The sequence below is a fragment of the Bordetella sp. BOR01 genome (assembly GCF_019218885.1).
Taxonomy (GTDB): Bacteria; Pseudomonadota; Gammaproteobacteria; order Burkholderiales; family Burkholderiaceae_B; genus Bordetella_A.
On sequence record NZ_JAHUWT010000001.1, the window covers coordinates 1244659 to 1355063 of the forward strand.

128 protein-coding genes (2 of these 128 only partly in view) are annotated in these 110405 nt (G+C 63.4%); 96 read left to right on the forward strand and 32 right to left on the reverse strand.

Annotated features, from left to right (window positions below; genetic code table 11):
* The 8 genes from KW845_RS05890 to KW845_RS05925 form a co-directional block, all read left to right on the forward strand.
* A protein-coding gene (locus KW845_RS05890) for a TerC family protein (protein ID WP_218368207.1) crosses the window boundary here: on the forward strand, window positions 1-696 show its 3' portion. 24 nt of this gene lie to the left of the window's left edge; the window shows 696 of its 720 coding nt (coding positions 25-720); its start codon lies off the left edge, out of view; its stop codon occupies window positions 694-696.
* Window positions 697-804: 108 nt separating this feature from the next.
* Window positions 805-1746 carry a hydroxymethylbilane synthase gene (gene hemC, locus KW845_RS05895; RefSeq protein WP_218368208.1) on the forward strand — a complete coding sequence of 314 codons (942 nt, stop codon included), beginning with the start codon at window positions 805-807 and terminating at the stop codon, window positions 1744-1746.
* A gap of 46 nt (window positions 1747-1792) precedes the next feature.
* On the forward strand, window positions 1793-2584 hold the full coding sequence (locus KW845_RS05900; RefSeq protein ID WP_218368637.1) for a uroporphyrinogen-III synthase: 792 nt from the start codon (window positions 1793-1795) through the stop codon (window positions 2582-2584).
* Window positions 2585-2622: 38 nt separating this feature from the next.
* Complete coding sequence (locus tag KW845_RS05905; protein ID WP_218368209.1) at window positions 2623-3831, forward strand: uroporphyrinogen-III C-methyltransferase; 1209 nt, start codon at window positions 2623-2625, stop codon at window positions 3829-3831.
* A gap of 3 nt (window positions 3832-3834) precedes the next feature.
* A complete protein-coding gene (locus KW845_RS05910; protein ID WP_218368210.1) occupies window positions 3835-5451 on the forward strand; it encodes a heme biosynthesis HemY N-terminal domain-containing protein in 1617 nt (538 codons plus the stop codon).
* Between the two features lie 3 nt (window positions 5452-5454).
* Window positions 5455-5985, forward strand: a complete 531-nt coding sequence (gene ppa, locus KW845_RS05915) for an inorganic diphosphatase (RefSeq protein WP_218368211.1) — start codon at window positions 5455-5457, stop codon at window positions 5983-5985.
* A 159-nt stretch (window positions 5986-6144) separates the two neighbouring features.
* Window positions 6145-6840: a fumarylacetoacetate hydrolase family protein gene (locus KW845_RS05920; RefSeq protein WP_218368212.1), complete on the forward strand. Its 696-nt coding sequence runs from the start codon at window positions 6145-6147 to the stop codon at window positions 6838-6840.
* A 32-nt stretch (window positions 6841-6872) separates the two neighbouring features.
* Window positions 6873-7004 carry an entericidin A/B family lipoprotein gene (locus KW845_RS05925; protein WP_218368213.1) on the forward strand — a complete coding sequence of 44 codons (132 nt, stop codon included), beginning with the start codon at window positions 6873-6875 and terminating at the stop codon, window positions 7002-7004.
* Between the two features lie 311 nt (window positions 7005-7315).
* Here the strand turns inward: KW845_RS05925 and KW845_RS05930 are convergent, their stop codons facing one another.
* From KW845_RS05930 to KW845_RS05950, 5 genes are read right to left on the reverse strand one after another with little or no spacing between them, the layout of a single operon-like run.
* A complete protein-coding gene (locus KW845_RS05930; RefSeq protein WP_370628183.1) occupies window positions 7316-8245 on the reverse strand; it encodes a tyrosine-type recombinase/integrase in 930 nt (309 codons plus the stop codon).
* Complete coding sequence (locus KW845_RS29705; protein ID WP_218368215.1) at window positions 8181-8453, reverse strand: DUF4224 domain-containing protein; 273 nt, start codon at window positions 8451-8453, stop codon at window positions 8181-8183. Before KW845_RS29705 ends, KW845_RS05930 begins: the two co-directional genes overlap by 65 nt.
* A gap of 58 nt (window positions 8454-8511) precedes the next feature.
* Entirely contained in the window at window positions 8512-8766 is a 255-nt protein-coding gene (locus KW845_RS05940; RefSeq protein ID WP_218368216.1) for a hypothetical protein, read from the reverse strand.
* A 2-nt stretch (window positions 8767-8768) separates the two neighbouring features.
* Window positions 8769-9224, reverse strand: coding sequence for a hypothetical protein (locus tag KW845_RS05945; RefSeq protein ID WP_218368217.1), 456 nt, complete (start codon window positions 9222-9224; stop codon window positions 8769-8771).
* Window positions 9224-9676: a hypothetical protein gene (locus tag KW845_RS05950; protein ID WP_218368218.1), complete on the reverse strand. Its 453-nt coding sequence runs from the start codon at window positions 9674-9676 to the stop codon at window positions 9224-9226. The genes KW845_RS05945 and KW845_RS05950 overlap by 1 nt, the downstream gene beginning before the upstream one ends.
* Before the next feature lie 56 nt (window positions 9677-9732).
* Here KW845_RS05950 and KW845_RS05955 point away from each other — a divergent pair, with 56 nt between their 5' ends.
* Both KW845_RS05955 and KW845_RS05960 read left to right on the forward strand, forming a co-directional pair.
* A complete protein-coding gene (locus KW845_RS05955) occupies window positions 9733-10113 on the forward strand; it encodes a hypothetical protein (RefSeq protein ID WP_218368219.1) in 381 nt (126 codons plus the stop codon).
* Between the two features lie 129 nt (window positions 10114-10242).
* Window positions 10243-10908: a hypothetical protein gene (locus tag KW845_RS05960; RefSeq protein ID WP_218368220.1), complete on the forward strand. Its 666-nt coding sequence runs from the start codon at window positions 10243-10245 to the stop codon at window positions 10906-10908.
* A gap of 11 nt (window positions 10909-10919) precedes the next feature.
* Here the strand turns inward: KW845_RS05960 and KW845_RS05965 are convergent, their stop codons facing one another.
* From KW845_RS05965 to KW845_RS06005, 9 genes are all read right to left on the reverse strand, one after another.
* On the reverse strand, window positions 10920-11393 hold the full coding sequence (locus tag KW845_RS05965) for a hypothetical protein (protein WP_218368221.1): 474 nt from the start codon (window positions 11391-11393) through the stop codon (window positions 10920-10922).
* A complete protein-coding gene (locus KW845_RS05970) occupies window positions 11390-13171 on the reverse strand; it encodes an AAA family ATPase (protein ID WP_218368222.1) in 1782 nt (593 codons plus the stop codon). Before KW845_RS05970 ends, KW845_RS05965 begins: the two co-directional genes overlap by 4 nt.
* A gap of 8 nt (window positions 13172-13179) precedes the next feature.
* Window positions 13180-14328 (reverse strand): recombination-associated protein RdgC, encoded by a 1149-nt coding sequence (gene rdgC, locus KW845_RS05975; RefSeq protein ID WP_218368223.1) that lies wholly within the window; start codon window positions 14326-14328, stop codon window positions 13180-13182.
* A 23-nt stretch (window positions 14329-14351) separates the two neighbouring features.
* Window positions 14352-15446, reverse strand: coding sequence for a hypothetical protein (locus KW845_RS05980; RefSeq protein WP_218368224.1), 1095 nt, complete (start codon window positions 15444-15446; stop codon window positions 14352-14354).
* Between the two features lie 4 nt (window positions 15447-15450).
* Window positions 15451-16254 carry a PD-(D/E)XK nuclease family protein gene (locus tag KW845_RS05985; protein WP_218368225.1) on the reverse strand — a complete coding sequence of 268 codons (804 nt, stop codon included), beginning with the start codon at window positions 16252-16254 and terminating at the stop codon, window positions 15451-15453.
* A 2-nt stretch (window positions 16255-16256) separates the two neighbouring features.
* Window positions 16257-16463 carry a hypothetical protein gene (locus KW845_RS05990; RefSeq protein WP_218368226.1) on the reverse strand — a complete coding sequence of 69 codons (207 nt, stop codon included), beginning with the start codon at window positions 16461-16463 and terminating at the stop codon, window positions 16257-16259.
* On the reverse strand, window positions 16460-16675 hold the full coding sequence (locus KW845_RS05995) for a hypothetical protein (protein ID WP_218368227.1): 216 nt from the start codon (window positions 16673-16675) through the stop codon (window positions 16460-16462). Before KW845_RS05995 ends, KW845_RS05990 begins: the two co-directional genes overlap by 4 nt.
* Window positions 16672-16956 carry a hypothetical protein gene (locus tag KW845_RS06000; RefSeq protein ID WP_218368228.1) on the reverse strand — a complete coding sequence of 95 codons (285 nt, stop codon included), beginning with the start codon at window positions 16954-16956 and terminating at the stop codon, window positions 16672-16674. Before KW845_RS06000 ends, KW845_RS05995 begins: the two co-directional genes overlap by 4 nt.
* Before the next feature lie 106 nt (window positions 16957-17062).
* Complete coding sequence (locus tag KW845_RS06005) at window positions 17063-17428, reverse strand: hypothetical protein (RefSeq protein ID WP_218368229.1); 366 nt, start codon at window positions 17426-17428, stop codon at window positions 17063-17065.
* A gap of 165 nt (window positions 17429-17593) precedes the next feature.
* On the opposite strand from KW845_RS06005, the gene KW845_RS06010 reads away from it, so the two are divergent.
* Both KW845_RS06010 and KW845_RS06015 read left to right on the forward strand, forming a co-directional pair.
* A complete protein-coding gene (locus KW845_RS06010; protein WP_218368230.1) occupies window positions 17594-18097 on the forward strand; it encodes a hypothetical protein in 504 nt (167 codons plus the stop codon).
* Between the two features lie 419 nt (window positions 18098-18516).
* Window positions 18517-19257, forward strand: coding sequence for a hydrogenase maturation nickel metallochaperone HypA (locus tag KW845_RS06015; RefSeq protein ID WP_218368231.1), 741 nt, complete (start codon window positions 18517-18519; stop codon window positions 19255-19257).
* A 366-nt stretch (window positions 19258-19623) separates the two neighbouring features.
* Here KW845_RS06015 and KW845_RS06020 read toward each other — a convergent pair whose 3' ends face one another.
* The 3 genes from KW845_RS06020 to KW845_RS29645 form a co-directional block, all read right to left on the reverse strand.
* Window positions 19624-20100 (reverse strand): hypothetical protein, encoded by a 477-nt coding sequence (locus tag KW845_RS06020; RefSeq protein ID WP_218368232.1) that lies wholly within the window; start codon window positions 20098-20100, stop codon window positions 19624-19626.
* Window positions 20087-20557, reverse strand: a complete 471-nt coding sequence (locus KW845_RS06025; protein WP_218368233.1) for a helix-turn-helix transcriptional regulator — start codon at window positions 20555-20557, stop codon at window positions 20087-20089. The genes KW845_RS06020 and KW845_RS06025 overlap by 14 nt, the downstream gene beginning before the upstream one ends.
* A gap of 501 nt (window positions 20558-21058) precedes the next feature.
* A complete protein-coding gene (locus tag KW845_RS29645) occupies window positions 21059-21775 on the reverse strand; it encodes a LexA family transcriptional regulator (protein ID WP_218368235.1) in 717 nt (238 codons plus the stop codon).
* A 76-nt stretch (window positions 21776-21851) separates the two neighbouring features.
* Between KW845_RS29645 and KW845_RS06040 the strand changes: the two genes are divergently transcribed.
* Window positions 21852-22118: a helix-turn-helix domain-containing protein gene (locus KW845_RS06040; RefSeq protein WP_218368236.1), complete on the forward strand. Its 267-nt coding sequence runs from the start codon at window positions 21852-21854 to the stop codon at window positions 22116-22118.
* A 28-nt stretch (window positions 22119-22146) separates the two neighbouring features.
* Here the strand turns inward: KW845_RS06040 and KW845_RS06045 are convergent, their stop codons facing one another.
* Window positions 22147-22596 carry a hypothetical protein gene (locus KW845_RS06045; protein WP_218368237.1) on the reverse strand — a complete coding sequence of 150 codons (450 nt, stop codon included), beginning with the start codon at window positions 22594-22596 and terminating at the stop codon, window positions 22147-22149.
* A 226-nt stretch (window positions 22597-22822) separates the two neighbouring features.
* Between KW845_RS06045 and KW845_RS06050 the strand changes: the two genes are divergently transcribed.
* The 3 genes from KW845_RS06050 to KW845_RS06060 are packed head-to-tail and all read left to right on the forward strand — an operon-like array spanning window position 22823 to window position 24406.
* Complete coding sequence (locus KW845_RS06050; protein WP_255592393.1) at window positions 22823-23458, forward strand: hypothetical protein; 636 nt, start codon at window positions 22823-22825, stop codon at window positions 23456-23458.
* Window positions 23451-23972, forward strand: a complete 522-nt coding sequence (locus tag KW845_RS06055; protein ID WP_218368238.1) for a DUF1367 family protein — start codon at window positions 23451-23453, stop codon at window positions 23970-23972. The genes KW845_RS06050 and KW845_RS06055 overlap by 8 nt, the downstream gene beginning before the upstream one ends.
* Window positions 23969-24406: a hypothetical protein gene (locus KW845_RS06060; RefSeq protein ID WP_218368239.1), complete on the forward strand. Its 438-nt coding sequence runs from the start codon at window positions 23969-23971 to the stop codon at window positions 24404-24406. The genes KW845_RS06055 and KW845_RS06060 overlap by 4 nt, the downstream gene beginning before the upstream one ends.
* A gap of 32 nt (window positions 24407-24438) precedes the next feature.
* On the opposite strand, the gene KW845_RS06065 is transcribed toward KW845_RS06060, so the two are convergent.
* On the reverse strand, window positions 24439-25083 hold the full coding sequence (locus KW845_RS06065) for a DUF4145 domain-containing protein (protein ID WP_218368240.1): 645 nt from the start codon (window positions 25081-25083) through the stop codon (window positions 24439-24441).
* A 228-nt stretch (window positions 25084-25311) separates the two neighbouring features.
* Between KW845_RS06065 and KW845_RS06070 the strand changes: the two genes are divergently transcribed.
* The 5 genes from KW845_RS06070 to KW845_RS06090 all read left to right on the forward strand — a co-directional run bounded on the left by KW845_RS06070 (window position 25312) and on the right by KW845_RS06090 (window position 28123).
* Complete coding sequence (locus tag KW845_RS06070) at window positions 25312-26403, forward strand: hypothetical protein (protein WP_218368241.1); 1092 nt, start codon at window positions 25312-25314, stop codon at window positions 26401-26403.
* 151 nt (window positions 26404-26554) lie between these two features.
* A complete protein-coding gene (locus KW845_RS06075) occupies window positions 26555-26806 on the forward strand; it encodes a hypothetical protein (RefSeq protein ID WP_218368242.1) in 252 nt (83 codons plus the stop codon).
* Window positions 26803-27051, forward strand: a complete 249-nt coding sequence (locus tag KW845_RS06080; RefSeq protein WP_218368668.1) for a hypothetical protein — start codon at window positions 26803-26805, stop codon at window positions 27049-27051. The genes KW845_RS06075 and KW845_RS06080 overlap by 4 nt, the downstream gene beginning before the upstream one ends.
* The gene (locus KW845_RS06085) at window positions 27036-27482 is read left to right on the forward strand and encodes a RusA family crossover junction endodeoxyribonuclease (protein WP_370628184.1); all 447 of its coding nucleotides are present in this window, start codon (window positions 27036-27038) and stop codon (window positions 27480-27482) included. Before KW845_RS06080 ends, KW845_RS06085 begins: the two co-directional genes overlap by 16 nt.
* On the forward strand, window positions 27479-28123 hold the full coding sequence (locus tag KW845_RS06090) for a DNA-binding protein (protein ID WP_218368244.1): 645 nt from the start codon (window positions 27479-27481) through the stop codon (window positions 28121-28123). The genes KW845_RS06085 and KW845_RS06090 overlap by 4 nt, the downstream gene beginning before the upstream one ends.
* A gap of 163 nt (window positions 28124-28286) precedes the next feature.
* Here KW845_RS06090 and KW845_RS06095 read toward each other — a convergent pair whose 3' ends face one another.
* Window positions 28287-28625, reverse strand: coding sequence for a hypothetical protein (locus tag KW845_RS06095; RefSeq protein WP_218368245.1), 339 nt, complete (start codon window positions 28623-28625; stop codon window positions 28287-28289).
* A 130-nt stretch (window positions 28626-28755) separates the two neighbouring features.
* On the opposite strand from KW845_RS06095, the gene KW845_RS06100 reads away from it, so the two are divergent.
* Complete coding sequence (locus KW845_RS06100) at window positions 28756-29391, forward strand: putative metallopeptidase (RefSeq protein ID WP_370628185.1); 636 nt, start codon at window positions 28756-28758, stop codon at window positions 29389-29391.
* On the opposite strand, the gene KW845_RS06105 is transcribed toward KW845_RS06100, so the two are convergent.
* Complete coding sequence (locus KW845_RS06105; protein ID WP_218368246.1) at window positions 29388-29795, reverse strand: hypothetical protein; 408 nt, start codon at window positions 29793-29795, stop codon at window positions 29388-29390. The genes KW845_RS06100 and KW845_RS06105 overlap by 4 nt on opposite strands.
* A gap of 110 nt (window positions 29796-29905) precedes the next feature.
* Here KW845_RS06105 and KW845_RS06110 point away from each other — a divergent pair, with 110 nt between their 5' ends.
* From KW845_RS06110 to KW845_RS06230, 25 genes are all read left to right on the forward strand, one after another.
* Window positions 29906-30367, forward strand: coding sequence for a DUF2280 domain-containing protein (locus tag KW845_RS06110; RefSeq protein WP_218368247.1), 462 nt, complete (start codon window positions 29906-29908; stop codon window positions 30365-30367).
* A complete protein-coding gene (locus tag KW845_RS06115; protein ID WP_218368248.1) occupies window positions 30345-31625 on the forward strand; it encodes a phage terminase large subunit in 1281 nt (426 codons plus the stop codon). Before KW845_RS06110 ends, KW845_RS06115 begins: the two co-directional genes overlap by 23 nt.
* Window positions 31625-31828 (forward strand): hypothetical protein, encoded by a 204-nt coding sequence (locus tag KW845_RS06120; RefSeq protein WP_218368249.1) that lies wholly within the window; start codon window positions 31625-31627, stop codon window positions 31826-31828. The genes KW845_RS06115 and KW845_RS06120 overlap by 1 nt, the downstream gene beginning before the upstream one ends.
* Complete coding sequence (locus KW845_RS06125) at window positions 31825-33219, forward strand: anti-CBASS protein Acb1 family protein (RefSeq protein WP_218368250.1); 1395 nt, start codon at window positions 31825-31827, stop codon at window positions 33217-33219. The genes KW845_RS06120 and KW845_RS06125 overlap by 4 nt, the downstream gene beginning before the upstream one ends.
* Window positions 33191-34087: a phage minor head protein gene (locus tag KW845_RS29710; protein ID WP_218368251.1), complete on the forward strand. Its 897-nt coding sequence runs from the start codon at window positions 33191-33193 to the stop codon at window positions 34085-34087. The genes KW845_RS06125 and KW845_RS29710 overlap by 29 nt, the downstream gene beginning before the upstream one ends.
* A 2-nt stretch (window positions 34088-34089) precedes the next feature.
* Window positions 34090-35355: a hypothetical protein gene (locus tag KW845_RS06135; RefSeq protein WP_218368252.1), complete on the forward strand. Its 1266-nt coding sequence runs from the start codon at window positions 34090-34092 to the stop codon at window positions 35353-35355.
* Between the two features lie 3 nt (window positions 35356-35358).
* Window positions 35359-35817 (forward strand): hypothetical protein, encoded by a 459-nt coding sequence (locus tag KW845_RS06140; protein ID WP_218368253.1) that lies wholly within the window; start codon window positions 35359-35361, stop codon window positions 35815-35817.
* A 17-nt stretch (window positions 35818-35834) separates the two neighbouring features.
* On the forward strand, window positions 35835-36926 hold the full coding sequence (locus KW845_RS06145; protein ID WP_218368254.1) for a major capsid protein: 1092 nt from the start codon (window positions 35835-35837) through the stop codon (window positions 36924-36926).
* A gap of 10 nt (window positions 36927-36936) precedes the next feature.
* Window positions 36937-37419, forward strand: a complete 483-nt coding sequence (locus KW845_RS06150; RefSeq protein ID WP_218368255.1) for a hypothetical protein — start codon at window positions 36937-36939, stop codon at window positions 37417-37419.
* A gap of 63 nt (window positions 37420-37482) precedes the next feature.
* The gene (locus KW845_RS06155) at window positions 37483-37881 is read left to right on the forward strand and encodes a hypothetical protein (RefSeq protein ID WP_218368256.1); all 399 of its coding nucleotides are present in this window, start codon (window positions 37483-37485) and stop codon (window positions 37879-37881) included.
* A 5-nt stretch (window positions 37882-37886) separates the two neighbouring features.
* Window positions 37887-38225 carry a hypothetical protein gene (locus tag KW845_RS06160; RefSeq protein WP_218368257.1) on the forward strand — a complete coding sequence of 113 codons (339 nt, stop codon included), beginning with the start codon at window positions 37887-37889 and terminating at the stop codon, window positions 38223-38225.
* On the forward strand, window positions 38225-38629 hold the full coding sequence (locus tag KW845_RS06165) for a hypothetical protein (protein ID WP_218368258.1): 405 nt from the start codon (window positions 38225-38227) through the stop codon (window positions 38627-38629). Before KW845_RS06160 ends, KW845_RS06165 begins: the two co-directional genes overlap by 1 nt.
* Before the next feature lie 2 nt (window positions 38630-38631).
* On the forward strand, window positions 38632-39003 hold the full coding sequence (locus KW845_RS06170) for a hypothetical protein (RefSeq protein WP_218368259.1): 372 nt from the start codon (window positions 38632-38634) through the stop codon (window positions 39001-39003).
* Window positions 39004-39019: 16 nt separating this feature from the next.
* Window positions 39020-39769, forward strand: coding sequence for a phage tail tube protein (locus tag KW845_RS06175; RefSeq protein WP_218368260.1), 750 nt, complete (start codon window positions 39020-39022; stop codon window positions 39767-39769).
* 4 nt (window positions 39770-39773) lie between these two features.
* Window positions 39774-40382 carry a DUF6246 family protein gene (locus KW845_RS06180; RefSeq protein ID WP_218368261.1) on the forward strand — a complete coding sequence of 203 codons (609 nt, stop codon included), beginning with the start codon at window positions 39774-39776 and terminating at the stop codon, window positions 40380-40382.
* Window positions 40382-43423 carry a tape measure protein gene (locus tag KW845_RS06185; protein WP_218368262.1) on the forward strand — a complete coding sequence of 1014 codons (3042 nt, stop codon included), beginning with the start codon at window positions 40382-40384 and terminating at the stop codon, window positions 43421-43423. The genes KW845_RS06180 and KW845_RS06185 overlap by 1 nt, the downstream gene beginning before the upstream one ends.
* A gap of 1 nt (window position 43424) precedes the next feature.
* Window positions 43425-44234 (forward strand): discoidin domain-containing protein, encoded by an 810-nt coding sequence (locus KW845_RS06190; RefSeq protein WP_218368263.1) that lies wholly within the window; start codon window positions 43425-43427, stop codon window positions 44232-44234.
* Window positions 44231-45994, forward strand: coding sequence for a hypothetical protein (locus KW845_RS06195; RefSeq protein WP_218368264.1), 1764 nt, complete (start codon window positions 44231-44233; stop codon window positions 45992-45994). Before KW845_RS06190 ends, KW845_RS06195 begins: the two co-directional genes overlap by 4 nt.
* A gap of 2 nt (window positions 45995-45996) precedes the next feature.
* Window positions 45997-46509, forward strand: a complete 513-nt coding sequence (locus KW845_RS06200; RefSeq protein WP_218368265.1) for a hypothetical protein — start codon at window positions 45997-45999, stop codon at window positions 46507-46509.
* A gap of 66 nt (window positions 46510-46575) precedes the next feature.
* The gene (locus KW845_RS06205; protein ID WP_218368266.1) at window positions 46576-48423 is read left to right on the forward strand and encodes a hypothetical protein; all 1848 of its coding nucleotides are present in this window, start codon (window positions 46576-46578) and stop codon (window positions 48421-48423) included.
* Between the two features lie 3 nt (window positions 48424-48426).
* Window positions 48427-49215 (forward strand): hypothetical protein, encoded by a 789-nt coding sequence (locus KW845_RS06210; protein WP_218368267.1) that lies wholly within the window; start codon window positions 48427-48429, stop codon window positions 49213-49215.
* An 89-nt stretch (window positions 49216-49304) separates the two neighbouring features.
* On the forward strand, window positions 49305-49769 hold the full coding sequence (locus KW845_RS06215) for a glycoside hydrolase family 19 protein (RefSeq protein ID WP_218368268.1): 465 nt from the start codon (window positions 49305-49307) through the stop codon (window positions 49767-49769).
* A 21-nt stretch (window positions 49770-49790) separates the two neighbouring features.
* A complete protein-coding gene (locus KW845_RS06220) occupies window positions 49791-50141 on the forward strand; it encodes a hypothetical protein (protein ID WP_218368269.1) in 351 nt (116 codons plus the stop codon).
* Window positions 50125-50625, forward strand: coding sequence for a hypothetical protein (locus KW845_RS06225; protein WP_218368270.1), 501 nt, complete (start codon window positions 50125-50127; stop codon window positions 50623-50625). The genes KW845_RS06220 and KW845_RS06225 overlap by 17 nt, the downstream gene beginning before the upstream one ends.
* Window positions 50622-51062, forward strand: a complete 441-nt coding sequence (locus KW845_RS06230) for a hypothetical protein (protein WP_218368271.1) — start codon at window positions 50622-50624, stop codon at window positions 51060-51062. Before KW845_RS06225 ends, KW845_RS06230 begins: the two co-directional genes overlap by 4 nt.
* Before the next feature lie 163 nt (window positions 51063-51225).
* On the opposite strand, the gene KW845_RS06235 is transcribed toward KW845_RS06230, so the two are convergent.
* From KW845_RS06235 to KW845_RS29450, 4 genes are all read right to left on the reverse strand, one after another.
* On the reverse strand, window positions 51226-52065 hold the full coding sequence (locus KW845_RS06235) for a hypothetical protein (protein ID WP_218368272.1): 840 nt from the start codon (window positions 52063-52065) through the stop codon (window positions 51226-51228).
* A 125-nt stretch (window positions 52066-52190) separates the two neighbouring features.
* Window positions 52191-52406 carry a hypothetical protein gene (locus KW845_RS06240; RefSeq protein ID WP_218368273.1) on the reverse strand — a complete coding sequence of 72 codons (216 nt, stop codon included), beginning with the start codon at window positions 52404-52406 and terminating at the stop codon, window positions 52191-52193.
* Between the two features lie 383 nt (window positions 52407-52789).
* Window positions 52790-54820, reverse strand: coding sequence for a hypothetical protein (locus KW845_RS06245; RefSeq protein ID WP_218368274.1), 2031 nt, complete (start codon window positions 54818-54820; stop codon window positions 52790-52792).
* Between the two features lie 507 nt (window positions 54821-55327).
* The gene (locus KW845_RS29450) at window positions 55328-55867 is read right to left on the reverse strand and encodes an alpha/beta hydrolase (RefSeq protein ID WP_255592396.1); all 540 of its coding nucleotides are present in this window, start codon (window positions 55865-55867) and stop codon (window positions 55328-55330) included.
* A 422-nt stretch (window positions 55868-56289) separates the two neighbouring features.
* Here KW845_RS29450 and KW845_RS06255 point away from each other — a divergent pair, with 422 nt between their 5' ends.
* The 10 genes from KW845_RS06255 (at window position 56290) to KW845_RS06300 (ending at window position 67172) form a co-directional block, all read left to right on the forward strand.
* Window positions 56290-58347: a hypothetical protein gene (locus KW845_RS06255; protein ID WP_218368275.1), complete on the forward strand. Its 2058-nt coding sequence runs from the start codon at window positions 56290-56292 to the stop codon at window positions 58345-58347.
* 178 nt (window positions 58348-58525) lie between these two features.
* A complete protein-coding gene (locus tag KW845_RS06260) occupies window positions 58526-58747 on the forward strand; it encodes a hypothetical protein (protein WP_218368276.1) in 222 nt (73 codons plus the stop codon).
* A gap of 29 nt (window positions 58748-58776) precedes the next feature.
* On the forward strand, window positions 58777-60159 hold the full coding sequence (locus KW845_RS06265; RefSeq protein ID WP_218368277.1) for a hypothetical protein: 1383 nt from the start codon (window positions 58777-58779) through the stop codon (window positions 60157-60159).
* Window positions 60156-60794, forward strand: a complete 639-nt coding sequence (locus KW845_RS06270) for a hypothetical protein (protein ID WP_218368278.1) — start codon at window positions 60156-60158, stop codon at window positions 60792-60794. The genes KW845_RS06265 and KW845_RS06270 overlap by 4 nt, the downstream gene beginning before the upstream one ends.
* 68 nt (window positions 60795-60862) lie before the next feature.
* A complete protein-coding gene (locus tag KW845_RS06275) occupies window positions 60863-61534 on the forward strand; it encodes a hypothetical protein (protein WP_218368279.1) in 672 nt (223 codons plus the stop codon).
* On the forward strand, window positions 61531-62376 hold the full coding sequence (cpaB, locus tag KW845_RS06280; RefSeq protein ID WP_218368280.1) for a Flp pilus assembly protein CpaB: 846 nt from the start codon (window positions 61531-61533) through the stop codon (window positions 62374-62376). The genes KW845_RS06275 and cpaB overlap by 4 nt, the downstream gene beginning before the upstream one ends.
* Window positions 62373-63746 carry a pilus assembly protein N-terminal domain-containing protein gene (locus KW845_RS06285; RefSeq protein WP_218368281.1) on the forward strand — a complete coding sequence of 458 codons (1374 nt, stop codon included), beginning with the start codon at window positions 62373-62375 and terminating at the stop codon, window positions 63744-63746. Before cpaB ends, KW845_RS06285 begins: the two co-directional genes overlap by 4 nt.
* Window positions 63747-63748: 2 nt before the next feature.
* Complete coding sequence (locus KW845_RS06290; protein WP_218368282.1) at window positions 63749-65446, forward strand: ATPase, T2SS/T4P/T4SS family; 1698 nt, start codon at window positions 63749-63751, stop codon at window positions 65444-65446.
* Complete coding sequence (locus tag KW845_RS06295; protein ID WP_218368283.1) at window positions 65443-66288, forward strand: type II secretion system F family protein; 846 nt, start codon at window positions 65443-65445, stop codon at window positions 66286-66288. The genes KW845_RS06290 and KW845_RS06295 overlap by 4 nt, the downstream gene beginning before the upstream one ends.
* A 20-nt stretch (window positions 66289-66308) precedes the next feature.
* Window positions 66309-67172, forward strand: a complete 864-nt coding sequence (locus tag KW845_RS06300; RefSeq protein ID WP_255592397.1) for a type II secretion system F family protein — start codon at window positions 66309-66311, stop codon at window positions 67170-67172.
* A gap of 433 nt (window positions 67173-67605) precedes the next feature.
* Here the strand turns inward: KW845_RS06300 and KW845_RS06310 are convergent, their stop codons facing one another.
* Window positions 67606-68436 carry an SAM-dependent methyltransferase gene (locus tag KW845_RS06310; RefSeq protein ID WP_218368285.1) on the reverse strand — a complete coding sequence of 277 codons (831 nt, stop codon included), beginning with the start codon at window positions 68434-68436 and terminating at the stop codon, window positions 67606-67608.
* Between the two features lie 127 nt (window positions 68437-68563).
* Window positions 68564-69184, reverse strand: coding sequence for a DUF2239 family protein (locus KW845_RS06315; RefSeq protein ID WP_218368286.1), 621 nt, complete (start codon window positions 69182-69184; stop codon window positions 68564-68566).
* Between the two features lie 167 nt (window positions 69185-69351).
* On the opposite strand from KW845_RS06315, the gene guaB reads away from it, so the two are divergent.
* From guaB to KW845_RS06340, 5 genes are all read left to right on the forward strand, one after another.
* Window positions 69352-70812 (forward strand): IMP dehydrogenase, encoded by a 1461-nt coding sequence (gene guaB, locus KW845_RS06320; RefSeq protein ID WP_218368287.1) that lies wholly within the window; start codon window positions 69352-69354, stop codon window positions 70810-70812.
* A 95-nt stretch (window positions 70813-70907) separates the two neighbouring features.
* Window positions 70908-72503: a glutamine-hydrolyzing GMP synthase gene (gene guaA / locus KW845_RS06325; RefSeq protein WP_218368288.1), complete on the forward strand. Its 1596-nt coding sequence runs from the start codon at window positions 70908-70910 to the stop codon at window positions 72501-72503.
* 302 nt (window positions 72504-72805) lie between these two features.
* Entirely contained in the window at window positions 72806-74065 is a 1260-nt protein-coding gene (locus KW845_RS06330; RefSeq protein WP_218368289.1) for a site-specific integrase, read from the forward strand.
* A gap of 155 nt (window positions 74066-74220) precedes the next feature.
* On the forward strand, window positions 74221-75042 hold the full coding sequence (locus KW845_RS06335) for a type IV toxin-antitoxin system AbiEi family antitoxin domain-containing protein (protein ID WP_218368290.1): 822 nt from the start codon (window positions 74221-74223) through the stop codon (window positions 75040-75042).
* A complete protein-coding gene (locus KW845_RS06340) occupies window positions 75026-75970 on the forward strand; it encodes a nucleotidyl transferase AbiEii/AbiGii toxin family protein (protein WP_218368291.1) in 945 nt (314 codons plus the stop codon). The genes KW845_RS06335 and KW845_RS06340 overlap by 17 nt, the downstream gene beginning before the upstream one ends.
* A gap of 303 nt (window positions 75971-76273) precedes the next feature.
* Here the strand turns inward: KW845_RS06340 and KW845_RS06345 are convergent, their stop codons facing one another.
* A complete protein-coding gene (locus KW845_RS06345; protein ID WP_218368292.1) occupies window positions 76274-76636 on the reverse strand; it encodes an AlpA family transcriptional regulator in 363 nt (120 codons plus the stop codon).
* 413 nt (window positions 76637-77049) lie between these two features.
* Between KW845_RS06345 and radC the strand changes: the two genes are divergently transcribed.
* A complete protein-coding gene (gene radC, locus KW845_RS06350) occupies window positions 77050-77559 on the forward strand; it encodes a DNA repair protein RadC (RefSeq protein ID WP_218368293.1) in 510 nt (169 codons plus the stop codon).
* 186 nt (window positions 77560-77745) lie between these two features.
* Here radC and KW845_RS06355 read toward each other — a convergent pair whose 3' ends face one another.
* From KW845_RS06355 to KW845_RS06365, 3 genes are all read right to left on the reverse strand, one after another.
* A complete protein-coding gene (locus tag KW845_RS06355; protein WP_218368294.1) occupies window positions 77746-78513 on the reverse strand; it encodes a hypothetical protein in 768 nt (255 codons plus the stop codon).
* A gap of 36 nt (window positions 78514-78549) precedes the next feature.
* The gene (locus KW845_RS06360) at window positions 78550-79536 is read right to left on the reverse strand and encodes a restriction endonuclease (protein WP_218368295.1); all 987 of its coding nucleotides are present in this window, start codon (window positions 79534-79536) and stop codon (window positions 78550-78552) included.
* 65 nt (window positions 79537-79601) lie between these two features.
* Window positions 79602-79892 carry a helix-turn-helix transcriptional regulator gene (locus KW845_RS06365; RefSeq protein WP_218368296.1) on the reverse strand — a complete coding sequence of 97 codons (291 nt, stop codon included), beginning with the start codon at window positions 79890-79892 and terminating at the stop codon, window positions 79602-79604.
* 285 nt (window positions 79893-80177) lie between these two features.
* On the opposite strand from KW845_RS06365, the gene KW845_RS06370 reads away from it, so the two are divergent.
* The 9 genes from KW845_RS06370 to KW845_RS06410 all read left to right on the forward strand — a co-directional run bounded on the left by KW845_RS06370 (window position 80178) and on the right by KW845_RS06410 (window position 87634).
* Complete coding sequence (locus KW845_RS06370; RefSeq protein ID WP_218368297.1) at window positions 80178-80525, forward strand: DUF2958 domain-containing protein; 348 nt, start codon at window positions 80178-80180, stop codon at window positions 80523-80525.
* Window positions 80526-80862: 337 nt separating this feature from the next.
* Window positions 80863-81660 (forward strand): DUF2285 domain-containing protein, encoded by a 798-nt coding sequence (locus tag KW845_RS06375; RefSeq protein WP_218368298.1) that lies wholly within the window; start codon window positions 80863-80865, stop codon window positions 81658-81660.
* 75 nt (window positions 81661-81735) lie between these two features.
* Window positions 81736-82020, forward strand: coding sequence for an AlpA family transcriptional regulator (locus tag KW845_RS06380; RefSeq protein WP_218368299.1), 285 nt, complete (start codon window positions 81736-81738; stop codon window positions 82018-82020).
* Between the two features lie 26 nt (window positions 82021-82046).
* Complete coding sequence (locus tag KW845_RS06385) at window positions 82047-82904, forward strand: replication initiator protein A (protein ID WP_218368300.1); 858 nt, start codon at window positions 82047-82049, stop codon at window positions 82902-82904.
* Window positions 82905-83145: 241 nt separating this feature from the next.
* Window positions 83146-83784 carry a ParA family partition ATPase gene (parA, locus tag KW845_RS06390; RefSeq protein ID WP_218368301.1) on the forward strand — a complete coding sequence of 213 codons (639 nt, stop codon included), beginning with the start codon at window positions 83146-83148 and terminating at the stop codon, window positions 83782-83784.
* The gene (locus KW845_RS06395; protein WP_218368302.1) at window positions 83781-84044 is read left to right on the forward strand and encodes a chromosome partitioning protein ParB; all 264 of its coding nucleotides are present in this window, start codon (window positions 83781-83783) and stop codon (window positions 84042-84044) included. The genes parA and KW845_RS06395 overlap by 4 nt, the downstream gene beginning before the upstream one ends.
* Window positions 84041-84598, forward strand: a complete 558-nt coding sequence (locus KW845_RS06400; RefSeq protein WP_218368303.1) for a DUF2840 domain-containing protein — start codon at window positions 84041-84043, stop codon at window positions 84596-84598. Before KW845_RS06395 ends, KW845_RS06400 begins: the two co-directional genes overlap by 4 nt.
* A complete protein-coding gene (locus KW845_RS06405) occupies window positions 84595-85194 on the forward strand; it encodes a S26 family signal peptidase (RefSeq protein WP_218368304.1) in 600 nt (199 codons plus the stop codon). Before KW845_RS06400 ends, KW845_RS06405 begins: the two co-directional genes overlap by 4 nt.
* A 448-nt stretch (window positions 85195-85642) precedes the next feature.
* Window positions 85643-87634, forward strand: a complete 1992-nt coding sequence (locus KW845_RS06410) for a relaxase/mobilization nuclease and DUF3363 domain-containing protein (RefSeq protein WP_218368305.1) — start codon at window positions 85643-85645, stop codon at window positions 87632-87634.
* Window positions 87635-87642: 8 nt separating this feature from the next.
* On the opposite strand, the gene KW845_RS06415 is transcribed toward KW845_RS06410, so the two are convergent.
* The gene (locus tag KW845_RS06415; RefSeq protein WP_255592399.1) at window positions 87643-88548 is read right to left on the reverse strand and encodes a LysR family transcriptional regulator; all 906 of its coding nucleotides are present in this window, start codon (window positions 88546-88548) and stop codon (window positions 87643-87645) included.
* A gap of 195 nt (window positions 88549-88743) precedes the next feature.
* Here KW845_RS06415 and KW845_RS06420 point away from each other — a divergent pair, with 195 nt between their 5' ends.
* The 24 genes from KW845_RS06420 to KW845_RS06535 all read left to right on the forward strand — a co-directional run.
* Window positions 88744-89592 carry an NADPH-dependent F420 reductase gene (locus KW845_RS06420; protein WP_218368306.1) on the forward strand — a complete coding sequence of 283 codons (849 nt, stop codon included), beginning with the start codon at window positions 88744-88746 and terminating at the stop codon, window positions 89590-89592.
* 265 nt (window positions 89593-89857) lie between these two features.
* Complete coding sequence (locus KW845_RS06425) at window positions 89858-90559, forward strand: NADPH-dependent F420 reductase (RefSeq protein WP_218368307.1); 702 nt, start codon at window positions 89858-89860, stop codon at window positions 90557-90559.
* 64 nt (window positions 90560-90623) lie between these two features.
* Window positions 90624-91391, forward strand: a complete 768-nt coding sequence (locus tag KW845_RS06430; protein WP_218368308.1) for an SDR family NAD(P)-dependent oxidoreductase — start codon at window positions 90624-90626, stop codon at window positions 91389-91391.
* 95 nt (window positions 91392-91486) lie between these two features.
* A complete protein-coding gene (locus KW845_RS06435) occupies window positions 91487-92176 on the forward strand; it encodes an NADPH-dependent F420 reductase (protein ID WP_218368309.1) in 690 nt (229 codons plus the stop codon).
* A 34-nt stretch (window positions 92177-92210) separates the two neighbouring features.
* Window positions 92211-93020, forward strand: coding sequence for an SDR family NAD(P)-dependent oxidoreductase (locus KW845_RS06440; protein WP_218368310.1), 810 nt, complete (start codon window positions 92211-92213; stop codon window positions 93018-93020).
* A gap of 69 nt (window positions 93021-93089) precedes the next feature.
* On the forward strand, window positions 93090-93578 hold the full coding sequence (locus KW845_RS06445) for a DUF2867 domain-containing protein (protein WP_370628186.1): 489 nt from the start codon (window positions 93090-93092) through the stop codon (window positions 93576-93578).
* 106 nt (window positions 93579-93684) lie between these two features.
* Window positions 93685-93978 carry a putative quinol monooxygenase gene (locus KW845_RS06450; RefSeq protein ID WP_186097838.1) on the forward strand — a complete coding sequence of 98 codons (294 nt, stop codon included), beginning with the start codon at window positions 93685-93687 and terminating at the stop codon, window positions 93976-93978.
* A 9-nt stretch (window positions 93979-93987) separates the two neighbouring features.
* Window positions 93988-94932, forward strand: coding sequence for a LysR family transcriptional regulator (locus KW845_RS06455; RefSeq protein WP_104537206.1), 945 nt, complete (start codon window positions 93988-93990; stop codon window positions 94930-94932).
* The gene (locus KW845_RS06460) at window positions 94929-95192 is read left to right on the forward strand and encodes an EexN family lipoprotein (protein WP_218368312.1); all 264 of its coding nucleotides are present in this window, start codon (window positions 94929-94931) and stop codon (window positions 95190-95192) included. The genes KW845_RS06455 and KW845_RS06460 overlap by 4 nt, the downstream gene beginning before the upstream one ends.
* A gap of 235 nt (window positions 95193-95427) precedes the next feature.
* Window positions 95428-97425, forward strand: a complete 1998-nt coding sequence (locus KW845_RS06465; RefSeq protein WP_218368313.1) for a conjugal transfer protein TraG — start codon at window positions 95428-95430, stop codon at window positions 97423-97425.
* Window positions 97422-97886 carry a ribbon-helix-helix protein, CopG family gene (locus KW845_RS06470; RefSeq protein ID WP_054504625.1) on the forward strand — a complete coding sequence of 155 codons (465 nt, stop codon included), beginning with the start codon at window positions 97422-97424 and terminating at the stop codon, window positions 97884-97886. Before KW845_RS06465 ends, KW845_RS06470 begins: the two co-directional genes overlap by 4 nt.
* Window positions 97883-98929, forward strand: coding sequence for a P-type conjugative transfer ATPase TrbB (gene trbB / locus KW845_RS06475; RefSeq protein ID WP_218368314.1), 1047 nt, complete (start codon window positions 97883-97885; stop codon window positions 98927-98929). Before KW845_RS06470 ends, trbB begins: the two co-directional genes overlap by 4 nt.
* Window positions 98926-99309 (forward strand): TrbC/VirB2 family protein, encoded by a 384-nt coding sequence (locus KW845_RS06480; RefSeq protein ID WP_033482754.1) that lies wholly within the window; start codon window positions 98926-98928, stop codon window positions 99307-99309. The genes trbB and KW845_RS06480 overlap by 4 nt, the downstream gene beginning before the upstream one ends.
* Window positions 99306-99575 (forward strand): VirB3 family type IV secretion system protein, encoded by a 270-nt coding sequence (locus KW845_RS06485; protein ID WP_003487982.1) that lies wholly within the window; start codon window positions 99306-99308, stop codon window positions 99573-99575. Before KW845_RS06480 ends, KW845_RS06485 begins: the two co-directional genes overlap by 4 nt.
* Window positions 99576-99587: 12 nt before the next feature.
* Window positions 99588-102038 carry a conjugal transfer protein TrbE gene (gene trbE / locus KW845_RS06490; RefSeq protein WP_218368315.1) on the forward strand — a complete coding sequence of 817 codons (2451 nt, stop codon included), beginning with the start codon at window positions 99588-99590 and terminating at the stop codon, window positions 102036-102038.
* The gene (gene trbJ / locus KW845_RS06495; protein WP_218368316.1) at window positions 102035-102778 is read left to right on the forward strand and encodes a P-type conjugative transfer protein TrbJ; all 744 of its coding nucleotides are present in this window, start codon (window positions 102035-102037) and stop codon (window positions 102776-102778) included. The genes trbE and trbJ overlap by 4 nt, the downstream gene beginning before the upstream one ends.
* Window positions 102779-102790: 12 nt before the next feature.
* Window positions 102791-103093, forward strand: a complete 303-nt coding sequence (locus KW845_RS06500) for a hypothetical protein (RefSeq protein WP_218368317.1) — start codon at window positions 102791-102793, stop codon at window positions 103091-103093.
* Window positions 103090-104475, forward strand: a complete 1386-nt coding sequence (gene trbL / locus KW845_RS06505) for a P-type conjugative transfer protein TrbL (protein WP_218368318.1) — start codon at window positions 103090-103092, stop codon at window positions 104473-104475. Before KW845_RS06500 ends, trbL begins: the two co-directional genes overlap by 4 nt.
* Before the next feature lie 12 nt (window positions 104476-104487).
* Window positions 104488-105192, forward strand: a complete 705-nt coding sequence (gene trbF, locus KW845_RS06510) for a conjugal transfer protein TrbF (RefSeq protein WP_218368319.1) — start codon at window positions 104488-104490, stop codon at window positions 105190-105192.
* Window positions 105189-106178: a P-type conjugative transfer protein TrbG gene (trbG, locus tag KW845_RS06515; RefSeq protein WP_218368320.1), complete on the forward strand. Its 990-nt coding sequence runs from the start codon at window positions 105189-105191 to the stop codon at window positions 106176-106178. Before trbF ends, trbG begins: the two co-directional genes overlap by 4 nt.
* 2 nt (window positions 106179-106180) lie before the next feature.
* Window positions 106181-107473, forward strand: coding sequence for a TrbI/VirB10 family protein (locus tag KW845_RS06520; RefSeq protein WP_218368321.1), 1293 nt, complete (start codon window positions 106181-106183; stop codon window positions 107471-107473).
* A complete protein-coding gene (locus tag KW845_RS06525) occupies window positions 107470-107682 on the forward strand; it encodes a DUF2274 domain-containing protein (RefSeq protein ID WP_218368322.1) in 213 nt (70 codons plus the stop codon). The genes KW845_RS06520 and KW845_RS06525 overlap by 4 nt, the downstream gene beginning before the upstream one ends.
* Before the next feature lie 83 nt (window positions 107683-107765).
* Window positions 107766-108170 carry a helix-turn-helix domain-containing protein gene (locus KW845_RS06530; RefSeq protein WP_218368323.1) on the forward strand — a complete coding sequence of 135 codons (405 nt, stop codon included), beginning with the start codon at window positions 107766-107768 and terminating at the stop codon, window positions 108168-108170.
* Between the two features lie 69 nt (window positions 108171-108239).
* Window positions 108240-110405, forward strand: the 5' portion of a protein-coding gene (locus tag KW845_RS06535; protein WP_218368324.1) for a type I restriction-modification system subunit M. The gene runs 348 nt beyond the window's last position; only the first 2166 of its 2514 coding nucleotides appear in the window; it begins with the start codon at window positions 108240-108242; its stop codon lies off the right edge, out of view.

Here is a 110405-nt window from a genome sequence, read left to right on the forward strand (position 1 = left end):
AGTTGGGCGGCGGTGTTCCAGATAATTCTTATCGACATCCTGCTGGGTGGCGATAATGCCGTGGTCATCGCGCTAGCCTGCCGCAATCTGGCGCCCAAGCAACGCATGCAGGGCATCCTGTGGGGTACCGCCGGCGCCATCATCCTGCGCGTGGTGCTCATCTCCTTTGCCCTTACGCTGCTGGCCATCCCGTTCCTGAAGATCGTCGGCGGCCTGCTGCTGGTCTGGATCGGCGTCAAGCTGCTTATCCCCGAAGACGACGCGCATGGCAACATCAAGGGGGGCACCTCCATTGCCGCGGCGGTCAAGACCATCATCGTGGCCGACTTCGTCATGAGCCTGGACAACGTCATCGCCATTGCGGGCGCGGCCCAGAATGCCCATGAAGGCCACCAGATCGGCCTGGTCGTCTTCGGCCTGATCGTCAGCGTGCCCATCATCATCTGGGGCAGCACGCTGGTGCTCAAGCTCATCGACCGCTATCCGCTGGTGGTTACCTTCGGCGCGGGCCTGTTGGGCTGGATCGCCGGCGGCATGCTCATCACCGACGTGTTCGTCGTGAATCAATTCGGCGAGCAGCCGACTATGGTTAAAATCGCTGCCGAAGTCATCGGCGCACTGTTAGTCATACTTGTGGGGCGGTGGCTTGCCAGCCGTAAAACCGCCTCCAAGGAATCCGCCCATGAGTCTGCGTAAAAGCGACAACCCCGAGTCAGGCCTGAGCCTGCTGCAAGGCCTGCTGGTCTTGGCCATCCTGGGCGTCATCGCCTCGGTGATCTTCTCCAGCCTGGCCTGACGCAGTTCGTGTCTGCTCCGCAACGCCTCGTCATCGCCACCCGCGCCAGCCGGCTTGCCCTTTGGCAAGCCGAGCACGTGCGCGACCGCCTGCGCGCGCTGTACCCGGACTGCGCCGTCGAACTGCTGACGCTGACCACCCGCGGTGACCAGATCCTGGACCGCACCCTGTCCAAGGTCGGCGGCAAGGGCTTGTTCGTCAAAGAGCTCGAAACCGCGCTGCTCGACGGCCGGGCCGACCTGGCCGTGCATTCCCTGAAAGACGTTCCGGTCGACCTGCAGGCGCCGTTCGAACTGTGCGCCACCCTCGAACGGGCCGATCCCCGCGACGCGCTCGTCTCCAACCAGTACGCCGTGCTGGCCGATCTGCCCGCCGGCGCAGTGGTAGGCACCTCGAGCCTGAGGCGCGAGTCACAGATCCGCCAGCGCTATCCGCACCTGTCGGTCAAGCCCCTGCGCGGCAACCTGGATACCCGCCTGGGCAAGCTCGATCGCGGCGACTACGCCGCCATCGTGCTGGCTGCCGCCGGCTTGCAGCGCCTGGGCCTGGCCGAACGTATCCGCAGCCTGCTCGAACCCGAAGACTGCCTGCCGGCTGCCGGACAGGGCGCGCTGGGCATTGAAATCCGCAACGACCGCAACGACCTGCGCAACTGGCTGGCGCCGCTGGCCTGTGCGCGTACCACGGCATGCGTCGTGGCCGAACGTGCCGTATCGCGTGCCCTGGGCGGGTCGTGCCAGGTGCCCTTGGCCGCCTATGCCCAACTGGACGGCGACACCCTGACGCTGCGTGCCCTGGTGGCCTCGCCCGACGGCACCCGCATGATCCGTTGCCAGCACGCCGGGCCGGCCGAACAGGCCCTGGCCATCGGGCAGGCGGCCGCGCAAGACTTGCTGTCCAACGGCGCCGACGCCATCCTGGCCGAACTGCAAGACCCGCCCACATCGTAAGATCGGGCTTGCATGCCACCAATCGGGGCTGCCCATGGAAGTGCCCATGCCGCGCATTGCCATCCTGACCCGGCCCGACGGCCGCAACGACGCACTGGCGCGCCCGTTGCGCACGGCGGGCTGGCAGGTGCTGAACCTGCCAGCCCTGGACATCCAGCCCCTGTTTGTCCCGGCAGAACAATTGCCGTTGCCGCAAGACTACGACCTGGTCATTTTCGTCAGCGGCAATGCGGCACGCTTGTACATGGCGCAGTTGCACGACGTGGCTGGCCAGGCCACCTGGCCAGCCACCACGGCGGCGGCCACCGTCGGTCCGGCCAGTGCGCGCGCCTTGCGCGAGCTACCTGGTTTTGGCGCGGATACAACAGTGTTGTGTCCTCCGCCCGAGGCTGCCACCCACGATTCCGAAGCGCTGTGGGCAGTGCTGCGTACACGCGGCGCGCTGCCGGCCAGGGTGTTGCTGGTGCGTGGCACGCAGGGCCGCGATTGGCTGGCCGACCAGCTTACGGCCGCTGGTACGCAGGTCGTGCGGCACGCCGCCTATCGACGCCAGCCGGCACCCTGGCCGGCAGCGGCCGTGCGGCAGCTACACGAATGGGCCCGCCAAGATGCGCGGCCCGCATGGCTGCTGACCAGCGGCGAAGGCCTGGCGGCCGTGCAGGCCCAGGTCCGGCAGCAGGGACTGCAGGCCTGGTGGCGCGGGTGCCGCTACATCGTGACGCATCCTGCGCTGGCCCGCCGCCTGCAGCACGACGCGGGTGGCAACGCCCCAGCCCCGATGGTACAAATCTGCTTGCCTGCCGACGAAGCGATCCTCGCCGCTTTTGTTGCCGCTTGATTCGAAGTTTTGGCTTTTCACCGAATACAATCGCGTCTATGACAGAGACCCCCGCTACCGAATCGGCCGCCTCGGCGGCAGCCCCGGGCACAGGCTCGCCCGCCTCGCCGCCACCCGGTGCGTCCAAGGCCCGGCCCACGAAGCCGTCCAGCGCGGTAGGCACCCTGACTGCGGCGCTTATCATCGTGCTGCTGCTGGCCGTGGGGTTGAGCTGGGCGCTGTGGATGCAGCGCAAGCAATTTCTGGCGGCCGGACGCGAAGTGGCCACGCGCCTCGATACGGTGGAACAGTCGGCCGCGCAAAGCCGCAAAGAAGCGCGCGAGGCCCTGGCCCTTGCCCAGGCGCAAGCCGGTCGGGTAGGCGAACTGCAAAACCAGGCCCAGGAAGCCAAGAGCCGCTACGACGACTTGCAGCAGGCCTGGCAGACTTTCAGCGGCGGTGCCAGCGACGAACTATTGGCCAACGATCTCGAGCGCCTGCTCGTGCTGGCCAATCAGCAATTGCGCCTGGCCGGCAATGTAAACAACGCCATCGTGGCTCTCGAAACGGCGCAAGCGCGCCTGGCCCACGCCGATCGCCCGCGCTTCGCCAGTCTGCAGCAAAGCATCAACGGCGACCTCGACCGCCTGCGCGCCGTGGCCACTATCGATATTCCGGCCCAATCCGGCCGCATCGATCGCTTGGCGGGCCTGGTGTCCAAGGCCCCCATGCTGGTGCCCGATGCCGCCGCACCGGGCGAGTCGCTTGACAATGACGGCGCCGCGGCCGCCCGTCCGGCGCCCTTGCAGCAAGAAACCGATCCGCGTGCGGCGCTGCCGGCCGATGCCGCCTGGTGGCAGGTCTGGCGCGCTGAAATCGCCTCGTGGCCCGGCCGTGCCGGCAGCGTGCTGGCGCACGAACTGGGCGATCTGATCAGCATCCAGCGCGTCGATCAGCCGGCCGCGCTGATGCTGTCGACCGAGCAGGCCGGCCAGGCCCGGGCCGCCTTGCGCCAGCGCCTGATGACCGCGCAACTGGCCATGTTGATGCGCCAGCCGGAAGTCTGGAAGAACGAGCTCGACAATGTCGTGAATGCGCTGCGCACCTACTACGACGCGCGCTCGGCCGATACGCAAGCCGCGCTGCGGCTGGCACAAGACTTGGCGCAGACCGATATCGCTGTGCGCCTGCCCGATGTCAGCGACAGCCTGGCCAGTGTGGCCGCCTTGCGCGCCGCCGGGTTCGACGCGACCGACAAACAGGACTGACGCATGCGTACCTGGTTCTGGACTTTGCTGCTTGCCGTGGTCGCTGTTGCGCTGGCCGTGGTGCTGCGCACCCATGCGGGCAACGTGATGGTGCTGGTATGGCCATGGCGCATCGAGCTTTCGCTGACGCTGACGGTGTTGCTGGTGTTGGCCCTGTTCGTGTCCCTGTACGTCGGCTTGCGCGTGCTGGCCTGGCTGCTGGCCATCCCCGATCGCATGCGCGCGTGGCGCGGCCAGCGTGCCCAGGCGCGCGACCATGAACTACTCGAACGCGGCTGGACCGGACTGCTCGAAGGCCGCTATGCCCACGCCGAGAAAGACCTGACCAAGCTGCTCGAACAAACTCGCGTGCCCAGCCGCCGCGTGCTGGCCGCCTTGTCCGCGGCCCGCGCCGCGCACGGGCTGGGCGAGTTCGAGCGCCGCGACCGCTTGCTGGATTCCGCGCGTGAACACGCCAATGGCAATGCCGGCCTGCAGGAAGCCATCGCCACGGTGTCGGCCGACCAACTGCTCGACCAGGGCAGGGCACAAGATGCGCTGACGGTGCTGGCGCCGTTGCAGGATGGCGGCGTGCGCCATCTGCACACCATGCGGCTGCTGCTGCGCGCCGAAGCCGCGCTGGGTCACCACGACCGTGTCTTCACCCTGGCGCGCGGCCTGCTGCGCCGCAATGCGCTGTCCAAGACCGAAGCCGAACACCTGATCGACACTGCCGGTGCGGCGCGGCTGCGCGCGGCCAGCACGTCGGGTACCGATGCCTGGCGCCCCATCTGGAAAGACCTGAAAAGCGATGAGCGGGTCCTGCCCGAGATCGCGCTGGCCGGCGCCACCGCCTTCGAGGCAGCCGGAGAGCCAGCCGAGGCGGCGCGCGTGCTGGAAGCTGCCGTGCCGGTGCATTTCACTTCTACGCTGGTGGCTGCCTATGCGCGCTGCGACGCCGACCAGGTGCCGCGCCGCCTGGCCAAGGCCGAAGGCTGGCTGCAGAAGCGGCCGGCAGATGCCGATCTGCTGGCTGCCCTGGGCATGCTTTGCCTGAACGGACAATTGTGGGGCCAGGCCGAACGCTACCTGCAGCGCAGCCTGGGGTTCCGCAACGATTCCCATACCCATGCCTTGCTGGGCAGCCTGTACGACCGCCTGGACCGCCCGGCCGATGCCGTGCGCCATTGGCGCCTGGCTACCGCCGCCAGCATGGCCCTGCCCGTGCTGGCCGCCGACCGGGCTTTGCCGGCAGCCGAAATGGCTGCCGATCCACTGCACCTGGATGCCGAGGGCGAGTATTCCACCTATCCGCCGGAAGCCAGCCCGCCATCCGATCTGCGTTCTTATGGCGCCGACCTGCCGCCGCAAGCGGTACCGGCCGATTACGTGCTCGATCCCGATGCCCGTCGGGCCGGGCGCGAGGCTTCCAGCGCTGTTCAGCCCGAACCGCCGGCTGTCGCCCCGGCCCGGTCTGCCGTCGATATCGAAGACTATTTCGACAGCGCGCCGATTCCCGTGGCGGCCTTCGACGTGCCGGTGCCCACTTATGGCACCCCCACGCCCCGATCGCCCGACGCTGCCGCCGAGTCCAAGCCGGACGACGACAACCCCAATTCTCTTCCAAACAAGCAAGGTTGAATCATGAGCCTCGATCGCGTGTCTTCCGGCAAGAAGCTGCCGGAAGACTTCAATGTCATCATCGAAATCCCCATGAACGCCGACCCGGTCAAATACGAGGTCGACAAGGACACCGGTGCTGTGTTCGTCGATCGTTTCATGCTGACCGCCATGCACTATCCGTGCAACTACGGCTATATCCCGCAAACCCTGTCCGATGACGGCGACCCCGCCGACGTGTTGGTCGTCACGCCGTTCCCCATCCAGGTCGGCGCCGTGGTGCGCTGCCGTGTCCTGGGCGTGCTGGAAATGGACGATGAAGCCGGTGGCGACGCCAAGCTGTTGGCCGTGCCGGTCGACAAGCTCTATCCGCCGTACCGCCACATCAAGTCGTACGAAGACCTGCCGGCCGAAGACATCGGCCGCATCCAGCACTTCTTCGAGCACTACAAAGACCTGGAAAAAGGCAAGTGGGTGAAGGTCAAGGGCTGGAAGGGCGTGGACGCCGCCCAGGAAGAAATCGTGCGCAGCGCCGAACGCTACAACAAGGCCTGATACTTTCCTGACCAATGCTGATCCGGGCCGCGATGCACTCCTGCATTGCGGCCCGGCGCTTTTTCCCCGGGGTCCGTTTCATGGCAAAAAGGGATAAACTCGCGCATTGAATTCTTACTGTGCCGGCCTTCGGCATGCGTTCAACAAGGTCAAGTGAACATGGACTACGTTTTTCCTCCGTCGCCGCCCGTTGGGCTGCCTGTTGCTGGAAATGGCACGCTGTTCCCGGCGCGCCGTGTGTATTGCGTGGGGCGCAACTACGCAGAACACGCCAAAGAAATGGGCTTTACCGGCCGTGAAGACCCGTTCTTTTTCTGCAAGCCCGCCGATGCCATCGTGCCCGTGGCCGATGGCCAGACCGGCAGCATTCCGTACCCGCCCAAGACCAGCAACCTGCATTACGAAATGGAACTGGTGGTGGTGTTGGGCAAGGGTGGCAAGGACATCCCCGTCGAGCAGGCCAACGATTGCATCTGGGGCTATGCGCTGGGCCTGGACATGACCCGCCGCGACCTGCAGGGCGAAGCCAAGAAGCAGGGGCGGCCCTGGGAAGTGGGCAAGGCGTTCGACCATTCCGCCCCGCTTGGGCCCATCCATCCGCGCAGCGCCGTGGGCACGCTGGAACGCGCCGCCATCTGGCTCGATGTCAACGGCCAGCGCAAGCAATCGAGCGACATCTCGCAGATGATCTGGAACATTCCCGAAAGCATCTCGTACCTGTCGGGCCTGTTCGAGTTGAAGGCCGGCGACCTGATCTTCACCGGCACACCCGAAGGCGTGGGCGCGGTGGTGCAGGGCGATGTCATGGCCGGCGGCGTCGAAGGCTTGGGCGAACTGCGCGTGCGCATCGCCTGAGCACCGATTCCCTTCTCGACAGGAGCTTAATCATGCGCGGAAAAGTCATGCTGACGGCGCTTATCGTTTTCGGTGTCGTACTGCAAGGCTGCAATACCGTGGCGGGCATGGGCGAAGACATGTCCCGGGCAGGTAATGCCATTACCACTGCCGCCGAAAAATAAGGCCTGACGGCCACCAACGACGACGGCCCCCGCGGGGGCCGTCGTCGTTGGCGCAGTCTCACGATGCTTCTGGTTTGCGCGCTCGCGCACATTCTGTCCACCTCGGTATCCGCGAATAGCCGGCGATTCAGCGCCGATCCACACTACAGCCTCTGTTCACTGAGTAGGGGCTGGATATGGTCCGATGTGTTTCCCGCCAACGCGGGCAAGGAATGACCGAGTACATGACGTACCCTTAACGGATTGAAATCATTGGTTTATTTTTGGACCTTCAATTAGATGTCTAAAACTCGGTGTCCAAAACTGGGGTTTTATCCAGCCTTTTTCTTGGGGCCGGCAACCACCTTGGGGCGCTTGTCGCGGAGGTAAATCTGCGTCGTTCTCGGATCGGAATGACCTAGTAGCGCGGTTGGATTGCCGCCCTGGGCGTCTACCTCGGTGCCTGCCATGGCGCGCAGATCATGCAGCGTCACATCCACCACCCCGGCCTGATCGGCCGCATCTTTAAACACCCGCCACACGTTTGTGTGCCGGCGTATCTTCCCGCCCCGACCACCTAGCAGGTACTGCATGTGGGCGACTTTTCCCTGCAGCCCTTTGGCGCGCTCCACCACTGCCCGCAGCTCGGGTGTCCATGCCACCACCAGCCGCTTCCCCGTTTTCTGTTGCTCGATAAAGATGCCCTCATCCAGCAAGTGCTGACGCTCGATCTTCAGGACGTCGCCAATTCGCTGACCCGTCAGGTAGCACACGTCCATGATGCACTGCAGCCATGGCGGGCAATGCTTGTGGATTGCAGCATATTCCCGGGGCGTGATCAGCCTGGACCGGGATTGCATGACATATCGCTTGACGCTGATGGTTGGGTTGGACGGCACCTTGCCGCGGTCTAGCGCCCACTGGAAGGTGAGCTTCAGGACCGTTAGCAATCGGTTGGCCACCGCCTTGCGGTCTTTGAAGAGATCCATCATTTCCACGATGGAGCCGTGAGTGACCTGCTCCGGATAGAAATTCTTGAACACAGTCTTCAGGTGATCACGGCTCGCCGCGTAGTGCTTCTCCGTTGCCGGCGACAGGCCTTCAATCAGATACGGGAAGGCTGCATCTAGCAGGGCGGGCATGCCATCGGCCGGGACTGCCACAATGCGCGCGTATTCCTGCAGGGCGCTGTGTAGATCAGTGCCGAGCTTTTGCCACTTCCCGCCCTTGACGTACCAGTACGCGCCGTGCTTCAGGTACACACAGCTTGGGAGGTGTCGGTCCTTGGTTCTTGGTCGCATGGCCTAGCGCGGCCTCCATGGCCGCCCGCAGCACCAACGGGGTGCCATCCGGGCGAATCTTAAACGGGATGGCGAGTTGGCGGAGAACTTCGATCTGGGAAGACTTACGGGTCTTCCCTGTGATTTCCGCCAATTCGTCGGGGGCAAGGGTCAGGGCGCGTTCTTTCATATCTCGATCCGCTCCATGAAAATTTCCTGCGCCGTGCGCTTCCAAGGTTCTCGATCCATCATTTCCCCTCTTCGCCCTGGCTATGCTCCACCGCCAATTTCGCGGCGCGGCGCAACTGCTGGATTACGGCCTTCAAGTGGGCGACCGGAATGTTTTGCCGCCCGCAGGGGCCCTCGATCCAAACTTCTGCCACGCCAGGATAAAAGCCGATGGTCAATGGTGGACCGTAGTGCTCATCACCCGGGGGCATCGGTAGATTCATGGTTGCCGTGACTGATTCGGCGCCGCATGCGAATTCTTGGATTTCGCTCATGGTCATTCCCCTTCGCCCTGGCCAGGTGCTGGCAGCAGGTTGGAACTACTGGTATGTTCCAGCACGGTCCGCCCATTGGGCAGCATGATCTGGACCAGGAAAGCGCCTTCGAACGACAGGATGCCCGTCTCGATTGCCATGATCTGGCCTTTGATCCAGTCGCGGAGGATGGAGTAGACGGCCACGCTGGCGATGTCCATGGCCTTCTTCTGGTACTGCGCCTGCGTGCCGGTGCGCCGGTTGCTCCAGGGGTTTTCCTTCAACCATGCTGCCGCATAGCCCTTAGTAGAGGCCTTCGCGCTGACCTGGCGGCCACGGTATTCGAACTGCACCAGCAGCTCGCCGGCGCCGTCGTCGCCCATGCTGCCGAACTTGCTGCAGCCGAACCCGCGTAGCAGTTTCTGGATCTCGCCCAGCGCTTTCTCGCCGCTGGTGGCGGTGCTGTAGGGGAGGGCCATCAGTTGCCCTCCTGGCATTGCTGGGCGGATAGGGCGGCAACCTGGGCATTCACGCCGCCCATGTCCTGAGTATCAACCGTGGGGCGGCGCAGTCCGTCTATCCGGTCGCATGGCCAGGGCACGTCGGACGGGCGGCTACGATGCTGGCGCATCGCGTCATCAAACGTGTATCTTTGGGCTTGGTCTAGCCGTGTGGTGTAGCCATTCCCACCTTTCGCCGACCACATCGGGCAGTTGCCGACGTAGCCGCGGGAATCTTGCAAGTAGTAGAGGGGGGCGGCATTCGCATTCTCATCGCCGGGCTTGTGCGCGGCCGAGGTGGCCCGCTCCAGCGCTTGCTGCACCTTTTCCTTGGCCTTGCCCAACAGACGCATCGCTCGCGCCGGGTTGCGATGCATGCACTCGGCAATCTCGGCGAACAAAGTATTGATGTTTTCGAGGTCGTAACTCATGCTGACACTCCGGTAGCGGTGCGGTACGATTCCGCCCACCTGGATAGGGGGAAGCAATGGGCGACCATCACGACGTTCATAAGTCTGACACTTACAAGTCGATGATCGACATATCGAGAGATGGCTTTAGATTCTTGGCCACTCTCAACGGCGGAACTTGGCTTGCCGTGCTGACCTTCGTCGCCAAAGATGCCAGTTGGGCCGATGTACAACTCGTCAAATGCGGTGTGAAATGGTTCATCGTGTCGATGGCGCTTACCGCGTTGTGCTTCCTCGGCTCGTGGACGAGCCAGTACTGCTTGCACAATGAAAATCATGGCCGCTTCCGTGAAGGGCGTCACATGATCCCTGTGGTTATCACGTTTTTGATGTACGTGGCCGCAGCGTGTTGCTACGCGTACGGCGCTTGGCTGGCCATGGAAGGATTGATTCTGTAGGGGCGCTGGCTCGCCTCCAGCAGTTCGGCCTTTATCCGGGTCTGCCGCAATAGGTCGACGGCATGCTGACATTCCAGAGGGGCTGGGGTACGATCCCTGCGCCACATCAAGACTCGCGGGGAGAGGGGCATGAAACTGACTACATTCGAAGACTGGCGCGATACTGGTCTCTGGGCGGCGATCGCCCTGGCGGCGCTGATCTCTGGTTTCGCCTTGGGTTGGAGCTGGCGCGAGCGGCCGGGAGCGCTTGCGGATGTCAGTCTTCTGAGCGTGCTTACGGCACTTGGAACCGTGGGGGCTGCGGCCGGAGCCGTAGGCATTGCGTACTGGCAGCATCGGAGTGCAACCAATGAGCGATATGTCCGCGCTACGCACGCAGCTGCCGGTTCCTACCTTGCAATGGCAACGATGGCAGGTGAATTGAATAGGCAAATGCCGCTTATTCAGGCTGCCGGACAAGCTGGAACGTCGATGGAAGCCTTCGACCGGATTCGTACAACGATTGAGTCGATCCGAGGCACTTACACTCTTCCCGATCCGGTCTTGCTTAGTCCACTTGGCAAAAACTGCGGCCCTAGACTGGCGTCCGCGATTGGGCAGCTTGGGGTTTTGATTAAACTGCTTGATGTTTCTAGACCATACTTCGAGCCTGGAAACACAGAGTTCCAAGACCGTCAGCAGGATTTCGGGATCATTCTTGGCATGTTGCATGCCGTGGTTCAGCATTTGAGATACGTGTCCCTGCAATGTCAACAGGTGGCATTGCCGCTGGACAGTCCCTATGCAGATGCTTGATGTGGCGAGACTCATACCGTGCGGGCCTCCGCCATTGCGGCCTTAATCCGCGTCTGCTGCAGCAGGTCGACCTGGTCGTCTGGCTTCGCCATGGACATGGCGCGGCGCAGCACCGGCATGTCCTGGTCCAACTTCGCCAGCGTGCTTTCCATGACGGGCTTGATGTACTTCAAGGCGATGTGCAGGTCGCGCAGGCCGCCCAGGGGCAACTCGCGGCCATGCCGTGTGCAGTACATCTCCAGGTGCCAGATGACGCCCTCGATTGCGTCGGCCGACGGATACCACTGCCCGTCACCCGCCTGAAAGACCGGGTAACCCTTGCCATCCGTGATGGCGGTGCCGTCGCGCTTCAACTGGTCGATGATCCGCTCCAGCGGACGCAGCACCAGGTCGGTGGCCACCAGCATTGGCGCGTACTTGGCGCGCTGTCGGTAGGGCTTGTTGCGCCGCTTCTCACGGCGTGCCTTGCGGTAGGGGTTGCTCATGCCGCTTCCTTCAGCTTGTCGGCGCCAACATGCCCCTGCTCGACCCAATAGACGGTGAAGGTCTCGCTGGGGGCGGCCGGCGCCGCCTTGAGCGTGCCCAGCAGCAGAACGGTGTCGATGTCGCCGTCGGCCGCCAGGGCATCGAGCAGGCCCAGTGCCTCGGAACGGCCGGCCAGGTCGAGGTGGTCGAAGCGATCGAGGATCACGCAGCGCAGTTCCGACAGGTGTGCGATCGCCAGCGCGAGCAACGCGTCGGTGCGCCAGCGCTCGGACTCGGACAGCAGGCGATAGGGGCGGCCACCGGCCGTGATCGCCATGTCGCCGTCGATCTGCACGGCGCGCCAGCTGGCGCAGTCCGACATGGACAGCAGCTCATCGTTGAAGGGTTGCAGCGCCTGGGCCAGGATTTCGCCGGGGATGCCGTCGGGGGAAAGGGCGCCGCCAATGGCATCCCATGCCACGACTTCGGCGTGGTAGGTGGCGGCGTTCTTGGTGCGCAGGTCGGCGCTGACGGCGGCCTGCTTGCCGGCCAGCAGCTTCTCCACCTTGCCCTGCAAGTCTTTGCGGGCGCCGTGCAGCCCTGCCACCGTATTGCGGGCGGTGGCCACGTCGCTCTCGGCGACGACTTCAGGCGCAGCCTTCGACGCCAGCTGCTCGGCTGCCGCTTCGGCCGCGGCGATGTCGCGCCGGACATTCTCGACGGCGCGGGCCGACAGGTCGCGGGCCTCGATCGCTTTGGGCAGGGCGGCTGAGGCTTCGGCGTCGCCGGCAGCGTCAAGGCGGCCGTACTGGTGCTCGTATTCGGTGAGCGCTACCAGGGATTTTCCATGGAGCGCCACGGAGAAGTGCTCATCTGCGAGCAGCTTGAAAGCCTCGTCCAGGCACTCCGCAAGCGCGTGGACCAGCCCCTTGCGCGGCCCGGTGCCGGCCTTGGCCTGCAGGGCCTGGACCTTGGCCGTCCACTCGGCCAGATCCTTCTGATCGCAATCCAGCTTCGCCCGGAGCGAGTCCAGCCGGCCGGCGCGCTCCTTCAGCGTGACGATTTGATCCTTTTGAGCCTGGTAGGCGCGCTGCTTCTGCTCGAGCCCGCCTAGAGCCTTCTGAGCCCCTTCCAGGCGGCGCTCGACGTCCGACAGCTCGGCCTTGGCGCCTTCAAGGGCAGCCTGGTCGTAGGCGGGCACGTCTGCCTGCCACGTCTCGCCCTTTTGGCTACCCCAGGTTTCGTTGGTCACGCCGCGCCAGGCACCCTTGGCCTCGGTCGCCTGCTTCTTGGCGAACTCGGCGCCGGCGGCGAAGCCACTGCGCAGCACGGGCTTCATCTGCTCGACCAGCGTCTTGTCGCAACCGCGCTCCAGCAGGCGGCGCTCGATTTCAGCTGGCGTGGCGCGGGTGCCGGTAAGCGTGAACAGTAGCTGGCGGCGGTCATCCGGCTTGGCGGCGGCAAACAACTCGGGCGCCAGCACGTAGGGCAGGGCCGGGCTGGCCGGTACCGCTTCTTCACCCGTGCGCTTGCCGCTGGGCAGGGCGATCGCCACCGGCACGCCGTCCACGTCCACCGAGGCTGAGCCGAGTTTGGCGCCGTCGTGCACGACCAGGCCGAGTTCTTTCTTCAGGCCGACGCGCTCGGCATTGCCCTGCAGCGCGGCGCGCACGGCTTCGGCAATGCTGGACTTGCCGGCGAAGTTGTGGCCGGCAATGAAAGCCACCGGAGTGGGCACGGCTAGGTCGGCAGACTGGACGCCCTGGAAGTTGGATACGGAAATGTTGGTCAGGCGCATGATGGTTCCTAAGCGATGAGGACTTCACGGGCGCCGGCCGGCGACATCGCAGATACGATGCCGGCCTGTTCCATCTGCTCGAGCAGGCGGGCGGCGCGGTTGTATCCGATGCGCAAGTGGCGCTGGATGAGAGAAATGGAAGCGCGGCGCTCGGTGCTGACCACCGAGCAGGCGTCGTGGAAAAGCACGTCGTGCAGCTCAACTTCGGGCGAGGCCGCGTTCTCGGCGGCTTCGGCAGCCTGGGCCAGGTCGAGTTTCTCGCCGCCGTGAGCGTGGATCAGGTCGGCCAGCAGGCCGCGCAGCTCACCGGCCATCAGCACGAAATCGGCGGCGAAGCGATCGGCGTCGGTCTGCGATACGCGATCGGCCTGTTGCGTCAGCACGTCCAGGGCGCAGATGCGCTTGAGCACCAGGTTCTCGGTCAGTACGAACGACACCCGGTCCATCCAGGTCAGCGCCAGCAGCGTGCACTGTTTGCCGGCCCGGATGTGCTTCAGGACATCATTGGCATCCAGAGGTTGCCGCTGGTAGCGCACGGTGGCGGATGCGTCGCCGGTGGCGCGCAGCTCGGCGTCGGTATCGACGGTGAAGCCGTTGGGTGCCATGTCCTGCGCAAGCCACTGGGTCATCGCTTGAGCCGGGCTGGCGTGCACGTGCAGACTGGAGACGGGGAACGGATCCAGCGCCTTGGCGAGCATGCCCACCACGATGTCGCACTGGCTCGGCGTGCCAGCATCGATGGCCATGATGCCGGCCTGCGGATCCATCCACACGCGGATCTCGCGCTGCTGGCGGAAGGCACGCGGCAGCATGTCGTCGATGACGCGCTCTTTGATCTCCTTCAGCTGCCGGCGTCCGGGCTTGTAGCCCTGCTCGTCTTCCAGCTCGGCGGCACGTTCGCGCACAGCCAGTTCCACCGCCTTGCCGGGCATGACCTTCGATTCGATCCGCAGGCTCAGCAGAAAATGGCCCTGGGCGGCAAACACTAGGTCATCACCGCAACTGACGTGCGGCGGCACCCAGCCGCACGACTCGCGTACTAGGTCTCCGGTGGGTTCGAAGGCGAACTTGCCCAGGGCCTGGCCAAGTTCCTCGGCCGTGATGGCCCAGGGCCGGGCCAGCCGGTAGATCGTCGCGTTGCGGAAAAAGGCGCTCATGATCGGGGTTCCCTGGTTCTGGCTTACTCAGGTGCCGCCATGCGGCGACGCTGGGTGGTCGCCGGGCGCTGGCCCGCCGGCTGGGCCGCCTGACCTTCGGGCTGTGTCTGCGCGGCGCGCGCCATGGCGATGCGCTTTTCCTGGTAGAGGTCGTGCAGGCGCGCGCGCTCGGCCATATCTGTCACGCCATCGATGGAATCGCCGGCCAGGTCTAGTACCTCCAGGTCCTTGGCGGCGTTGATCTGGTTCTCGACTTTGGCCGGATCCAGGCCGCCTTCGTCGGTGCCCTGTGCGCCGGCCTCCTGAGAGGCAGGGGCGGCCGTTGCCGCGCCCTGCGCCGGTTTACCGGCCTCGGCTTGCGCCTTCGCGGGGGAGGTATCCAGTACTTCGCCGGTTTCGCGGACCTCGACGTCCGTGGCGTCCGCATGTTTCGGGCCTGTCACTGACCGCTCGACGGTAGCTTTGTCGGCCGCCTGAGCGCGCAGAGCATCCACATCGACGCTGATTGCGCCATCCGGGCCGGTGCGCGCGTCCAGCGTGTCGACGAGTTCTTCCTGGGTGGTGAGGCCCATGCCGAGCTCAGGCGCGTAGGCGCGCTGCCAGAAGGCGGCCGATCGATAGATGAACATCTGGTCCGGCATGGTCTTCCACTTGCTGCCGTTCTTGCTGGCCCAGCCTTCGGCGTTGACCATGGCCCAGGTAACCCAAATGCCGTCCAGACGTTCGCCGGTTTCCTTCTCAATGGCCCAGGCACGGCAACCATAGTCCGCCTCGCCGGGCTTGCCCTTCCATTCGTAGCGCAGGGTGCTGAAGCGGCCGCAAACGTTGATCGTGGCGATCAGGAACTTGCTGGACCATCCGGGCGTGCCGTGCACGATGTACAGGTTCTGCATCACCATCAGCGGGTTGGCGCCGATGCGCTGCGCCATGTCCATGGCGATCATGCAGTTCGGGAGGTTGTTCTGGTACGCCTGCGGGACGAGGCTCGACTGCGAAAACGCTTTGGCAACGCGCTGGATCAGCTCGAAGCCCTGCAGGTTGAAGAAACCTGCGGTCACGAGGGGCATGCTCGATTCGGCAGGCGCGCGCAGTGCTTGCACAGTAGTGCTTTGGGACATGGTCTTATCCTTTGAACTTGCAGGTGGAGTGGCGGGGGCAGTACTTGGCCGAACAGAGGTACGACGTGGGGTTCCCGTAGAAGCTGCCGGAATGGATGAGGCGAGATGCATGCTCGAGCAAACCGGGGCTGTCGTCGGTGCCCACCAGCGAGCCGCGCGCATCCAGAATCTCGCCGGTGCCGACGCGCTGGGCCGCAGCGGTCTTGCCGGTCTGCAGGCCGATGATCTGCGCCGGCGCGGTCAGCGGTTCGCCGACGGAATATTCGGCCAGCAGCTCGTACACGCCCATCTGTGGCCCGTGCCCGGCGGTGGCCACGCGGCCGTCGGCGCCCACCGCAGTCTTGCCACTCTTAAGGTCGGCGATGCCCAGGGCACCGTCGACAGTGCGGCGCACGCGGTCGGTGGTGCCGGTCAGGGCCAGGCCCAGGTCGGCAATTTCCAGGCGTTCGCAGGTCAGCTCGACGGCGACGTAGTCCTGCTGGGGGGCGATCTCGGCGCAGTACCGCGTGTGCAGCGCCAGGGCCACTTTCTCGGCGTCGGCCGGTTTGGTTTCGTCCCAGTCGATGTCTTCCATCGTGTCGTGCAGGACGTCGACCAGTGCACCCGCGGCGTCGTCGGCGGTGATAGGGCTGCCGTCCAGCTTTGCCTGGTCGAATGCCGCGGTGCCGGCGTGGATCGCCGTGCCCAGGCGCGCAGCCGCTGAGGACGGCATGCGCATCTTCAGGATGTTCTTCGCTTCCCATCGGGCGGGGCAGTCGAAGAGCTCGGCCAGGCTGGATGCCCGGATGGGGATGATGGGTTTTTGCATGGTCAGAACCCCACAGCCGCGCCAACGCGCAGCACGGCGATCAGGAGGAGCACGACAGCCAGCGCTGCGCCGAGGGTCAGAGCCCAGCCCCAGGGCGGGGTATGGCTGTTGTCGGCCCAGTTGCCACCCCAGTCGCTGGTGCGCTGGGCGCGGCCGGTCCAGTTGCTGCTCGAGCGGTCAATGCCGCCGGGCCAGTTTGCAGAGTTCATTGAACGTCTCCTTCGGCCGGCGACGGGAACATCGGTTCATCGCGGTCGCCGTGGTTCAGGTAATCACGGTGTTGCCCGGTGCGGGCCTCTTGGCTTCTGGCTTTGCAGGACTTCGAGCAAAACCGCGCCCAGCCGCGCTTGCGGTCGGCTGTGCGGGCCAAAAATGGATCGCCGCAGCACGCGCATTTGTAGGTGGCCGTGGCGCCGCTCATGCCTGCTCTCCCTTGGCCTTGTCGATGGCCACGACATATCCGCGCATGACAGGATCGTTCAGTGCGTCGTACCTCTTTGCGACCAGGGTTCCGCGGCGCTTGATGCCTACCAGCCGCATTGCGGCGCGTCCGGCCTTGCATGCTCCGGTCGATGTGGCAGAGCAGACGAACACTGGGCTGGATAAAGGGCGTCCATGGCCATCCACACAACGCACTTCCCATCGTGTATTCATGGCTGGGTTAAGGGTCCACGGATGGAACAGTCTTAGTTGAGCGGTCATGCTTCGCTCCTGAAAACGGCCATGACGTGGTCGCCGAGCATTGCCAAGGGATAGGCAACGGCCAGGCCGATCAGGCAGAAGGCCGCAATGAAGGGAAGGGCGCTGATCACTGGAAGTGCTCCAGTTCGTCGGCCGTCATGCCGGCCAGCAGCTTGCGGGCGCGCTTGACCAGTTCCGCCTGCAGGGCAGCGATGCCGGGGCCACAGCGGTTGCGGTCGAAGTGCCAGGTGCTCATGGCGGCCAGCGCGACATGGCCGGCGTCCTCGGCCTTGATGTCGGCAAACGTCTCGGCCCACCATTCGACGTCTTCGCCGTAGGCGCGGTCGATCCGGCCAGCGAACAGGTCGAAGATCGGGCCTAGGACACAGTCGTCGCTGATCTCAAAGGATTTGGTGCCGCGGTCGCGTTTAAGCTGGCCGAGGTCGGCAACGCGGGTTGCGTCGTCAGGTAAAGCGGTTAGGTTGGTCTGCACGGTGTTCTCCCATTCGCTGACCCTGTGGGCGTTTGGTGGTGCGATGGGAGAATATTAGGCGAAGCCTTATTTTATGTAAATAGGCAAAGCCTTATTATTTTGTAACAGACATGCAAACCGCTGTGTGCAGTACCATTCTGAATTGGATTGTTACGAGAGGCGGGAATGGAAGAAATGAAGGGGCCGAGACTGGCGCCCAGGAAGGGGAAAGGCGGGCGCTGGTTTGTTGACCGCCAAGGCAGCGTCAGTTTTGAGACGCGAGAAGAGGCTGAGGCGTACATTGCGAGCCAATCCGCGCCCGGCGGGGTGCGTTCGTCCGCGAATCGATTTGTTGTGATCGCTATTGTGGCGGCGATCGTTGTGGGCGTTGGCTTTTATTTCATACCTGGCGGGACGACCGACCCCAAGGCATGCGGGGATGAAACGATGGCCTATGTTATGTCGCAAAAAGCCGTGTCACGGCAGCTCAAGGCGCCTGGCTCGGCTGAGTTTCCGCTAATGCCGGACGCCAAGGTCGTGCGCACGGATACCTGCAAATTCGCTGTTTCGGCGTATGTGGATGCGCAGAACAGCTTCGGTGCAAAAGTTCGATCCTACTATTCTGCCGATATGGAATATTCCCCCGACTCAAGGACATGGCGCGCCACCGATGTCAGGATTGATCGGTAACTGTGTGCCTCCAAACGACGGCTATGGCCGAGTCGGTGCCTGGGAGCAGGCCAGGCCGGAGTTGGTGATGGAAAGCCTGGGAGATTTGGCTAGTCTCCTCTATACCTGCCTTCAAAAATAGGAAGACTATGAAGTTACTTGTCGTTGTAGCACTTCAAGCGGCAGTTCTTTCGGGGTGCGGCCTCATCGCGTACCGAAAAGTAAACCCAGGTACGGTGGGAGGTTATTCGACAGGCGCGCTTTGCGAATTTCTTGACTCAAGTAGGTGGAATACCTCTTTCGATGAGAGAGAGGCAATCTACCGAGAATTGGAGCGTCGAGGCCAGAAATGCCGATAGCAAGAGGCAACGCTTCATGGATTCCGAGAGGATGGGTTTGCGGCTCAGAAAGCTAAGGTGTTGTCCCGCTGAGGAAACAAAATGGCGTTGATTAAGTGCCCCGAGTGCAGAAAGAGATTCAGCGATAGGGCCGCCGCGTGCCCCAACTGTGGCGCGCCCCAGGTACTTGCCATCCAGGCTGCCGAGGATGAGCGGGTCAAGCGGCGTAAGGCTCTCTTGTTGATTGCGGGCTTGGTAGTTGTCTACCTAGTGGTTTCCGGTGGCAAAGATGAAACCAAGACAACTAGCTCGACGCCTGCGATTGATCCTGCGGCTCAGCCCACACCCCTGGTAGAAATACCCCCGGCACCGACCTCATCGGCATCATCTACGCCTTCGAAAGAGCCAACGGTACCTGCTTCACTTTGGCGGTATAGCTCCAACAAAGACGAGATGCGCGGCGTGACTAACCGGTGGGCGACGCTGACGTCACAGAATGCGCTTTCCTTGGACTTCCCCTACAACGGGGGCTCGGTCCTCAGAATCATTGTCCGGGACATGCCAAAAAAGCACGGACGGGATGTGATACTGGAGATAAGCAAGGGTCAGCTGGATTGCGGGTTTGACGGCTGCCGTGTACCGGTCAAGTTCGACGACAAACCCATCGTTACGTATACCGCATCCCGAGCAGATGGTGGCAATTCGGAGATCATTTTCATTCGGGAAGAGTCGGGGTTCCTTAAGCGCATCAAGGCTTCCAAATCCGTATCAATTGAAGTCCCGATCTGGCGATATGGTGCGGGCCAGTATCGATTCTCGTCCGTCGGCTTGGAATGGAAGTAGTCGACCTTGATGTACGACTATGAATGATTTTTTCACATCAAGGGGGGATCCCGTGAACAGTGATTTCCAACTCGCCGGCATAGCGGCGGTCGGCCTGTACTACCTCGCATGGCCCATCGTTTGTTGGATTGCGTGCGCGTTCTTCTCCGCCTACCTAGCCGGGGAGAAGGGGAGATGGGGCTTCGTGTGGTTCGTCTGGGGTGTGTTGTTCGGGCCCGTGGCTTTGGTAGCCATCGCTGGGCTTCCGCCCCGGGTCCAGGCCGTGGAAGAAATATCGCTGAGAGGGCGGCCAAGCCGGGGGGAAGAGCCGCGGCTGGCGTGAGATGGGCGCCCAAAAGAAAACCGCCCGGAGGCGGTTGACTGACGTCACTCTGGTTGAGCCTTGGAATCTTTTGGTGCGGCAGGCTTTCGAGAGGGCTTCTGGCGTACGTTCAGCACGTTTTTCGAGCAGGCTTCCCAGTCTTTGAATGAGAGCGTCGCAGTGATGCTCGACGGCTCGTCAACACGGAACGTATCGCCAATCACGTGTAGGTTCATGTGAATTAGATCGTCATCAGAAGGCGCTGAAGATCGGATTGGTGGGACATCGATCTTCGCCTTGAGCTTGGTGCCTGCGCGAACCGTAATCGTGGCCACTTGATCGCGTAATACCGATGCGGGCCCGACGACTGCGAGCGCCACAGCAAACTGCGAGAAAGTATGTGGGAACTGTTCAACATCCACGTTGGATTGAAAGACACCAACATATGTGAACTGCCCGCCAACTTCGCTTCTAATGGACTCGCAGAAGATTGGAAAAAACTCGATTTGCCGTTGAGCGGCATCTGCCTTAGTCTTCGTCATCTGCGCAAGCCACCGCAATGATCTGATCGCACGATACGTCGAGCGCCTGTGCCAATTTTTTTACCGTGCTGCTTCGAAGTTCCGCCTTAGAACGCTCAATTCTTGCAATGTAAGACTGCTGCATGCCGGTTATATCGGCTAATGCAGTCTGAGACAGCCCTTTTGATAGGCGCAACTCTGCTAGCGTCCCGGGAGCATCGCCATCATGCTCTTTAAGCATGGAGCTCAATTTTTGGCGTGCGCGGGACAGCGCCTTTGCTCGTCGGGGATCTGCCTCTCGATCAGCAATGAGGCTACTGATTGGCCTTCCTCGCCCATGATGTGGGCGAACGGCTTCTCCGCCGAAAGTGACATGGACCGCCACAACCATCCAACCTTCGGTCTGGTCAGTAGGTTGGAATCCCAAGGGCATCATAGTCCCGAAGGATTCGTTGTATGTGCGGGTGGTGAGTTTCATAATTGGTGTCCCGTTGAATGACTCCAAGCACGTGATACGCTTCACTGCGTGCGTCGTACGCATAGACGACACGCCACGGGAGCAGGGCCCCGCCGTGCTCTGGGAAATCCCATAATTTCAACCTAAGAAGATTTCGTCCTGTACGCCATAACGACACAATCCGGTCCGCCTCAATTGAGGGTTCGGCCATTCTTCGTTCCTGCCGGCGCCACATACGGGCTAAAAATTCACTGTCATTCGCGAGCTCGTCAAACACTGCCTCGATAAGGGCGACGGCATCCTCGGCCTGGGGAGCGCCGGATTCCCACAGCTGATCCAGGTCAGCTTCGGCGCCAGGCTCGATGATCAGTGAGTGCATTATATCTTTTTAGATATGGGCCGTTGATGAAATTATTCAATCGACCCTTTAGTCTTAGTGCGTCTTACAATTATTTGTAACATTCATCCCTTGTGCGAGGCTGATTCCTGCGATCTAGGCGCGAGCGATCGCGGACGGAGCCATCAGAAGTCCTCGCTCCTCCATACCTTCAGCACGCGACCGAAAACCTCAAACTCCATGGTCGCGTCAATGGCCCAGTCGCGGTACGCGGGATTCTCAGAAATAGCCAGTAGCCCCTTGCCGGGCACGCGCTGCAGGCGCTTGATGAAACCCTCGTTGCCGACCCGAAAGAAGTACACGGCATCGAAGTCAACGGAGTTCACGCTGGAATCCAGGATCAGCGGATCGCCGGGATTGAACATCGGCCGCATGGAATCGCCGAAGCCGGTGACGATGCATAGGCTGTTCACCTGCGAGTAGCCGCGCACGTTCTTCTCCAGCCACTCGCGGCTGACGCGCCAGCTTTCTATCACGCCTGGCTGATCCTTCAATTCCACTCCAGCCGCTCCCATCCGTCCGCCCGTGTCATATTTACTGATGGTAACGGAAGATGTCGAGTCGTGGGGAAGTGCGGTTAACCCGGCTGATGCTTCGGCCTGCGGATCATCGACGAGCGGGGCCGCTGGCCATTCTCGCAGGCCCCAGTGGTCTGGCCCAACTACGTCAGAGAAATAGCGCCATAGCTTCGGGAGCTTGTCTTTTCCGATCACACCGCGGTTGAGCCAATCCTGCACGGACGGGGGCGTCACACCAAATTCAGCCGCAACGGCCTTTTGGGTGACCCCTTTCTTCTTGATGGCAGCGCGGATGGCTTGCCCGAGTTGTTCGCCAGTAAGCATTGCCTAATTTCGCCTGCATACCCTAGATACGGCAATGCCTATTGATAATAATTAGGCTTAGCCTTATCATGAATGCATGAACGAGACCATGCAACGCGCCGCCGACGCTTGCGGGGGCCAGGCCAAATTGGCCCGCCTCATCGGCGTCACGAATCCCACGGTGAACCAGTGGGTTCGGGGAATTCGGCCGGTGCCAATCGAACGCTGTCCCGACATCGAGCGCGCAACTGCCGGCGCCGTGACGCGCCGCGACCTGCGCCCGGACGACTGGAAGCGCATCTGGCCAGAACTGGACGAGTCGCGACTGGCTCAGGCCACAGCGCCGGCGGGGGAGGTCGCGTGATGGTTTGCGCTCCATATATTGCCCCCCTTCAGGTGCTTGCATTGCTTGTGCTCACCGTCGCCTTGATCCTGCTCGCCCAAAAACTTTTGCGACTCCATAGGGAAATTGTCGCTCTATCTCGAGTCCTCAGGATTAGCCATTCTTTGGTAGGCCCTGATGCCAACCGATCTGAAGGCACCGCCACATCAATAGCCAGTTCCTCGGAGAAACCATGACTAGGGGTGAACACGCAATAACCGTCTGGCCAACTTGCCTCGGCGCGGGAAATTTCTCCGCTCTGTACGCGAGCCCACTGGTACTGCATTGGCTTCTCGCCCGGATGAATGAGCAGTTGCAGCAGATAGTCACCATCCTCTCTGCGTGTCAGATGAGCATCCAGAACACATGGTCGAGCGGTCCGAGAGCGGTGATAGGCCATTCCCGCATAGAACGCTGCGATCAAGCTAGCCACCGAACCGATGGCAGTCCAGGCATCCATAAGAGTTTCCCCGGCGTAGAAAAGGGTGGCGTAGGAACCCGCGATTCTACGTCTGGCGGGAACGCTCGGGAGGTCGCCAATGCTTGACCCAGACCCCAAAGACGAACGAATTCCCATCGGCCCGGCTGACATCTGACGCCGCACCGGCGTGGTGGCACGCGGGCAATACCCGCCAGCAATCACCGAGCCGCTCGGCTTTCCCGAAAGCCCTCCAAATTCCTTTCCCATGGCCATCACTGTAATCAAGACGTCCCCCAAGGGCATGCGAAACGAGTCGCACAAGTCCCTGATAGCCATCGTGCGTGAGCACGTGTCTGCCTGGCGCAAAGCGCAAGGTTGGTCGCGCGAGACAGTCGTGGCCGAGATAGTGCAGGCCCACGAAGATGTGGGCGGGCCTGCCGCCAGCGGCATCCTGTTTGACCCAGCCACCCGCGACACCTTCGAGCGCATGAAGGTCAACGCCGACCGCGTGTTCCGCTGGCTTGACGACGACAGCAAGGACACGAACCTGCTGCCGGCCAATTTCCTGCCGTCCATCCTGGCGGCGATGCCGCCCGATTGGCGCAGGCAGTGCCTGGACGACATCCTGCGCCCGCTCGGCATGGCCGCACGCACGATGGCGCTGGAAGCCGGGGAGGGCGTCGATATCACCCAGGTGGCCGCCATGATCCGCGAAAGCGCAGAAGCACATGCGGCCACTGCCGCGCTGCTCGGTGGCCAGGCGACGCCGGCCACGATGGCGGCCGCCCACCGCGAGATGTGCGAGGCTATTGTCGCGCTTCGCACGGTGCGGGCGTCCCTTGAAAGTCAGATGCTGATGGCCGGCATGGAAGCGCCCGGGGGAGAGCGCGGCCATGGCTGAAATCACGCTGATCAAGCAAGAGCCGGTCGAGATTTCTGAAGAAGACCGGGCGATCGCGCGCCGCGTGATCTTCAGCGTCATTGACGGCCTGGGCGAGCGAGGGCGCCGCCAATGGCGCCGGTTCTGGAACCGCATCTTCAAGCTGCAGCCCGGCGAAATGCTGGACATCAAGACGCACCAGGAACGGCTGGGCTGGTATCACCGGCGCCACATGTCACTGGAACAACAGATGTTCGAGGCGCAAGAAGCCCTCGAGACATTCCGCACGTTCCGGGCCTGGCTGAAGATCGGCGCCGGCCACGTCGAGTACGTGCCGGGGGAGGGCGGCCAGCTGCAGGCCGTGCCGTTGTCGATCAGTTATGCGGAGCTCGAGCAGGCCGAGATGGAAGCTTTTCATGAAGCCGCTGTGACCTTCTTACGGTCGCCGCGCGCGGCGGCTCAGTTGTGGCCGCACATGTCCGCTGTTGCTGCGGGCAACATCATCGATCGCGTGCTAGGAGGGTTCGGAGAATGATCGTCCAAAAGCAGGCCTATCGGCACCGACCGGAGCAGGGCGTTTTCGGTGACTGCCACCGAACGGCGATCGCATGCATCCTCGACCTGCCGCGCGACGAAGTGCCGAACTTCGGGGAGCACTACGGCAATCCCGAGGCCTTCCGCGCCGCGGAGCGCCACTTTCTTGCCAGTCGTGGGCTGGCCACGGTCAACGTGGTCTTCATGAGATCGCTAGAACAGGTTTTGACGACCATGGGTGCCACGAACCCTGACGCCTATTACCTGCTAGCAGGAACAAGTCGTAGCGGTTGCGGCCATAGCGTTGTTGGCCTTGGCGACCAGATTGTATGGGACCCTTCGCTGGACGATTCCGGCATTGTGGGCCCGATGGATGATGGCTTCTACTGGATTTCGTATCTGGTGCCGCTTTCGACTACACGGAGGGCGGCATGACAGGGTCATATAGTCAATTTGGTGCTCGCTTCTCAGGCGACCGGAGCTTCGGGTTCTTTTGCGGCGGCCACCATTGTAGGCAGCGTGAACAAATAGAGGAGCATGTAGCGCGTCAGTTCGTGCGCCTGAGTTGCTTCTTTCTCGTCAACTCCATCGATCTCGTGGAGCGCATCGTTGCCCACTACGCGAAGATCGTGCGCCCACGCTTGAAGGTCGGGCGTAATTTTGTGAAGTTTCGCCAATTCTTCTATGCGTTTGTAGAGCGTCAGATTCGAGTGCTCTGGCGCCATTGTCTTTGTGGCCAGTTCCAGTGCTCGTCGATCCATTGCGACAGCGGAATCCCAGTGCTTACGCTTCAGTGCCTCGTCCGCTTGGATAAATGCCTTTTGGACCGGCTCAGGGCAATTTTCCGGACTATTTGTGGGGCGTGGCTCAGGGTACAAGCTAATCAAGAAGCAGCCGTGCAATGGAGTGCCCGGGCGCAACGACCCGTCCATTTCCGCCGGATCGTAGCCATTGGTATAGATAGTAGCGACTACAGCTTCCAAGCAAGTATTGCACGTGAAGAGGGTATTCCAGGTTTCACGGGAATTTGGCCTTTGGCTTTGTGCCTTGAGCGTGAAGGCGGCGTTGTTGGCGTGGCAGTGCGGGCAGTTCAGCATCAGGGTGAGAGACATGCTTACTCCTGAGAAAAACGCGACTCATGAAAAGTCTGATGGCGAAGATCATAGCTCGACGTGGGCGCTGCCGCAGATGTCTACGGTCATGCCGATTGCTCTGCGTCCAGCGGCCGCCTTTGCGGCGGGCAGGCGTCTCAAACATGATTGGAAGGCACCAGAACAGCCGCGGGCAGATACGGAAGCGGCGTGGCGTGGGCGGGGGCATTTCAGGGATCTAGCCACGCCATGATCAAGCCCACCCCGTACCCGCCCGATACCCGCGCGAAGGGCTGGCGCTTCGAGTTGGACCACGAGCGCATCCGCCAGTCCGATACCTGGGCCCTGGCCGCGTCGGAGATCCGGCCTTGGCTGCTCATGCTGTGGATGACCGCCTGGGAGCAGACGCCGTGCGGCAGCCTGCCTGACCACGACGAACTGATAGCGGCGCGCATCGGCATGCCGTTGGACCAGTTCCAGGCCGCCAAGGCCCGCCTGCTGCGTGGCTGGTGGCGCGCCGATGACGGCCGCCTGTACCACGACACCATGACCGAGCGTGTCCTGGAGATGGTCGAACGTCGCGATGGCGAGCGTAATCGCAAGGCCGAATACCGAGCCAAGAAGCAGGCGGAGCTAGCCGCGGCCAAGCTGGAACAGGCCGGGACGCGTCCCGATGAGTCCCCCGGTAGTCCGGATTTGTCCCATGGGACAGACATGGGACTCCCAAGGGATTCCGGTGGGAGTGACGCTACCGGAACCGGAACCGGAACCGGTTTAAATAAAAAAGATATAGCGGCGGCAGCGTCTATCGCGGGCGCGGGTGCACACGAGGCCGGCGCCTCGCCGCCGTCGCTTGACGCCGATCTGACTGCCGAACAAAAAGCCACTGCCGTGGCCGCCTGGCTGCGCCGACGCGAAAAGGGCCGCGGGAAGCAGCCGACGGGCACGCAGAGCAACGATCCGCGCATCGCCGCCTGGATCGCCGCCGGCGTCACGGGCCTGCAGCTGGTCGAGGCCTACGACCTGGCCGTGCTTGACCGGGAAAAGACGCAGGACCGCGGTCCCATCACGCCCGGTTTCCTGGACATCTTCGTGGCCAAGGTGCTGAACCCGCCCCAGGCGGCCAGTGCCGTCAACGGCAAGAAGGCCGCGGCGCCGGCATCCGACCCGCTGGCCTGGGCCACTACCTGGCCGGGCATCGTCGCCCAGGGCGCCAAGCTGGGTATCACGCAGGAGCCTGACGAACTGCCGCCGTACTTCAAGGCCAGGGTGGTCGCAGCTGCTGGCCTGTCCAGCAACGACCGGGCACGGCTGCAATCCGACTACGGGGTGAGGGTATGACCACGACACAGCAACCTCTGCATGACCCCCGCCGTTGGGCGCGCAAGATCCTGGCCGAGCAGCAACGCAAAGGCGGGCGCCGATACCCGCCTGCCGTCCTGGCAATGGCGCAGCGCGCCGTAGGCGATCCCATCCACCCTCAGGTGACGGCATGAGCAGCTATCTGGCCATCGGCGTCTGGCCAGTCGTCCGGGAGCAGGGCTGGGGCCTCCTACCGTTCCGGGGCGACAAGGTGCATTACTTCCACCGCGGCGCATTGACGGCCGAGGGCGGCCGCTTCGCGTACTCGACCTGCGGCATGCGCGGCGCCGAAACGGTCCAGGTGCCGCTGCTGGTGCCCGGAAACTTCCCGCGCTGCCGGCGGTGCGCTGACGCGTTGCCGGCTTTCAAGAGGTATGCATGACGCAGGCAAGCACCGTCCAGTGCGTGGGCTGCCGCCTGTTCAGCCTCCAGAAGCACGCCGCCATGGCCACCCAGGGCTTTGGCCGCTGTGATCTTGATGCCGACCACCCAGGTCGGTTCCAGAGCTCAACGTTCCAGCGGTTTTGCTCAAGTTTCGCCGCGGCGCTTGCCCCGGTGGTCGAAAAACGAGTTGTTTGGCTGCGTCAGCAGCAGGAAGAAAGGAGAATGCTGTGCTCGAGTTCGTGATCCCAGGTGTGCCGGTCGGCAAAGGCAGGCCGCGCGCCGCCAAGCGCGGCAAGCACATTCAGCTGTACACCCCGGCCAAGACGGTCACCTACGAAAGCACGGTGGCGCTGGCGGGCTACCAGGCGATGGCAGGGCGCCCGCCGCTGGCCGGGCCTGTCGCCGCCACCTTGACCATTCGGCTGCCGATTCCGGCGTCCTGGTCAAAGCGCAAGCAAGCGGCGGCGCTCACGGGCGCCGAGCTGCCCACCAAAAAGCCGGATGCCGACAACGTCGTCAAGGCCATCTTCGACGCCTTCAACGGCGTGGTGTGGATCGACGACACCCAGGTGGTGGACATGGTGGTGCGCAAGCGCTACGCCGAAGTGCCGGGGGTGGCCGTCCAGATCGCCGCCGTCGAATTCATACCCCAAGACCTGCTGGGAGCCCAATGATGCAATCCACCGCCGCCGTACGACGCGACGATTCGGCCCCCGAGGCCGACGAGCCGCTTTTCTCCAGTGCGCACGCCGCGCTGACCTTCGCCTACAACCACACCATGCAGGCGTATGACGCGCCGACCATGGTGCGGATCCTCAACGACGCGCGCGCCACCGGGAAAGGCCTGGGCGGCATCGACGGCGCTGGCCAGGCCGGTTTCATCAAGGGCGCAGTCAAGGAGCTACCGCGCCTCTACCAGGCCATGCTGGTGGCACGCTTTGCGCCACGCGATGCCGATTGCCCGTGCTGCCGCGGCAAGGTGGATAACCTGGACTGGCTGGCGGCCATCCGCGAAATATCCGATGCGGCGGCCGCGCAGGCGCTGTCTGGCCACATCACGGCCCGAGTGCTGCGCGACGCCATCGTGGCGCGGTACTACGGCAAGAAGGTGCTGCTGGCAGCGGCAGCCGACCGGGCAGGGGTAAGTGCCGATACTGCCACCCGGCAGAACGCGGCCATTGTGCGCTGGTTGCGCGGCACGCGCACGACCCGGTTGAAGGGGGGCGAGCAGGGCGACGGGATCCGGGGCGAAGACGACAAGGCGATGGACGCTATCAGCGCGATTCTGGGTGCGATGCAGCTTTTTCGCACATAGTTGTTGACCTTGCGGATTTTGACTCCTAAAATCCGCCTCATTCACTTATTGTGATTTCGTACGTCCAGAGAAAAGCCCCGAGCGATTGCCGGGGCTTTTTTGTTGGGCGGGCTACCCGAAGCGCTGTAGTTGGGCGAGTTTCATTGAATGCTCCCAGAGGCCTTTACCGGTGAGCGCTCGAGTTCCATTCTGGCCATTCAGGTTGAGAGCGTTCGCAGTTGGATACCCAGTCGGCGACCTGCTGCAGCATTTCTTGCGCTTGGGTGCCGTCTATTTCCTCGGCATTGAGCTTATCCCAGATGAAACCGATAAATCCTTCGACTCGATTTGGATAGGATATGTAATCCTGGTCGAAATTGCCGATTAAATGTGGCGACCCCTCTCGATCGCAGGGGCCGCTGTGCGCCATATGTTGGATATTCCATCCGGTGGATGTCTTCGTGAACCTATAGGTATCTGTATGGTTCCAGCGGCGCGAGTACACAGTGAATGTGTATTCCATGTTTGCTCCATTGTTTGAGAAATGCCGCTGGCCGATCGTCCAGCGCCTTCGGGCGAACGATTGCATTGTGGCCGGCGGCACTTAAAGTAACACGTTGTCACGTTTGTCGCCGCCGCCATGCCAAACGTTTATGCGCGCCATCCACAGGAGCACAATCATGAAAGCTCAACTCGCCTGGCGGCCGCGTCCGCGGGAAGGCTTGGACTTTGGTTGTGTTCCGGCGCCAGAGATTCGCGCCTGGGTGGGCACTCAGGTCCTGGATGAGAGCAGCGAACTTCACAACCCCGACCATGCGCATTTGGCCGGCGCTGACCTCTGCTTCCTGTGGGCCGCTTCAGGCTTCGCCAAGGCCGGCCGCTACGTGCTGGGCCAGGCCGAACAAGTCATGTTCCGCGCAGGCGGCTGGCAAAAGGCGCGCCAGGAACAGCAGATGATCGAATGGTTCGGCCGAGTGCCGACCTTCCTGATCACCTTGGCGGCCGACTACTGCGCCAGCTGCTCTGATGCCGAGTTTTGTGCCCTGGTCGAGCATGAGCTGTACCACATCGCCCAACTGCGGGATCCGTTCGGCGCGCCGGCTTTCTGCAAGGACGGGCGTCCGAAACTGGGCATCCAAGGCCATGATGTCGAGGAATTCGTGGGCGTCGTCCGGCGCTATGGGCCTTCGGCAGAAGTGTCCCGCATGCTGGCGGCTGCCAAGGGCAAACCCGAGGTTCCGCGCCTCAATATTGCCCGGGCCTGCGGCTGCTGCCTGAAAGTCGCTTAACTTGTCTGGTCAGGGCGCTCTTGGGCTTGTTTCTTCGCGGTGAGCCTCAGCTGCTCTTGCATCCGCTCTCCGTCAGCCAGTAACCGATCTCGCAGATCGTCAGCCCCCGCCCGCAGGGTTTCTGCATCAACTCCAAGCGCTTGAGCCATTTCTTCGTACGCCTCCTGCCGGCCGCGCTGGCGTGCCGCTTCGATTGGGTCGTCGCTTTCAGCCTCCCGGGCCATCGCAGCAGCCTGGTCGGCCTTTTCTTGCGAGACTTGGGCACGGGTCTTGATCCGTTCGGACATGGTCCGAACGAGGTTGCCTGCCTTGCCGGCCATATTCTGAACGTGCTTTTTGACCTCGGGTTCGACCGCGACCCATAACCATTTCAGCATGACGCGCACTATAAGGGAGGAGGCCATAACCGCTTCCTTGCGATGTTAGACACCCTTTATATCTGGTCATTGCGCTCCCGCCAATAGGCATTCTGGTAAGGCTACGCCCATTACTGGGGCTATACGGATTTCACAATATGGCGAGGCTGAACGACGCGCAGAAGCGCTACATCGTGCAGGCCTTGGCCTGCTATGACACACCGGCCCAGGTTGCCGAGGCGGTAAAGGAAGAGTTCGGTCTGGACGTCCACCGGGCGCAGGTCGCCCAGTACGACCCCACCAAGGTGTCTGGCCAGGACCTGGCCAAGAAGTGGCGGGACCTGTTCGATGACACTCGCAAGCGGTTCCGCGCCGAGGTGGCCGAGATCCCGATTGCCGACCAGGCCTATCGGATGCGTCAACTGCACCGGATGGTCCAAGAGGCCATGAGGCGCAAGAACATCGTCTTGGCGGCCGCGTTGCTGGAGCAGGCGGCCAAAGAATCGGGCGGCATGTTCACCAACAAGCGGGAACTGAGCGGCCCAGGTGGCGGCCCGATCCCGACAATGCCGACCACCATCGAACTGGTGGCCCCGAGTGTCCAGCAAAGCGAGAATTGAGCTCCCGCCAAAGCTGATCCCGGTTTTCAGCGGCAAGGCCCGGTACCGCGGCGCACATGGAGGGCGCGGCTCGGCGAAGACGCGGTCCTTTGCCAAGATGACAGCCATTCGCGGCTACATGTTCGCGGAGGCCGGCATCAGCGGCATGTTGCTGGGCGCACGCGAGTACATGAACTCGCTCGACGAATCCTCTATGGAGGAGATCAAGGCGGCCATCCGTGCCGAGCCGTGGCTGGAGGCCTACTACGACATCGGCGACAAGTACATCCGGACCAAGAACAAGCGAGTTTGGTACGGATTTGCAGGCCTGCGCCACAACTTGGACAGCATCAAGTCCAAGGCGCGGATCCTGATCGCCTGGATCGATGAGGGCGAGAACGTCAGCGAGACGGCGTTCATCAAGCTGCTGCCCACGGTGCGGGAAGAGGGGCCGGGCTGGAATTCCGAAATCTGGGTGACATGGAACCCGGAAAAGGACGGCAGCCCAATCGACGAGCGGTTCCGCAAGAATCTGCCGCCCGGCGCCAAGATCGTCGAGTTGAATTACACGGACAACCCCTGGTTTCCGCAGGTCCTGGACGAAGAGCGCCGCATCGACCGGGAGCGCATGGACGACCAGACCTATGCCTGGGTCTGGGATGGCGCCTACCGCGAGAACAGCGAAGCCCAGATTCTGGCCGGCAAGTACCGGGTGGCCGAGTTCCAGCCGGAGCTGGGCTGGGATGGCCCGTACTACGGCCTTGACTGGGGCTTTTCTCAAGATCCGACGGCGGGCGTGAAATGCTGGATCCACGACAGCCGGCTGTGGATTGAGTACGAGGCGGGCAAGGTCGGCCTCGAGAACGACGATATTGCCCAGTACATGATCGACCGGCTGCCCGGCATCGAGTTGCACGCTGTGCGCGCCGATTCGGCCCGGCCGGAGACGATCAGCCATGTGAAGAGCAAGGGCAGGGAAGGCAAGCGCGCCAACCTGCCCCGGATCGAGGGCGTGGAGAAATGGCAAGGTAGTGTCGAGGACGGCATTGCCCACCTGCGGTCGTACAAGGAAATCATTCTGCACCCGCGGTGCACCAGAACGCTGCGCGAGGCGCGGTTGTACAGCTACAAGGTCGACCGCCTGTCTGGCGACGTCCTGACGGACATTGTCGACAAACACAACCACTACTGGGACGCCACCCGCTACGCGCTGGCCCCGGTAATCAAGCGCAGCGGGGTCGCAGGTCTGATGCTGCCGAAGCGACTTCGAGGTAGGTAATGGCGATCTTCAAGCTGGCGGCCCTGGATGGCTCCATCGAACTGGTCGTGCGCGCGCGCTGCCTGACCTGCGCGCGGGCGGTGGCCGTGGAGCATGCCGGCACCGAAGGTACGCGCGTGTGGCGCGACCCGAACCTGTCCAGCGTCGAGCTGGTGCGGGAAACGGACAAGACAGCCCTGATTCTCAGGGCGGAGCGGAAATGACGGACAAACTTCAACTGGCAGTCAACCATGCATTGGAAGACTATCGGATGGCGCGCGCCCGCATGGGGCTGCTCAATCCCGGCGGGACCGGCCTGGACCAGAAGCGTGACAGGGCGTGGTGTGAGTACGGGTTTCCGGAAAACGTCAGCTACAGCATGCTGTTCAACCTGTACCGGCGAGGCGGCATAGCCAATGGCGCGGTGAACAAGCTGACCGGCTTGTGCTGGAAGTCAGCGCCCGAGGTCATCCAGGGCGCCGAGGACGATCGCGCCGAGCAAGAGACGCCCTGGGAGCGCGCGATCTCGGCGGTGCTGACGCCGTCCGTGTGGCGCCTGTTCGCCGATGCGGATCGCCGGCGCCTGGTCGGCCGGTACTCGGGTCTGATCCTTAGAATCCGCGACGGCAAGGAATGGGACCAGCCCGTCGAGGGTGGTGAAAAGGGGCTCGCCGGTGTGATTGTGGCGTGGGCCGGCGCGCTCACGGTGGGCGAGTGGGACACCGACACGGCGTCGGAAACCTACGGCCAGCCCAAGTTGTGGAAGTACAGGGAAACCACGATCAACGGGCAGCCGGGGCGGGACGTCAATGTCCACCGTGATCGCGTGTTCATCCTGGGCGACTATTCGGCCGACGCCATCGGCTTCCTCGAACCGGCGTACAACGCCTTCGTCAACCTGGAAAAAGTCGAAGGCGGCTCGGGCGAATCGTTCCTGAAGAATGCCGCGCGTCAGGTGGCCGTCAATTTCGACAAGGAAACCGATTTAAGGAATCTGGCCTCGGTGTACGACGTGCCGCTCGAAGACCTGCACGAACGGTTCAACGAGGCGGCCCGGGAGATCAACCGCGGCAACGACGCCATGCTGCTGACGCAGGGGGCGAGTGTGTCGGCGCTGGTGTCGCAGGTGCCGGATCCCCGGCCGACCTATGACGTCAACCTGCAGACGGCATGTGCGGCAATGGATATTCCGTCTCGCATTCTGATCGGGAACCAGTCCGGCGAGCGCGCCAGCACCGAGGACCAGCGATACTTCAATGCCCGGTGCCAGGCGCGCCGCAGCACCGAGCTGTCGTTCGAAATCGAGGCCTTCGTGTCGCACTTGGTGCGCATCCGCGTGATCAAGCCCCAGCCGCGGTACGCGGTGATCTGGGACGATCTGAACGAGTCCACCGCGACCGACAAGCTGAACAGCGCCAAGGTGATGAGCGACATCAACACGGCGTCGCTGGCCACCGGCGAGCAGGTGTTCGACACGGACGAGATCCGCACGGCCGCGGGCTTCGAGCCCCGCGACGAGGGCGAGCCGCTGGGCGACACCGACGGCGAGGAAGAGGACGAGGATGGCCAGGGCGCCGATCCTACCGGTGAACCAGGTCGACCCGACCGGCGTTGACCGCCTGGAGCGGGGCGCTATGCGCGAGTTCGCGCGGCGCATGCGCAAGATCGGCGACGCCTATCGCACCGCCCTGGACAGGATCCCGGCCGAGCCAGTGGTCAACGAGCGCTACACCTTCCGCCTGGATCAGGCCGTGCTGTCGGCGCTGTATGCCGAGCTCGACATCGTGGTCGACACGGTCCTGCTGGAGGGCGGCGCCAACAGCAACTGGTTCCTGCGGGCGTACGTCACGGTAGCGTACCAGCGCGGCACGGCGCAGGCCTATGTGAACCTGGCCCAGCAGTCGGAGGCCTACCGAGCCGGCCGGATGTCGCTGGACAACCTGCTGCGCTCGCCGCCGTACCAGACCCGCGTGGCCCTGCTGCGGTCGCGCGTGTTCGAAGAAATGAAGGGCCTGTCGGCGCAAGTGAAGGCCGACATGGGGCGAGCCCTGGCTGACGGCCTGGGGCGCGGCCAGAACCCGCGCGTGATTGCCAAGACCCTGACGGAGCAAACGGGCATCGAGACGCGGCGCGCCAGGCGGATCGCCCGCACGGAAGTGCCGATGGCCCTGCGGCGCGCCAGGTGGGACGAGAAGGACCAGGCCGCCGAGGATTACGGCGTGCAGTCGAAGCTGATGCACATGTCGGCGCTGAGCCCGACGACGCGCCCGACGCACGCGGCGCGGCACGCCCGCCTGTTCACGTCCGAGCAGGTGCGCGACTGGTACAGCCAGGACGGAAACGCCATCAACTGCAAGTGCAGCCAGGTCGAGGTCCTGGTGGACGACGCCGGCAAGCCGCTGGTGCCGGCTATCCAGGAGCGGGCGCGCCGGAACTACGAGGTCATGAAAACCAAGGGCAAGGGCGCTTGGACGGAGAAATAGTCATGCCGATGCAAGTCAATATCACCACGCAGGTCAACAAGAAAGCGATCCGCCGCGAGCAGTACAACGGCCGCGAGCATGTCGTCATCCCGAGCTACACGATGCCGTTCGACGTCGTCATGAACGGTGGCCTGTACCCCAAGGACCAGATCGTCGCCAACTACAAGAAGCTGGACGGCACGCTGGCGCCGCTGGGCCACCCCACGGTGAACGGCGCCTTCGTGTCGGCCTTCTCGCCGGAAGGTATCAACCAGGGCCACATCGGCGCCTGGAACCGCAACACCAAGCTGGTGGGCAACCGCGTCTACACCGAAAAGTGGCTGGACGTGGAGTTCGCCCAGAACACAGAGGGCGGCAAGCGCCTGCTGGACCGCCTGAACGCCATCGAGAAGGGCGAGGGCGACCCGATCCACACCAGCGTGGCGGTGTTCCTGGATCGGATCGCCGCCAACAGCGACGCCGACGGCTACGACTGGATCGCCAACATCCGCAGCATCGACCACGACGCCATCCTGCTGGACGAACCTGGCGCCGCGACGCCGGCACAGGGCGTCGGCCTCATGGTCAACGCTGACCAGGCCAAGCCAGTGCAGGTGAATTCCGGCGCGCTGGTGGGCGAGTCCTACCGCGAGCGCGAGCAGCGCCTGGATCGGGCCGCCAAGGAAAAGTTCGCGGCGGCCGCCGACCAGTACGTCTGGGTGGCTGATTTCACGGACTCGCAGGCTGTGCTGATTCGCAATGGCGGTGCCGCCGAGATGTTCGGCTACACGGACGACGGCGGCAAGATCACCTTCGAGGACGCCGGCCAGCCCGTCGTGCGCCAGGAATCCTGGATGGTGGCCGCCGTCAACAGCCTCAAACGATTTTTCAACCAGCAGGCTCGGCCTGCGCAAACCCAGGAGGGCGATATGCCTCTCACCGCTGAAGAAAAGGCCGAGCTGACCACCGAAATCAGCAAAGCCGTCACCGCCAACGTCAGCCAGGCCCTGGCCGACGCCGTCAAACCCGTGTCGGAAGCTGTCGCGGCCCTGCAGAACAACCACAAGGCCCTGGCCGACCAGTTGACCGCCAACGCCCGCGCCGAAGAAGCCGACAAGCGCAAGGCCGTTGCCGAGAAGCATGGCGAGGTCGTCGCCAACGCGCTGTCGGGCGACGCGCTGGACGCCATGTTCAAGTCGCTGGGCGAAGCTGCCACGCTGGCCGGAAACTCCGGCCGGAGCCCGGCCGCCGGCCTGACGGCCGATGTCGCAAACCTGCCGAAGGAGTAACACATGAGCCGCTATCGCCGCATCAACATCGACGGCCAGTCGCTGTACAAGACCGAAACTCGGGTCACCGCCGCGGCCCTTCTGCCGGGCACGTTCGCCGTCATCAACGGTGACGACAAGTTCGCCCAGGCCGCGGAAACCGTCGGGCGTCTGTACGTCATCGACTGCGCCTACCACCAGGGCCTGGGCATCCGCGACGCCGTTCCCGTCGGCGACTCCGCCGTCGGCAACTACGTCGAGGAAGGCCGCGAGCTGGCCATCCTGTGCCCGGCCGGCACCTACGCCAAGGACACGCCCATCAAGCTGGGGGCAAGCGGCCAGGGCGCCATCGCCACCGACGACACCGACACCGTGCTGGGCTACAGCCAGGACGACGCCGTGATCGCCGCCAGCACCACCGACTTCATCCGCGTGCGTTTCCGCGTGGGCACCGTTGCCCCTGCGGACGCCGGCGGCGCATAATCCGAGGAGCAAACAACATGTTTCTGACTCAATCCGCAATCGCCGCGCATCCGCGCCTGATGGGCCACTATCAGGAGCTGCAGGCCAACCGCAACATCTGGAACCGCCAGGACGAGGCCATGCTGACGGCCAATCGCGCGGTCATGACGCCGGAGATGCTGGTGGCCAATGCGCTGGCCGGCCTCGGCCGCGACTTCTGGCAGGAGGTGGACCGCCAGGTCATTACCTTCCGCGACCAGGAAACCGGCATGGAGATCGTCAACGATCTGCTGGGCGTCCAAACCGTCCTGTCCATCGGCAAGACGGTCAAGCTGTACAACATTTCCGGCGATATCGCCGACGACGTGTCGATCAGCATGGACGGCCAGCCGCCGTATTCGTTCGATCACACCGAGTACGATTCGGATGGCGACCCGATCCCCGTCTTCACGGCTGGCTACGGCGTGAACTGGCGTCACGCGGCGGGCATGTCCACCGTCGGTATCGATCTGGTGCTGGACTCGCAAGCTGTCAAGCTGCGCAAGTACAACAAGTTCCTGGTCAGCTACGTGCTCGGCGGCAGCGACAAGATCGTGGTGGACGGCAAGCCCGGACAGGGCATCAAGAACCACCGCAACACGATCAAGCTGAACCTGGGCTCGGGTGCCGGCGGCGCGAACATCAACCTGACCACGGCGACTCAGACCGAAATCGCGGCGTTCTTCACCAGCGGCGCCTTCGGCCAGGCGGCCCGGGACAACTTCGTCGAAGCCTACGACGTGATGTGGGTGTCGCCGCAGATCTGGGCGAACCTCATGAAGCCGGCCACGGTCACCATCGGCGGCAACACGCTGCTGTCGGGCGGCAACGTCCTGAGCGTGATCCAGGGCTTTGTGCCGGCGCGCTCGATTCGCCAGACCTTCGCGCTGTCCGGCAACGAGTTCATCGCCTACCAGCGCCGCCAGGACGTCATCTCTCCCCTGGTCGGCATGGCAACGGGCGTCGTTCCGCTGCTGCGTCCGATGCCGCAGTCCAACTACAACTTCCAGATCATGGGAGCCATGGGCCTGCAGATCAAGCGCGACGGCGACAGTAAGAGCGGCGTCATCTACGGCGCCAACCTGGCGTAAGGAGGCGGACATGGCCAAGTATCAAGTGATCCGTCCCTGGAACGGCGTCAAGAAGGGCGCCGTGCTCACCCTCGACCGCGTGCATCCGGCTCTGGCCGCCAACGTGATGGAGATCACGGACGGCGGCAGGGCCGGTCACGTGACCGTGGATGTTGCGGCCATCGCCACCGAGCAGGCCAATCGCATCATCGCGGAAGCCAAGGAGACCATCGACAAGATGGTAAGCGCCGCGCGCACCGAGGCCGACAGGATCGTGGCCGATGGTCACGCCGAGGCCGAGCGCATCCGAGCCGAGGCGGCCGGCGGCGGGGCGGGCGGCACGTTGACGCCGGCCACGCCCGGCGCGGGCGACCTCAGCGACAAGGACCGCAAGGCCCTGATCGTGGCGCGCCTGAAGGAACTGAAGGTCGATTTCGACGCCCGCAAGAGCGCCGACGACCTGGCCGCGCTGCTGTCGCCCGCGGACCTGGCGGCGCTGTTCCCCGCCAATTAAGCCGCCTTCGGGCGGTTTTTTCTGGCCCCGCTTCGGCGGGGCCTCTTCATTCTGGAATCAGGCATGGACCCTCTGACCGTCGAGCAAGCCCGCGAGTATCTGGCTTCTCAGGGCATCGACCTGCCCGACTTCCTGCTCGAGGCCCTGGTTGCCCAGGCCAACAGCATCATCGACTGCCTGAACAAGCATTACCCGGCATCGACCGGCCTGCTGATCATGCTGTACCTGGTCAGCCTGATGGCTTTGGGGCAGGGCGACCGCTATATCAGCAGCCAGTCGGCGCCGTCGGGCGCCAGCCGGTCGTTCCGGTACCTGTCCTTTGCAGACCGCTGGCGCGGCCAACTGAGCCTGCTGCGTGGCCTGGACAAGTTCGGGTGCGCCGGCGGCCTGATCCCGCCCGACCCGACCCAGACGGCGCATGCCGGCCTGTGGATCGCGCGCGGCGGCTGCATGTGTGGATGACGTAGATGTCGAACACCGCCAACTGGAGCTACACGAACACCGCCACGGTGCGGCCGTTCGTGCGGCAGGACCTGATGACGGGCGAATCCGAGTACGGGGAACCCTACACCATCGCCTGCACCTGGGCGGCCTCGAACGAGATGGAGCGCGACCTGGGCGGCCAGAGTGGCGCGCGCGGCGCTGAATTCATCGGCCGGCACGTCATCTACACGGAAGACCCGCGCCCTAAATACCTCGACATGATCATGTTCGACGGTTCCAACGGCTGGGAGGAAATCCGGTCGGTGACCAATTGGGACATGAGTTTCTTCGGCGAGACGCCGGACTTTCGACTGGTGACGTGATGCCTGTAAAGGGAATCGAGCGCGTCAGGCGCAATTACCGCGTCGCGGTTGCGCGCATTGCCGAAGGCACGACCGAGCGCACGGTCTACGAAATTCTGTCGCAGGGCGGCGCCATGGCCGCGCAGATGACGCCCATCGACACCAGCAACCTGGTCAACAGCCAGTACGCGCCCCAGATCGAGGTGTCGCAGGGAAAGGTCACCGGCAACATTGGGTACACGGCTGAATACGCCGCTACGGTGCACGACGCCGCGGGCACGTTGCGCGGACGACCGCGCGACCCCAACGATCCGAGCCGCGGCGACTTCTGGGACCCGAACGCCGAGCCCCGCTTCCTGGAAAAGGCCTTCGATGAAATCAAGCCGGCGATTCCCGCCATCCTGAAACGCAATTACGGGGTCTGAGAGTGTTCGATGCTTTCGTTGACTGGCTGAAGCTGACCGCCAGCCCGACCCGATACACATACAGCCGCGGCATGTGGATCGACAGCCTGGCCCTGGCCGACACGTGGATTGCTGTTGTCCTGGCCACAGGTGGGCCGGGCCCCGATGTAGACGACCGCCGGCAGCGCTTTCGCGTGCTGCTGCTCGGGCCGCGCAACGGCCGGCAGTATGCCGACGACATCCAAGTGGACATGGAATCACTGGCGGCGGCCGCATTGGGCGATTCGGCCCCGTGCGCGGCCGCGTCCGTGCGCGCGATAGGTGAGCCATCCGGCCCCGGATACACCACCGAAAACCGGGCTTGGGTAAGCCTGGACTTTGAAGTTCTCTTTTGATCTACAGGAGGCCGAAATGGCTGTATGCAAGAACAAGAAGTATGTAGGCCGGGACGTTGTCCTGGAATACGTGATCGGCTGCGGCGACGTGCTGCCGGCAGCCAACGAATGGAAGCGCTTTGGCGCGATGCGCACCAAGGAATTCACGGCCGAGTGGGATTCGACGGACGCCACCGCCGACGACTCCATCGGGTCGCTGCGCGAGAACCTGGCCACGTTCCTGTCGCTGACGATGTCGGGCGACGGCACGCTGACCCTCACGGGCGAAGGTGCGGCGAACCTGAAGGAAATGACCAAGCATTTCCTCAATCCTGTGGCCACCAGCGGCCAACCGGTCGCCTGGTTCCGCATGACCTTCCCGGACCTGACGTTCACGGCATTCATGTTGCTGACCAGTTTCAGCCGCAGCGCGCCGTTCGACGACGTCGCAACCTACAGCATGGAGGCGACCGCCACGGCGTCCGATTTCGGCCTGATCGTGGAAGACACGCCCGATCCGGACGCGCCTGCCGTGACCTCGGTCCAGGTCGTGCCCGATACCCTGCCGCTGGAAGTGGGGCAGACCTACGACGTCGAGGCCGTCGCGCTTCCGACCAGCGCCAGCCAGGCGATCACCTGGTCGTCCAGCGATACGGAAGTTGCCACGGTCAACGCCGTCACCGGCGTGGTGATTGCGGTCGATGCCGGTACGGCCACCATCACTGCGACCAGCTCGGCCGATCCGACCAAGACCGACACCTGCGCGCTGACGGTGACGGCGGCGTAAGCCCATGATCCTGAAGGATATCGGGGAGGTCGGCGTACACGCAGGGGAGAAGACCTATGTTCTTCGCCCCTCGCTGTACGCCATGTCGATGCTGGGAGAGCCTGCCGACATCGTGGCTGTCTTTGCGCGCCTGGCCGCCGGCCAGGGCGTGGAAGGTGAAATCCAGGGCTACGTCGCCGATGCACTGGCAGTCATCTATTCGTGCTGCGACGAAGACCTGTCCGATGTCTTCGGGTATTGGGGCGAACGCGGGTATGTGCCTGGGCGGGTTCCGGTAAGCCATGTCATCGCGTTGGCGCAGTGCCTGCTCAAGCACGGCATTGTCGGCGCGTTGCCAGAATTGCCGCGGCGCGCAGGCGACGAGCCCGAATACGTGAAAGAGTTCGACGCGCGCGCGCACGTGGCCATGGCCATGGCGCATCTGGGCATGTCAGAACGGGAGGCCTGGAACTGCACCATGACTGCGCTGGTGGGCGCATTGCGTACGAAATTCCCGCGACCGGAAAGCAACGCGCCAGGGGCGAAGGCGCCTACCAAGGAAGAGCATAACGCCACGATGGAATGGTTCGAGCGCGTCGAGGCGGCTCGCAGGAAACGACAGGGTGCGCACTGATGTCTGAAAACGTAGGTTCGATCTATTACACGGTCGAAGCGGACACCGCCAAACTCGTGAATAGCACCTCGGGTCTCGACTCGTCCCTTGATCGCGTCAATCAGCGATTCGGCCAGACCGACAAAGCCGCCGGGAAGGCGGAAATGCAGATGACCAAGACGGCGCAGGCCGTCAAGGGGCTGGGAAAGGAGTCGCAATCGACCGCGACTGCCATGGACGGCCTGCTCAAGGTCATTGGTGGCTACTTGACGCTGCAGGGCGTCAACTCGTTGATCCAGATGGCCGAGGGCTACAACGAGATGGCCGAGCGCGTGCGCTTTGCCACCAGCAGCCAGGAAGAGTACGACCTGGTGCAGCAGCGCCTGCTAAAGAACGCCAACCGCACGTACCGATCGCTGGCCGAGGCCCAGGAAGTCTATATCCGTACGGCCGATTCCCTGCGGTCGATGGGGTACAACACCGAGCAGGTTCTGGACATCACCGATTCGATGTCCTACCTGTTCGTCAAGAACGCCGCCAGTGTTGATCGAGCGAATGGGGCGATCTCGGCCTTCACGAAATCGATCAACAAGGGCAAGGTTGAAGCTGACTCCTGGGAATCGATCCTCGCCGCTATCCCGTCTGTCATTGGCGATATCTCCGAGGCGACGGGCAAGACCGAAGCCGAGATTCGCAACCTGGGCGCGTCGGGTTTGCTGACTGCCAAGGACCTGAACGAAGGCTTGCGACAGTCCCTGGAGCAAAACCAGGCCGCCGCCGACGGCATGGCCACAACGTTGAAGGACGCGTTCACTGCCTTTCGGAACAACCTTTCGGCTTATGTGGGTGAAGCCAACCAGGCGACCGGCACCACCGGTGTGCTGTCGCAGGCCGTCATCGCCCTGGGCGAGAACATCGACACCATTGTGAAGCTGTTGATGGCGGCCGGTGCTGGAGCGTTGGCGCGCTACATTGCTTCGATGGGGCAGGCGGCTGTCGCCAATGCACGGTCCGCGCTGGCTGCGCGGGTGCAGGCCGTCGAGGAACTGAAACTGGCCCAGGCGAACCTACAGGCTGCGGCATCGGCTGTGACGAACGCTCAGGCCAACTCCAGGATGGGCGGGTCGCATGCAGCTGCAGCGAATGCGGCAAATGCACATGCCGCCGCCGTTCAGCGCCTGGGGATTGCCCAGCGGGCGGCCTCGGGCGCTGGCGGCGCGCTGCTGGGGCTTTTTGGTGGTCCGCTTGGCATCATCTCGGCGGTGGCCACGGCCGCCGCCGGCCTGCTCCTGTTCAGCGATAACACCGATACCGCAAAGCAGAGTCTGCTGGACATGCAGCGCCCACTGGACGAGGTTATCGGCAAGTTCAAGGAACTGACCGAATCCCAGCGGCAAATGGCCATGGAATCGGCTCGCCAGGATATCTCGGCCGGCGTGCGTCGTTTAGACGATGCCTTGGCCGAACTGACCCGCGGGTCCCTGGCCGACGGCACCAAGGCGGTTGCGCGCTGGCGCGCCGAGTCGTCGCAGCAGATTGCCGAACTGGTGGCTGGCGCCAAGGCCGGCACGATTTCCTACCAGGACTTGGACGCGCAGCTCGTGGCGCTGATTCAGTCTTACGCCGATGCCAATGGCCGTTCACAGGAATGGGTGAACCAGCAGATCCAGTTGGCGTCAGAAGTCAGCGCGGGCGCCCAGCAAATGGTGACGGCGCAAGAGCGTTCCAATGCGCTTTCCCAGGCACACGATCAACTTTCGGCTTCGGCTCGAAACGCCGCCGGCGCACAGGGCGCCCTGAATGCCGCTTTGGCTGGATTCGACGGCGAAACCGGGAAGTACCTGAAATCGCTGCAGGATCGCGTCGCGGCCCTGCAGGACGGCAATAGCGCCGCGAAGGCCGCTGAGCGCTACCTGGGTGGTTTGACGGACGTGTCGGACGAGTACCGTACGGCAGTCATGTCTGCGGCGCACGCCGTCGATAACCTGAATGCCAGCCATAAGAAGGGCACTGGCAGCGCGTCGGAATCGGCAAATGCGGCCAAGCGCAACGCCGCAGTCCTGAAGGATCTATCGCAGGAACTGAGCCTTGCCGCGTTGCGCGGCGAAGACTTGGCCGTGGCCCGGGCCAAACAAAAGCTCAACCGATTCGCTACTCAGGAAGAGATCGACAAGGTCACGGATTTGGCCAAGGCGGTCTATCAGGTGACCGAGGCTGAGCGCCAGCGCCGTGAGTTCGGCGACAAGCCGGAAGACACGATCAAGGGCGACGTCGATCCGCTGTCTGGTGGCGAGTTTGATGATCAGTACGCCCGGTATGAAGAGGAGGCCAAGGCCGAAGAGGAGCGTTACGCCGCCCAGCTGGAGCGCCTGCAGACCGCCAAGGATCTCGAAATCGAGGTCAAACAGGGCTATATGGCCTTGGAGGAAGAGCTTTACCAGGCCCATTCCGACCGCATGGCTCAGATCGAGCAGGCCAAGATGTCGATAATGTTGAAGGCCGGCCAGCAGGGGTTTGATGCCATGGCCGGCGTGCTGGCGACGTTCGCCGGCAAGCAGTCGGGCCTCTACAAGGCAATGTTCGCCGCGTCGAAAGCTTTCGCTATCGCAGATGCTGCGATCCAAATACAGGGAGCAGTCGCCAAAGCATGGAATCTGCCGTTTCCGGCAAACCTGGCGGCAGTCGGAACGGTGATTGCGGGAACAGCCACCATCCTGAGCAGCATCGCGTCCATATCGATGGGTGGCGGGAAGCAATACGGCGGCTCGGTCGTGCCCGGCAACATGTACCGTATCCACGAAACCGGCGCGCCAGAAGTCCTCAATATGGCCAATGGCCAGCAGTTCCTGCTGCCGAACCAGCGCGGGGAGGTGGTCAGCAATCGAGATGCCACGCGGCAGGCAGTCGGGTCGGCCGCCCAAGCGCGCGGCTCTGGCCAGCAGCCGACGGTGATCGCGCTGACGTTGAACGGGTCTTGGTTCAGCGACAAGGACATGCGCCGCTTCGTCGACAGTCTTAACGAGGTGCTGGGCGACGGCGCCATCCTCCAGGTAAGAGGCTGACATGAGCATCATCGTAGTAAGTCCCTCCCTGGTCGAGATGGGTACCGGATGCTGGCACAGCTCGCTGCGGCACAGCCGCATCGGCTGGCGCACGCTGACCCGGGATGCCGAGATCACGGCGAGCAGCGAGGCAGATTCGTGGCCGGCAGCCGCGCTGGCAAACCCCATGACCTACGAACGCTGGAAGCCCGAAGCCGTGCCCGCCTGGGTGCAATTCGACGCCGGCCAGGCCGTGGAGGTCGACTACCTGGGCATCGCCAGCCACGATCTTGGCTCGGCCGGCGCCACGTTCTCGATCCAGTGCAGCGACGATGGCGCCGCGTGGGAAACCGCCGCCACCGTCGAGCCGGCCGACGACAACGCCATTATGTTGCTGATCGAGCCCGTCACGGCTCGGTACTGGCGGCTGAATGTCACGGAAGCGATTGGCTCGATCGGCGTGCTGTACCTGGGCAAGGTGCTGGAAACGTACCGACCGGTCTCGCCTGGCCACTCGCCCGGCAATCTGTCCCGCCGGACGGAGATCATGCCGAATCTATCGATGGGTGGCCAGTTCTTGGGGCGGTCCATTATTCGGCAGGGGTATGCCACGGCCTATGAATGGGCCCATCTGCCTGCCCAGTGGTATCGCGACAATTTCGCCCCGTTCGTGGAAGCCGCCAGGAAGTACCCGTTCTTCATCGCCTGGAACCCCCTACGGTATCCGGCCGAAGTGCTATATGCCTGGACGCCGGCAGAGGACATTCAGCCGGAGAATATGGGCGTGCGGGATTGGATGCAGGTGGGCCTCAAGGTCGAGGCCATTGCATGAACGAGACTACTGTGGGGCGCGAGCTGCAGACGGTGGTTGAGCTCGAGCAAGACTTCTGCCGGAACGTCTACGGCCAGGCGCCGTGCACGGCTGCCGTCGGCGTGACTGGCGAGCGCAAGTGCTTCAACACGCTGGCGACCTGTCAGGATCCGGAGAACTTCAACCGCGGCACGTTGACGCTGCGTTTTTGCAGGCCGGGCGAGCGGTTGCCGGACGTGTACTGCCTGCCGAGCGTGCAGTCCGTGTCGACGGCTCCGACGGAAATCAACCCGGGCGGTGGCAGTAGCAGCAGCGGTCCCCTGGGGAAGCGGGCCAGCGTCAAGGTCACGTTCACCGATCACCCGCATTCCGACAATGTGGTGGATCCGTATGTCGCCGAGCGGGGTTACAGACCGTTGGAGCGCGGCACCTTCTGGTCGAAATGGCTGGCGAGGAACCCGTACTACAACAATCGCGTGCTGCGCGTGCGCGAGGGCTACGCTGGCCAGGCCATGGGTGACATGGTCACCAGGACCTACTTGATTGACAAGATCGACGGCCCTGATTCGCGCGGGCGCGTGCAGATTACTGCAAAGGACGTGCTGAAGCTGGCCGACAACGACCGGGCACAGGCGCCGCGGGCAAGCGCTGGGGAATTGCTGGTTGACTACAGCGAAGAAGAAGCGATTGTGGCCTTGCGGGTGACCAGGGCGCTGGCATCAGAGTATCCGGCGCCCGGCACTGTTCGCGTGAACGATGAGTTGATGACCTATACCTGGGTCAACACGATCAGCGACAGCGAGATCCAACTTACGGGCATCACGCGGTCAACGGATGGGAGCCAGCCCGACAGCCACGAAGCGGGCGACCGGGTTCAATTGTGCCTGCGGTACCAGAACATCCGCGTTGATCATCTGGCCTATGAGTGGCTGACGCAGTACGGAGAGGTCCCCACCGAGTGGATAGACCTCGCCGCATGGGAGGCCGAGGCTTCAGTCTGGTTGCAGCAATTTGACCTGACAGGCCTGGTTACGGAGCCCACGGGCGTAACCGACCTGCTGTCCGAGATCACCGAGCAGTGCTTGTTTTTCATCTGGTGGGACGAACGCGAACAGAAGATTCGGCTGGAGGCCATCAAGCCGCCGGTATTCCAAACCGTACCGAAGCTGAACGACGACGCAAACATCATCGCCGACAGTGCTCAGGTAACCCAAGACCCGAAAGGTCGGGTATCGCAGGTCTGGGTGTACTGGGGGCAGCGGGACCCTACTGAAGATCTGGAAAAGGAATCGAACTATCGGCGCGTGCGCATTCGGGCCGACCTGGAGGCCGAGGGCGCGCAGCAGTACGGCGAGCAACGCATCCGCAAGATTTATTCGCGATGGCTGTACAGCGATGCCCAGGCGATCAACGTCACAGCGCGGCTTCTCAGCCGGTACCGGAACAATCCCCGCTACATCATGATCAGCGTGGATGCCAAGGACCGGGCGCTGTGGACGGGCGATGTAGTGGACATCCTGCACCGTGGCGTTGTCGATGACACTGGCGCGCCATTGGATACGCGCTATCAGATATTGAGTGCCGAAGAAACCACGCCGGGCCATCAAGCGGAATACCGGCTTGAGGTATTCGAATACTCGATCAGCTACCGAATCGGCCTCTGGATGGAGGCAGACGCTCCCACCTACGACGAGGCGACCGACGAAGAAAAGTTCACCGGAGCATGGTGGGCTGACGCAAACGGCAAAGTCGGGGGCGACCCCGGTTTCAACTGGACCTAAATATGGCATGGACCAACATACCGGACTCATCCCTGGAGCCTGGGAAACCAATTCGTTCTGTCGATGGCTTGGCGCTGCGGGATAACCCTATTGCCATCGCGAACGGCGATGCAGGCGCGCCTCGGATTTACAACGCCGCCTACGCCGAGACCTCGATTACTTGGAACAAGCTGGTGGCCGGTGCGGCGACGGCGTTTAACTCCGGGGCGTTCAATCTTTCCTTCGGGGCAGGCTCCGGAACCAATACATTCTCCTTCGATGTGGCCGTACCGCATGTCCTCATGGGCGTCGTGATGGTCCAGTGGATGGTGGGCCTTGGCGTCGAAGGGAACTACGCGCGGCTGTATCACGGCGGCGCCATCGTCAGGCAAGGTGACCAAGTCGCTGATTCCCAGTTGTGGGCGCTCGCATCGCTTTCGCTTGGGACGAACACGTTCACCATTGATTTCGAAAGACCGAGCGGAGGGGTCATGTCCATGAGTGGGCTAATGATCGCCTTCGCACCAATCCGATAGCCCGCCTAGAGCGGGTTTTCTTTTGAGTACAGCCCGCTTCGGCGGGCTTTTTTATTGGGTGAACCAATGCTGATTCGTTGGCAATCCACCATTGTGGACAGGCGCGGGAATGTGCAGCCTGGGGCCGTTCTGACGATTCGCCGTATGTCGGATCAAGCGATCGTCACGGTCTACCGAGATCGCGACGGGACGCAGCCTTATCCGACCGGAACAGTTACGGCTGACGAAAATGGGTACGCCTATTTCTACGCTCTTCCCGGGCTGTATCGGATTACGTCAATCAAGCCATCTATCGATTGGCCAGATGTCAATCTTTCGGCGGTCTTTGTCACGGTAGGCGGCGGCCCATTCGAGACCGTTCAAGAGGGGCTTGACGCTACAGAGGATGGCGACTTTTTCTCCGTCGCGCCATCAGGCCAGCGCGGCGGCTTGTTTGATCTTTACGAGAATTCGTCTGGGTCCGCATTACTGATCGGCACGTTTCCGAGCCTGGAGGCGGTTAATGGGGCGGTGGCCATCGCCAATCAGGCACTCGAGTTCTCATTTACGCGAGAGCCGGCACGCTGGTCCCCTTACGACAGCGATTCGGATGGCTCGGATGGTGCCATTGTGGATGCCGAAGGGTGGGTTATTGGTGGCGTTCCTGCGGCGCGTGTCTTGTCGTCCATAAAGGATAACGAAGCCCTGATCATCCTGGCCCCTTACGACAGCGACGCAGACGACAGTGACGGCGGGATTCTTGACATAGACGGGTGGGTCATTGGTGGTCTGCCGACCGTTGGAGGCGGGGAAGTGACTGCAACATTGAACGGTCCGATGTATGTCACGGCCGATTTCGATAGCAGGACTCTGGCGTTCACTTCATGGTTTGGGGCTAACAGATGGTGGCGAGTGCATTTGGCACCACACGGCCCGAACAACATCATTAATGTTGACCATTTCGAAGACGTAGCTGGCCCTGATATCACCGCTGCCGGAACTGTTGTGGCAGTCACATCGACCGATTGGTTCCCGCCGCGCCAGGATGCTGCGGTAACTGGCGGCGATGCGACAAGCAAAGTCAGTACGGGCGGATCGCATGAAGTGGGCGGTGAAACAACAGCTCAGACGGTATCGCACTATATGGTGATCGATGGGCGAAGGCTTCTGGCCGGTGAGACGTTCTCGGGATACGCGAAGCGCGTTAGATTCGGCTGGCAAGACGAGGTTACGTCCTACAACACCACTTTGGCTGATGGAGACCGCCGCTTCACCAAGGACGTTTACACCGACACCATCATCACGCCGCTATCTATCGAGGCCTTCATAGAAACTTGGGCACGCGAAGCTATCACGGTCTATCGAGATGGCGGGTTCCAAATGACGGGCAACGGCTTCGACACGAGCGGCCACCACTACAACGACACGGCTCAGGCGCGGATCCCGAAGGCTTCGTTCACCAATTCTGCCTCCAAGACTGCCGCGCCGAATGTCTGGGCCACGTCGCTATACCAGCCCGGTCGGGGGTTTCAGACTTCCTGGATCAACCGGGGTTTCGGCTTCGGGGATGCATCCCAAGTAGCGGGCTCCTGGCCGCTGGCTTACCGCAATTCGGGCGGCACGTGGAAGTTTTATCACTCCGTGGTGGAGCGTCAAGACGGAAGTTTCACCATGGCGGCCGGTGATTCCTATGCATTCCACGGCGGGTACACCTGGTCTCCTGATGGGGTGCAGGGCGCAGCCGACAGCGCGTTCCTGTTCACCAAGCACGCCAGGCCGTCCATGGGCTACGCCTTCCTGTCTGCGGGGTCCAGCAATTTCTACGCTGATGAATCGCTGATCGGCCTTGAAACCGATGCCGGCGTCTTCGGCCGCTTTGGCCTCTCAGCTTCCGCCGTTGCTTACGAAACCGCTCAAACCGAAATCAAGGCCTAAATCATGAAACGCATCACGATCTATCGCGAATCATACGGTGATATGGGCTTCGGCCAAGTCCCGCCTCCGCTGTCCATCGAGGAAACGCTGGGGCAACTATGCGACGCCAACGGCGTACCGATCATCAGGTTCTGGTTCGACCCGCGCGAGAAGTTCTCGCGGGCTCACCAAAGCATGCGGGACCGTGCGTCCGGCATTCGTCACCCTGCCGTGCCCAGCAATAGCGCTACTCCCCCGCCGGCTTGGTCCCATTCCACAGAGATCAATGGTACGCCCACTATTACGACCACAAGGTTCTGGTTCGGGCCGTTTGATTTCGATGAGTCTGAATACACCTTCCTGTGTACGATGCGGCCCAGGGTTCCTCCCAGTGGCTCCAATATGTTGGCGCTCTCGCCTGTCGGTGCCGGCACCTACGGGCCGAACCTTGGGGTGTTCTCCGATGGCCGACTTGTTGTCTTCAACGGTCCCAACGTTACTGTCCGAATTGAGGAGGCTGCCGGCGGTAGCCTTGACACCAACATTATTGCGGCAAGCTCGTTTTCGACCGAAAACGGGGTAACTCTACTGAAGAATAGTTCGGCCGTCGCGAGTAACCCTAATGACCAGAATGCGCCGACAGTGACATCCCTTCGCTTTCTAGGCGGCACGCTTAGCGGTAGCGGGATGTTTGAGGGAGCGGTAGGGATCTCGATGCTAGTAGCGGCCGACCTCACTCTGCCGAAATGGTCGCGGGCACGGGACCTGATCTGGCAATATCTATCAGATCGATCTGGGATCTCGCTCGCTTAGGGTTCGCTGTGATGGAGCGAGACTTCGCCCGTGCGGCGGCCTTGGCCCAGCCAATGGCAGCCAAGTGGTATGACCCCGTAGAGCGGGCCATGATGGAGTTCGCCATCGTTTCGCCTCTGCGTGCGGCCATGTTCATAGCCACCATCGGCCATGAGTCGGCGGGATTCGTGCATACGCGCGAGATCTGGGGACCAACGTCAGCGCAATTGCGCTACGAGGGCCGCAAGGACCTTGGCAATACCCAGCCGGGCGACGGCTTTAGATTCCGTGGGCGGGGCCTGATCCAGGTTACTGGCCGCGCGAACTACCAAGCCCTATCGGATGGCCTGGGCATGGTTTACGTATCCAATCCAGAATGGCTGGAAAGGCCAGTAGACGCTGCGAGGGGCAGCGGCTGGTGGTGGTTCAACAATGGCTGTAACGAGATCGCCGACACCGGCGATTTTTTACGCCTGTCGATTCGAGTGAACGGCAAGAACGCGAACGGGTTGCCCAATGGGTGGGTCGACCGCCAGCGGAGATTTGAGGCGGCACGCGTCGTCTTCGGACAGTAGAGACTGCCATGGGGAGAGGCGATGGATCTCGAAAAGTGGACCTATGGAGGTCTAGCCGTGCTGGTTGCCGGGTTTGTTGGGAAATGGCTGGTGCCGTTTCTCATGCGGATCCTGGACAACAGCGTGGCGAGTGCGGCGGCATCCGGCAATGCACTGGCAACGATCACCGCCGAACGCGATCAATGGAAGCAGCGGGCAATCGAACTGGACGGACAACTTCAGGAAATGCGGCGGGATTGGGCGGCAATGAAGGGTGATATCAGGCTGCTGAAGTACCAACTTCACGAGGCGCGGGTTCGCATTGCGCAGGTCACGGGCGAGCCGCCGCCCGTGCCATTCGATGAGAGGGGAGACCATGGGCAAGGTGCTTGAACGACTGTGCCGTTGCGACGCAGAGCGAGCCAGCCATCTTCTGCGAGCGCTGAAGGTATGGCTAGCGTACTTGGGGATTCTCTGCCTAGGCGGCATGATCTGCGGGGCGCCGCTCTATATCTGGTTCGATCGCACCCTGGCGTCGATAAAGGCTAGCCACCAGGAAGAGGTTGCACGTCTGATCGAGGTCAATAGGAGCTTACTGGTCATCATCCAGGATCGACTTCCTCCATTGGTGGACCAGGCCGGCACCGCAGTACACGCCGCTCAGGAAGCCGTATCCAAAGCAGAGGACGCGGCCCAAGCAGCGACCGGCGCTGCAACTGGTGCGCGCAGTGCCGTCACCGCGGCCAAAGGCGCGGCTACTACGGCTCGAGCCGCAGCGTCCACGGCCAAGGAAGCGGCGAAGGATCTGGGCGATGCGCTAGAGCCTCAGAAGCCGAAAGCTCCGAGGCGGGCGCCTAAATGGCTGGACGGACCATGATAATCAATATTCTCAGAAAACTTGCCGGCTGGCGGGGCTATGCGGTCGCCGGCGCGGCTGGTGCCCTGGTGATGGGGGTAGTGGTCGGTGTGGCCCAGGAATGGCGCCTGGGGGTCAAGATCGCCGATTGCCAGCGGGATCAGGCTCAGGCCCAGGCCAGCGCGGCGACTGTCTCCCTCAGTCAGCTAACCGCTGACCTCCAGGGGGTTGCCGCGGCGGCCCGACGAGCCAGCGAAACCGCCGAACAACTGCCGGCCCAGATCGGAATTATCTCCAAGGCCCTGAAAGATGCGAAACCACTACCTGCTGGCTGCCGTCCTGACGCTGACCGCGTGCGGAACCTCACCGACGCAGTACATACCGCGAAGCGTGCCGCCGCTGGACAGCCAGCTCGCGGCGCCGTGCCCGCCGATACCAGACCCGCCGCAAAGCCCTGACGACTACGACGCCTGGCAGCTTTGGATGCAGGACCAGGTGCTGGTGCTGTGGGCTATCTGCGCCCGCCGACATACAGAAACAGTCAAGGCTTGGCCACGCTGAGGGATGAGATCAGCGCCAGTAAAGGCTAGATAAAAGGGCGCCATCCAATACGAGGCCTCATCAAGTCGGTCTGACTAGATCAAGGGCGCCATTCGCATTGATCTCGATTTCCGGGGGGAGGTGAGTTTGACCCTGGCCGGGGGGGAGACGGTGCCCCTTTAGATGTGCAACGAGTCCTGGTGAGCACCAGCGTTCGGCATCCAGTTCCGTTTCCATTAGAGGTGTTTCACATTCCTCTACCTCATGCATTCTAATGCCTTGGATGAGTTCCTTACTTTGCTCGCGTATCTTTACCGTTATTTTGATTGCTAATTTGCCTTGCCAAAGCCCAATGTGCGTCGGCACCACAGTATCTTTATCGAGTTCGTACTCTGCACCATGCATCAACGCCAGCAAGCTCAGTTCGAACTTGGTTCGCATGTTGTGCAGTTCTTTTTCCGCATCAAAACCTAACTGCTTGAGTAGCTTTACGAGTTGATCGAGCACGAGGGTGGCTGAGAACGCAGGGCCAACCTCGACGCTCTGCATCAGTGCGTTGCTGATTTCCGTAACACGATCTGCAAGGGTAAGGTTGTCTCGTGGCAGCGTATAGAAGTCGGTGCCCTTGATGCGTTGGAAAGATTTATCAAGCAGCTTAACGAGAGCAGGCCGCTTTAAATTGAATTTATCGAGGAGTTCTTTACTTGCGCGCTCAGCCTGGAGGCGCAAAAGCGTAGGGATGAGGGCGGGAACGCGGTCTCCGTAGAATGGCGGAATACCTCCACGTACAACCTGCATCCCGATCCAAATTCGAAGTGTATTTGATACAAGAATGCCCCGGTCGCGGCGGTCTGCATGGGCCGCATAATGGGCTGCTTCCCGAAGTTCGGATTTTAGATCTGCGTACGGGCGAATCAACATGAGCAAATGCCGCAACTCATAGGTTGTCAGATCTCCTCGCCTGATAGCATCTAGAACCTGACGTGTCTCCTTGCGCTCACCATGTCTCATCACTTTGTCGCCGTCCGATGACCGAGGGAGGAATTTTACCGGCGAACCGGAGCTTCGCCCGGCCCGTCCGCCCGCCGGCATGCCTCGGTAAAGACCGTCAGCACGGCGTGCTCGGTCGGTCGCTCCAGGGCGTGCACACACGCCGCTACCGCACCCGTAAGCATGCCGGCGGTCGCCAGAAGCGCCTGGCGTTCGTGGAGCACCAGCCCATAGTCCGGCGCCCGCTTTTCCCATTGTTCCAGTTCAGTCATGGGCGGCAGTGTGTCGATCCCGTGCGGTGCCGTCTATACGTAGTTACCGAGCCTTGGCAAATGATGTCATCCCCGCTCGGTGGAGTCACGATGGGTGTATGACCACGTGGGAGCGTGTTGGCGTTGAATAGTGCGCGTTCATGTGCGGCCGATCTGGGTGTCGATACGCAGGCCGACGTGCGCGCCACACCGGCCCCAGTTCGGCGCCAGATTCGGGACATCAACAGGACCTGGTATCAGCTTTGCGAACCAATCTAGAGCAAGTTGAAAGAGGGCATCGCCGCTGCCAGCATGCCGGACGTGACCGGAATTGTCTGCCCTGTAGCAGGGCGCCATTCAGCAGGATGCACTAGTGCTTGATCATGCGACAGTTTTGCTCGTTTCTATAGAGAGGCAATCCAGTATGTGGTTTCGTCGATACGCGTCACGCGGGTTCTTGTGTTAGTGCCAAACGGGCCGGTGCTTCCTAGCAAAATAACGCCGGTTCCTGGAGAAACGAGCAAGGAAAGCGCGCCACGGTTGAGTAGGTCCATGTATGCACCCACCGGAAACGTTGAATCGGTATTTAGTACCAGCGTGCGAGCCAACGAGGTGTTCACCAGGTTCAAGACTATCAGGCGGTTGAATGCGCTGCGCGCGACAACATCGGGAACTCTGGTAGCCGTCATTATTGCTTTGGAACCGTCTAGCGGCGGCGTCGCGCTATTTGTCAGGTTTATAGTGGACCAATCTACGTCAACTGCCAGGCCGAATGCCGCGTTGTTCAAGGCTGCATCGGTCAAGCCCTGGGTGCGCACCAAGCTATTTGCACTAATGCTGTCAGCAGTAACTTTGCGAACTGAATTGAACGCAGAGTTGTCGCCGAAGCTGAACATCGTACCGCGCTCCGTACCGAATGGGTCACCGTTGATAGCTATTCGCTCAAAGTGAAACCCGTGCCAGTAGCTGCTGCCCAGCACCACATACTGGCAGTTGTTCACCTGCAAATCGTGGATGCAATAGCTTCCAGGCTTTACTCCGTTGGTTAGTCGGCTACCCAACTGAATAACAGATACTGCATTTGCAACGGTCCCGGTTATATCACCAGTGACAGTTTCAGGACTATCGTCGATGCTGGCTTGGCTGAGCGAAAACTGCACCGCGAAATGGCAGTTTTTTACATCCAGCACTAGTCTCAAATTCTGCTGTCCCCACTCGCCCAGGCTGATGGCATCGGCGTTGTTGTTACCTGCCTCGCCAATGGAGGTCACTCGGATGTTCGCAAATCTTGCACGATTAGAAACAGCTTGCCGCTTATGCCCGATCACCATTGCGTCAATCGTGATGCCATAGGTGTTGCCATGTGTTGTACATCCGCTTTCAACTGGTTCGTATGCTTTTACCCTTACCCGAGGATGAATCGCGCAGATGTCGTCATAGGTCTGGTCATACCCCTGTGATCCGTAGCGCTCCTCGATGTCGTAATCCCCATACCAACTTGAGACATCGCGGACGGAGTTGTACTGAGCGTGGCTAAGCACCATGGTCCAGTTGAATGGGCGTCCGATGACGGCTTTGCATTTCGCGCCATAGGTGTATTTCGAATAGACCGCTTGGCCGGGTGCGTCGGCTAGATCGAATTCGCAATCTACTATGGGCATGTAAGACCAGAGGAAATCGAACATGCGTGACGCCCTGGCAGGCGCCACAATTCTGCCCCCAATAAATTGGGTTCCTGTTGTGAAATTGATCTTGCGAATCGTAGAATGGGTCCGAGGCCCGCTGTAGGTTTCCTGTGTGTTGTCCGTTCGATAGTCCGGAAAGATGATCGGCGTCACTGTGAAAGTAGTAGTGCTTTCCACAGTCATTACCTGCAGAGGCTCGGCAAAATATGGATAATCGGATTCCGGGTCTGTGACAGTGCCCAATTGCCAATCTTTGCCTGCGTCAGCATGTGCGCAGCTTCGCTGAGAGGTTAGCAGCACCCAATCGCCAGGGATGAGTTCGTGAGGCGTCAGCGTCGATATCGCTGTGTCGCCGGACGTAACTCCGGCTGCAATCGGGAGTTCTGCCTCGGCCGTTCCGTTATCGCGAAACAGCACGCTGCCGTTTAGTCCCGTTGCGCGAATAATTACACCGGATGCGCAACGGAATTTTGCCCCTGAGATATTTACGGGCTGGTATACGCCGCAGCTTGTGTCGACCAGAATTCCTATTTGATTGGCGCGCGAAAAATCAGCCGCTCGATTGAATGCCGGGGCATAATTTTCGTTATCTTCAGGAAGCCAAAAATCAGTCAAACATGGAATTTCTGTCGATACAGATACAGCCCTGGCGTCGCGCACTGCACCATCAGACTCTGGTGTCGATCCGTCCGGCGTCGTGTTCTTCGCAGACCCTGTATGGCTTGTCAAATCGTCAAACGTAGTTCCCATGTCACCGCTCTCTTGTTGAAGTGTCGCGCTGTGATTGTGTGGAGCCCACTCGTACTGTACTGACTTGGTGCTTTCCGATTATGACCGGATAACAATCGTGGCGAGCATGCTGTGTGGCTATCAGCTCTCTCGCATCTATTCGTCGCCTTGAAGGGAAACATTAGCATTGCTCCCAGGTGATGTACCAGCCTTGGTAATACCGCGCGCCATCGATTTCCTCGAATCCACGCACCATGAACGCCCGCTCGGTACAGAAGCTGAGCAACTCAACATCCATCAAATCAGGCGTGCGCGAACGCTTGATTGGTGTCGGCACAGCACCCCCGTGCGTAAAGTGTTCGACCGTCAGGCAATTCACCCAGCGTCGCTGGTTCTTTCGGTAGATGCAATACATCGAAACGGGGCCCGGCACCGGCCTCCAATCACTCTGGTCGAGCTGGCGTCCGTAACGGTGGGTGAGGCAAACAGTGCAGTCTGGCATAGCGGCAACGTGAAAGCGGCATGCACTTATTGGTCACCGTGGCCAGGGCGCCGCCCCTGGAATCGCCGATGCAGACGTGCCGGCACGCCGGGCCGCGCCGCGCTGTCGGGCGTCATTACCTGGTCTTCACCAAAGCGCACGCGGTCGCCGAACTGGAATCGGCTGGCCGTGACAAGCTGCTCGACGATAACTCCCTCGTAATAGCCCCCGGCCTGCGCCGGAACCGACAACACGCGAACGGGAATCCACCGTTCCGTCGAGTGTGCGACCAGGCGAACTTCCTGTCCCGCGGCCAGCGTGACCGCACCCGGCATGCGATGGGTATCGTGATGTCCGACGGTGACGCGGAATTCGTTCGGCCCGTGCAGCACAAAGGCGCCGCGAATATCGACCTCCGCGGCCAGGATGTCTGCCATGGCTTGGGTAAGTTCAGCGGCGGCGCAGCCTTGCAGTTGGGCTGCTGCCACTGTTTCCGCGCCATCGATCAGGACTGCGCGCGCCGCCGCGCGGGCAGGCGAGGGGATGCCCAACAGGCGGGCGAGAAGGTCGAACTGGTAGTCGGTCATGCTGGCGGGGGTGGTTGCAAAATACTGTATGGACATACAGTATATACGTGCTTAGAATTGCCTCTAGACGCGGTCAAGACGGTTACATAGTGCGGCCGGCTGCCATGTCGAACGGGTGGCAATGATGAGCGATTCTGGAGCGGATTGGCGGCAGGCTGATGACTACTATTGGGCCGGCGCGCCCGGATGGACGATCTGTCGGGTTTGGGTGGATAGCGGGTATCGCTATGAGCTTTGGCACACCCGGAATGGCGTAGGGCGTCTAGTTGGATCTCGGGCCTCGTTCCAGGGGGCCGCGGCACTCTTTGACCAACAGTCCGGAAACGAGAGTGTCAGGAGTTTGATCTAGATTCATGGGTGTCTGATAGGTTTTGCGTTGCCTGCCATATTGGCATAACCACTTCCAGAGGAGCGAGATTGATATGGCGACCTTCGATGATTTGGCGAATGAAACTGATCCAACAAAAGGTGCGGCGCTGGTTGGCTATAACCCAGGAATCTTAGGGGGAACAGGACGCACGCAAGCAGAAATAAATAACGAGGCGATCAGCTTCCTAGATTTTTCTGGTGCAGATAGAGAGGGTGTTGGAGATAGCACGTCGGCAGTGATTGCTGCTGCTGTGTACTCCCGAAGTACAGGGCATGTTGTATGGTTTCCTTCAGGCACGTATAAGCTGACGGATGAAATAGACGTTCATGGAGCCAAGTTCAGATTTGCTCCAGGAGTTGTCCTCGACGGAACAGGGGCATCGGCAGAAAATCTGTTCTTCGCGCTAGGCGATGTAGGGGACGAAGTCCCACTGTCGGTGAATGCTGCACGCGGCGATTCGAAATTGACAACTGAGACGGCTCACGGGCTCGTTGCCGGCGATTGGTTTTTGCTGATATCGCAGCGGGTATGTTGTCACGCTGATGCGGGAGAGGATTGGCAACTGGGAACAGTTACCGCTAGTGCTCCGCACCCATACTTCGCCGAGCCATTGCAGGTCCAGTCGGTGGAGAGCTCCACGGAGTTGACAACTTCTACGCCACTGATTTTCCCGAGCTACCGCATAGACAATACTCAAGAAACCTATGTAGGCACGCGCACACGCTCCACTTTGCAAAAACTGAATTTCACTACCTTGGAAATGCTGGGCAATCCGACTGTGAGGGCGCCGCAGCAGCCAATCGAAAATTCCCCAATATCATTGCGCATGCGATATGTCTTTCAGCCGAAAGTCGAAATGTCCTTTGAATTCGGGGATGGCCCTGGCGTAGGAATCCTGGCGCACAATGTCTATGATGCGCGGATCAGGGCTCTTTCCACCCGAGCGGTGACCAACCCTGGTGGTGGGGTTACGTACAATACATTCAAGGACCAGTCCAGTTGGTACTGCGATTGGGATTTGGAGGGGTGGTATGGCTCGCAATCCTTCGACCAAACCTACGTAAGTATCTGCGGTATCCGACCGCGGGTGAAGATGAAGGCATTTAAGTGCCTGAATAACGCGTTGACTACTCATGGCAACACCTATGGCGTAGAGGTCGATGTCGTGTCGTATGACGCCGAGGGCAGCGCGGTGACTAACCGAGCCCGCTTTGCTGACATCAAGGCTACCGTGTACGGTAATCCGGTGGGGGCCACAACGCTGGCTGGCGTGTTGTTGAGCGAATGGGGAGCCCAGGACGTGCGGGTGAATGTCAATGCTCATAATGTGCATTGGGGTGTACGCTTTGGTCCTTCGGCCAGTGGCATAGTTGACACGCCACGCGTCATCAGGGCAGACATTACGGGCATGATAAACGGGGCGAATAGCGCTGCCATCATGTTTACGACCCGGCCATATGAGGACACTATCCTTGAACCGAACCGCATCCGGGTTCACGACATGATGATGACCAACGTGGAGCGAGCGGTGTACCAGTCAGGCCCCATGTGGCATGGGGTGTGCTTCGACAACGTTGATATTCAGTCCAAGTCCACGGCAACCTCGACTTTGTTCGAGTTTCACGATGACAGCGCCTGGCACTTGGTCCGCAACTGCCGTATCAACAATGCGCCTAATCCGACCCTGTTCTATGTACCGACGCTCTCAGTTCCTGGTCTGAGCACGGCGTGCATGAATCTGGCCTTGGAGGTTGAATGGGAGACTCTCAAAATGTTCAATGTCACCTCCGGCACGTTGCAGCGGGGTAGCGCGGCTCAGCGCACCGTGACCACGATGGCATCAGCCATGAATGACAAGCGTTTCAATACGCCCGTGTACTGCACGCTTCAGGACAATACTGCCGCGCGCACTATGGAGTTGACCAATTTGTATCCGGGGGCAATGCCGGTCGGCGCACGCCTTGAGTTGGTGTTGGCGAATGGGATAGTGCCGATTTTCACGGCCATCGCAGGTGTCACTATTGTGGGAGGTACCACCGGTGCCGCGGCGGGAAGCACCATCACCGTTCACCGCAATACGGGCTCTCGATATGTGATTTCAGTTTCTTGACGATGAGTGGATAAGCCTGTTGCAGACAGCCCACGAGCAACCGCTCAGGGCTGTCTAAAACTCCAACATGCCCCTAGAAAAATCAAGGTTTTACGCCAACAAGTACTTCATCATCAATTAGACAGGCGGTATCGAAAATCCTAGAAATATCAAGGAGCTAGGCTCACTTTTCGATCAATTGACCGAATACATCATCGTGGTGGCACTGATCGCCGTAGCGGCAATCGCGGTTTACCAACTGTTTGGCCAGGTCGTGCGTTCGCAGACCGCCGCCATGGCGCGAGAACTGGCGGGCGAAGATGGCAGCAGCGAAGCGCGCGCCGCGCAGTCGGCGGCCGGCAAGGCGGCTGCGCAAACCAAGGCGCGCACACTCAAGTCGTTTACGGGCAACGCCAAGTGATACCCATGGCCATGCCCGGAAGGCGCGCGATGGCAGCGCAGGATGGCCAAGCCCTGCCCATCGTTCTGGCGTTTGCCGCCGTCTGCGGCATCGGCCTGGTGGCGTTGTACAACGTTGGCCAGACGGCTGCCGCACGTGTCCGCCTGACCCAGGCGGCCGATGCCGCTGCCTATAGCGGTGCACTGGCGCAGGCCCGTACGTTCAATCTGCTGGCCTATGTCAACCGTACGCAAGTTGCCCATCAGGTAGCCATGGCGCACCTGGTGACATTGGCTTCGTGGGCGCAGTTCGGCCAGGCACAGTCGCAACAGCGCACGCGCGGCAATCCCCCCGCGGGACTGATCGCCATGTTGTTCGGCTCGGCTCTGGGCACGGCGTACGCGCGGGCCTCGGCCACCGGCGGCGCGGTACCTGACCTGGCCCGTGCGTTCCAGCAGCACGACCAGGTCGTCCATCAGGTGCTGCAGCAGGTGTCGGCATCGGCAGTGGCGCAACTTCCCGATTTCCGGCGCCAGACCATGCTGCGCGTACTGCATGCGAATTATCCCGAGCACTATCCTGTCTATGGCAACCAAACCGTGCCGCAGGCCGGGCCGTTGCGCCTGTCCGAATCACCTGGCGATCCGTCCCGTTACGTTACGCGCCTGGCGGGAAATACGCCAGCCGGCCTGCGCGGCATCGTCGAGCGGGCGGCTGGCCGCTACGACTTCCTGCGCCCGCGCACCCTGACTCGTCACAGCAACTGGATCGTGCAGCGCAGATGCCCCACGCGCCGGCACGAACTGCGTCGTCGAGGCGGAACCTGGTTGAGCGAGGACGGCCGTTGGGGGGCGCTGGATACCCTGTCGTACCATGCGTTGCGTTCCAATCGCTGGATCGGTTGCTACTACCGCGAATACGCCATGGGATGGGGTCAGGGCGGACGCCGGGCCCCGGCCGAAAACGAATACATCGACAAGCCGCCCCAAGACTTCTCGGATCAGGATTTCTGGCGCTGGGTGCATGAAAACACCTCCTGGAACCTGCTCCTGGGCCGAGACAACCCCATGGCGAATTCCTATGCGATGGCCGGCGGAGCTCGCTGGTCCAGCCGAGGGCTGCCGTCCTATCACGACCTGGATGCTTCCGGGTCCGGCCAACCCTTGCGTTTTGCCATCCAGGTCCGGCAAAACGCCAGCGCCTTATCCACCACCGACGCCGCCAGCAATGTGAAGGCGCCGCTCGGCCGCTATGCCTATGCCGGCTTGCGGGCGGGCGAAGCCGTGACCGTGACCAGCGCAGCCGAAACCTATTTTGCGCCGCCGCCATCTTCAACGGCCAAAGCGCTGGAATTCGCCAACCTGTTTCGCCCCTATTGGCAAGCGCGTCTGAGCACCGTCGCGCCGCACGATTCTTTCCGAAGCCTCCCATGACGCCTTCATGCCATTGTCGCGCATCGCGCGGCCAAGCCACGCTGGAAACCGTTCTGGCACTGGCCTTGCTGGCCTTGTTCATGCATGGCATCGCCACCGTGGGGGCGCTGCAGATGCAAGGCTTGCAGGCAGCGCAACTGAGCAGGCACGCCGCTTTTGCGGCGGCTCGCGGCCAGGCCGATATCCCACCCTGGAACCAGGCCACGATATCCACCGCACGTTCACGCCACATCGACGCCAATACCCAGGCCGGCGACCCGCAAACTGTCGTGCTCGCCAACGATTGGCTGCGCGCCGATCCGCAGCTGCGCGCGGCGCGCGCGCGCGTCTATCCAAATCGCAGCTTGCCGTTCGCGCGTCGCGACGAACCCGGTGCCTTTCTGTCAGTGCAGCGCCATACGGTACTTGCCGAGAACGCCGGCCATGCGTACGGGGAAGCCGCCACGGTGCAACGTATCGGGTTATCGCATGCGGGCTGGCTCGATGCGGCGCAGCGTTCCCAGTCCGCCGCGCAGGCCTTGTATCCACGCATGCGGCCCGTGGATGCGCCATGGGGCAGGGGTGCGTGGTCCATCGATTGGCTGGGGCCATGGGCCGATCTTGCGCCCGCCGGCGTCGGCTCAAAGGGGCGTTGATCATGACATGCAAGCCGCGCAGCGCCGGGCCCCGTTGGCTCGTGTATCGGGTATGGCCACGTATAGGCGTGGCTGTCTGTCTGGCGGCATGTGCCGCCGTGTGCGGCGCCGCCGCGTATCCCGGCGGGGTGCCGCCTCTGGGCGGCCTGGCGTTGCCGCCCGGCAGCACGCAAGCATCGTTGGGCCAGGACATGCGGCTGTATGGCATACCGGCCGATATACGGCTGGTCGAGATTCCAATGCCTGTCGCTCAGGCGGTGCAGGCGCTGAGCGCGCAGTATCCCTTGTTATCCGATTTGGGGGTCTACCCGGGGCTGGCCATGCTGTCAGGGCAGGCAATGGGCGATTCCTGGGTCGTCGCGCTCGAGCCCGCGGGTCCGCGTCTTACGCGGGGCACCGTGTCGGTATTGCGCCCTGGCGCCGGCGCTGTCGGTGGCGAGGTCACGCACGCACGCAACCGGCCGTCATGGTTGCCGGCCGAAGCCCGGCTGCACCTGGATTTCAGCGGTCGCGGCCAGGCCGGGCTGACGACGCACCAGGTATGGACGCTGGCGTTGCCCGTTGCACAGGCCCGGCAGGCAACGATCGATGGCCTGCGTCGCGACGGCTGGCGTCCCGATGCCGGGGTGGACGACTCCGGCCGTTGGGTACGCGGCGGCACACGGCTCGACATCGTCATTACGGCTGTCCAGGGCGGCAGCGGCATTCTGTTGCAGCGGCACGATGAGGCCACGCCATGAAATTTGCCTTTTCTTCACTTCTGCCGCGCCTGCGTCCCCTGAGTGTCTATGCTTTTGCGCTGGCGGCCGGCCTGCTGGCTGCCTGGGCAGCGCGCGAACACATCCAGGCCAGGGTGCGCGAGATCGAACGCGAAGCCGAAGTCGCCCGTGTAAACAAACTGGTCGCGGCCACCGATCTGCCGGCCGGAACACGCTTGCAGGCAGACCACTTGGCGGTGCGCGACATCCCCTTGCCCTGGGTTTCCAGCGGCACGTTCGACCCGGATGCGGTCGATCATGTCGTCGGTACCGTCCTGACCACCGATGTCAGGCAGGGTGATGCCTTGCTCGACGTCCATTTGGCGCACGAACCGGCCGCCACGCCCTTGTCGGACCTGGTGTCGGCCGGCCGGCGCGCCGTTACGCTGCCAGCAGACGAGATCAACGCGGCATCGGGTTTGTTGCAGGCCGGCGACCTGATCGACCTCTATGTATCTTTTGCGCACCGCGGCCAGCACTTGACGGCCCCCTTGCTGCAGGGTGTGCGCGTATTGGCCATGAGTGGCGGCGTCGACGCAGCGCCGTCCATCACGCTGGACGCCTCGGCCCAGGATGCCATCAAGCTGGTGGCAGCCCGGCACAGCGGTACCTTGACCGCCATGCTGCGCCATCGCGGCGACGGCGCAGCACCGCAGTCCTCGGCTTCGGGCGACCTGGCCGCATTGATGGGCCTGGACGCGAACGATGCCGTCCAGCGTCCTGCGGTGCCCATACTCTACGGCGATCGGCTCGATGCCGACCTATCGCCAACGGTCCTAGAGGCCGATGACGACGTTCGCGCCCCGGAGGGCAAGGCACCATGAGCCTGTCGCGTGTTATCGCTTGGGTGCTGGGCATGGTGTTATTGGCTGCTACCCGGCAGGTGGCGGCAGCCGATGCCGCCACCCTCACACTCGAAGTGGGGCAGACCCACGTGCTGCGCCATGCGGGGGTGACCCGGGTGGCGGTGGGCAATGGCCAGGTGGTCAGTGCCGTCTCGGTCGATGGCCGCGAGGTCGTGCTGTTCGCCCGGCAAGAAGGCGCATCGTCGGTCCACGTCTGGACGCCAGCCGGGGTGGGGGCCGCCTACGAAGTGCAGGTGCGGCCTGCGGGTTGGACTCTCATGCAGGAAGAAGTGCAGGCGCTGCTGCGCCATATTCCCAATGTGCGCAGCAACCTGGTGGGCGGCAATATCGTGATCGAAGGCGATGACCTGGCCGATGACGACCGGGCACGCGTGTCGGCCCTGGCGCAACGCTATCCGCGCATCCTCGACTTCACCGGCCAGGTGGGCTGGGACAGCATGGTGCTGCTCGATGTACAGGTCGTGGAACTGCCCACGTCGCGCTTGCGCGAGTTCGGCCTGCAATGGGACGCGGTGTCGCAAGGCGGCGCGCACGCGGGTGGGGTGTGGCGGCCGGGGTCCAGCCTGCAACTTGCCGATACGGGGCAGCCGCCCCCGCTTGCCATGCAAGGCATGGGGGCGGGGGGCTACTTCGGCGTCAATGCGCTGATCTCGGCACGCATAGCCGCAATGGCCCAGAGCGGCGAAGCCGTGATGCTGGCCCAGCCGCAACTGCTGGCGCGCAGCGGTACCACTGCCTCGTTCCTGGCCGGTGGAGAAGTGCCCTACAGCACGACAGATGCCCAGGGCAACAGCACGACGGAATTCAAGCCGTACGGTGTGTCGTTGAACATTACGCCGCGTATCGATCGCAATGGCGCCATACGGTCTCGCATCGAAGTCGAGGCCAGTTCGGTCGATACCTCGCTCAGTGTGTCGGGCGGGCCGGCCTTGCGCACACGCCGTGCCGCAACCGAGTTCAACGTGCGTTCGGGACAGACGCTGGTGCTGGGCGGTTTCTTGTCGCGCGAGCGATCGCATGAGCGCAGCGGCCTGCCCTTGCTGCAAGACATTCCTTTGCTGGGGGCGCTGTTTTCGTCGCGTCGTACTCAGCACAAGGAAACCGAACTGGCGATTTTCGTCACGCCCCGCATTGTGTCTCAAGACCATGCCGAACTCGCCTTGCGTGTGCAACGCGGCCGGCATGTGCTCAAGCAGGCGTTTCCCGATACCCCGGTACTGGGCACCGCTGCGCCGGGGCCGGGCGATCCCGACTGGAGCGCCTATATGGGGCCTGGATCGCAATGGCGACCGGCCCCAGGTGCAATCGACAACTACAGGCCCAGATAACCATGCTCGACATTTCCATGACGTTCGAAGACGGCCAACAGCGTTCGGTCCGTGCACATACGCCCCTGCTGATAGGCCGCGCGGCCCAGTGTGGTTTGCGCATTGCCAACTGGCGGGTGGCCAAGCACCATGCACGGCTTGAAGGCCGCAACCACATGCTGGAACTCGAAGACCTGGGCGCCTTGGGCGGCACCTTCGTCAACGGGACCCGCATTACTGTGCATCGGCCGGTGCTGCCCGATGACGATATCCTGATCGGGCCTTGTCGCTTGCGTGTCAGATGGGTCGGCGAGGATGCTGGCGGCACGCACATGCCGGTGGCCGATCAGGCAGCCGTGCCGGCTGCCGCGGGCCCGGTGGCACCCGGCCCACTCGGCCCACTCGGCCCACTCGGCCCACCCGGCACGCCGGGCGATACCGCTCTGGCGGCCCTGGCCCTGTTGCCGCACCGTCGCCGCCTGCACGCGGCCTTGTTGCAGGCGCTGGACTTGCGCCGGCGCGATGTGGCCGGAATGAGCGATACCTTGCTGCGCAGCGAGGCACAACACCTGCTCGACGGCATTGCCGCCGCCGATGCTGAAATTCCCGCGCAGGTCGACCGTGCGGCGCTATGTCGCGATGTGCTCGACGAGGCCGTAGGGCTGGGGCCGCTCGAGCCCTTGCTGGCCGATACGGGCATCAGCGAAATCATGATCAATCGCCACGATGAAATCTATATCGAACGCGCAGGGCGCCTGTGGCGGCATGACGCGGCCTTCAGCAGCGAACAGTCCGTACGCTGGGCCATCGAACGCATCGTGGCGCCGGTGGGGCGTCGTATCGACGAAAGCGCCCCCATGGTGGATGCCCGCCTGCCAGACGGGTCTCGGGTCAACGCGGTCATTCCGCCGGTGGCGTTGAAAGGGGCCAGCCTGACCATACGCAAGTTCCCGGCCCTGCGTCCACGCATGACGGATCTGGTCCGGTCCGCTTCCATCGATCCGGCCATGGCCGAGTTCCTGACGCTGTGCGTACGCAGCCGCAAGAATATCGTCGTGTCCGGTGGCACCGGGTCGGGCAAGACCACATTGCTTAATATCCTGTCCAACGCCATTCCCGAAGATGAACGCATTCTTACCATTGAAGATGCTGCCGAGCTGCGGCTGGATCACGCGCACCTGGTGGCCCTTGAAGCGCGGCCGGCCAACCTTGAGAATCGTGGCCGCATCGAGATCCGCGACCTGGTGCGCAACGCTTTGCGCATGCGCCCGGATCGTATCGTGGTCGGAGAATGCCGCGGCGCGGAGGCCTTCGACATGCTGACCGCCATGAATACCGGGCATGAAGGCTCGCTGACGACGCTGCACGCGAACTCACCGCGCGATGCGTTGGGCCGGCTGGAGGCGATGGTGCTGATGGCCGGCATGGACCTGCCGCTGGCTGTCGTGCGCGAGCATATCGGCGCCAGTGTCGACATCATCGTGCAGCAGGCGCGCCTGTCCGACGGCCGTCGTGTGGCAACATCCATCGTCGAGATCACCGGCCTGGAAAGCGGTCGTATCCAACTGCAGGAACTCTTTCGTTACCAAAGCGGCCGAGGGTTCCTGGGGTGCGGGATGCTTCCCAGTTTTGCCGACGACTGGCGTGCGTCCGGCATTGCGTTCGACACCCAATTGTTCTGCGGCGGCATGGATGGCGCGGCAACAGGACTGGCGTCATGATCTGGCTGGCGATCGCCATGTCCACAGCCTGCACGGCGTTGCTGGCCTGGCGCGTGCAAGCCTGGTTCGGCCCAGCCTTGCAGCACTATCGACAGGTCTATACGCAAGATGCGGGCATCAAGCTTGGCGAAGTGTTCCTCTTCATCGACCCCGCCCAATTATGGCTGGGGGCCATGCTGCTGGCGGCCACAGCCGGGCTGTTGACCTTTGCCCTCAGCGGTAACGCCGTGCTGGGCAGCATTGCCGCCGTGATCGCGGCCCGCTTGCCCCGCAAATTGGTGGAACGCCTGCGCAGCCGCCGGCTGGCGCGATTCGAGCAGCAATTGCCGGGCGCCTTGTTGGCCCTGGCTTCGGCCCTGCGGGCCGGCGTCGGTGTGTCTACCGCCTTGCGCCATATCGTGGATCACAGCCCGGCACCGCTGGCGCAAGAGTTCGGCCTGATGCTGCGCGAACAGCGCCTGGGTGTCTCGTTCGGCGCAGCACTGCAGAACCTGAGCCAACGCATGCCGGCCGAAGCCACCGCCCTGGTGGTTGCCGCATTGCGCGTGGCGTCCAACACAGGAGGCAATCTGGCCGAGACGCTCGACGGCATCGCTCGCACATTGCGCGAACGCCTGCAGTTGCAGGGCAAGGTGCGCGCCCTGACCGCGCAAGGCCGGTTGCAGGCATGGATAGTCGGCGCCTTGCCGCTCTTGCTGCTTGCCGTGCTTGACGGCATGGAACCCGATGCCATGGCCGTGCTCTGGCACACTCCCCTCGGATGGGCGACGCTGGCCGTGGTGGCCACCCTGGAGACAGCGGGCGTGCTGCTGATCCGGCGCATTGTCGATATCGATATCTAGCAGGGCTCGTGATGTTATCCATGTTTGCAGTGATCCTGGCCGGAGCGGGCGGGGCGATGGGGGCGTGGCTGGTGGCGCGGCCGGCGATCCGCACGGCCATGGCGCCAGACGCGTTGAAGGCCATGCCATGGGTGTGGCGCTTGTGCTGGCCCTGGGTGTCGGCCGCAGCCCTGGTTTGCGGGCCCTTGTTGTCGTGGCGCCTGCGCGCCGTGCTGGGGCGCCAGATTGCCCAGGCCGGCCTGCCGGCTGTGGTGACGGCCGCGCATGCCGCGGCGCTGGTGGCCTGTGCCGTGGCCGCGGGGGCCGCGTTCGGCGGCGGCCTGGCGTGGTGGCTGGGCTTGACCCAGGCATGGGTGCTGGCCGCCATGGCAGGGGCCTTGCTGGCTGGGGGTTGGCCGGTGGCGTGGGCCCGCCGCCGAGTGGGGCAGCGGCGCCGGCGTATCGGCCGGGAACTACCATTCGTGCTCGACATGATGACGCTGTGCGTCGAATCTGGCCTGGGGTTGCACGGCGCCTTGCAACAAGCCGAGCAGCATGGACCGCCCGGGCCGTTGCGCCAGGAACTGAATCACGCGCTGGCGGACATGCGCGCCGGCATGCCGCGTGCCACGGCCCTGAAAGCGTTGGCCGAACGTGCCGGCGATCCGGCCGTGCGCAGCTGGATTGCCGCGCTGATCCAGGCTGATGGCCTGGGCATGAGTCTGGGCGCGGTATTGCGCGGACACGCCGCCCAATGCCGCACCGATCGCTTCCAGCGCGCGGAAAAGCTGGCAATGGAAGCTCCGGTGAAGATGCTGTTGCCGTTGATCGGTTGCATCTTCCCCTGCACATTCATTGTGCTGGCGTTTCCCCTTGCGGTGCAGTTGTGGCAGGCCACCCAATGACCGCCAAGCGAATCCGCCGGGGCCTGGCGCCAGGGCGTATCCGCCTGGTTCGTGTGCAAGGGGCACCAGGCCGCCTGCGTGGACTGTTGTGCCGGGCACGTGCGCCTGGCCCGCGTACAGGTTTGTGGTTGTCGCCGTGTTGGGCAATTCATACCTTGGGCATGCGCTACGGCATCGATGCGGCGTTTGTCGATCGCAATGGATGCGTGCTGCGCTTGGTGCGCAATTTGCGCCCCGGGCGGCTGGCCATTTGCCCGGGCGCCGCGTCGGTCGTGGAACTTGCCGTCAACACCGCCGATACGCCTTTGCGCTACAGGCGGCGATTGCATCTTGCCCTGCGGCGTGCGGGCGCTGGGCGCGGACCTTGGAAATAAACCCGGGCCTGCACCATGGACCCCCAATGTCCGGCAGGCTGAACGGTCCAGGGCAGCGCCTACACCGCCGGCACGAAGAACCGCTCGCGCAGCGCTTGCAGCCCGATCCGCTCCAGGATTTCGTTCAACCGCTCGGCCGGCTTGCGGCGGGGCAGGTTCTTGTACTGGGCGATGATCAGTTCGTTCTTCATAGAATGTTCCCAGCCCACCAGTTCAGTGACGCTGACCTGGTAGCCGTGCGCTTCCAATTGCAGGCAGCGCAGCACATTGGTGATCTGGCTGCCGAACTCGCGCGTGTGCAACGGGTGGCGCCAGATCTCGGCCAGCGGATCGGCGAGTGCGCGGCCCTTGTTCTGGCGCAGTACGGCCGCCACTTCGGCCTGGCAACAAGGCACCACCACGATGGCCTTGGCATGCTTTTCCAGTGCGAAGCGGATGGCATCGTCGGTGGCCGTGTTGCAGGCATGCAGGGCCGTGACCACGTCCACCTGTTCTGGCAGGCGGGGGGATGTGATCGATTCGGCCACCGACAGGTTCAGGAACGACATGCCGCCAAAGCCCAGGCGGGTGGCCAGCGCCTGCGACGAGGCAACCAGTTCAGGGCGGGCCTCGATGCCGTAGACGTGTGACTGGTCTTGCAGCGCCTTGAAGTACAAGTCGTACAGGATGAATCCCAGATATGACTTGCCCGCGCCGTGGTCCACCAGCGTGACGGCACCGCGTTCGGCCTTGGCGTCTTGCAGCAGGGGTTCGATGAACTGGAACAGGTGGTACACCTGCTTGAGCTTGCGGCGGCTGTCCTGGTTCAGCTTGCCGTCGCGCGTCAGGATGTGCAGTTCTTTCAGCAGCTCGACTGACTGGCCGGGGCGGATATCGGGAATCGGGGACATGGGATCGTGCGTGGCGCGGCCGCGAAACTGGCCGGCAGGGGATGCAAAGCGCCAGTGTACCCAAAGCACGCGGCCTGGCGCGGCATGCTGCCGGGCCAGGCCGCTGTCGGGCGGCGCGTGGGGATACCTATGTACCGAATGCCAGTTTGGTGGCGTGCTCGCGTACATCCGAAGGCCAGGCCGCCACATGTTGTGCAAAGCGCATCTGGTCTTGCGCAAATAATGCGCGAGAGGCTTCTTCGAAGCCCGCCAGGTCGCCTGCGATCGACGACATGAAGCGGTAGGCGGCTTCTTGCCGCTGGCGCAATTGGTCGTCTTCCTGGCGGGTGCGGCGCGCTTCTTCCACCAGCTTGCGCAGCGCCACCGAGGCGCCGCCGGGCTGCGCGGCCAGCCATTCCCAGTGGCGCGGCAGCAGGGTCACCTCGCGCGATACAACTCCCAGCCGTGGGCGTCCGCGGCCCCGGGCCTCGGGGGGCGAGTCGGCAGGCAGCGGCGCAACAGCCGGCAAGGGCGGGGGGCTGCCGGTGACGTCAGCATCGCCAACATTGCCAGCACCAACAGTACGGTCAGCGCGCAGGTCGATATCGACCAGTTGCCCCGTGGTATCGCTGTAGATCAGAACCGGCCCGGCGGCATTGGCCTGCAGCGCCAGCCGGACGGCGTGTGCCACCGCGGGCAGGGCGCCCGATGCAATACGCCGGTGGCCGTCGAAGGCAGTACAAACGGATAGGGAGTCGATGGCATTCATAGGCTCTCCTTGGGTTTTGGAGCTTTAATTATTAGCCGGGTAAAATTGGCTGTCAATATTACCCGGGTTAAATTGTGTGACAGTATTTGAGCCATTCCCTCTACGGGGAAACACCTAGTAAAAGCATGGCAAGCGCGTATAATCTTGCTTTGCGCCCGGAGTTCCCCATGCGTCTCGTCCAAAAAGCGCTCACCTTCGACGATGTGTTGTTGGTGCCTGCCTACTCCGAGGTGTTGCCGCGCGACACCTCGTTGGTCACCCGCCTTACCCGCAACATCACCCTGAATATCCCGCTTGTGTCCGCCGCCATGGACACCGTTACCGAATCGCGCCTAGCCATCGCCATGGCCCAGGAGGGCGGCATCGGGATCATCCACAAGAACCTGACCGCAGACGAGCAAGCCAAGGAAGTGGCCCGCGTCAAGCGCCACGAGTTCGGCATCGTCATCGACCCGGTTACCGTCACGCCCGACATGAAGGTGCGCGACGCCATCGCATTGCAGCGCCAGCACGGGTTTTCGGGCTTGCCGGTGGTCGAGGGCAAGAAGGTGGTGGGTATCGTCACCAACCGCGACCTGCGCTTCGAAGACCGCCTGGACCAGCCCCTGCGCAACATCATGACGCCGCAGGAACGTCTGGTTACCATGCAGGAAGGCGCCACGCTGGACGAGGCCCAGGCCTTGATGCACAAGCATCGCCTGGAGCGCGTGCTTATCATCAACGATGCTTTCGAACTGCGTGGCCTGGCCACCGTGAAAGACATCGTCAAGAACACCGAACACCCGGTGGCCAATAAAGACACCCAGGGCCAGTTGCGCGTGGGCGCGGCGGTGGGCGTGGGGGCCGGCACCGAAGAACGTGTCGAAAAGCTGGCGGCCGCTGGCGTCGACGTCATCATCGTCGATACCGCGCACGGCCATTCGGCCGGCGTGCTGGAACGCGTGCGCTGGGTCAAGCAGAATTTCCCCAAGGTCGAAGTCATCGGCGGCAACATCGCCACCGCTGCTGCCGCCCGTGCGCTGGTGGAACACGGCGCCGACGGCGTCAAGGTCGGCATCGGCCCCGGTTCCATCTGCACCACCCGCATCGTGGCCGGCGTGGGCGTGCCGCAAATCACCGCCATCGCCGATGTGGCCAAGGCACTGGAAGGCACTGGCGTGCCCCTGATCGCCGACGGCGGCATCCGCTATTCGGGCGACATTGCCAAGGCCCTGTCGGCCGGCGCCTTCGCCTGCATGATGGGCGGCATGTTCGCCGGCACCGAAGAAGCCCCCGGCGAAGTGGTGCTGTTCCAGGGCCGTTCGTACAAGTCGTACCGCGGCATGGGCAGCCTGGGCGCCATGTCCGACGGCTCGGCCGACCGCTATTTCCAGGATCCGGCCAACAACGCCGACAAGCTGGTGCCGGAAGGCATCGAAGGCCGCGTGCCCTACAAGGGCAGCGTGCTGGCCATCATCTACCAATTGGTGGGCGGTATCCGGGCTTCCATGGGCTATTGCGGCTGCGCCAACATCGACGACATGCGCACCAAGACCCAGTTTGTCGAGATCACCTCGGCCGGGGTCCGAGAGTCCCATGTGCACGATGTGCAGATCACCAAGGAAGCACCCAACTACCGCGCCGACTGATCCGCATCGGCTAAGTACAATGCAATTCATCGCGCACCGGCAGAACTCCGCGGTTCTGGCCGGTGCGCTTTTATTTCCAAACCGGCAGAGTCTTCATGCACCACCAGCGCATTCTCATTCTTGACTACGGTTCGCAAGTTACCCAACTGATCGCTCGCCGCGTCCGCGAAGCCGGCGTTTATTCCGAAATCCATCCGGGCGATGTCGACGATACCTTCGTGCGCGACCAGGCAGGGCAGGGGCTGAAAGGCATCATCCTGTCGGGCAGCCATGCCTCGGCATACGCCGAAGGCTCGTTGCGCGTGCCGGCCGCCGTATTCGAACTGGGCGTGCCGGTGCTGGGCATTTGCTACGGCATGCAGTCGATGGCCCAGCAACTGGGCGGCACGGTCAGTTTTTCCGACCATCGCGAATTCGGCTACGCCGAGGTGCGCGCCCATGGGCATACCAAGCTGCTGGATGGCCTGGCCGACTTCACCACACCCGAAGGCCATGGCATGCTGAAGGTATGGATGAGCCACGGCGACAAGGTCACCGAGCTGCCGCCCGGTTTCAAGCTGATGGCCTCGACCCCGTCGTGCCCCATCGCCGGCATGGCCGACGAAACCCGCAAGTTCTACGCCGTGCAGTTCCACCCCGAAGTGACGCACACCGTGCAAGGCAAGGCCATGCTGGCCCGCTTCGTGCACGACATCTGCGGCTGCCAGGGCGACTGGAACATGCCCGACTACGTGTCCGAAGCGGTGGCGCGCATCCGCGAACAGGTGGGTAGCGACGAAGTCATCCTGGGCCTGTCGGGCGGGGTGGATTCTTCGGTGGCTGCGGCCCTGATCCACAAGGCCATCGGTGACCAGCTGACCTGCGTGTTCGTCGACCATGGCCTGCTGCGCCTGGACGAAGGCAAGCAAGTGATGCAGACTTTCGCCGAGAACATGGGCGTGAAGATCATCCACGTCGATGCCACCGAGCAGTTCATGGGCAAGCTGGCCGGCCAGGCCGACCCCGAAGCCAAGCGCAAGATCATCGGCCGCGAATTCGTCGAAGTGTTCCAGTCCGAAGCGTCCAAGCTGAAGAGCGCCAGGTGGCTGGCCCAGGGCACCATTTACCCCGACGTGATCGAATCGGCTGGCGCCAAGACCGGCAAGGCCACCTCGATCAAGTCGCACCACAACGTGGGCGGCCTGCCCGACACACTGAACCTGCAACTGCTGGAACCCCTGCGCGAATTGTTCAAGGACGAAGTGCGCGAACTGGGCGTGGCCCTGGGCCTGCCGCCGCAAATGGTGTACCGCCATCCGTTCCCCGGCCCCGGCCTGGGTGTGCGCATCCTGGGCGAGATCAAGCAGGAATTCGCCGACCTGCTGCGCCGCGCCGACGCGATCTTCATCGACGAACTGCGCAGCACCATCGACGACACCAGCGGCAAGAGCTGGTACGACATGACCTCGCAGGCGTTCGCGGTGTTCCTGCCGGTGAAGTCGGTGGGGGTGATGGGCGACGGCCGCACCTACGAATACGTGGTGGCCCTGCGTGCTGTGCAGACCTTCGATTTCATGACCGCCGACTGGGCGCCGCTGCCGCACGCGCTGCTGGCACGCGTGTCGTCGCGCATCATCAATGAAGTGCGCGGTATCAACCGGGTGGTGTACGACGTGTCGAGCAAGCCGCCGGCGACGATCGAGTGGGAATGACGGAGCGTCTTTCGAGGGCTATCGTCAGGTATCGGTAGAAGTGACTTAAATTGTTGATTTTAAAAGTATAAGTTGCGTTTTCTATCGGTGGCTATCGCCGGCCAGCAGAACGGGTCGGCGACAGAACTGACGGTAAGCCCCCGGAGGTCGGATCCAGACCTTCCTGTTTACTATTGAGACCGAACCGGTCTTTGACGGTAAAAAACTCCTGAGGAAAGCTTGTTTCATGCGGCTTTCCGAGCATCAACGGGTCTCCAGGTCCCTGACGGTAAAAGCCGTCACGAACAGGAGGAACACCCTCAATGCTCACCGACACAGCACTGCGCAATCTCAATCCTAAGTCCAAGATTTATAAGGTTTTTGACCGCGATGGCATGTACGTGGCGGTATCGACCGCCGGTACCATCACCTTCCGCTACGACTACCGTCTCAACGGGCGCCGCGAGACGCTCACGCTCGGACGGTACGGGCCGGCCGGCATGTCGCTGGCCATGGCACGCGAGCGACTACTCGATGCCAAGCGGTCCGTCGATCAGGGCCTTTCCCCTGCGCTGGAGAAGCAGCGGGCCAAGCGGCGACTGACGGCCGCCAGGACCTTCGGCGAGATGACGGAACGCTGGCTGGCCGATGCCCGCATGGCCGACAGCACCCGGGCGATGCGCAAGCACATCATCGACCGCGACATCCTGCCGGTCTTCCAGAACCGGAAGCTGAAGGAAGTCACCCCTGACGACCTGCGGGCGCTGTGCAATAAGGTGAAGGCGCGCGGCGCACCGGCCACGGCCATCCACGTCCGCGACATCGTGAAGCAGGTCTATGCCTTCGCCATCCTGCATGGCGAACGGCTCGCCAACCCGGCCGACGATGTGAAGGCGGCCTCGATTGCGACCTTCGTTCCCAAGGACCGGGCGCTGTCGCCGGCGGAGATCCGGCTGGCCTTCCACCAACTGGAGACCATCGCGTCCTATCCGACCATCCGGTTGGCCTTGCGCCTGATCCTGCTGACGATGGTGCGCAAGAGCGAACTGGTCGAGGCGACCTGGAGCGAGGTGGATTTCGAGAACGCCACTTGGACGATCCCCAAGGTGCGGATGAAGGGACGCAAGCCGCACGTGGTCTATCTGTCGCGGCAGGCGATGGACATCTTCGTGGCCCTACACACCTGCGCGGCTGGCTCGCGATTCGTGCTGCCGTCGCGCTATGACCCCGATCGCTGCATGTCGCATGCAACGCTCAACCGAGTGACCCAGCTCATTGGTTCTCGCGCGAAGGAAGCCGGGTTGCCGCTGGAGCCCTTCACGGTGCATGACCTGCGGCGCACCGCGTCCACGCTGCTCAACGAGGTGGGCTTCAACGGAGACTGGATCGAGAAGTGTCTGGCGCACGAAGAAGGCAGCCGGACTTCGCGGTCGGTCTACAACAAGGCCGAGTACGCCGGGCCTCGGCGGCACATGCTCCAGGAGTGGGCCGACATGGTGGAGGCGTGGGTCGATGGGCGCACGCATGTGCCGAAGCTGGTGCCGGAGGACGTGTCGGTCCCGGTGCTCAGCCCGGCTTTGTGAGGGAGGAGCGCATGATGACCTTGGCTGGGAACGCTTTTGGTGGGTCGCCCGGGGTTTGTGTTCATCAAAAAAAGATCACTCTGGATGATCTTTTTCCTGCATTTGCAAACTCATGGCCCTTGGCGGAGGTTTATAAAACTGATATTTTGAGCACTATGGATGCTCAAAATTCAGGAAAACTGAACCGCTTGCTGGCCGAACTGGGCGATACGCGCCTGGTGTCGAGCCGCTGGCTGCGCGCGCATGACTACTCCAACAGCCTGGTCGCGCGCTATGTCGGCAGCGGCTGGCTGGTGTCGCCGGCGCGTGGCGTGTACATGCGCGCCGGCGGGCGGCTGCAATGGGATGGGGTGGTCCGCAGCCTGCAGGTCGGGGAGGGCATGCCACTGCATGTCGGGGGACGCTTTGCGCTGGCCTTGCAAGGGCACGAGCACTACTTGCGCCTGGGCGATGCCGGGACGATCACGCTTTACGGACCGACGCCTCCGCCGGGCTGGGTCGGCAAGCTGTGCATGGAGCAGCGCTTCGAGTACCAGGGCAAAGGGCCGTTCAATCTGCCGGCCGTGTCCTTCACCGCGGAAGCTTCCGAGAAGGCGCTATCCGAGGCGGGCTTTGCCTGGCATTCCGCTGCATCTGGTGTCTATGCCTTGGTCTGCTCGACGCCCGAGCGGGCCATGCTGGAGTTGTGCGATGGCGTATCGGATGCGGCAGGGGTCTATGAGGCCGATGCGCTGATGCAGGCCATGACCACGCTGCGCCCGCAGCGCGTCGGCTTCCTGCTGCGTCACTGCCGCAGCATCAAGGCCAAGCGGCTGTTCCTGGCGCTGGCCGATCGCCATCGGCATGCGTGGCTGGCGCATGTGCCGTTGGATGGCGTCGATCTGGGCCGGGGCAAGCGTGCGCTGGTGCCCGGCGGGCGCCTGCATCCGACCTACCAGATCACCTTGCCAGGAGACCTCGATGAGCACCTGGCTTGATCGGTGGGACCGGCGCTACACCGACCGAGTGCGGCTGCTGGTCGAGATCCTGCCGGTGCTGGCCCAGGAGCCGCGCTTCGCGCTCAAGGGCGGCACCGCCATCAACCTGTTCGAGCATGACCTGCCGCGTCTGTCGGTGGACATCGACCTGGCCTGGCTGCCGGTGCACGACTACGCCGAGGATGCGAAGCTGATCGCCGAAGCACTCGGACGACTGGCCGACGCGATGCGCGCCCGGCCTTTGCAATTGCAGGTGCAAACTTCAGCGGGCGAAGGCGGGGCGGTCACCCGGCTGGTGGCCAGTCGCGGCCGCGCGCGTGTGCAGATCGAGACGACGCCGGTGATGCGCGGGACGGTGCATCCGGTGCGGGCCATGGTCGTGCGCCCTAAGGTGGAGGAGGCGTTCGGCTTCGCCGAAGTGCAGGTGCTGGACTTCGCCGATCTGTATGCCGGCAAGCTGGCGGCGGCGTTGTCGCGGCAGCATCCGCGCGATCTGTTCGACGTGGGCCTGCTGCTGGAGGATGAGCGGGCGGATGCGCACCTTTGGCGGACCTTTCTCGTGTACCTGACATGCAGCCCTAAGCCAGCATGGGAAATGCTGGCGCCGCGTGTACCTGCGGATTTCGAGGCCACCTTCGAGGCTCACTTCAAGGGCATGACGGCTGAGCCCATTGAAGCGACGGCCTTGTTGGAAAGCCGCGAGCGTCTGTTGGCGCGCGTGGCGCATTGGCTGGACGAGCCGTCGTGCGCCTTTCTGCAATCGGTCGAGGATGAGCGGCCGGATTTCGGGTTGATCGGCCTTACCCATGTGGCCGACCTGCCCGGGGTGCGGCGCAAGCTGCACAACCTGGCACAGCGCACGGCCGCCAAACGCGCTGCGGATCGTGGGCAGTTGGCGGACGTGCTGGCGCGCATCAAGGTGCGATGAAGTGGCGGGTAATACAAAGACGGCGGCGTGATCGCGATGGTTCACGATTTCACACTGGTATATGCGCTGAATCCTGAGCTGGATTCGCAGGATGAGGTGCTGCGCCGGCTGGCCGGCAGCGATTGTGCCGACGCCACAGTGGGCTGGGGCGGCCTGGACATATCGCGCTGGCCTTCAGCCGGGAGGCACGGGACCGAGATGTGCCGGTCACGCTTGCTGTAGTTCAGATGGCGCAGGTGCTGGCCGGGGCAGAACTGGTCAGGGTGGACGCCGGGTAGTCGCCGTAGGCGCCAGATGGTGGGTTCATCGAACAGGCCGGTGCCGACGCAGCCTCACGTCCGGGCCGGGCGATGTATCGGTCTTTGCTGATCGCGAGGCTTGCTTGCGGCCTTCGATCCAGGCCTCGACCTCTTCCAGATCCCAGACCACGCAGCGCGGCGTCAGTCGGAAGCGCCGGGGAAACTCGCCGCGCTGCTCCATTTCGTAGATGGTGGTTTCCGCCAAGGGCACGATCTGATGCAGCTCACGTCGGCGGATCGTGCGGCGAAAGGGGAGCGGTGATCCCTTCGGGAACTGCGGAAGCTCGGCGTACCGCTCGGCGCCGGGGTGGGGCAGGGAAGCATTGGGTTGTGCTGAAGTCCTGAGCGTTTCTGAGTTGGCAGCCATCGTCCAGATTCCATGGGGTTCGCAATGAACGTCATGGTGGCTATCGGTAGCGATTGCGACAACTTGCTGCAGCAAGGCCAAGCGTAGGAAAGCAGCATCCCGGCGTTCCGCCGCCGGGCTCGCGGGCTGCGCCCCGCGCCTCTGCGAGTCGCGGCCATTCAGCTTTGATCCCTGATGCCTTCGGCCTGGATCGTTGATCCGGGCCTGCGCGCTGCGCTTGCCTTCCACTTCCTCGTTGGAGATGGAGAGGCGGGCTTGCTGTTCTCTTCACCGTATCACGGCGTTCTCGCCGTCAATGACTGCGCGTGCTCGCACGCTTGCGGCCTGTCGGCCGTCTGTGATCCCTGACTGCTTGCGCTGCGCCGTGAGGCGCCGGTTCCGGGCAATTCCGCCCGAGCAACCGGAGCACAATCATGTCGCAACTGTCCTTTTCCTCTTTCGATTCGCTGCTGCACGTGCGCGATACCCAAGGCCGCTATCGGCTGGCCTCTGTCGAGCAGATCCTTGAAGCGGCACGCGAGGCTATCGACCAGAAGATGCAGCGCGGTACCGAGTTCAGTTCACCAGCCTTGGTGAAGGAGTACCTACGCGCCAAACTGGCAGGCTTCGAGCATGAAGTGTTCGCCGTCCTGTTCCTCGACACACAGCATTGCTTGATCGAGTACACCGAGATGTTCCGCGGCACCATCGACAGCGCATCCGTGCATCCGCGCGAGGTCGTCAAGGAGGCGCTGCGGGCCAATGCAGCGGCGGTGATCCTGGCACACAACCACCCCAGTGGGCATCCAGAGCCCAGCACTGCGGACAGGGCGCTGACGCGGCAGCTTAAGGCAGCGTTGGAATTGGTGGACGTGCGCACGCTGGACCACATCATCGTCGCTGGCGTTGCTACTGCGTCATTTGCAGAGCGAGGTCTGCTCTGAACTTTGGGGGCTTCGGCCCCCTTTTTCGTTGTCTAGTTTTCGATGCCTTGGAGGGCTATATCGCATGCTGCTTGCCACCTCTGCAATGCGCACCGAGCCGACTGCGGCGTGACGGCGGCGCATAACACTCCAGCATCCCGATTGCTGGGGCGCCAGCAGTGTGGTGGTGTGCTCGACGCGCGGTGACTATTCGAGGATCGTTCCACCGCCGCGCTCCCAGACCATCGCCCAGAATTGTTGGCCCCAGTCGGTTTGATGCCCATCGAGATAACGCGACTTGCCCAGCGCCAGGCCAAGCCGCGCGATCAGGATGGCGAACTCTGTATCGGCGGGGTTCGCCGCCGTCCAAACGCGCCCGAGCACGTAGGAAAGCAGGGCATGGAACAGAGTAATGCGGGTCGCCTTTTGCGCATCGTAGGCGTGCGGGCGCATTTCGATGATGGCATGGGAGCCGGTGTCGGGCTGGTCTGCGTCGTGGAAGCTAAGAAGACGTACCTGCCATTGCGCAAGAGCGCGGCCATAGTGCGCATAGGGTTGCACTGCACCAGCGAATTCACGCATGAAAGTGAACCAGGGTTCATTCCAAAGGCCCACCCCGTAACGCTGCCAGACATTCGCTTGTAGCCATGCCCGCAGCTTGCCTGGCGTCAGTTCGTCAGCGTCCCATTTGAGCAGCGTCGCTTCAGCATCGGGATGTCCGCACACACCCAACTCGATGACGCTGATGGCTTCTACACATTGCCGTGTCAACGCAAGGGCATTGGCATGCATTCCTTCGCGGTTAGCCTGATTCGCTAAAAGCAGGGTATCCAGTACGAACCAGTGCGCCAGCATCGGAGCCGATTTCACCTGCAACACCATCGCATTGGCGGTAACGGTTCTACCGACGCGCTCCATCACCTGCGGTGTGGCGTCTTCGCAGATCGTGAACCATTCTGGCGTTGAGCTGGACATTGGGCAGGCTTCTCGTTCGGGCGCTTGGACACCCCGCTAGAACGGGATGTCGTCGTCAAATGGGTCTACAGCCTTCTCGGAAGGTAGTGCGCCCTTCGGCAGCGGCAGATTCGTGACGATGAACAGGTTGAGGATGTCATTTCTATCCATGAATAAAATCTGCGAACGTTTCGCTGCGTCGAGCTTGTTGCCGATCCAGTTCCTTGCCTGCTTTGTGATTTCGCCGCCAGCGACAATAAAAGCATGGTCAACTAGAACGCGCCGGTTTAGCTCCGGGTCGAATATCTCGTGTCCGAGCATCATGTTCACCTGATTGTGTATCTCGGCGACATTGACAGAGCCATCCTTGCCGACACCTGCTGAATCCAGTTTACCCTTCTTGGCTTGGATGCCGAAATAGAGCACATGGAGAGTTGGCAGGGTGTATTTCATCCACACGTCCTTGCCATACTCCAACGCCTTGTCTTTGTGACCTGCGGCGGTGATGCGGTGAAAGCCGAGCTGGCGGAACAGTGGCAGCAGCACTTCCTCGATCAGTTCGTCTTCGGAGCACTTGTCCAAATAGGCAGTGAGCTGCTCCCGACGCTCCAACTCTGCTGGCGTCAGTGGGCGATGTGGATTCGCCATCTGCGCAACGGTGTTCGTGGCGATGTGGCGAAGTTGCCCGATGCCGTGCTCGTCATAAAACGCTTCCCAACCTTCGCGTGCTAATACGACGTTCAACGCGGCAAGAGCCTTGGTCCGACCTGCATCGCCATCTTGCGCGTCACCCTTATCGAGGGTGGCACGGATGATCCTTATGAAGGCGTCTGGCGGAACCGATGGGCTGGGATGTGGCAATGACAGCACTTCCTCCAGCCTGCTTGCAACCCATGCCCATCGGGTTGAACCGTCGTGAGCATAGTCCAGGTCACAGTCTTGAAAGAACTCGGTGATGTAGCTGCTGGAGCGATATCGAAAATTATCAGTGTCACCGCAAACCATGTGTGCGAGTTCTCTGAGGTTCCTGCTTTTCCATTTCATTTGCGCGTCTGGGCTAGGCCGTCACTTTTAGGGATGGCGTCGAACGTTCGTTCCTTGCCGGTCGGTTACTCAGAACCATCTTGGCCAATCTCCTTCAGCTCCTGCCGTACTTGCGCCAGTAGCTCGTCGGCATCGCGCGCGCTGTGGCCAGCATACGCCAGCGTCAATAACGTGAGCGGGTGGACTTCCATCACCTCGCACAGCTCGGCCAGCTTGCTGATGGTCGGGCTTTTCAGGTCGCGCTCCAGCGTACTCATATAGGTGCGGCTGGACACGTCGGAGAACGCTTCCTGGCTCAAGCCACGCGCTTTCCTGACTGTCTTCAACGCCTGTGCCAATGAGTACCTCGCCGCCACCTATGGTTTCCTCCCAAAAACCAAGATGACAGCGCATTGAGCCCTATAGGGCTACAATCTATAGTGTTCATTTGATGTTGTTGGCCGCATCCGTGTCTTTACGGAAATCCGTATCCGCGGATGGCCTCAAATCCGGGGAAGCATATCCGTGCCTTTGCAGACTTCCGCCGATGCGTGTTCGTGCCTTTACGCTTCTGCGGATGCGCGGGCTTGCGCCTTCGTGCATGTACGCGGATGCACCGATGCGCTTTGGCGGCTCCGTGCATCCGAGGAGGAATGGTAGCCATGAACCCGCTCATCACCGACGAGCAACGCGCGCGGCTGCTCGCCAACGGCGAGGCGCGCGCCATTGGGCAGTGCATCGACCCGCTGCCCGTGGTGCGCCTGTTCACCCCCGACGCGCATGTGACCTGGCTGCTGGTGTCGCTCGATCCTGGGGATGGCGACACCTGTTGGGGACTGATCGACCTCGGCATCGGGATCCCCGACCTGGGCACGGTGCAGCTATCGGCACTGGCATCCATCGTCGGGCCGCACAAACAACCTGTGATGAGGGATCGTTACTTCCAGGCGGCGCGCCCGCTGTCGGAGTATGTCCGGCTGGCGCAGGCCAACGGTTCGATCACGGACTGACCGGAACCTGTCGGCGGGACGGACGCATTGTGACTATTTCCGTCTCCTTCCAGACCGAGCCGGTCTGAACCCGCACTCTTGCACCGAAGCGGCGTCACCCTGCTGCAAACAGTCATGGTCTTTGGTGTGGGCTGCGGCACGGTATCTGATGCTGACCGTCAATGTCCGCGGTGCAGCCGTCGCATTCGGACGATTTTCGCAATGCACCGGAGCCAATCCGTCTTGACACCCACAGTGACAGCCTAACCCGATAGCGATGACGCTTTGATGGTGAGACGATAACTCCCGCACGCGAAAACCGTGGCGACGTTCCTGCTGACTATCAGGAGGCATCGTCATGGCCCAACCGCGCATTGAACACTGGTATCCGACCGCCGCGTATCTATATGTCCTGCATCTGGACGGCCCCGCGCTGGCCTGGGAATACCTGCGCCGCCACCCCGACTACCGCCGCGACTGGCTGCGCCGGCGCCGCCGGCCAGAGGCCGCCGCACGCTGGGGATTGCGCCTACTGGAAGATCCCGCCCTGGATGCGCGCGACGCGCATCCGGCCTGGTTCCCCGATCACGATGCGGTGGTGCAGCTCTACCCGGATGCCGACCCGCCGCCCGACGCGGTGGCCTTCGCGTTCTGGCGCCTCCCCGGCCAGAAGCGCCTGATCCACGATGGCAGGCGCCTGGTGCTGCTGACACGCTGGCCGGGCTGCTGCCTGCGGCTGGTGATCGCTCCCGGCCTGGCCGATGGCATGGCCTACGCCTATGCCATCCGCGCCTGCGCCGCATCCTGCGGACGCTGTCAGGCGCTGGCGGCCGAACTGGACAAGCTGGCCGCCGCTGGCGATGCAGCGCCGGCGGGAACGGCACGGTCGCGGCCGACACCCGCTGCGCTGCTGGAGTTGAACACGCTCCAGGCGCTCGACGGCACCCTCGCGGGCGCATCCCTGCGTGACGTGGCCGAAGGGCTGTTCGGCGTCGATGCCGTCGCCGACGACTGGTACGCCGACAGTGCCTTGCGCGCCCGCGTTCGCCGGCTGGTGCGCCGGGGCGATGCGCTGATGCGCGGCGGCTATCGCCGCCTTGCACAGCTTCCGCCGCTCAGGGAGGGACGTTCTGCAGCCCCTGCAAAACGTCCCTGAGCAAGAAGCCTTGCTTTCTTGAAAGTGCCTCTATCCGGCCGCGTGGTGTGGCCGGGCTTGATGGAGGTACATCCCATGCGACCCGCTCCCTTGCGGCCTGCCGCCGCTGCTGTCGCTGCGCCCATGCAGCCCCAACGCTACCTGACCAACGACGAAGCCGCCGAATACTTGCGGCTGTCGCCGCGCACGCTGGAGAAACAGCGCGTGATCGGCGGCGGCCCGAAATTCCGCAAGTTCGGCCGCCGCGTCATGTACGCGGTGGCCGACCTCGATGCCTGGGCCGACCAGCGCAGTTACGAGGCCACGTCCGACCCGGAATATGCCGAGCGTCACGCAGGCGACTACCGTGATGGCCGCTGATCGTCGGCTCGCCGGTGGCCATCATCATGTCCAGCCCATCGCTGCCGCCGGGGCAGCGATCGCCGCAGCGGGAACAGCTCGACCTGTTCCGCGCGCTGCCGGGCGACGGCATGGCGCCGCGCGACAGCCAGGACTTGATGGCCTTTCCGTTCTTCTCGCTGGCGAAGTCGCGGCGCACGGCGCCGATCGACTTCCGCAGCGGGAACATCACCATCCGCGTGGAAGGCACGGCCGAGCACGGCATCGCCACGATATGGGATGCCGACGTTCTGATTTGGGCGGCCTCGCAGATCGTGGAGGCGCGCGACGCAGGCATTCGCCCGTCGCGCTGGATACACGCCACGCCCTACGAAATCCTGCGCTTCATCGGGCGCGGCACGTCCCTCAACGACTATCAGCGCCTGAAAGCCGCGCTCGACCGGCTGCAATCGACGAGCGTGGCAACGTCCATCCGCGAAACCACCGGGCGGCGCCTGCACCGCTTTTCGTGGGTGAACGAATGGCGAGAGCTGGCCGACGCCAGCGGCACGCCGCTGGGCATCGAGCTGATCCTGCCGGAGTGGTTCTATGCCGGCGTGCTCGACGCCGCCCTGGTGCTGACCATCGACCCGGCCTATTTCCGCTTGAAGGGCGGCATCGAGCGCTGGCTGTACCGCCTGGTGCGCAAGCACGGCGGGCGGCAGGAACACGGCTGGCAATTCGACTTCCGGCACCTGCACCGCAAGTCCGGCAGCGCGGCGCGCTTCTCGGACTTCGCCTACGACCTGCGCGTGCTGGTCGCGCGGCAGTCGCTGCCCGGCTACGTCCTGGGCATCGAGCCGATGCCGGGCGAAAGGCTGGAACTGCTGACCTTCCGGCCCGTGCCGTCCACGGCACGGGGATAACTGCGGGAGAACCTGTGGACGGCCTCGTGCTATCAGGAGTACGGGGTATCGTGCTATCAGGAGTACGACCCTCGTGCTATCAGGAGTACGAAAACGCCGCAAAGCCAGTAACGGCGCGGGTTTTCCACCCCTCTAACTTACCTAACTATAAATCTCTAACTCTTAGTAGAAGCGCGCCGTTTCGGTGGACAACCACGAAACGGCACGGCCAGGCCGGCTTTCCAGCAGGGAGGGCCGCGCCATGATCTTCGCGTTTCTCAACCAGAAAGGCGGCGTCGGCAAGACCACGCTCGCCACGCACATCGCCGGCGAGCTGGCGATGCGCGGTTTGCACGTCATCCTGCTGGACGCCGACCCGCAGGGTTCGTCGCTGGACTGGACACAGCGCAGAAGCCAGCAGGGCTTGCCCCGGCTGTTCAGCGCCGTGGGCCTCGCCCGCGAAACGCTGCATCAGGAAGCGCCGGAGCTGGCCCGCCGCGCCGATCACGTCATCATCGACGGCCCGCCGCGCATCGCCGCCTTGGCACGTTCCGCGCTGCTGGCGGCCGAGCGCGTGCTGATTCCCGTGCAGCCCAGTCCGTATGACCTGTGGGCCAGCGCCGAGATGGTGGCGCTGATCCGCGAGGCACAGGTGTTCCGGCCTGCGCTGCGCGCGGCCTTTGTCATCAATCGGCGCGTCAGTACCACCATCATCGGCAGAGAAGCACGGCAATCGCTGGCTGAACAGCCGCTGCCGGCGCTGCGCAGCGAAGTGCGCCAGCGCATCGTCTTCGCCGACAGCGTGGCCGCTGGCCGGCTTGCCCGCGAGACGGCGCCCGACAGCGCCGCCGCACGCGAGATCGCCGCGCTCGCCGATGAACTGCTGCGGTGGCCGACATGAGCAGCCCGCGCAGCAAGCGCGTCGGCATCGGCGCACGTCCGCCCGCGAATCCACACGCCGAGGCGTGGATTCGCCAGGGCGAGGCCGATGCGCTCAACAAAGGCGACCTTTACACGGCCCGCCTGACGCTCGACGTGACGCCCGCGCTGCGCGCGCGCATCAAGATCGCCGCCTTCGGCCAGGGCGTGACCGTGGCCGAACTGCTGCGCGGCCTGCTGGAACGGGAGTTTCCCGACAATCGCACGGAGAACCTGCCATGAACGCATCCGCCTTGCCTGCCGCTCATGCGGCGACGGCTGCACCGGCTGCTGCGCCGCCGCCTTCGCTCTCAACGCTCGCCGGCCAGGCTGGCAGCGTGCCGCTGACTCGCGTATCGCTCGCCTACATCGAACCGCGCTTCAAGCTCTACCTGCGTTTCGGCGAACCGGCGCGCACGCTGCGACTCGACCGCTGGCGGCGCTGCGCGGTGTTCCTGTCGCGTGCAATGTTCTGCCGTGTGCGCTGGGAGGCAAACGACTACGGCACGATCCGCTGGCAGCTCATGGTGATGCAAGCCGCCACGCCGCTGGACGACATGCAACGCATCCCTGGCGTACAGCCGGGCGCACGCCTGCTGCTGCACGCCGAAGGCGAAAACGCGGTGCGTGCCGTGCTGGAACGCATCGACGCCATCGAAACGCTGGGCATCGCCGCCATCGATGTGTCGCCCGCGTACTGGCGGACGCTGGGCAACCGTCTAGCGGCTCGCCTTGCGCTGCCCGAATACACCGCCGAGCGGCACGCCGCCTGGTTGGCCGGGAAGGTGCTGCCATGACGACCCAATCCACCACCGCGCGCACGCCCGAAGCCGCGCCGCATCCTCGCTCGCGCCTGCGCGCTCGCCTCGTGCTGGCAGGCTTCGCCGCCGTCGGCCTCGCTGCGCTGGCCTGGGCGGCTTTCGTGTCGCCGCTGCCGCGTCTGACCTACAACCCGTCCGACAGCGTGGCGGTCGGCTGGTATCGCATCGAACCGTTCGACCCGCGCACCGCCTCGCTGCCACGTCCGCTGTCCGTGGACAGCATCGTGCTGGTGCCGCTGCCCGACAGGGCCGCCATGCTGGCTGCGCAGCGCGGCTACCTGCCGACCCGCGTTCCGCTGCTCAAACGTGTGGGTGCGGTCGCGCCGCAACACGTTTGCATCGTCGCCGGGCAGGTACGCATCGACGGCGTGCCTGCGGCCGCCGCGCTGCCTGCCGACCGGCTGGGCCGGCCGCTGCCATCCTTGCAGCTTTGCCGCCGCCTCGAACCGGGCGAGCTGTTCCTGTTGAGCGTGACCAATCCGGCGTCGTTCGACAGCCGCTATTTCGGCCCGGTCAGCGCATCCGCCGTGATCGGCGTCGCGCATCCGGTCTGGCTGGAGACACGCCCATGATGGCCGCCGATTCGCTGCACGTTGCCGTGCCTCTCATCGTGCCATCGGGCATGTCGTTCCAGTGGCTGCTGCCGTGTCGTCGCGCGTGCAGTGCGGGTGCATCCGCACCGCACTTCGCGCTGCCTTCGGCGCAGCCGTCCAACGTGCAGGCGTCTTGCCTCGAACGCGCCCGGCCTGCGGCCATTGGCGCGTTCGTCGGCGCGCTGGCTGCAAGCAGCACAGCGCCGCCGGGCCGCCGACGCCTGGAGCGACAGCGAAGGGCAAAGGCGGAAGGCAAGACAAAAGGACGCGGCACCGGGTCGCGTCGAAAACCAGTCTGCACGTGGGGGTGGCGCGGCACGGAGCGGCTTCGCCGCCGTGCCGCGTGGGGCGCGAGGTTCGCGCCAATGCAGGCATGTCCCCGTGCTTCGCACGACCGGACACGCCATAGCTTGCAGGGAGAGCGGCCATGACCGACCGCCACGACGACGATTTTCGGGTGCGTCCCGGCGCCCCGAAGAACCGGGGAAAGGGCCAGGGCCAGAGCTTCGTTTCCAAGGTGCTCAAGCAGGCGGGCAAGGCCAGCGGCGGCAAGTCCTCGATGCGCCATTCCGCAGCCGGTGGCAGCGGCGCACGCGCAGGCCAGCGGCCCGGCTCGCGCCTGGGGCGCGGCCATACGGCGGCGCGTTTCGCTGGTGCGAAGCTGACGCCCATGTCGCGGCGCGTGACCATCAAGACCTTGCTGGTCAATCAACGCAATGCCAGCCCGCAGTCGCTCGCCAAGCATTTGCGCTACATCGAGCGCGACGGCGCGGGCCGCGATGGCGAACCTGGGCGGGCCTACGGGCCGCAGACCGACGAAGCCGACCTTGATGCTTTCAAGGACCGGGCCGCAGACGACCGGCACCATTTCCGCTTCATCGTCTCGCCCGAGGACGGCGCCGAGCTGGACGACCTGCGCACCTACACCCGGCATTTGGTGAGTCGGATGGAAGCCGACCTGGGGACACGGCTGGATTGGGTGGCGGTGGATCACTGGAACACCGACAACCCGCATACGCACCTCATCGTGCGCGGGCACGACGACACCGGCAAAGACCTCATCATTGCGGGCGACTACATCGCCCACGGCTTCCGCCACCGCGCCGCCGAACTGGCAACCGAATGGCTGGGGCCGCGCACCGAGCTGGAGATCCAGCAGACCTTGAGGCGCGAGGTGGAGCAAGAGCGGTGGACGAGCCTGGATCGCACGCTGCAACGCGAGGCCGGCGACAATGGCCAAGTGCAGATCGAACGCCTCAACGAACCCCGGCTGCAACGCCAGCGCCTGCTGTTGATCGGCCGCCTGCAACGCTTGCAGCGCCTGGGCCTGGCCGACGAAATGCAGCCCGGCACCTGGGCCGTCCATGCGGACGCGGAGAAGACGTTGCGCGCGCTGGGCGAGCGTGGCGACATCATCCGTACCATGCAGCGTGCCATGAGCGGCCAGCCGCGCGAGTTGGCGGTGTTCGAGCCGGGCGAGGTCGGCCGCACCATCGTCGGCCGCGTCGCTGCCAAGGGGCTGGCCGACGAGTTGCACGACCGCGGCTATCTGGTCATCGACGGCGTGGACGGCAAGGCCCACTACGTCGCCTTGAACGCCCGCGACGAGCTGGCGGACTATCCCACCGGAGCCGTGGTGGAGGTACGCGGTTCCGCTGAGGTACGGGCGGCCGACAAGAACATCGCCGCGCTGGCGAACGATGGCCTGTACCGCACCGACCATCACGTGGCGATCGAGCAGGGCAGGGCCAAGGAGGGACGCGACCCACAGGAAGTCGTCGTGGCCCACGTCCGCCGGCTGGAAGCCCTGCGCCGCGCCGGCATCGTCGAGCGCGTGGCCGATGGCCTATGGAAGGTGCCGGACGACCTGCCGGAACGTGGCCGCCAGTACGACGCGCAGCGCCTCGGCGGCGTCGCCGTGGAGTTGAAATCGCACTTGCCGATTGAGCGGCAGGCGCGCGTGATCGGCGCGACCTGGCTGGATCAGCAGTTGATCGGCGGCGGCAAGGGGCTGGGCGACCTGGGCTTTGGCGGCGAGGTCAAGAACACCCTGCAACAGCGCGCCGACTTCCTGGCCGAGCAGGGGCTGGCCGAGCGGCGCGGACAGCGCGTGATCCTCGCCCGGAACCTGCTGGCCACGCTGCGCAACCGGGAACTGGCGCAAGCCGCCAAGGACATTGCCGCCGACACCGGACTGGAGCATCGGCTCGTCGCCGACGGTCAGCGCGTGGCCGGCATCTACCGGCGCTCGGTCATGCTTGCCAGCGGTCGCTACGCGATGCTCGATGACGGCATGGGATTCAGCCTGGTGCCGTGGCGGCCCGTGATCGAGCAGCGGCTAGGTCAGCAACTTGCGGCCACGGTACGCGGCGGCGGCGTGTCGTGGGAGATTGGGCGGCAACGCGGACCCGCCATCTGATCCGCCATTCACTGTGAGCCGCCGCCGTCCTTGAACGCGCTCAGGCAGAGATCCACGAAGCTGCGCACTTTCGGATCCATGTAGCGGCTCGATGCGAATACGGCGTGGACAGGCGCCGGAGCCTCTGCCCAACCGGGAAGCACGCAAGACAGCGTGCCAGCAGCCACATAGGGCTCAGCCATGAAACGCGGCAAGTGCGTGATCCCGAGTCCTGCAAGTGCGAGGTTCTTCGCGGCGATCGTGCTGTTGACGGCACAGCGCGGGGACACCGTGACTTTCTCGGTGTTCTCACCGTTTACCAGGGCCCAATTAGAGCGCCCTCGCGTCGTCTTCATGATCAGGTTGTGGCGCTTCAGGTCGCCGACGGCGGAAAGCGCCGGCCCGCGCTTCAGATAGCCAGGGGCAGCATACAGCCCGTAAGACACCTCGCCGAGTTTGCGCGCCGAGAGCCCCGAATCTTCGAGCGCGCCGACACGGATGGCGACATCGAAGCCTTCATGGATGATATCGACCAGGCGATTTGTGTATTCCGCTTCCACCGTCACTTTCGGGGCCATTCGCAGAAACGCCGCGATCCATTCGTCCACGACCATCGTTCCGAACTCGGATCCAGCCGTGAGCTTGAGCAGTCCTTTGGGCTCCCTGGACTGCTGCGCCACCGCCGCCTCTGCGGCTTCGGCGGCGGTCAGGATGCACATGGCGCGCTCGAAGTAATCGCGCCCGACCTCGGTCACGCTGAGGCGGCGAGTCGAGCGGGTGAGGAGCTGTGCGCCGAGCTTCTTCTCCATGCGACTGACGATGCGGCTGATGCGCGCCTTGTCGGTGCCCAGCCGATCCGCAGCCGTCGTGAAGGAACCATCGGTGACAACCGCCACGAAGACGCGCATCTCCGGTAGATCGATTGATGTATTCATGGACAACAGTATGTGACTTATTCCTATATTTATCAATCAAGAGGGTAAGTCCATAGTGCGATTCATGCAACACGTCGCACTCAATGAATACAGCGGCGGCACTGACTTGCTGCGGTTGTAAGCGTCACAGCGATCGAGACGCACCTGTCGTTCGAACGACTTGCTTGCATCGCGGCGCGCTTAGGCGTGCGTCCCATGAAACCTGTCGGCGGGTTCCCGCCGTTCTCCCATAGAAGGAATGCGAAGATGACACAAACAATCGGAATCATTGGCTCCGGCCTCGTCGGTAAGGCAGTCGCGCGTCTCGCGACCGCAGCTGGCTACAAGGTGGTGATCAGCAACTCCCGCGGCGCGGACACCATCAAGGATCTGATCGAGGAGCTTGGACCGCTGGCGAGTGCCGGCACCACCGAGGAGGCCATCGCGGCGGGTGACATCGTCACGCTCTCGATCCCGATCGCCGCCTCCGAGCAGTTGCCCGCCGACAAGTTCGCGGGCAAGGTCGTACTCGACCAGACGAACTACTATCCCGCATTCGGCAACAATGACGTTCTCGACAAGGGGGAGCTGACCTCCAGTGGGCTGATCCAGCATCGTTTGCCGGGAGCGAAGGTCGTCAAGGGCCTTCACAACCTCAGCTGGCTCCACATGAAGGCCAACGCGACGCCGAAGGGTTCGGCGAACCGCACGACGCTGCCGATCGCGGGTGACGACGCCGGAGCGAAGCAGGCGGTGACCGAGTTCTTCGACAAGATCGGCTTCGATACCATCGACGCGGGCTCCCTCGCAGACAGCTGGCGCATTGAACCGAGCACGCCCATCTACTTTTGGCGCTACGCTCCGACGGTAGATCTGAAAGCGACGGGCGAAGAAGCCGAGCGCGCCTACACGCAGCCCGGCACGCCCGTGTCGCGTGAAGATGCTCGGCGCTTGATCAATGAGGCAAAGCGCCCGTCACCGATCGGCGGCACGTTCGAGGGCATGCCGCAGGTTCACGTCGACCTCTTCATGGCCCAGGCAAGCGCCGCGACCGTCAAGAAGTAAAACCTCTACATCGGGCGCCCTTGCGGGCGTCCGATGACCGTTCACAGCCTCTGGCCGATACGGTGCGCCCGGCCCGATAGACAAGTGGAACCATGCAACTGGCGCCTCTCGTCGCGCCGATGATTGCCATTCGTGTGGCCTCGTACACAATCGACCTATTGATGTATCTATAGACAACGGTCTGTAGTTTTTTCTGCTATTTATCTATTTTCCGATCATCCCTAGAGTAAGGCTTTCAACGCCTTATTGGGAAGCTCGAAAGCAGATGAAGATAGGAATATTGAATGCCGGCAATGTCGGCAGTCGCCTAGCGCGAGCCTGGGCAGCCGCAGGTCATGACCTCGTCATTGCGAAGGACGGCGAGGATCGGAAGATCGCACCATTGCTTGCAGAACTGGGCGACAGGGCCCGGCTCGGCACGATCCGCGAGGCCGCCGAATTCGGCGAGGCCGTTCTGTTCTCCGTCTACTGGCCGAGAGTCGACGCGATCGTGAGCGAAGTGGGCGACGCGCTCGATGGCAAAACCGTCATCGAGACCATGAACCCGCTCGGCGTCACCGCGGAATTTCAGCATTTCCACGAGCTGGACTTCATGCGCGACAACTCGACCTCCGAGGTTTTGCAACAACGCCTGCCGAAGGCTCGGATAGTCAAGGCGTTCAATCTGCTGGGATCGCCGTTGCTTGAGGCCGCAGCGTGGTCGAAGTCGCCGGTGCAGCCCAACGTCTTCTATGTCAGCGACGACACATCGGCCGGGCAGGTAACGCGCGGTCTGATCGCTGATGCTGGCTTCAAGCCCATCAACGCCGGCCCCCTCAAGGGCGCCCGGCAACTGGAGCAGGCTGGCGTCCTGCTGCACCACATTGCCGAGCATGAATATGCCGGGGACGCTGAGGGTCTTATCCGGCTGGCGCTGTCGGTTATCGAGGCAAGCCCCGGCCCGATCGTACGCGAACGGATCACCTGAGCCACCTCGCAATCCGATCCGCAAGGCCACTGAAACCACATTTCACTTTACCTAGGAGAATCTCATGTCCCAGTCCCTCAAGGGCAAAACCGCTCTCGTCACCGGCGGATCGCGCGGCATCGGTCGCGCGATTGCCGAACGGCTTGCGGCCGACGGTGCGACCGTCGCCATCACCTACAACGCAAGCAGCGCAGGCGCAGAAGAAGTGGTTGCGACCATCGAAAAAGCGGGCGGCACCGCTTTCGCGCTTCACGCCGACCTGGTCGATGCCGCGGCGATCCCGGCATTGTTCGATGCGCTCGACCGCGAGTTCACTGCAAGAAAGGGCAGCAAGGCGCTCGACATTCTGGTCAACAACGCCGGCAATTCCGGCTGGGGCGGCCTTGCCGATGCGACGCCGGACGCCTGGAACACGATGTTCGCGGTTCACGCCCGCGCACCGTTCTTCGTCGTTCAATCCGCGCTGAGCCGTCTCTCCGATGGTGGTCGGATCATCAATACGTCCTCCGGCCTGGCCACGCGCCCATTGCCGGCCGTCCCCATCTACTCCATGGCCAAGGCAGCCATCAACAACCTGACCCATGCGCTGGCGATGGAATTGGGGCCCCGCGGAATCACGGTGAACGCCGTGGCGCCGGGTTGGACGCGAACGGACATGAACACCGCTGTCCGCGAAAACGCCGACATGGTGAAGGCGATCGAAGCCGATACGGCGCTGGGACGCTTTGGCGAAACCTCGGACATCGCCGCAGTCGTGGCTTTCCTGGCCTCCGATGAAGGCCGTTGGGTGACTGCCCAGGTGATCGAAGCGAGCGGCGGCTACAAGCTCTGATTCCGCGTGGGCGGAACCGGCAGCTCGTCCAGCATGTGTCGCGGGCAAGCCACGCCGACTCAACCGAAACCGACTAACGAAATGGGAGTTCCGTCATGGACATCGGAATCATAGGGGCTGGAGAGATCGGAGGCTCGCTGACGCGCCGGCTGTCGAAACTGGGCCACAAGGTGTCGGTCGCCAACTCGCGCGGCCCGGATTCGCTTGCCGAGCTTGCCGCCGAAACCGGCGCCACGGCGGTCACCGTCTCTGAGGCAGCCCGCAGCGGCGAGATCGTTTTCGTCGCCATACCGGTGTGGAAGATCGCCGAACTGCCGAAGGATCTCTTCGACGGGGTCGGCCCCGATGTCGTCGTCGTCGATACCGGCAACTACTACCCCCGAGAGCGTGATGGCCGGATCGATGAGATCGAAGAGGGCATGACCGAAAGCCGTTGGGTGGCAAACCAGCTGGGACGGCCAGTGGTGAAGGCACTCAATACCTTGTACTGGCGCAAGCTCCTCAATGAGGGCAAGCCAGCGGGTGCTCCCGGTCGAATCGTATTGCCGGTCGCTGGTGACGATGAGGCCGACAAAGCAAAACTCATCCGGCTCTTCGACGAACTCGGATTCGACGGCACCGACGCTGGGGGGCTTGACGAGTCCTGGCGTCAGCAGCCTGGAACGCCGGTCTACGCCACCGATCTCGACGCGAAAGGTGTCCGCAAGGCGCTTGCCGAAGCAAGCCCCGAGCGCAAGCCTGAAATGCGTGCCACGCCGAATAGCAGCCTCGGTAAACCTATTTGAGAGGTGCCGACGCGGCGTCGTTATCCAGGAGATCATGATGGACACACAACTTAAAGGCCGCGTTGCCTTGATCACAGGTGCCAGCCAAGGCATCGGCGAGGCGATCGCACGAGCGCTACACGCTGAGGGTGCCAAGGTCGCTCTTCTGGCGCGCGATAAGGGCAAGCTGGCGAAGATCGCCGATAGCCTCGGAGACCGGGCATCCGCGATCAGCGGCGACGTGACGAGCGCCGACAGCTTGGCGCACGCGATTGCGGCGGCAGAGTCAGCGCTTGGGCCAATCGACATCGCTGTCAACAATGCGGGCGGATTGCGGTCATCGACCGGCGGGTTGTTCCGACCATTCGAAGAGGTTCCCGACACTGACTGGCTCGAAACCTGGGAATTCAATGTCCTATCCGTTGTGCGGGTTGTCAGAGCACTGGCGCCGCGCATGGCCGAGCGCGGGTGGGGTCGGATCATCAACATCTCATCGGAAAGCGGCATCCAGCCCGACGCGGTCGCCATCGAGTACGCCTCCGCCAAAAGCGCGCTGAACATTCTGACCAAGGGCCTCGCGAAAACGTATGCCGACAGGGGCGTGCTCGTGAACGTCGTATCGCCGGCCTATGTGGACACGCCAATCCTCCGCGATTTGCTGGCACAGCAGGATGGCGCCGAGGGTCTATCGCGTGAGGAGCTTGCGGCTCATTTCCTGCCCGCCTTCCGCCCCAATATCGGGGTCGGCCGGCCGTGCAAGCCGGAAGACGTCGCCGCGGCAGTTGTGTTCCTCGCGTCCGGGCCGGCCAGCTTCATCACCGGAACCAACCTTCGAGTCGACGGCGGTTCGGTGCTGGCGATTTAACGACCCGCGTCAGCAGAATGGGAATCGATTTTGAGCGTTATGGAGGTTGAGCCGCCCGCGGCTTCGAGTGTGGCTCCGTGGTACGTCGCCGCCGACTTGGTTGACGCATTTGCGATCGATCTTCCGCCCGGTACGACGGGCGACCCCCTGCGACTGGCGGAGTTCGTCTTCGCTACGCAGCCAGGCTGGATCGCGGCGTTGATGCGTGTACGTGACACGCTCGTGCGCCCGTTCGGGATCAAAACATCGAAGCGGCTGCAAGCGGAGCAAGTGACCTCCGGCGCTCGGCACATCGGTATTTTTCGGATCTTCGCCTGCGATGAAAGCGAGGTCATGCTCGGCGAAGACGACCGTCATCTGGATTTTCGCGTCGCGGTATTGCATCAATCGAAGATGGAGATGGATGGTGGGTCGGATGCCCGCCTCGTGGTCACCACGGTCGTGCGTTGCCACAACCGGCTGGGCCGGGTCTATATCGCCGCGATCCGGTTCTTTCACCGGCGCGTAGTCATCGCAAGCCTTCGACATGCGGCTTGGCGTGGCTGGCCAGTGTCTTGAAAGCTATCAGGGCGAGGCCCCAACCACTTTCGGCCACGCTGCGAAAGGTGCATTCACCCTCCTCATCCCGCAGAGGAGTATGCCGCTCGACTCCAAGGAGGAGGACATGTCCATTGTCGATTTGGTCGTCGCACTCCAAGCGTCGGAAGGGCGCAGCGAGGAACTGCGCGACACGCTGAAGGCGTTGCGTGAAGCCACGCTTCAGGAGCCGGGGTGCCTGGACTATCGCATTGCCCAAGGAAGCTTATCGGCCAACCGCTTCTTCCTGCTGGAACGCTGGGTCGACGCAGAGGCTCTGTTCCGCCACGAACATACACCGCACTTCCTGGACGGCGTGGCGCGTGTTCGGGCGTGCTGCGAGTACGTTGACCTTCAGCCGATTGGCTGGCTGCTGGAATGAGGATGCGTCGTGGAACTGCGCCACCTTCGCTGCTTTCTTGCCGTGGCTGAAGAACTGCACTTCGCCCGCGCGGCCGAGCGACTGCACATCGAGCAGTCGCCGCTGTCACGTGCCATCAAGGAACTGGAAGAAGAACTGGGCGTGGTGCTATTCGCCCGTACTACGCGCAGTACACGGCTGACTCGCGCAGGCGCACTTTTTCTGGAGCATGTTCCGCGCGTCTTCGCCGCCTTGCAGCAAGCTCGCGAAAGCGTGAAGGCGGCTGCCAATGGCTTCCACGGCCAGTTGCGCGTCGCGCTGTCAGACGGCATCACGCCGTCTCGTCTGCCGTCGCTGCTGGCGCTGTGCCGCCAGGAGGAACCCGAGGTCGAGATCCGCCTGTTCGAGGTGCCGCTTTCGCAGCAAATCAAAGGGCTGCTTGACGACCTGTACGACGTAGGCTTCGCACAGTCCGATGAGGTTGGCGACGGCATCGTGGCAGCGGCGGTTTGGAGCGATCCGCTGATGGTGGCCGTGCCGGCACGGCATGACTTGCTCAAGCACAAGCGGATTCCTCTGGAAGAAGTGCTGCGCTTCCCGCTGGTGTTGGGCGACCCGCAGGCATGCGAAGGCCACGTACGGCAAATCGAGCGCGTGCTGCGTCGCGTGGACATGGAGCCGCTGGTGGTCGAACGGGTGGCTTCATTCGATCTCATGATGACGCTGGTATCCGCCGGTTTCGCCCTGGGGCTGGCGGGTGCAGCACACATCGCAGCCAGCCGCGAGCCTGGAGTCGTGGCACGGCCTTTGGCAGGCCGCTCGCCCGTGCTGACGACTTATCTGCTGCGCCCGGCTGGAGAGCCTTTGGAAACGGTCACTCGCTTCATAGACCGCGTCCAGGCCATCGAATCTCCAAAAACTACTAGGCCATCGCCAAGCTATCCCCTCGATCCCCCGGAGGAACCCAAACCATGAAAAGGAGCCTCCTGTTCCTGCTAGCGGCGGTGCTGACGGCCTGTGGCCAGTCCGAAACACCTCAACAGGCGAACCTGCCGACCGTCGAAGAACTGGCATCCAACCCCGAGCGGCTTAAAGAGCTGCGCCAGCAATGCCGACAGGAACGCGCGAAGCTGGGCGACGAGCTATGCAACCGCGTCGCCGAGGCCACACGCAAGCAGTTCTATAACGATGGCACGGTGCCCTACGCGCCACCGGAGAATCCGCCCAAGTTCTGATCGTAGGCGCTTCGCCACGAATCTTCCGACTTCTTGCTCGACACGCCGCAACGCGCTATCGCTTGCGGCTTTTGTTTCGTCTTCGCCCCAGCGCGAAATCTTGCTTTTTACTCGACCTTTCTTCCGATAACGGTCTTTGACCGGCACCGACCCGGCACTGATCCTCACGTCATGCGGCACGTCCTTGTGCCGCTTTCGAGCGAGGAATCAGCGCAGGAGAAATCGGAGGCCAGTCATGCAAGGTCAGGGCGTGCTGTTCGGGCAGATCGCCGCTGTTTTCAGCATCGTGATCGCCGGCGTATGGAGTGCAACGCAATGGACAGCGGCAGCCCTCGGACATCAACTACGCCTTGGCTCGCCCTGGTTCGACTTCTTCGGCACGCCGGTCTATCACCCCTGGCGGCTGTTTGAATGGTGGTTCTTCTTCGATGCCTACGCGCCGCATGTCTTCGACATAGGCGGCGCGATTGCGGGCGGCAGCGGCCTTCTGGCCGTGGTGGTCGCCATCGCCATGTCGGTCTGGCGCTCGCGGCAGGCCAAGCTGGTCACGACCTACGGCTCGGCGCGCTGGGCTGATACCGCCGACATCCGCAAGGCTGGGCTGACCCAGCCGGCCGGGGTTTTTCTCGGCCTACATCGCGACCAATACCTGCGCCACGAAGGCCCGGAACACGTCTTGACCTTTGCGCCGACCCGCAGCGGCAAAGGCGTCGGCCTGGTCGTGCCGACCTTATTGAGCTGGCCTGCATCCGTCGTCGTCCACGACATCAAAGGAGAGAACTGGACGCTCACCGCAGGCTGGCGCTCGCGGTTCAGCCATTGCCTGCTGTTCAACCCCACCGATGCGAAGTCGGCCGCCTACAACCCGCTGCTGGAAGTTCGGCGCGGCGCGCATGAAGTGCGCGACGTGCAGAACGTGGCGGACATTCTGGTCGATCCCGATGGCGCGTTGGAACGCAGGAACCATTGGGAAAAGACCAGTCACGCGCTGCTGGTCGGCGCCATCCTGCATGTGCTCTACGCCGGCACCGACAAGACTCTGCGCGGGGTGGCGAATTTCCTGTCAGATCCCGCGTGTCCGTTCGAGCTGACGCTGCACCGGATGATGACGACCGCGCACCTGGGCGATGCGCCGCATCCCGTCGTCGCATCCGCCGCGCGCGAAGTGCTCAACAAGTCGGACAACGAACGCTCCGGCGTGTTGAGCACCGCCATGTCGTTCCTCGGCCTGTACCGCGATCCCACGGTGGCCGAGGTCACGTCACGCTGCGACTGGCGCATCGCCGACCTGATTTCTGCCGAGCATCCCGTATCGCTGTACCTGGTGGTGCCTCCTTCGGACATCAGCCGCACCAAGCCGCTGATCCGGCTGATCCTCAACCAGATCGGGCGGCGGCTCACCGAATCGCTTGACGGCTCCGACGGCATCGCCCGCCGCCACAAGCTGCTGCTGATGCTCGACGAGTTTCCGGCGCTGGGTCGCCTGGACTTCTTCGAGTCCGCGCTCGCCTTCATGGCCGGCTACGGCATCCGCAGCTTTCTCATCGCTCAGAGCCTGAACCAGATCGACAAGGCGTATGGGCAGAACCATTCCATTCTCGACAACTGCCACGTCCGCGTAACGTTTTCGACAAACGACGAACGCACGGCGAAAAGGATTTCCGAAACCCTCGGCACCGCCACCGAACTGCGCGCGCAGCGCAACTACGCCGGACACAGATTGGCCCCGTGGCTCGGACACCTGATGGTGTCGCGGCAGGAAACCGCGCGCCCGCTGCTCACCCCTGGCGAGGTGATGCAGCTTCCGCCCGACGAATCGGTGGTGATGGTGTCCAGCCTGCCGCCGATCAAGGCGAAGAAGCTGCGCTACTACGCCGACGCCAACTTCAAGCAGCGCGTGTTGTCGCCGCCTGCGCTTGCGGCCGGGCGCTATGCCGATGCGCCGCCGGCCCGACCCGACGATTGGAGCGGCCTGGCGATTCCCGCCATACCCGCCGCGCCAGCCACGGCATCGGCCGATGACCTCGGCAGCGCCGACGACGGCGGCCCGCGCCGTCAGCCCGAACTCGCCGAAACCGTCGCCTACGACCCCGAGCCGGACGCGCACGCGACCGACCTAGCGCTGCTCGATGACGACGACCTGCCGCTGCCGCTTCCCGGCCAGCTCGACCCCGCGATGCAGCGCACGGCCCGGCTTGCATCGCTGAACCCCAACGACGGAATCGACCTATGAGCCAATACCGACTCAACCTGTTCATTCAGCCCGAGCACGCCAAGCGCCTGGACGAATTGGCCGCCAAGAAAGGCGTGTCGAAATCCAGCATCGTCGCGGCGGCGCTGGCGTCCTGGCTGTCGCCGGACGCGGGCGACCAGCGTGAGGCGGCCATCGCCAAGCGGCTGGATCGGCTGTCGCGCCAAACCGAGCGCATGGAGCGCGACCAGAACATCCAGATCGAAACGCTGGCGCTGTTCGTCCGCTACTTCCTGACCGTCAGCACGCCCGTTCCCGAAGCACATCAGGAAGCCGCCCGCGCCCAGGGCAAGGCCCGCTTCGAGCAGTTCGTCGAACAACTCGGCCGCCACCTGCTGCGCGGCCGCAGCCTCGTGCGCGACGTGGTGGAAGAACTGCACCCGGACACCGCACGGATGGATGACGCGGCGGCGCTGGCCGAAGCCCAGGAGCGTGCCTCATGAGTGCCGTTCCGCAGTTCCCGCCCGAGCCTCGTTCGTCCGCCGCGACCTCGCTGGATCGCCGCATCCAGATGCTGCGTACCGCAATGGGGCCGGTGATCGCCACTGCGCTCGAAGACCCGGACGTGGTGGAAGTCATGCTCAACCCTGACCGCACACTATGGGTCGATCGGCTGTCGTCGGGCCGTGCGCCGTTGGGCGTGGAGCTGCCCGAAGCCGATGGCGAACGCATCATCCGGCTGGTCGCGGCCCACGTCGGCGCGGAAGTGCATCGCGGCCAGCCGCTGCTGACCGCCGAGCTGCCGGAGACGGGCGAACGCTTCGAGGGCATCTTGCCGCCTGCCGCGCCCGGCCCGGCGTTCGCGCTGCGCAAGCGCGCCGTGAACATCATCGGCCTGGATCAGTATGTGGCCGACGGCATCCTCACCGCCGGGCAAGCGGACTTCCTTTGCCGCGCCGTGCGCGAGCGGCAGAACATCCTGATCGCCGGCGGTACCAGCACCGGCAAGACCACGCTGGCGAACGCGCTACTGGCCGAGATCGCCGCCACCGGCGACCGCGTGCTGGTGCTCGAAGACACCATCGAGCTGCAATGCGCGGCCCGCGACCATGTGCCGCTGCGCACCCGCGCCGGCGTGGTGTCCATGACCGAGCTGGTGCGCGCCACGATGCGCCTGCGCCCCGACCGCGTGATCGTCGGCGAAGTGCGCGGCGGCGAAGCCCTCGACCTCATCAAAGTGTGGGGCACGGGACACCCCGGCGGCATCGCCACGATCCACGCCGGTTCCGCGCTGGGCGCGCTGCTGCGCCTCGAACAGTTGATTCTCGAAGTCGCGGTGAATCCGCCGCGGGCGCTGATCGCCGAAGCGGTCAACGTCGTCATCCACATCGCCGGTCGTGGCCGCAAGCGCCACGTCGAAAGCATTGCCCGCGTCGTCGGCTTCGACGCCGCCGGCTACCGCCTGGCGGACGCGATGGAAACGCCGTTTCCCGCGCTGCCGCCGCCTTCCTCCCCGTCCCCTGACCACCCTGGAGAACTGCCATGACGCAGATGAACGCTGTTGCTTTCCGTTTTTCCGTAAATCCGGCCTCAATCCTTGCGCGCCTGCGCCGCCTGGCCGCGCCGGCACACCACGGCCTGCTGCTGGCCGCCGTCATGCTGATGACGGCCGGCACGGCGAAGGCCGCCGGTTCCTCGATGCCGTGGGAAGGCCCGCTGCAATCCATCCTCGATTCCATCCAGGGGCCGGTCGCGCGCATCGTCGCGGTCATCATCATCATCGCCACGGGCCTGGCGCTCGCCTTCGGCGACACCTCGGGCGGCTTCCGCAAGCTCATCCAGATCGTGTTCGGGTTGAGCATCGCGTTCGCCGCGTCCTCGTTCTTCCTGTCGTTCTTCAGCTTCTCCGGCGGGGCCGTCGTATGAGTACGGCCAGCGACCTTCCGGGCTTCGAGGTGCCGCTGCACCGCTCGCTGACCGAACCGATCCTTATGGGCGGTGCGCCGCGAACGGTCGCCATTGCGAACGGCACGCTCGCCGCTGCCGTGGGCCTGGGCCTGCAACTGTGGATTCCGGGGCTGGTGCTCTGGCTCGTCGGTCATTCGCTCGCCGTGTGGGGCGCGCGCGTCGATCCGCAGTTCATGCAGGTCTTCGCGCGCCACATCAAGCACAAGCCGCTGCTGGACGTGTAGGGAGACGCCGCGATGCTGAACCTTGCCGAATACCGCCAGCGCCCGGCCTTGCTCGCCGACTGGCTGCCGTGGGCCGGGCTGGTCGCGCCGGGCGTCGTCTTGAACAAGGACGGCAGTTTCCAGCGCACGGCGCGCTTTCGTGGCCCCGATCTGGACAGCGCCACGCAAGGCGAGCTGATCGCCGCGTCTGCACGGCTCAACAACGCGCTGCGCCGGCTGGGTTCTGGCTGGGCCTTGTTCATCGAGGCAGAGCGCCAATCCGCCGCCGACTATCCGCATTCCGACTTCCCCGAACCGTTGTCCTGGCTCGTCGATGAAGAACGCCGCGCCGCCTTCGAGGAATCGGGCCATCGCTTCGAGAGTGCCTATCACCTGACGTTGGCGTTCCTGCCGCCCGAGGAATCCCGCGCCCGCGCCGCGAAGCTGCTCTACGAGAACTCGCCCGGCGATGGCGTGGATTGGGACGGCCGCCTCGATGCCTTCGTGGCGGAAACCGATCGCGTGTTCGACCTGCTCGACGGCGTGATGCCGGAAATCGCCTGGCTGGACGACAGCCAGACGCTGACCTACCTGCACGCGACCGTCTCGACGCGGCGCTATCGCATCGGCGTCCCCGAAGTGCCTTTCCATCTGGACGCGCTGCTGGCCGACTCCGCGCTCGTCGGTGGCCTGGCGCCCACGCTGGGCGACCAGCACCTGCGTGTGGTGTCGGTGCGCGGCTTTCCGACCTCGACCTGGCCGGGCCTGCTGGACGACCTCAACCGCCTGGGCTTTGCCTACCGCTGGAGTACGCGCTTCCTCTGCATGGACAAGGCCGAAGCGGAAAAGGAACTGGGTCGCCTGCGCCGCCAGTGGTTCGCCAAGCGCAAGAACGTCGTCGCGCTGCTGCGTGAAACCATCTTCCAGCAGGAAAGCCCGCTGGTCGATACAGACGCCAGCAACAAGGCAGCCGACGCCGATGCCGCCTTGCAGGAGCTTGGCAGCGATCAGGTCGCCTTCGGCTACCTGACGGCGACCGTCACCGTCATGGATGCGGACGCCGCCGTGGCCGACGAGAAGCTGCGCATGGTGGAGCGCGTCATCCAAGGGCGCGGGTTCGTCACCATTCCCGAAACGCTGAACGCCGTCGATGCGTGGCTGTCCTCGATCCCTGGCAACGCTTATGCCAACGTGCGCCAGCCCATCGTCTCGACGCTGAATCTGGCGCACATGATGCCGCTGTCGGCGGTGTGGGCCGGGCCGGAGAAGAACGACCATCTGGACGGCCCGCCGCTGATCGTCACCCGCACCGATGGCGCGACGCCGTTCCGGCTGGTGACGCACATTGGCGACGTGGGGCACACGCTGGTCGCTGGCCCCACCGGCATGGGCAAGTCGGTACTGCTGGCGACGCTGGCCTTGCAGTTCCGCCGCTACTTCGGCTCGCGGATCTTCGCCTTCGACATGGGCCGCTCCATGCGCGCCACCATCCTCGGCCTGGGCGGCGAGCACTACGACCTGGGCGCCGATGGCGGCATCGCGTTCCAGCCGCTCGCCCGCATCGACCACGAGGGCTACCGCTCCTGGGCCGCCGAATGGGTGGAAGGTCGCCTGCTGCATGAGGGCGTGACCGTCGGCCCGGACGAGAAGGTGGCCATCTGGTCGGCGCTCGGCAGCCTCGCCGGTGCGCCGCAGGAACAGCGCACGATGACCGGGCTTTCCGTGCTGCTGCAATCGAACGCGCTGCGCCAGGCACTCGCGCCTTATGTCCTGGGCGGTGCGCACGGAAAGCTGCTGGATGCGGACGCCGACCGCCTCGGATTCGGCGACGTGCAGGGCTTCGAGATGGAAGAACTGATGCACAGCCCCGCCGCCGTGCAAGCGGTGCTGCGCTACCTGTTCGCCCGCTTCGATGAGCGTTTCGATGGCGCACCCACGCTGCTGATTCTCGATGAGGCGTGGCTGTTCCTCGATGAGCCGTCCTTTGCGCCCCGCATCCGCCAATGGCTCAAGACTCTCAGGAAAAAGAACGTCAGCGTCATCTTCGCCACGCAGTCGCTGGCCGACATCAAGGATTCGACCATCGCGCCCGCGATCATCGAAAGCTGCGCGAGCAGGATTTTCTTACCTAACCCGCAGGCCACCGAGCCGCAGATTCGCACGATCTACGAGGGCTTCGGCCTCAACAGCCGGCAAATCGAAATCGTCGCCACCGCGCAGCCCAAGCGCGACTACTACTACCAATCGCGCCTCGGCAATCGCCTGTTCGACCTCGACCTGGGGCCGGCCGCGCTCGCGTTCGCGGGCGCATCCACGCCGCAAGACCAACGCGACATAGACCGCGTGCTGACGCAGGCCGGCGCACCCGGCTTCGCCGGCGCGTGGCTGCGCCATCGCGGCCTTGATTGGGCCGCCGACCTGCTGCCGTCCGCACCGGCGGCCGCTTCGTTCCTCAACGCCCAACCACTGGAGGTTTCACCATGAAGACCAAGCCCCGTTTGCTGTCCGCCTCGCTCGCTGCCGCGCTGTCTGTCTCGCTGATGCTCGCACAGCCGGCGGCCGCCATCACTGTGTTCGATCCATCGAACTTCGTGCAGAACACGCTGACCGCCGTTCGCACGCTTGAGCAGATCAACAACCAAATCAACCAGCTCCAGAACGAAGCACAGATGCTAATGAACCAGGCGCGCAACCTGGCGCGTCTGGACTTCAACATCGTCAACCGTCTGCGCTCGACGCTCGCCACCACCGAACGCCTGATCGCCGAGGCGCAGGGGCTGGCCTACGACGTGACGAGCATGGATCGGGAGTTCGCGCGCCTGTATCCCGAGCAGTACGCCGCCACCGTCAGCGGCGACCGCATGGCGCAGGACGCCCGCGAACGCTGGCAGAACAGCTTGAACGGCCTGCACACCGCCATGCGGATGCAAGCCCAGGTGTCGCAGAACCTGACCCAAGACGAAAGCGCGCTGGCCGATCTGGTCAGCCAGAGCCAGTCCGCCACCGGCGCGCTGCAAGCCATGCAGGCGACGAACCAGCTCCTTGCCTTGCAGGCCAAGCAGTCCATCCAGGCGCAGCAGCTCCAGATCACGCAAGACCGTGCGGCCTCGCTGGAACTGGCGCGGCAGGCGGCGGCCACCGAGCGCGCTCGCGAAGTGCGGCGGCGCTTCCTCGGCACCGGCACGCCATACACGCCGCAGCGCGTGGACTTCTACGGCAACTGACGGGAGACAGCCATGCGATGCGTCCTCGCTCTGTCGGCTTCGCTGCTGGCCCTGCTGCTGACCGCGTGCGGCCAGCAGCAGGCCGAAGACCTGGCCGATGCCTTGGCCGCCGATCCCGCGCGGCTCAAGGCGCTGCGCGCGCAATGCGCGGCCGACCGGCAGGCCGTGGGCGAGGACGCCTGCCGCGCTGCCGCCGAAGCGTTCCGGCGGCGCTTCTTCGCCGGCCAGACCGGGCCGGACGAATACCGGACGCTGGCAGACCTGCCGCCGATTCCCCCCAGCTTCGATGAGCCAGCCGTGGAGGACGCGCCATGAACGACGTGACCATCATCGACCGCTTCCTCGACACGTTCTCGCGCTACATCGATTCCGGCTTCGGGCTGCTGCAAGGCGAAGTGGCGTTCCTGACCGCCACGCTGATCGTCATCGACATGACCATCGCCGGCCTGTATTGGGCCATGAGCCACGCCACCGGCCAGGGCGAAGACGTGATCGCCAAGCTGCTGCGCAAGGTGCTCTACGTCGGTGCCTTCGCCTACATCATCGGCAACTTCAACTGGCTGGCCGGCATCGTGTTCCGCTCGTTCGCCGGCCTGGGCCTGACCGCCACCGGCTCGGCCATCACGATGGAGAACTTCCTGCAACCGGGGCGGCTGGCGAAGACCGGCATCGACGCGGGTGCGCCGATTCTGGAGCAGATCGGGGACATGGCCGGCTTCCCCGAGGTGTTCGTGAACATCGACCCCATCGTGGTGATGTTCCTCGCCTGGCTGGTGGTGATCCTCTGCTTCTTCGTGCTAGCGGTGCAGCTTTTCATCACGTTGATCGAGTTCAAGCTGACCACGCTCGCCGGCTTCGTGCTGGTGCCGTTCGCGCTCTGGAACAAGACCTCGTTCCTCGCGGAAAAGGTGCTCGGCAACGTGGTGTCGTCTGGCGTCAAGGTACTGGTGCTGGCCGTCATCGTCGGCATCGGTTCGGGCCTGTTCGCCGAGTTCCAGACCGTGCCGGATGAACCGTCCATCGACCATGCCTTGGTCGTGATGCTTGCCTCGCTTGCGCTGCTGGCGCTGGGCATCTTCGGGCCGGGCATCGCCACGGGCCTTGTGTCCGGTGCGCCGCAGCTTGGCGCGGGCGCGATGGCCGGTGCCGCTGTCGGCGCTGTTGGCACGGGCGTTGCCATTGGCGCCGCCGCGACTGGTGTGGGCGGTGCGGTCATGGCCGGGGCGCGTATGGCGCCGGCCGCCGCCAAGTTGGCCGGCAGCGGTGCGCGTGCCGCTGCCTCGACGGCCGGTAGCGCCCGGTCGGCGTTCCAGGCCGGTTCCGCCGCAGCCGGTGGCGGCGCCAAAGGCGCGATGGCGGGCCTGGGCAATGTCGCCAAGACCGGCGCGCAGGCCGCCGGCCAGAAGGCCGCCGCCGGGGCGCGCTCGCTCAAAGACCGCACAGCCGCCGCTTTCCGCGCCGATGGCGCGGCCCCGGCTTCTGGCGGCGGTGCGGCAGCGGCCAGTAGCGCTGCTCAAGGGAATGCAGCCGAAGGCGATGCCCCGGCCGCCGCCGGGCAGAAGCAACCGGCCTGGGCCAAGCGCCTGCACCGCCGCCAGCAGATGACCCACGCCGCGACCACCACCGCCCACACGCTGCGCGGTGGCGATGGTGGCGGCTCAGGGCAAGGCCCGAGCCTGCGCGATTCCGATTCATAAGGAGAGACGACCATGCGATTCAAGCGACCGCAGGTGCGCTATGCCGATACGCCGCGGCCTGCCACCCCATACCAATCCGCCGCACAGGTGTGGGACGAGCGTATCGGCTCGGCCCGCGTGCAGGCGAAGAACTGGCGGCTGATGGCCTTCGGCTGCCTGGTGCTGGCCTTGCTGATGGCCGGCGGCCTGGTCTGGCGCTCGGCGCAATCCATTGTCACGCCCTATGTGGTGGAAGTGGACAACGCCGGCCAGGTACGTGCCGTGGGCGAAGCGGCCACGCCGTACCGGCCCAACGACGCGCAGACGGCGCACCACATCGCGCGCTTCATCACGCTGGTTCGGTCGCTGTCCATCGACCCCATCGTGGTGCGGCAGAACTGGCTGGATGCCTACGACTACACCACCGACAGGGGCGCGGCCGTGCTCAACGACCACGCCCGCACCAACGACCCGTTCGCACGCATCGGCCGCGAGTCGGTGACGGTGCAGATCACCAGTGTCGTGCGCGCCAGCGACACGTCTTTCAACGTGCGCTGGACGGAGCGCCGCTACGTCAATGGCGCGGCCGCCGGGCTGGAGCGGTGGACGGCCGTGGTGTCCATCGTGCTGCAAACCCCGCGCACCGAGGAACGTCTGCGCCACAACCCGCTTGGCATCTATGTCAACGGCCTGTCGTGGAGCCGCGAGCTGGATTCTTCCGAAGGAGCCAAGCCATGAACCTGCCTTTCCGCTTTTACGCTTTGCCGTTGTTGTTTCTTGCCCTGTCGGGCTGCGCCACGCAGGGCAAGCCGCCGCCGACCATTTCGCTCGATGAACCCGTGCAGGCCCAGCCGTTGCCTGAACCGCCCAAGCCGGTCGAAATGGTGGAGGTGCCAACGGTGCTGCCGATGCCGGCGCAGTTGAAACCGCTGCCCGAGGTGGACGAAGCGCCGCCGGCGCCGGAGCCGACCGACGAAACCGTGCGCGTATCGAAGGCCAATGCCGAGGCGCGCATTGCGCCCACGCGCGAGGGCTACGTCAACGCGATTCAAGTCTGGCCGTACACCGACGGCGCGCTGTATCAGGTCTATGCCGCGCCGGGGCGCGTCACCGTGGTTTCGCTCCAGCCGGGCGAAGAACTGGTGACGGTCGCCGCCGGCGATACCGTGCGCTGGATCGTCGGCGACACGTCCAGCGGCAGCGGCGATGCGCTGCGCATCAATGTGCTGGTCAAGCCGATCCGTTCCGGGTTGAAGACGAACCTGGTCATCACCACCAGCCGCCGGACGTACCTGCTGGAACTCACTTCGACCGAACGCGCCTGGATGGCATCGGTTTCCTGGGATTACCCGAGAGATCGGATGCTTGCCTTGCAGCGCCAGGCGCAGGCCGCGCAAGCGACCGCGCCAGTCGATACCGGCCTATCGCTTGAGCGCATCCGCTTCCGCTACGCGATCAGCGGCAGCAATCCGCCGTGGAAGCCGCTGCGCGCTTTCGATGACGGCGAGAAGGTCTATATCCAGTTCCCGCCGGGCATCGCCCAAGGCGAGCTGCCGCCGCTGTTCGTCATCGGCGTGCAGGGCGACGGGCAACTGGTGAACTACCGCTTCCGCTCCCCGTACTACATCGTCGATCGGCTGTTCGGTGCGGCTGAACTGCGTTTGGGCGGGGACGGTGGCGACGTGGTGCGCATCGAGCGCACGGATGGCACGCGGAGGAACTGACCATGAGCCAGGACGACATTCCCGACGTTGCCGTGCCGCAGGCGGGCAAGGTCGAACCCGAAGCGGTGGCGCTGCGCGCCCAGCCGCGTCCGGTCACACGGCTGAACCGGCGCACGCTGGCCATCCTCGTCGGCGGCCTGTCGGTCGCCGTGCTCGGCGCGCTGATGTGGTCGTTGCAACCGCAGCGGCGCGCGGTCAACGAGCAAACCGAGCTTTACAACGTGGATCGTGTTTCACGCTCCGAAGGACTCGACCAGCTTCCGGCCGACTATTCCAAGCTGCCGCCGACCTTACCCCCCGACGTGCCCGAACTGGGGCCGCCGCTGCCGGGCGACCTTGGGCCGGCCATCGTGAATTCGCAGCAGCCGGCCGTAGCCGCCTACGCCACACCCGGTCACGATCCGGCCGAGGCGGAACGCCTGGCGCGGTTGAAGGAGGCCGAGGAAGCGGCTGCATCGTCGGTATTTTTCCGCACCGGCACCCAGCAAGCCGCGCCGGTGGCGCAGTCGCAGGTGGCCGCCGCGCCGGGCTTCGCCGCCAATGCGGCCTTCGACCCGATGGCGGCCGGGCCGGCTTCGACGGCGGCCCAGCCCGCCGACCCGACGGCCGTGCAGAACAGGCAAGACCAGAAAGAGGCGTTCCAGCAAGCCGGAACCACGGAAACCCGTAATTCCGGCAACCTGCAAATGCCCGCATCGCCGTATCAGGTGATGGCCGGAACGGTGGTCGCCGGGGCGCTGGTCACGGGCATCAAGTCGGACTTGCCGGGCGACGTGATCGCCACGGTGACAGAGCCGGTCTATGACACGGCCACCGGGCGCTTCCTGCTGATTCCGCAGGGTTCGCGCATCCTCGGCCGCTACAACAGCCAGGTCAGCTACGGGCAGAGCCGTGTTCAAGTCGTCTGGAACCGGATCATCCTGCCCGACACGTCCTCGCTCACGCTCGACAACCTGGCCGGCACTGACCCGGCCGGCTACGCCGGCCTGGAGGATGGCGTCGATTGGCATTGGGATCGCATCTTCGCCGGTGCGGTGCTGACCACGCTGCTGGGCGTCGGCGCCGAGCTGGCCGCGCCGGAAAACCGCCAGGACGGCGATCGCATCATCATCGCCGGGCGCGACAGCGCGCAGGACAGCATCAATCAGGTCGGCCAGGAGATGACCCGGCGCAACCTCAACATCCAGCCCACCTTGACCGAGCGGCCGGGCCTGCCGGTTCGCATCATCGTCAATCGGGATCTGGTGCTGCGGCCGTACCAGCCGCTGTTCTTCAACCGGGGGACTTCACGATGAGCACGACCAAGAAGCTGCGACTCGGGCCGTTGCCGAAGACCGAGAGCATCAAGCTGACCTTCGCTTGCCCGGCCAGCCTGAAAGCCGACCTCGACCGCTACGCCGCGCTGCACGCGCAGGCGTATGGCGAGACGGTCGATGCCGTGACGCTGATCCCGCACATGCTGGATGCGTTCATGGCGGGGGATCGAGGCTTTCGGAAGGGCTGACGGTCGTTTAAGGGATGTGAAGTCGGTCAGAAAAGATAGTATTCTTTCTCTATTGCGGCGTTGATCATGCAATAATTTCATTTATGGCCAAGAAAGTTACCACTTTGGGGCAGGTCGCCGAGGGGCGCATTCAACGCTTCGGCGAGCGTCTGCGTATGGCACGGCTACGGCGGCGCCTTACCGCTAAGCATCTTGCAGAGCTCGCTGGAATGACCGCAGTCACGCTGCGCAATCTTGAGCGAGGCAATGCCGGCGTGACGATAGGAGCGTATCTGGCCGTTATGCAGGTTCTAGGGATGGATGGTGATCTGGATCTGCTGCTGAAAGATGACCCTTTAGGAAGAGAGGTCCAAGACGCGAATCTGCCTAAAAGGGGGCGAGGTAAGGACAGCAGCCACCCGGTTGCTGCTGAATCTCACCTTCAGGCAATGGGTAGGGGAGGGAAGGACGAGCGTTCGCGTCCGCCGGCAGGTAAGGCCATCAAGTAACTGCATGGCGCGCCGAGTGGCTACTACTGCCAAGAGCGCTGGGCTCATCTTCTGCTGTGGAAATAATTAATGGCTCTCAAGAAATCTGAACTCTATTCATCGCTGTGGCAGAGCTGTGACGCTCTGCGCGGCGGCATGGATGCCAGCCAGTACAAGGACTATGTATTGGTGCTGTTGTTCATTAAGTACGTCAGCGACAAATACGCCGGCAAACCCTATCAGCCGCTGACTATCCCATCTGGCGCGAGCTTTGCCGACATGGTAGCGCTCAAGGGGGATAAAGAGATCGGCGACAAGATCAACAAAAAGATCATTGGTCCGCTGGTCAAGGAAAACGAGCGGATGTTGTCGCAATCCGACTTTCCGGATTTCAACGACGCCACCAAGCTCGGCACCGGTAAGGAGATGGTGGACCGGCTCACTGATCTCATAGCCATCTTCGAAAGCAAGGCGCTGGATTTCTCCAAGAATCGCGCCGACGGTGACGATATCCTCGGCGACGCCTACGAATATCTGATGCAGCACTTCGCCACCGAGAGTGGCAAGAGCAAGGGGCAGTTCTACACGCCGGCCGAGGTTAGCCGTGTGATCGCACAGGTGCTGGGTATCGGTACCGCGAAGACCACGCCCGACACCACCGTGTACGACCCGACCTGCGGCTCCGGCTCGCTGCTGCTCAAGGTGGCAGATGCCGCACACAGCAAGCTCACGCTCTACGGCCAAGAGAAAGACTCCGCCACCAGCGGTCTGGCGCGCATGAACATGATCTTGCACGACAACCCCACGGCAGAGATCAAGCAGGGCAACACCCTGGCCGACCCCAAGTTCCGCGAAGGCAAGGCCGGCAATGAAAGCCTCAAGGTCTTTGACTACGTGGTGGCCAACCCGCCGTTCTCTGACAAACGCTGGAGCACGGGCATCGATCCGCTCAACGACCATTGGCAGCGCTTCGAGGCTTTCGGCGTGCCACCGGCCAAGCAGGGCGACTACGCCTACCTGCTGCACATCGTGCGCTCGCTCAAGAGCACCGGCCGTGCGGCCTGCATCCTGCCGCACGGCGTCCTATTTCGCGGGAATGCCGAGGCCGACATCCGCCGTGCGTTGATCCGTAAGGGGTACATCGAAGCCATCATCGGCTTGCCGGCTAACCTGTTCTACGGGACGGGCATCCCGGCCTGCATCGTCGTCATCGACAAGTCGCGAGCCGCCGAGCGCGTGGCCGCCGGCACCGGCATTTTCATGATCGACGCCAGTCAAGGCTTCATGAAGGACGGTCCCAAGAATCGCCTCCGTGAGCGCGATCTCCACCGCATCGTCGATGCCTTTCAGCGCCGTCAGACGGTGCCGCGCTATGCCCGGCAGGTCAGCCTGGAAGAGATCGAGAAGAACGAGCACAACCTCAACCTGCCGCGCTACATCGATAGCCAGGTACCCGAAGACCGGCAGGACATCGAGGGCCACTTGCGCGGCGGTATTCCCGAAGCCGACGTCACCAGCCCCGACAGTCTGGTCAGCCGCTACTGGGCCGTTTGTCCACAACTCAAACGCACGCTCTTCAAGCCCATTCGCCCCGGCTATCTGGACTTGGCGGTTGACAAGGCCGCGATCAAGGCCACCATCCACGGACATCCTGAGTTTGCCAACTTCGTCGACCGGATGAACGCGCATTTCACCGCTTGGCGCGCTGGGCAGGCGAAAACGCTCAAGGCGCTGCGCCCCGGCTGCAAACCGAAGCAGGTGATTTCTGAACTCTCCGAAGACCTGCTCACCCACTACCAGGGCCAGCCGCTGATCGATGCCTACGCCGTCTACCAGCACCTGATGGACTACTGGTCGCAGACGATGCAGGACGACTGCTATTTGATCGCTGCCGACGGCTGGAAGGCCCAGACCTACCGCGTCATCGAAACCGACAAAAAGGGGCGACAGAAGGACAAGGGCTGGACCTGCGATCTGGTGCCCAAGACGCTGATTGTGGCGCGCTACTTCGCCAAGGAGCAGGCTGTACTAGGCGCCCTGCAGGCGGAACTGGAAGGCGTGAGCGCCCAGCTCGCCGACCTGGAAGAAGAGCACAGTGGGGAGGACGCAGCCTTTGGAGGCTTCGACAAGATCAATGCGGTGGCGGTGAAAGACAGGCTGCGCGAGATCGAAGATGAATTGAAAGTTGAGATCAAGGCGGCCAAGCGCGGAAAGCGTGGCGTGACGGCGGCAAACGAGCCCGATGACGCCATCAGC

Bases quoted from the DNA above. Each gene is read 5' to 3' on its own strand.
- KW845_RS06485 (WP_003487982.1), top strand. From the start codon at position 99,306: ATGAGTACGGCCAGCGACCTTCCGGGCTTCGAGGTGCCGCTGCACCGC.
- guaA (WP_218368288.1), top strand. From the start codon at position 70,908: ATGCACCACCAGCGCATTCTCATTCTTGACTACGGTTCGCAAGTTACC.
- trbB (WP_218368314.1), top strand. From the start codon at position 97,883: ATGAGTGCCGTTCCGCAGTTCCCGCCCGAGCCTCGTTCGTCCGCCGCG.
- KW845_RS06060 (WP_218368239.1), top strand. From the start codon at position 23,969: ATGATCGTCCAAAAGCAGGCCTATCGGCACCGACCGGAGCAGGGCGTT.
- KW845_RS06185 (WP_218368262.1), top strand. From the start codon at position 40,382: ATGTCTGAAAACGTAGGTTCGATCTATTACACGGTCGAAGCGGACACC.
- KW845_RS06360 (WP_218368295.1), bottom strand. From the start codon at position 79,536: ATGAAATGGAAAAGCAGGAACCTCAGAGAACTCGCACACATGGTTTGC.
- KW845_RS05965 (WP_218368221.1), bottom strand. From the start codon at position 11,393: ATGAGCAACCCCTACCGCAAGGCACGCCGTGAGAAGCGGCGCAACAAG.
- guaB (WP_218368287.1), top strand. From the start codon at position 69,352: ATGCGTCTCGTCCAAAAAGCGCTCACCTTCGACGATGTGTTGTTGGTG.
- KW845_RS06070 (WP_218368241.1), top strand. From the start codon at position 25,312: ATGATCAAGCCCACCCCGTACCCGCCCGATACCCGCGCGAAGGGCTGG.
- KW845_RS06300 (WP_255592397.1), top strand. From the start codon at position 66,309: ATGTTTGCAGTGATCCTGGCCGGAGCGGGCGGGGCGATGGGGGCGTGG.
- KW845_RS06335 (WP_218368290.1), top strand. From the start codon at position 74,221: ATGGATGCTCAAAATTCAGGAAAACTGAACCGCTTGCTGGCCGAACTG.
- KW845_RS06410 (WP_218368305.1), top strand. From the start codon at position 85,643: ATGACCGACCGCCACGACGACGATTTTCGGGTGCGTCCCGGCGCCCCG.
- KW845_RS06000 (WP_218368228.1), bottom strand. From the start codon at position 16,956: ATGACCGCTCAACTAAGACTGTTCCATCCGTGGACCCTTAACCCAGCC.
- KW845_RS05925 (WP_218368213.1), top strand. From the start codon at position 6,873: ATGCGCGGAAAAGTCATGCTGACGGCGCTTATCGTTTTCGGTGTCGTA.
- KW845_RS06530 (WP_218368323.1), top strand. From the start codon at position 107,766: ATGGCCAAGAAAGTTACCACTTTGGGGCAGGTCGCCGAGGGGCGCATT.
- KW845_RS29450 (WP_255592396.1), bottom strand. From the start codon at position 55,867: ATGACCGACTACCAGTTCGACCTTCTCGCCCGCCTGTTGGGCATCCCC.
- KW845_RS06200 (WP_218368265.1), top strand. From the start codon at position 45,997: ATGGCATGGACCAACATACCGGACTCATCCCTGGAGCCTGGGAAACCA.
- KW845_RS06520 (WP_218368321.1), top strand. From the start codon at position 106,181: ATGAGCCAGGACGACATTCCCGACGTTGCCGTGCCGCAGGCGGGCAAG.
- KW845_RS06045 (WP_218368237.1), bottom strand. From the start codon at position 22,596: ATGGATGCCTGGACTGCCATCGGTTCGGTGGCTAGCTTGATCGCAGCG.
- KW845_RS06205 (WP_218368266.1), top strand. From the start codon at position 46,576: ATGCTGATTCGTTGGCAATCCACCATTGTGGACAGGCGCGGGAATGTG.
- KW845_RS06240 (WP_218368273.1), bottom strand. From the start codon at position 52,406: ATGACTGAACTGGAACAATGGGAAAAGCGGGCGCCGGACTATGGGCTG.
- KW845_RS06140 (WP_218368253.1), top strand. From the start codon at position 35,359: ATGAGCCGCTATCGCCGCATCAACATCGACGGCCAGTCGCTGTACAAG.
- KW845_RS06270 (WP_218368278.1), top strand. From the start codon at position 60,156: ATGACGCCTTCATGCCATTGTCGCGCATCGCGCGGCCAAGCCACGCTG.
- KW845_RS06225 (WP_218368270.1), top strand. From the start codon at position 50,125: ATGGGCAAGGTGCTTGAACGACTGTGCCGTTGCGACGCAGAGCGAGCC.
- trbJ (WP_218368316.1), top strand. From the start codon at position 102,035: ATGAAGACCAAGCCCCGTTTGCTGTCCGCCTCGCTCGCTGCCGCGCTG.
- trbL (WP_218368318.1), top strand. From the start codon at position 103,090: ATGAACGACGTGACCATCATCGACCGCTTCCTCGACACGTTCTCGCGC.
- KW845_RS05940 (WP_218368216.1), bottom strand. From the start codon at position 8,766: ATGAGCGAAATCCAAGAATTCGCATGCGGCGCCGAATCAGTCACGGCA.
- KW845_RS06375 (WP_218368298.1), top strand. From the start codon at position 80,863: ATGGCCCAACCGCGCATTGAACACTGGTATCCGACCGCCGCGTATCTA.
- KW845_RS06165 (WP_218368258.1), top strand. From the start codon at position 38,225: ATGCCTGTAAAGGGAATCGAGCGCGTCAGGCGCAATTACCGCGTCGCG.
- KW845_RS05945 (WP_218368217.1), bottom strand. From the start codon at position 9,224: ATGGCCCTCCCCTACAGCACCGCCACCAGCGGCGAGAAAGCGCTGGGC.
- KW845_RS06440 (WP_218368310.1), top strand. From the start codon at position 92,211: ATGATGGACACACAACTTAAAGGCCGCGTTGCCTTGATCACAGGTGCC.
- KW845_RS05985 (WP_218368225.1), bottom strand. From the start codon at position 16,254: ATGCAAAAACCCATCATCCCCATCCGGGCATCCAGCCTGGCCGAGCTC.
- KW845_RS06235 (WP_218368272.1), bottom strand. From the start codon at position 52,065: ATGTTGATTCGCCCGTACGCAGATCTAAAATCCGAACTTCGGGAAGCA.
- KW845_RS06020 (WP_218368232.1), bottom strand. From the start codon at position 20,100: ATGACGAAGACTAAGGCAGATGCCGCTCAACGGCAAATCGAGTTTTTT.
- KW845_RS06400 (WP_218368303.1), top strand. From the start codon at position 84,041: ATGAACGCATCCGCCTTGCCTGCCGCTCATGCGGCGACGGCTGCACCG.
- KW845_RS06435 (WP_218368309.1), top strand. From the start codon at position 91,487: ATGGACATCGGAATCATAGGGGCTGGAGAGATCGGAGGCTCGCTGACG.
- KW845_RS06215 (WP_218368268.1), top strand. From the start codon at position 49,305: ATGATGGAGTTCGCCATCGTTTCGCCTCTGCGTGCGGCCATGTTCATA.
- KW845_RS06105 (WP_218368246.1), bottom strand. From the start codon at position 29,795: ATGGCCTCCTCCCTTATAGTGCGCGTCATGCTGAAATGGTTATGGGTC.
- KW845_RS06080 (WP_218368668.1), top strand. From the start codon at position 26,803: ATGACGCAGGCAAGCACCGTCCAGTGCGTGGGCTGCCGCCTGTTCAGC.
- KW845_RS06220 (WP_218368269.1), top strand. From the start codon at position 49,791: ATGGATCTCGAAAAGTGGACCTATGGAGGTCTAGCCGTGCTGGTTGCC.
- KW845_RS05970 (WP_218368222.1), bottom strand. From the start codon at position 13,171: ATGCGCCTGACCAACATTTCCGTATCCAACTTCCAGGGCGTCCAGTCT.
- KW845_RS05900 (WP_218368637.1), top strand. From the start codon at position 1,793: ATGCCGCGCATTGCCATCCTGACCCGGCCCGACGGCCGCAACGACGCA.
- KW845_RS06295 (WP_218368283.1), top strand. From the start codon at position 65,443: ATGATCTGGCTGGCGATCGCCATGTCCACAGCCTGCACGGCGTTGCTG.
- KW845_RS06370 (WP_218368297.1), top strand. From the start codon at position 80,178: ATGAACCCGCTCATCACCGACGAGCAACGCGCGCGGCTGCTCGCCAAC.
- KW845_RS06120 (WP_218368249.1), top strand. From the start codon at position 31,625: ATGGCGATCTTCAAGCTGGCGGCCCTGGATGGCTCCATCGAACTGGTC.
- KW845_RS06095 (WP_218368245.1), bottom strand. From the start codon at position 28,625: ATGGAATACACATTCACTGTGTACTCGCGCCGCTGGAACCATACAGAT.
- KW845_RS06500 (WP_218368317.1), top strand. From the start codon at position 102,791: ATGCGATGCGTCCTCGCTCTGTCGGCTTCGCTGCTGGCCCTGCTGCTG.
- KW845_RS06135 (WP_218368252.1), top strand. From the start codon at position 34,090: ATGCCGATGCAAGTCAATATCACCACGCAGGTCAACAAGAAAGCGATC.
- KW845_RS05960 (WP_218368220.1), top strand. From the start codon at position 10,243: ATGAAACTGACTACATTCGAAGACTGGCGCGATACTGGTCTCTGGGCG.
- KW845_RS29645 (WP_218368235.1), bottom strand. From the start codon at position 21,775: ATGCTTACTGGCGAACAACTCGGGCAAGCCATCCGCGCTGCCATCAAG.
- KW845_RS06330 (WP_218368289.1), top strand. From the start codon at position 72,806: ATGCTCACCGACACAGCACTGCGCAATCTCAATCCTAAGTCCAAGATT.
- KW845_RS06265 (WP_218368277.1), top strand. From the start codon at position 58,777: ATGGCAGCGCAGGATGGCCAAGCCCTGCCCATCGTTCTGGCGTTTGCC.
- trbE (WP_218368315.1), top strand. From the start codon at position 99,588: ATGCTGAACCTTGCCGAATACCGCCAGCGCCCGGCCTTGCTCGCCGAC.
- KW845_RS06450 (WP_186097838.1), top strand. From the start codon at position 93,685: ATGTCCATTGTCGATTTGGTCGTCGCACTCCAAGCGTCGGAAGGGCGC.
- KW845_RS06315 (WP_218368286.1), bottom strand. From the start codon at position 69,184: ATGAATGCCATCGACTCCCTATCCGTTTGTACTGCCTTCGACGGCCAC.
- KW845_RS06425 (WP_218368307.1), top strand. From the start codon at position 89,858: ATGAAGATAGGAATATTGAATGCCGGCAATGTCGGCAGTCGCCTAGCG.
- KW845_RS05950 (WP_218368218.1), bottom strand. From the start codon at position 9,676: ATGAGTTACGACCTCGAAAACATCAATACTTTGTTCGCCGAGATTGCC.
- KW845_RS06465 (WP_218368313.1), top strand. From the start codon at position 95,428: ATGCAAGGTCAGGGCGTGCTGTTCGGGCAGATCGCCGCTGTTTTCAGC.
- KW845_RS06525 (WP_218368322.1), top strand. From the start codon at position 107,470: ATGAGCACGACCAAGAAGCTGCGACTCGGGCCGTTGCCGAAGACCGAG.
- KW845_RS05995 (WP_218368227.1), bottom strand. From the start codon at position 16,675: ATGAGCGGCGCCACGGCCACCTACAAATGCGCGTGCTGCGGCGATCCA.
- KW845_RS05990 (WP_218368226.1), bottom strand. From the start codon at position 16,463: ATGAACTCTGCAAACTGGCCCGGCGGCATTGACCGCTCGAGCAGCAAC.
- trbF (WP_218368319.1), top strand. From the start codon at position 104,488: ATGCGATTCAAGCGACCGCAGGTGCGCTATGCCGATACGCCGCGGCCT.
- rdgC (WP_218368223.1), bottom strand. From the start codon at position 14,328: ATGAGCGCCTTTTTCCGCAACGCGACGATCTACCGGCTGGCCCGGCCC.
- cpaB (WP_218368280.1), top strand. From the start codon at position 61,531: ATGAAATTTGCCTTTTCTTCACTTCTGCCGCGCCTGCGTCCCCTGAGT.
- KW845_RS05920 (WP_218368212.1), top strand. From the start codon at position 6,145: ATGGACTACGTTTTTCCTCCGTCGCCGCCCGTTGGGCTGCCTGTTGCT.
- KW845_RS06010 (WP_218368230.1), top strand. From the start codon at position 17,594: ATGGAAGAAATGAAGGGGCCGAGACTGGCGCCCAGGAAGGGGAAAGGC.
- KW845_RS06230 (WP_218368271.1), top strand. From the start codon at position 50,622: ATGATAATCAATATTCTCAGAAAACTTGCCGGCTGGCGGGGCTATGCG.
- KW845_RS06175 (WP_218368260.1), top strand. From the start codon at position 39,020: ATGGCTGTATGCAAGAACAAGAAGTATGTAGGCCGGGACGTTGTCCTG.
- KW845_RS06480 (WP_033482754.1), top strand. From the start codon at position 98,926: ATGACGCAGATGAACGCTGTTGCTTTCCGTTTTTCCGTAAATCCGGCC.
- KW845_RS06245 (WP_218368274.1), bottom strand. From the start codon at position 54,820: ATGGGAACTACGTTTGACGATTTGACAAGCCATACAGGGTCTGCGAAG.
- KW845_RS06100 (WP_370628185.1), top strand. From the start codon at position 28,756: ATGCGCGCCATCCACAGGAGCACAATCATGAAAGCTCAACTCGCCTGG.
- KW845_RS06050 (WP_255592393.1), top strand. From the start codon at position 22,823: ATGGCCATCACTGTAATCAAGACGTCCCCCAAGGGCATGCGAAACGAG.
- KW845_RS06025 (WP_218368233.1), bottom strand. From the start codon at position 20,557: ATGAAACTCACCACCCGCACATACAACGAATCCTTCGGGACTATGATG.
- KW845_RS05905 (WP_218368209.1), top strand. From the start codon at position 2,623: ATGACAGAGACCCCCGCTACCGAATCGGCCGCCTCGGCGGCAGCCCCG.
- KW845_RS06470 (WP_054504625.1), top strand. From the start codon at position 97,422: ATGAGCCAATACCGACTCAACCTGTTCATTCAGCCCGAGCACGCCAAG.
- ppa (WP_218368211.1), top strand. From the start codon at position 5,455: ATGAGCCTCGATCGCGTGTCTTCCGGCAAGAAGCTGCCGGAAGACTTC.
- radC (WP_218368293.1), top strand. From the start codon at position 77,050: ATGTCGCAACTGTCCTTTTCCTCTTTCGATTCGCTGCTGCACGTGCGC.
- KW845_RS06180 (WP_218368261.1), top strand. From the start codon at position 39,774: ATGATCCTGAAGGATATCGGGGAGGTCGGCGTACACGCAGGGGAGAAG.
- KW845_RS06460 (WP_218368312.1), top strand. From the start codon at position 94,929: ATGAAAAGGAGCCTCCTGTTCCTGCTAGCGGCGGTGCTGACGGCCTGT.
- KW845_RS05910 (WP_218368210.1), top strand. From the start codon at position 3,835: ATGCGTACCTGGTTCTGGACTTTGCTGCTTGCCGTGGTCGCTGTTGCG.
- KW845_RS06155 (WP_218368256.1), top strand. From the start codon at position 37,483: ATGGACCCTCTGACCGTCGAGCAAGCCCGCGAGTATCTGGCTTCTCAG.
- KW845_RS06385 (WP_218368300.1), top strand. From the start codon at position 82,047: ATGTCCAGCCCATCGCTGCCGCCGGGGCAGCGATCGCCGCAGCGGGAA.
- KW845_RS06345 (WP_218368292.1), bottom strand. From the start codon at position 76,636: ATGGCTGCCAACTCAGAAACGCTCAGGACTTCAGCACAACCCAATGCT.
- KW845_RS06195 (WP_218368264.1), top strand. From the start codon at position 44,231: ATGAACGAGACTACTGTGGGGCGCGAGCTGCAGACGGTGGTTGAGCTC.
- KW845_RS06125 (WP_218368250.1), top strand. From the start codon at position 31,825: ATGACGGACAAACTTCAACTGGCAGTCAACCATGCATTGGAAGACTAT.
- KW845_RS06210 (WP_218368267.1), top strand. From the start codon at position 48,427: ATGAAACGCATCACGATCTATCGCGAATCATACGGTGATATGGGCTTC.
- KW845_RS06145 (WP_218368254.1), top strand. From the start codon at position 35,835: ATGTTTCTGACTCAATCCGCAATCGCCGCGCATCCGCGCCTGATGGGC.
- KW845_RS06380 (WP_218368299.1), top strand. From the start codon at position 81,736: ATGCGACCCGCTCCCTTGCGGCCTGCCGCCGCTGCTGTCGCTGCGCCC.
- KW845_RS06430 (WP_218368308.1), top strand. From the start codon at position 90,624: ATGTCCCAGTCCCTCAAGGGCAAAACCGCTCTCGTCACCGGCGGATCG.
- KW845_RS06415 (WP_255592399.1), bottom strand. From the start codon at position 88,548: ATGAATACATCAATCGATCTACCGGAGATGCGCGTCTTCGTGGCGGTT.
- KW845_RS06075 (WP_218368242.1), top strand. From the start codon at position 26,555: ATGAGCAGCTATCTGGCCATCGGCGTCTGGCCAGTCGTCCGGGAGCAG.
- KW845_RS06355 (WP_218368294.1), bottom strand. From the start codon at position 78,513: ATGTCCAGCTCAACGCCAGAATGGTTCACGATCTGCGAAGACGCCACA.
- KW845_RS06110 (WP_218368247.1), top strand. From the start codon at position 29,906: ATGGCGAGGCTGAACGACGCGCAGAAGCGCTACATCGTGCAGGCCTTG.
- KW845_RS06285 (WP_218368281.1), top strand. From the start codon at position 62,373: ATGAGCCTGTCGCGTGTTATCGCTTGGGTGCTGGGCATGGTGTTATTG.
- KW845_RS06090 (WP_218368244.1), top strand. From the start codon at position 27,479: ATGATGCAATCCACCGCCGCCGTACGACGCGACGATTCGGCCCCCGAG.
- trbG (WP_218368320.1), top strand. From the start codon at position 105,189: ATGAACCTGCCTTTCCGCTTTTACGCTTTGCCGTTGTTGTTTCTTGCC.
- KW845_RS06015 (WP_218368231.1), top strand. From the start codon at position 18,517: ATGGCGTTGATTAAGTGCCCCGAGTGCAGAAAGAGATTCAGCGATAGG.
- KW845_RS05955 (WP_218368219.1), top strand. From the start codon at position 9,733: ATGGGCGACCATCACGACGTTCATAAGTCTGACACTTACAAGTCGATG.
- KW845_RS06395 (WP_218368302.1), top strand. From the start codon at position 83,781: ATGAGCAGCCCGCGCAGCAAGCGCGTCGGCATCGGCGCACGTCCGCCC.
- KW845_RS05980 (WP_218368224.1), bottom strand. From the start codon at position 15,446: ATGTCCCAAAGCACTACTGTGCAAGCACTGCGCGCGCCTGCCGAATCG.
- parA (WP_218368301.1), top strand. From the start codon at position 83,146: ATGATCTTCGCGTTTCTCAACCAGAAAGGCGGCGTCGGCAAGACCACG.
- KW845_RS29705 (WP_218368215.1), bottom strand. From the start codon at position 8,453: ATGAAAGAACGCGCCCTGACCCTTGCCCCCGACGAATTGGCGGAAATC.
- KW845_RS06290 (WP_218368282.1), top strand. From the start codon at position 63,749: ATGCTCGACATTTCCATGACGTTCGAAGACGGCCAACAGCGTTCGGTC.
- KW845_RS06310 (WP_218368285.1), bottom strand. From the start codon at position 68,436: ATGTCCCCGATTCCCGATATCCGCCCCGGCCAGTCAGTCGAGCTGCTG.
- KW845_RS06040 (WP_218368236.1), top strand. From the start codon at position 21,852: ATGAACGAGACCATGCAACGCGCCGCCGACGCTTGCGGGGGCCAGGCC.
- KW845_RS06055 (WP_218368238.1), top strand. From the start codon at position 23,451: ATGGCTGAAATCACGCTGATCAAGCAAGAGCCGGTCGAGATTTCTGAA.
- KW845_RS06065 (WP_218368240.1), bottom strand. From the start codon at position 25,083: ATGTCTCTCACCCTGATGCTGAACTGCCCGCACTGCCACGCCAACAAC.
- KW845_RS06190 (WP_218368263.1), top strand. From the start codon at position 43,425: ATGAGCATCATCGTAGTAAGTCCCTCCCTGGTCGAGATGGGTACCGGA.
- KW845_RS06420 (WP_218368306.1), top strand. From the start codon at position 88,744: ATGAAACCTGTCGGCGGGTTCCCGCCGTTCTCCCATAGAAGGAATGCG.
- KW845_RS06340 (WP_218368291.1), top strand. From the start codon at position 75,026: ATGAGCACCTGGCTTGATCGGTGGGACCGGCGCTACACCGACCGAGTG.
- KW845_RS06160 (WP_218368257.1), top strand. From the start codon at position 37,887: ATGTCGAACACCGCCAACTGGAGCTACACGAACACCGCCACGGTGCGG.
- KW845_RS06150 (WP_218368255.1), top strand. From the start codon at position 36,937: ATGGCCAAGTATCAAGTGATCCGTCCCTGGAACGGCGTCAAGAAGGGC.
- KW845_RS06255 (WP_218368275.1), top strand. From the start codon at position 56,290: ATGGCGACCTTCGATGATTTGGCGAATGAAACTGATCCAACAAAAGGT.
- KW845_RS06405 (WP_218368304.1), top strand. From the start codon at position 84,595: ATGACGACCCAATCCACCACCGCGCGCACGCCCGAAGCCGCGCCGCAT.